The organism is Bacteroides faecalis, assembly GCF_003865075.1.
Classification (GTDB): domain Bacteria; phylum Bacteroidota; class Bacteroidia; order Bacteroidales; family Bacteroidaceae; genus Bacteroides; species Bacteroides faecalis.
In genome coordinates, this window is record NZ_BHWB01000012.1 from 1 (window position 1) to 115,343 (window position 115,343).

The 115,343-nt window shown below is 38.0% G+C and carries 66 protein-coding genes and 8 pseudogenes (1 of these 74 running past the window's edge); 59 read left to right on the forward strand and 15 right to left on the reverse strand.

Annotation, left to right across the window (positions count from 1 at the left end; translation table 11 throughout):
* Positions 1-77: 77 nt before the first annotated feature.
* A pseudogene (locus EJF25_RS17450) lies at positions 78-680 on the reverse strand (DUF1793 domain-containing protein); the annotation flags it as partial.
* A gap of 733 nt (positions 681-1,413) precedes the next feature.
* Positions 1,414-2,004: pseudogene (locus EJF25_RS17455) on the reverse strand (site-specific integrase); the annotation flags it as partial.
* A gap of 30 nt (positions 2,005-2,034) precedes the next feature.
* Between EJF25_RS17455 and EJF25_RS17460 the strand changes: the two are divergent.
* Positions 2,035-3,009 (forward strand): IS982 family transposase, encoded by a 975-nt coding sequence (locus tag EJF25_RS17460; RefSeq protein WP_004310694.1) that lies wholly within the window; start codon positions 2,035-2,037, stop codon positions 3,007-3,009.
* Positions 3,010-3,153: 144 nt separating this feature from the next.
* Here the strand turns inward: EJF25_RS17460 and EJF25_RS17465 are convergent.
* Positions 3,154-3,726: pseudogene (locus EJF25_RS17465) on the reverse strand (Arm DNA-binding domain-containing protein); the annotation flags it as partial.
* Between the two features lie 689 nt (positions 3,727-4,415).
* Positions 4,416-5,702, reverse strand: coding sequence for an IS1380-like element ISBf12 family transposase (locus EJF25_RS17470; protein ID WP_009040242.1), 1,287 nt, complete (start codon positions 5,700-5,702; stop codon positions 4,416-4,418).
* A 151-nt stretch (positions 5,703-5,853) separates the two neighbouring features.
* On the opposite strand from EJF25_RS17470, the pseudogene EJF25_RS17480 reads away from it, so the two are divergent.
* The 19 genes and pseudogenes from EJF25_RS17480 (at position 5,854) to EJF25_RS17570 (ending at position 40,085) form a co-directional block, all read left to right on the forward strand.
* Positions 5,854-8,366: pseudogene (locus EJF25_RS17480) on the forward strand (glutaminase family protein).
* Between the two features lie 57 nt (positions 8,367-8,423).
* A complete protein-coding gene (locus EJF25_RS17485; protein ID WP_125042135.1) occupies positions 8,424-9,959 on the forward strand; it encodes an IPT/TIG domain-containing protein in 1,536 nt (511 codons plus the stop codon).
* 15 nt (positions 9,960-9,974) lie between these two features.
* The gene (locus EJF25_RS17490; RefSeq protein WP_125042136.1) at positions 9,975-13,070 is read left to right on the forward strand and encodes a SusC/RagA family TonB-linked outer membrane protein; all 3,096 of its coding nucleotides are present in this window, start codon (positions 9,975-9,977) and stop codon (positions 13,068-13,070) included.
* Positions 13,071-13,086: 16 nt separating this feature from the next.
* Positions 13,087-15,204: a RagB/SusD family nutrient uptake outer membrane protein gene (locus EJF25_RS17495; protein WP_125042137.1), complete on the forward strand. Its 2,118-nt coding sequence runs from the start codon at positions 13,087-13,089 to the stop codon at positions 15,202-15,204.
* 22 nt (positions 15,205-15,226) lie between these two features.
* Positions 15,227-16,297, forward strand: coding sequence for a DUF4973 domain-containing protein (locus EJF25_RS17500; RefSeq protein ID WP_125042138.1), 1,071 nt, complete (start codon positions 15,227-15,229; stop codon positions 16,295-16,297).
* Positions 16,298-16,946: 649 nt separating this feature from the next.
* Positions 16,947-17,978: pseudogene (locus tag EJF25_RS17505) on the forward strand (SusC/RagA family TonB-linked outer membrane protein); the annotation flags it as partial.
* A gap of 14 nt (positions 17,979-17,992) precedes the next feature.
* Positions 17,993-20,092 carry a RagB/SusD family nutrient uptake outer membrane protein gene (locus EJF25_RS17510; protein WP_125042140.1) on the forward strand — a complete coding sequence of 700 codons (2,100 nt, stop codon included), beginning with the start codon at positions 17,993-17,995 and terminating at the stop codon, positions 20,090-20,092.
* Positions 20,093-20,113: 21 nt separating this feature from the next.
* Positions 20,114-21,139, forward strand: a complete 1,026-nt coding sequence (locus tag EJF25_RS17515; protein WP_235016852.1) for a DUF4973 domain-containing protein — start codon at positions 20,114-20,116, stop codon at positions 21,137-21,139.
* Positions 21,140-21,442: 303 nt separating this feature from the next.
* The gene (locus EJF25_RS17520) at positions 21,443-22,861 is read left to right on the forward strand and encodes a Gfo/Idh/MocA family oxidoreductase (RefSeq protein WP_125042141.1); all 1,419 of its coding nucleotides are present in this window, start codon (positions 21,443-21,445) and stop codon (positions 22,859-22,861) included.
* A 496-nt stretch (positions 22,862-23,357) separates the two neighbouring features.
* Positions 23,358-24,461 (forward strand): glycoside hydrolase family 88/105 protein, encoded by a 1,104-nt coding sequence (locus tag EJF25_RS17525; RefSeq protein WP_125042142.1) that lies wholly within the window; start codon positions 23,358-23,360, stop codon positions 24,459-24,461.
* A 41-nt stretch (positions 24,462-24,502) separates the two neighbouring features.
* Complete coding sequence (locus tag EJF25_RS17530) at positions 24,503-27,217, forward strand: glycoside hydrolase family 2 protein (protein WP_125042143.1); 2,715 nt, start codon at positions 24,503-24,505, stop codon at positions 27,215-27,217.
* A gap of 49 nt (positions 27,218-27,266) precedes the next feature.
* Entirely contained in the window at positions 27,267-29,126 is a 1,860-nt protein-coding gene (locus tag EJF25_RS17535; protein ID WP_125042144.1) for an FAD-dependent oxidoreductase, read from the forward strand.
* Positions 29,127-29,375: 249 nt separating this feature from the next.
* Positions 29,376-30,525: pseudogene (locus EJF25_RS17540) on the forward strand (beta-1,2-mannosidase).
* Between the two features lie 47 nt (positions 30,526-30,572).
* Positions 30,573-30,905, forward strand: a pseudogene (locus EJF25_RS17545) (glycoside hydrolase family 2 protein); the annotation flags it as partial.
* A 290-nt stretch (positions 30,906-31,195) separates the two neighbouring features.
* Positions 31,196-32,545, forward strand: a complete 1,350-nt coding sequence (locus EJF25_RS17550; RefSeq protein ID WP_125042146.1) for a 3-keto-disaccharide hydrolase — start codon at positions 31,196-31,198, stop codon at positions 32,543-32,545.
* A gap of 128 nt (positions 32,546-32,673) precedes the next feature.
* Entirely contained in the window at positions 32,674-33,522 is an 849-nt protein-coding gene (locus tag EJF25_RS17555; RefSeq protein WP_125042147.1) for an FAD:protein FMN transferase, read from the forward strand.
* Positions 33,523-33,672: 150 nt separating this feature from the next.
* Positions 33,673-36,624 (forward strand): glycosyl hydrolase 115 family protein, encoded by a 2,952-nt coding sequence (locus EJF25_RS17560; protein WP_125042148.1) that lies wholly within the window; start codon positions 33,673-33,675, stop codon positions 36,622-36,624.
* Positions 36,625-36,825: 201 nt separating this feature from the next.
* Entirely contained in the window at positions 36,826-38,508 is a 1,683-nt protein-coding gene (locus EJF25_RS17565) for an arylsulfatase (RefSeq protein WP_125042149.1), read from the forward strand.
* Between the two features lie 56 nt (positions 38,509-38,564).
* Positions 38,565-40,085: a sulfatase family protein gene (locus tag EJF25_RS17570; protein WP_235016857.1), complete on the forward strand. Its 1,521-nt coding sequence runs from the start codon at positions 38,565-38,567 to the stop codon at positions 40,083-40,085.
* A gap of 943 nt (positions 40,086-41,028) precedes the next feature.
* Here EJF25_RS17570 and EJF25_RS17580 read toward each other — a convergent pair.
* On the reverse strand, positions 41,029-43,092 hold the full coding sequence (locus tag EJF25_RS17580; RefSeq protein WP_125042151.1) for an alpha-glucuronidase family glycosyl hydrolase: 2,064 nt from the start codon (positions 43,090-43,092) through the stop codon (positions 41,029-41,031).
* A 329-nt stretch (positions 43,093-43,421) separates the two neighbouring features.
* Here EJF25_RS17580 and EJF25_RS17585 point away from each other — a divergent pair, with 329 nt between their 5' ends.
* The 14 genes from EJF25_RS17585 to EJF25_RS17650 all read left to right on the forward strand — a co-directional run bounded on the left by EJF25_RS17585 (position 43,422) and on the right by EJF25_RS17650 (position 64,583).
* A complete protein-coding gene (locus EJF25_RS17585) occupies positions 43,422-44,522 on the forward strand; it encodes a glycoside hydrolase family 43 protein (protein WP_125042206.1) in 1,101 nt (366 codons plus the stop codon).
* Positions 44,523-44,622: 100 nt separating this feature from the next.
* Positions 44,623-46,440 (forward strand): glycoside hydrolase family 2 protein, encoded by a 1,818-nt coding sequence (locus EJF25_RS17590; RefSeq protein WP_125042152.1) that lies wholly within the window; start codon positions 44,623-44,625, stop codon positions 46,438-46,440.
* Positions 46,441-46,556: 116 nt separating this feature from the next.
* Positions 46,557-47,561 carry a family 43 glycosylhydrolase gene (locus tag EJF25_RS17595; protein ID WP_370685727.1) on the forward strand — a complete coding sequence of 335 codons (1,005 nt, stop codon included), beginning with the start codon at positions 46,557-46,559 and terminating at the stop codon, positions 47,559-47,561.
* 202 nt (positions 47,562-47,763) lie between these two features.
* Positions 47,764-49,023: a glycoside hydrolase family 76 protein gene (locus tag EJF25_RS17600; RefSeq protein ID WP_125042153.1), complete on the forward strand. Its 1,260-nt coding sequence runs from the start codon at positions 47,764-47,766 to the stop codon at positions 49,021-49,023.
* Between the two features lie 35 nt (positions 49,024-49,058).
* Positions 49,059-51,224 (forward strand): hypothetical protein, encoded by a 2,166-nt coding sequence (locus EJF25_RS17605; protein WP_125042154.1) that lies wholly within the window; start codon positions 49,059-49,061, stop codon positions 51,222-51,224.
* 28 nt (positions 51,225-51,252) lie between these two features.
* The gene (locus tag EJF25_RS17610; RefSeq protein WP_125042155.1) at positions 51,253-53,739 is read left to right on the forward strand and encodes a glutaminase domain-containing protein; all 2,487 of its coding nucleotides are present in this window, start codon (positions 51,253-51,255) and stop codon (positions 53,737-53,739) included.
* A 6-nt stretch (positions 53,740-53,745) separates the two neighbouring features.
* Complete coding sequence (locus tag EJF25_RS17615; protein ID WP_125042156.1) at positions 53,746-55,209, forward strand: glycoside hydrolase family 125 protein; 1,464 nt, start codon at positions 53,746-53,748, stop codon at positions 55,207-55,209.
* A gap of 9 nt (positions 55,210-55,218) precedes the next feature.
* Entirely contained in the window at positions 55,219-56,352 is a 1,134-nt protein-coding gene (locus tag EJF25_RS17620; protein WP_125042157.1) for an aldose epimerase family protein, read from the forward strand.
* An 8-nt stretch (positions 56,353-56,360) separates the two neighbouring features.
* A complete protein-coding gene (locus tag EJF25_RS17625; RefSeq protein WP_235016854.1) occupies positions 56,361-58,364 on the forward strand; it encodes a glycoside hydrolase domain-containing protein in 2,004 nt (667 codons plus the stop codon).
* Between the two features lie 41 nt (positions 58,365-58,405).
* Complete coding sequence (locus EJF25_RS17630; protein WP_125042209.1) at positions 58,406-60,469, forward strand: beta-L-arabinofuranosidase domain-containing protein; 2,064 nt, start codon at positions 58,406-58,408, stop codon at positions 60,467-60,469.
* Between the two features lie 429 nt (positions 60,470-60,898).
* Entirely contained in the window at positions 60,899-62,014 is a 1,116-nt protein-coding gene (locus EJF25_RS17635) for a glycoside hydrolase family 88/105 protein (protein WP_125042158.1), read from the forward strand.
* Between the two features lie 323 nt (positions 62,015-62,337).
* A complete protein-coding gene (locus EJF25_RS17640) occupies positions 62,338-62,643 on the forward strand; it encodes a hypothetical protein (RefSeq protein WP_125042159.1) in 306 nt (101 codons plus the stop codon).
* Positions 62,644-62,646: 3 nt separating this feature from the next.
* Positions 62,647-63,006, forward strand: a complete 360-nt coding sequence (locus tag EJF25_RS17645; RefSeq protein WP_125042160.1) for a hypothetical protein — start codon at positions 62,647-62,649, stop codon at positions 63,004-63,006.
* 773 nt (positions 63,007-63,779) lie between these two features.
* Positions 63,780-64,583 (forward strand): hypothetical protein, encoded by an 804-nt coding sequence (locus EJF25_RS17650; protein WP_125042161.1) that lies wholly within the window; start codon positions 63,780-63,782, stop codon positions 64,581-64,583.
* Between the two features lie 294 nt (positions 64,584-64,877).
* Here the strand turns inward: EJF25_RS17650 and EJF25_RS17660 are convergent, their stop codons facing one another.
* The 3 genes from EJF25_RS17660 to EJF25_RS17670 form a co-directional block, all read right to left on the reverse strand.
* Positions 64,878-65,588, reverse strand: a complete 711-nt coding sequence (locus tag EJF25_RS17660; protein ID WP_200832935.1) for a hypothetical protein — start codon at positions 65,586-65,588, stop codon at positions 64,878-64,880.
* A 665-nt stretch (positions 65,589-66,253) separates the two neighbouring features.
* Complete coding sequence (locus tag EJF25_RS17665) at positions 66,254-66,454, reverse strand: Txe/YoeB family addiction module toxin (protein WP_125042164.1); 201 nt, start codon at positions 66,452-66,454, stop codon at positions 66,254-66,256.
* An 83-nt stretch (positions 66,455-66,537) separates the two neighbouring features.
* Entirely contained in the window at positions 66,538-66,774 is a 237-nt protein-coding gene (locus EJF25_RS17670) for a type II toxin-antitoxin system Phd/YefM family antitoxin (RefSeq protein ID WP_125042165.1), read from the reverse strand.
* A 437-nt stretch (positions 66,775-67,211) separates the two neighbouring features.
* Between EJF25_RS17670 and EJF25_RS17675 the strand changes: the two genes are divergently transcribed.
* Entirely contained in the window at positions 67,212-68,015 is an 804-nt protein-coding gene (locus EJF25_RS17675; protein ID WP_125042166.1) for a hypothetical protein, read from the forward strand.
* A 481-nt stretch (positions 68,016-68,496) separates the two neighbouring features.
* On the forward strand, positions 68,497-70,158 hold the full coding sequence (locus tag EJF25_RS17685) for an IS1182 family transposase (protein ID WP_125040504.1): 1,662 nt from the start codon (positions 68,497-68,499) through the stop codon (positions 70,156-70,158).
* Here the strand turns inward: EJF25_RS17685 and EJF25_RS17690 are convergent.
* The gene (locus EJF25_RS17690) at positions 70,094-70,816 is read right to left on the reverse strand and encodes a hypothetical protein (RefSeq protein WP_125042167.1); all 723 of its coding nucleotides are present in this window, start codon (positions 70,814-70,816) and stop codon (positions 70,094-70,096) included. The genes EJF25_RS17685 and EJF25_RS17690 overlap by 65 nt on opposite strands.
* An 879-nt stretch (positions 70,817-71,695) precedes the next feature.
* Between EJF25_RS17690 and EJF25_RS17695 the strand changes: the two genes are divergently transcribed.
* From EJF25_RS17695 to EJF25_RS17715, 5 genes are all read left to right on the forward strand, one after another.
* Positions 71,696-73,717 carry a transglutaminase domain-containing protein gene (locus tag EJF25_RS17695; RefSeq protein WP_125042168.1) on the forward strand — a complete coding sequence of 674 codons (2,022 nt, stop codon included), beginning with the start codon at positions 71,696-71,698 and terminating at the stop codon, positions 73,715-73,717.
* 42 nt (positions 73,718-73,759) lie between these two features.
* On the forward strand, positions 73,760-75,346 hold the full coding sequence (locus tag EJF25_RS17700; protein ID WP_125042169.1) for an O-antigen ligase family protein: 1,587 nt from the start codon (positions 73,760-73,762) through the stop codon (positions 75,344-75,346).
* Between the two features lie 989 nt (positions 75,347-76,335).
* On the forward strand, positions 76,336-76,944 hold the full coding sequence (locus EJF25_RS17705) for a hypothetical protein (RefSeq protein ID WP_125042170.1): 609 nt from the start codon (positions 76,336-76,338) through the stop codon (positions 76,942-76,944).
* Between the two features lie 106 nt (positions 76,945-77,050).
* Positions 77,051-77,929 carry a hypothetical protein gene (locus EJF25_RS17710; protein WP_125042171.1) on the forward strand — a complete coding sequence of 293 codons (879 nt, stop codon included), beginning with the start codon at positions 77,051-77,053 and terminating at the stop codon, positions 77,927-77,929.
* A gap of 391 nt (positions 77,930-78,320) precedes the next feature.
* Positions 78,321-81,200: a glutaminase family protein gene (locus EJF25_RS17715; protein ID WP_125042172.1), complete on the forward strand. Its 2,880-nt coding sequence runs from the start codon at positions 78,321-78,323 to the stop codon at positions 81,198-81,200.
* A 1,624-nt stretch (positions 81,201-82,824) separates the two neighbouring features.
* On the opposite strand, the gene EJF25_RS17720 is transcribed toward EJF25_RS17715, so the two are convergent.
* A complete protein-coding gene (locus EJF25_RS17720; protein ID WP_235016855.1) occupies positions 82,825-83,307 on the reverse strand; it encodes a helix-turn-helix transcriptional regulator in 483 nt (160 codons plus the stop codon).
* Positions 83,308-83,369: 62 nt separating this feature from the next.
* Complete coding sequence (locus tag EJF25_RS17725; protein WP_125042173.1) at positions 83,370-84,437, reverse strand: M20 family metallo-hydrolase; 1,068 nt, start codon at positions 84,435-84,437, stop codon at positions 83,370-83,372.
* A gap of 110 nt (positions 84,438-84,547) precedes the next feature.
* Between EJF25_RS17725 and EJF25_RS17730 the strand changes: the two genes are divergently transcribed.
* From EJF25_RS17730 to EJF25_RS17755, 6 genes are all read left to right on the forward strand, one after another.
* On the forward strand, positions 84,548-86,353 hold the full coding sequence (locus tag EJF25_RS17730) for an AMP-dependent synthetase/ligase (RefSeq protein WP_125042174.1): 1,806 nt from the start codon (positions 84,548-84,550) through the stop codon (positions 86,351-86,353).
* 398 nt (positions 86,354-86,751) lie between these two features.
* Positions 86,752-88,767, forward strand: a complete 2,016-nt coding sequence (locus tag EJF25_RS17735) for a transglutaminase domain-containing protein (RefSeq protein ID WP_125042175.1) — start codon at positions 86,752-86,754, stop codon at positions 88,765-88,767.
* A gap of 43 nt (positions 88,768-88,810) precedes the next feature.
* Complete coding sequence (locus EJF25_RS17740) at positions 88,811-89,563, forward strand: hypothetical protein (RefSeq protein ID WP_125042176.1); 753 nt, start codon at positions 88,811-88,813, stop codon at positions 89,561-89,563.
* Positions 89,564-89,576: 13 nt separating this feature from the next.
* A complete protein-coding gene (locus EJF25_RS17745) occupies positions 89,577-90,245 on the forward strand; it encodes a hypothetical protein (protein ID WP_125042177.1) in 669 nt (222 codons plus the stop codon).
* A gap of 12 nt (positions 90,246-90,257) precedes the next feature.
* The gene (locus EJF25_RS17750; RefSeq protein ID WP_125042178.1) at positions 90,258-91,709 is read left to right on the forward strand and encodes an O-antigen ligase family protein; all 1,452 of its coding nucleotides are present in this window, start codon (positions 90,258-90,260) and stop codon (positions 91,707-91,709) included.
* A 117-nt stretch (positions 91,710-91,826) separates the two neighbouring features.
* Complete coding sequence (locus EJF25_RS17755) at positions 91,827-94,709, forward strand: glutaminase family protein (RefSeq protein ID WP_125042179.1); 2,883 nt, start codon at positions 91,827-91,829, stop codon at positions 94,707-94,709.
* A 107-nt stretch (positions 94,710-94,816) separates the two neighbouring features.
* Here EJF25_RS17755 and EJF25_RS17760 read toward each other — a convergent pair whose 3' ends face one another.
* Positions 94,817-97,735, reverse strand: a complete 2,919-nt coding sequence (locus tag EJF25_RS17760; RefSeq protein WP_125042180.1) for a M16 family metallopeptidase — start codon at positions 97,733-97,735, stop codon at positions 94,817-94,819.
* 98 nt (positions 97,736-97,833) lie between these two features.
* On the opposite strand from EJF25_RS17760, the gene prfB reads away from it, so the two are divergent.
* The 5 genes from prfB to EJF25_RS17780 all read left to right on the forward strand — a co-directional run bounded on the left by prfB (position 97,834) and on the right by EJF25_RS17780 (position 102,254).
* Positions 97,834-98,950, forward strand: a protein-coding gene (prfB, locus tag EJF25_RS17765; RefSeq protein WP_125042181.1) for a peptide chain release factor 2 whose coding sequence is annotated in 2 segments (ribosomal slippage) — positions 97,834-97,896 and positions 97,898-98,950 — 1,116 coding nt in all. Because the reading frame shifts where the segments join, the coding sequence is not laid out codon by codon here.
* Between the two features lie 85 nt (positions 98,951-99,035).
* Positions 99,036-99,170, forward strand: coding sequence for a hypothetical protein (locus EJF25_RS26215; RefSeq protein WP_262707218.1), 135 nt, complete (start codon positions 99,036-99,038; stop codon positions 99,168-99,170).
* Between the two features lie 202 nt (positions 99,171-99,372).
* The gene (locus tag EJF25_RS17770) at positions 99,373-100,425 is read left to right on the forward strand and encodes a porin (protein WP_125042182.1); all 1,053 of its coding nucleotides are present in this window, start codon (positions 99,373-99,375) and stop codon (positions 100,423-100,425) included.
* 19 nt (positions 100,426-100,444) lie between these two features.
* Positions 100,445-100,912: a CYTH domain-containing protein gene (locus EJF25_RS17775; protein WP_125042183.1), complete on the forward strand. Its 468-nt coding sequence runs from the start codon at positions 100,445-100,447 to the stop codon at positions 100,910-100,912.
* Between the two features lie 49 nt (positions 100,913-100,961).
* On the forward strand, positions 100,962-102,254 hold the full coding sequence (locus tag EJF25_RS17780) for an MgtC/SapB family protein (protein WP_125042184.1): 1,293 nt from the start codon (positions 100,962-100,964) through the stop codon (positions 102,252-102,254).
* Between the two features lie 78 nt (positions 102,255-102,332).
* On the opposite strand, the pseudogene EJF25_RS17785 reads toward EJF25_RS17780, so the two are convergent.
* Positions 102,333-102,551, reverse strand: a pseudogene (locus EJF25_RS17785) (DNA/RNA non-specific endonuclease); the annotation flags it as partial.
* Between the two features lie 506 nt (positions 102,552-103,057).
* On the opposite strand from EJF25_RS17785, the gene EJF25_RS17790 reads away from it, so the two are divergent.
* Together EJF25_RS17790 and EJF25_RS17795 are read left to right on the forward strand one after the other, a co-directional pair.
* Complete coding sequence (locus tag EJF25_RS17790; protein ID WP_160119427.1) at positions 103,058-103,345, forward strand: NVEALA domain-containing protein; 288 nt, start codon at positions 103,058-103,060, stop codon at positions 103,343-103,345.
* Between the two features lie 12 nt (positions 103,346-103,357).
* The gene (locus tag EJF25_RS17795) at positions 103,358-104,452 is read left to right on the forward strand and encodes a BF3164 family lipoprotein (protein WP_125042187.1); all 1,095 of its coding nucleotides are present in this window, start codon (positions 103,358-103,360) and stop codon (positions 104,450-104,452) included.
* 264 nt (positions 104,453-104,716) lie between these two features.
* Here EJF25_RS17795 and EJF25_RS17800 read toward each other — a convergent pair whose 3' ends face one another.
* Positions 104,717-105,853: a DNA/RNA non-specific endonuclease gene (locus tag EJF25_RS17800; protein ID WP_125042188.1), complete on the reverse strand. Its 1,137-nt coding sequence runs from the start codon at positions 105,851-105,853 to the stop codon at positions 104,717-104,719.
* Between the two features lie 60 nt (positions 105,854-105,913).
* Positions 105,914-106,939 (reverse strand): endonuclease/exonuclease/phosphatase family protein, encoded by a 1,026-nt coding sequence (locus EJF25_RS17805; RefSeq protein WP_125042189.1) that lies wholly within the window; start codon positions 106,937-106,939, stop codon positions 105,914-105,916.
* A 200-nt stretch (positions 106,940-107,139) separates the two neighbouring features.
* Here EJF25_RS17805 and EJF25_RS17810 point away from each other — a divergent pair, with 200 nt between their 5' ends.
* From EJF25_RS17810 to EJF25_RS17830, 5 genes are all read left to right on the forward strand, one after another.
* On the forward strand, positions 107,140-109,671 hold the full coding sequence (locus EJF25_RS17810) for a porin family protein (RefSeq protein WP_125042190.1): 2,532 nt from the start codon (positions 107,140-107,142) through the stop codon (positions 109,669-109,671).
* Positions 109,672-109,711: 40 nt separating this feature from the next.
* Positions 109,712-110,569 carry a DUF5689 domain-containing protein gene (locus tag EJF25_RS17815; RefSeq protein WP_125042191.1) on the forward strand — a complete coding sequence of 286 codons (858 nt, stop codon included), beginning with the start codon at positions 109,712-109,714 and terminating at the stop codon, positions 110,567-110,569.
* A 20-nt stretch (positions 110,570-110,589) separates the two neighbouring features.
* A complete protein-coding gene (locus EJF25_RS17820) occupies positions 110,590-112,536 on the forward strand; it encodes a DUF6359 domain-containing protein (protein ID WP_125042192.1) in 1,947 nt (648 codons plus the stop codon).
* A gap of 309 nt (positions 112,537-112,845) precedes the next feature.
* Complete coding sequence (locus tag EJF25_RS17825) at positions 112,846-113,703, forward strand: DNA/RNA non-specific endonuclease (RefSeq protein WP_125042211.1); 858 nt, start codon at positions 112,846-112,848, stop codon at positions 113,701-113,703.
* 1,246 nt (positions 113,704-114,949) lie between these two features.
* Positions 114,950-115,343: the start of an outer membrane beta-barrel family protein gene (locus EJF25_RS17830; protein ID WP_125042193.1), read on the forward strand. It continues 2,162 nt past the right edge of the window; 394 of the gene's 2,556 nt are visible here — the first part of the coding sequence; its start codon is at positions 114,950-114,952; its stop codon lies off the right edge, out of view.

Sequence of the window (115,343 nt, forward strand, 5' to 3'; positions counted from 1 at the left end):
ACAACGGATACTTTTTTCATTTTACATTTCATGTTTTTCATTTTAGTTAATAATAAGTGTATTGTAAATTAAACATCTCATCGAACTTTGTTCATTAGTACCTGCATCCAGTATCCACCGATAACCGAACGGGCCTTGAAACCTACCCATTTACCACTGTCCGTATGATGCCAGTCACTGATAGGCACACGAGATTCTGTCTCATTGATGTATTTATAAAGAGGATCTATAAACTTCTCGAATGTATTCTGGTCAGGCGCCATTGCCGCTGTCCACATAATCCAGTCCGATTTAGTATACTCTTTACGCGAATCCAGAGGTAAACCATAAAGATTCTGCTTGGTCTGATAATACTTGATTTCTTTTTCGATCACATTATTGGGAAAGAGATTCAGGTTCCACATCTTATCCCAAACCATATTATATTTTTGACTCCAAGTATTTTTACGGTCAAAAGCCAGGCGATAATGATCACCTTCATTCGCCATTTCTTCCCATTTCACAGCCATATTCTTGGCAATGGCAGCATATTTATTTGCAACATCATCCAGACCCAGTAGACGTGCCATCTCACTATATCCGGCAACACCCATGATAGCTTTTATTGACAAATTCGCATTATGCGCCCAATGACCTGCAAAGTCATCTGTGCAAAGTTGATTCTCAGGGTCCTGTCCATACCGCAGTCTCTCAGATAATATGCTGTATATTAACTAATTACATAAGAATGTATTGTCTTTGTGTTGTGTTTTTAATACTATATCTATGTACTAAAGAAGTTAATTATAAATATGAAAGTATAATAGTAATATGTGACATGTTTATAATTAAAATATATACTGCTCATCCCTTAAGTTGGCGAATAAACATCTTGTAAGTAACTGCTCACAATTAGTTAATGCTATCCGTCGTTCTTCACTTCGCTCCTTTAGATAGATACTCATGATACGAATTAATCAGGAATGCTTACTTATTTGATCAATTCATTACGCTGTAGAGAAGGTTCTGTATAATCTATTAAAAAAATAAGAATATTATTTTAGTTTTTCCTTTCAGATATAAAAGATTGGTCTTGGCCTTAAGATCAAAACACAGAATTTGTAACATGTTAATTGTTATACTTTTATAAAACAGAGGCGTTACCTTTGATAATTATCAACAAATAAGCTGGGATTTGTAACCAGTAATGAATAGTGAAATATTTTTATTGCATAAGTAACTGCTCACAATTCGTTAATGCTATCTATTATTCCTAGATTTGTTCCCTTATACAACAATACTCATGATAAAATTAATTATGAACACTTACCTATATCATTAGGTACTCATCCAGTTTATTACAGTATGAATATGTAGAATAAAAATAGTATATGAATAATTTGAATCGTAATATAAAAACAAATCTGTTTAATTTTATTTGGCAAGTCTAGCCCTCAGTTCCTTCAATCTATTAGCGGCTTGCAGATTATCAACTTTGATATATCGCATAAAAGCAGATGGACTTTTATGACCAGATATTCGCATCAATTCTTCTGCAGGAAAACCTGATAAATACATATTCGTGCAAAAAGAACGTCTACAAGTATGGGAGTATATTAATTCCCATTTTTCGTATATTCGTTTTTCTCGTTCTTTACCTTTTTTACGGACTATTTCAACTTTCTGTCTTAACTTCGCTTTTAGTCCTAACTCTTTTACTCTATCATTAAATAAATATCTTGGTATTTTGGGTAATTCATAATTGTATTTTCTAAGAATCTCTGGAACATAATCAATCATGGGAATAACAACTGCCTTATGTACCTTTCTTTGTTTAAGGTTTATATTTCCATTATCTAAATCAATGTGTTCCGGCCCTAAAGTTGAAAGATCACTATATCGTAAACCGGTAAAACATCCGGTGATAAATATATCGCGTATTTTCTCCAATTGCTTATCATTCGATAGATCGAGCTCATATATCGCTGCTAATTCTTTTTCACTTAAATAAATAGCATCTGTACCCGTTGGCGGAATTAAAAAGATAATATATTGATGTTTAAAAAGTTGTGCATATTATTGATTTATAGCATATTAGAGATGGTCAAACCTTTAATATATCATCAATATATGCACAACTTATATACAATATTCAGTAAAATTCTTAAGATTTGCAAGCAATTTGGCGATAACCTCATAAATGAGAAGGGAAATATTCCTCGTCCAGGTGTTGTTCCCAAGTTTTCAGATATAGAAGTTATAGCTTTGAACCTTACATCCGAAGCCATGGGTATAGATAGTGAAAGTAATCTTTTCATTAGACTTTCTGAGTATAAGGATAAAATGCCCAATCTGATTTCAAGACGCCAGTATAATGACAGGCGTAAAACTACATCAACCTTATGCGACACTATCCGTAAAAGAATAGCTGAGAAGATAGATGGTGGTGAAGAATATTTCTGTATTGATTCAAAACCTATAGAGGTATGCCGGGTAGCTAGAGGGAAACGTTGTAAAATGGGCAGAAACGATTATAGTAAAGCTCCATCATTCGGATATTGTGCCTCTCAGAAGAATTATTACTATGGATATAAATTACACGCTATTTGCGGTTTAAGTGGAGTTATCCATTCCTTTGACCTGACAAAAGCAAGTGTTCACGATATCAATTATCTTAAAAATATCAGATATGAATATCATGACTGCAGCATTTTCGGAGATAGAGGATATATTAGTAAGAATGTGCAACTGGATTTGTTTGAGACTGCAAATATAAGACTTGAAGTTCCATATAGACTGAACCAAAAGGACTGGAGTCCTACATTCATCCCATTTGCTAAAGCCAGGAAAAGAATCGAAACGGATTTCTCACAACTATGCGATCAGTTCATGATAGTGAGAAATTATGCTAAAGATACAGTAGGATTGTTTACCAGAATACTCGGGAAAATAAGTGCATTTACAATCCTTCAATATATAAACCACATTAACAACAAACCTATTGGCAGACTTAAATATGCGCTTATTTAATTCCGCCAACGGGTCATCTGTTTCCTCCTCTACCACTTTGAAACATCTTAGATCAATTGGCGGAATAGATCCTTTTACAATCTGAAAATTAACAAATCCTTTCAATAAACGTATGATTTTTCCTGCAGAGTTAGTAAGTAATCCTTTTGTTCCATTTGGTTTTTCAGCTTTATAGAATAAATAATCCATAAATTCATTGTAAAATGTCAAATTCAGATTATGAAATGACAAAGGTTGAGATGAATATTCCTTAAAAGCAATTAGATGTTTACGAAGTGTTCTATAATCTTTGATCTGATCTTTAGAGACAGATGGAGCCTTTTCTATAATATATCGTTCTAATGCATCAAATATATCTATCCGATGGGAACGTAAATCATATTCCCTATCTTTCTCCAATTCGAGCAAAACAAAATCAACAGTCGGATCTAGATTATTATCTTTAGCATAAGTAAGAATTTTGCCAAGTTTCGACGTGATTCTAATTAAACAAGAATCAATTTCTTCGTACTGTGGACAAGCACGTTTGATCCACCTCTTCTTGGCATCCCAATATTCAGGTTTAATATTGTATCCAGTAGAGATGAGTGTACGTTTAAACCGATCATAATTATATCGGATATAAAGAACTGTAGTGCCCTCTTGAGTAACGTACTTTGGTTTAATATATGGAAAATATTTTGCTATAGTGATATCTGTATTGCATTCGTGTTGCAAATTTAAGAAAGCTATCTAAAACAGCAAATATCTCTTTAGTTAAAGTTGGTAGTTGCTCATGCTTTAATAATTTTCTTTAAGCTAAGGAAAATATCTGTTCATAAAAGGATAAATATTGCTCAAAGGGCATAGAAACCTCTATTTGTTGAGTCTAAAAAAGGAGAAAAACATAAAAAAGAGCAGATTTTATCCTTTCTTGACCATAGATTTTCCTTATTTTTTATATTAATTGTCTTATTTTGTATCGATTGAAATAAAATGCTATGGAAAATAACTAGCCTTTACAGGTTTTATGTCTACTTAAGACACACAAAACAGTAGTATTTTTCCCCATAACATTCTATTCAAGATTTGACAGTACTGGTATTTATTAAAAGGTAAGAAGAAAAAATAAAAGTATTAAGGATTAAAGTTTTCATAAGGTATTATTAAGGTAAGAAGTAATTTAGCTAACATGGGTTTGTTTTGTTATTAAGGTAAGAAGATTGTAGGATGGATAACCTTAAATTTTAGATTAACCTCAAATCCGCAACTAAGCCCTTGAACGTCCTTATTGCGTTTACACGTCCTCTCATTACTGAATTTGCAGATAATTTGAACTTGAAGCACCCACTTCTGCCTACAATATCCCCTTACCCCACAATGTGACTTGAGGCAATACACAATATCATTCCCATAAGTTGTAGGCATTATCCAAAATCAGTCTGGAAAACATCTGCGTAAGCATTATTACAGGTATAGATGTTCAGCACATACCGCCTTGATGTCCTGATCCACTTGGCTGGTACAGAGATAAACCTGAAGACAAACGCTTTTATGCGACTTGTTGCATTGAGCCCGAACTTCTTTACGTCAAGTCTTTGAATAATGGCCTTGTAAAAGTTACGGATAAGTGCTGTAAGAAGAAGGAACACTGTGTTCTCTGCCATGAAGGATTTGGGCAATCTGTCCCACCCGAAACCATTGTTCATATCATCGAAGATACGTTCCTTTCCTCCACGAAGGTTATAGAACTCGACAATTTCTCTTACGGAAGAATCATAGTCGTTAGTCAGGATACAACGGTATGTGTATTCTCCTTCCCAAAAATCCTGCACACCATCCATCCGTTTCTGTCTTTGAATCACAAGTCGATATGCCTTACCTTTCCACTTCTCAACAAGGATAGAGTTCAATTCAAACTCAATGCCATTGATTTCCTCAGTTTTCCAGCCTTTGAGAGCAAAGGTGTCATTGTAGATCGAACTGCAGCGGTTAGCACGGATATAGAAGGACTTGCAGTGTTTTTCTATTTCCTCCACGATTTCCTCGGAACATGATCCACAATCAGCTCTGAAGCGATTGATAGTGAGCCCATTCTGTTCAAATCTCGCAAAGAACCTCTTCAGCGTGTCCTTCTGATGGAAACGAACATTTGTGTTACCATCGCTATTCTCTATACCGACTATCAAATCGCCAATAACCGCCACGCCAGGGCGATAACCAAGGAACTTCTTGTATGTAGGCTTTGCATCATACTTCTCTGTCTCTATGAACTGATGGTCGAAATCAACATCATACATCTCACCCTCTTTCAGTTGGCCAGATGCAAATATACAATTGAGCAATAAAGTATTGAGAGTGTCAGCCGTATTGAAATCGTAGGTCTTGCCCATATCTGATGTGTATGAAATGTTTTCTTGCGTCAACTCCTTTATCGCCCTGAGGATAGTATCAGAGCTACAAGTGCGAAGTGTCGGATGAAGCGAGAGGTGGTTCATCAAATGAGTAGTGACATCCTCAATACATGAACCGCTACAGAAGTAGATACTCATGAGAGAACGGATGATTTCGCTGTACTGATAACCGAACGATCTACACCTTAGACCGAGGGTTGAGTCGATTACAGATGATAATGTGGAGTCAAATTGCTCCATGATTGAAAATAATCCCCCAAAAGGAGTGAGTCTCTCAGATTTAATTTGTATCTTCGCCATGTCTATCGTCGGATTCTCTTGTTTTTTTTGCAACACTAAGATAAGTGAAAATTCTGACATGGCAAAATCCTGAGCAACTTTTTGTTGCTCAGGTACTTAAAAAGTTTAATTTATAATAGTGTTGCGGAATTAAGGATTAATTAAAAGAATTATGAAGAAACTACTAATTATGATGGCTCTTTCTGTTAGTATGCTGATTAATGCTCAGACAACTAACTTCTTTGAACCTGTTAAAGAAATAGCGCTACGTGTCCCGTCAGTGCCAATTGTTGTTACAGACCCATATTTTCAATTTGGTCTCCTTATGACAAACTGATGGAAGGGAGTACAGAACATTGGACAAGTGCAAAGAAGCCTTTATTGGGCGCCCTACGTGTAGATGGTAAAGTATATCGTTTTCTGGGTAAAGATAAAATAAATTTAGTCCCGATTGCCCCTATGACTAATGTAGAACATTGGGAGGCAGCTTATACGAATAGCACACCATCTAATGGATGGCAAAAATTTCAATTTGATGATAGCAGTTGGAAAAAAGGAAAAGCCGCTTTTGGTAGCCATGATATGCAACGGGTTCACACAGAGTGGAAAGGGAATGATACTGATATTTATATTCGTCGTGAGTTCGATATTAATAATTTAGATTTAGCAGAAGAATTTTATTTAATTTATTCTCATGATGATGTATTTGAGTTATATCTCAATGGAGAACAATTAGTTTCTACAGATCTTGTCTGGAGAGACAATGTGTATCTCAAACTGACTGATGCAGCAAAGAAAAAATTGCGTAATGGTAAGAATGTGATTGCTGCTCATTGCCACAATACTACGGGAGGTTCCTATGTGGATTTTGGTTTATTTCGTGAGAAGAAAGATGCCGTAAAGTTCTCTGATGAGGCTATTCAAAAATCTGTAGATGTACTAGCAACCTCTAGTTACTATACTTTTACCTGTGGTCCTGTAGAACTCGATCTCGTATTTACAGCTCCTCAATTGATTGATGATCTGGATCTATTATCTACACCTATTAATTATATATCCTATCGCGTACGAGCACTTGATCAAAAAGGCCATGACGTACAACTCTATATGGAAACTACTCCAGAATTGAGTATTAATGAGAATAATCAACCTACTATTGCACGTACATTATCTAAAAATGGTATTAGCTATGTTGAGGCAGGAACAATTGATCAGCCAATATGTGATCGTAAAGGTGACTTAATTTGTGCAGATTGGGGTTACGCATACCTTGCTAGTATAAATGGAGTAGGAAAATCTATCGGTTTAGGCGATTATTATAAAATGAAAGAGTCATTTGTAAAAAACGGAAGTTTAAATTCCACTATTACAAAATGGACTACTCGCAAAGAAGAGGATAATCCTGCTATGGCTTATGTACATAACTTAGGTACAGTTTCTAAGGATAGCAAAGAGGGATTCATGATGATTGGTTATGATGATATCTATTCTATCGAATATATGTATGAAAAGCGTATGGGATACTGGAAGCATGACGGTAAAGTAACCATATTCGATGCTTTCGAGAATCTGAGAGATAATTATCAATCAGTTATGGAGCGTTGTCGTGCTTTGGATACGATGATTTACGATGATGCAGAGAGAGCAGGTGGCAAAAAATATGCTGAAATCTGTTCGGCTGCTTATCGTCAGGTAATGTCAGCCCACAAACTCTTCACAGATAAAGAAGGTAACTTGATGTGGTTCTCAAAAGAGAACAACAGTAATGGTTGTGTTAATACAGTGGACTTAACTTATCCGTCTGCCCCATTATTCTTGATTTATAATCCTGATTTACAGAAAGCAATGATGACTAGTATTTTTGAATACAGTGCTAGTGGTCGTTGGAATAAACCTTTTCCAGCTCATGACTTAGGAACATATCCTATAGCTAACGGACAAGTTTACGGAGGCGATATGCCAATTGAAGAAGGTGGTAACATGGTTATTCTAGCTGCAGCTATCTCAAAAATTGAAAGAAATGTTGATTATGTAAAAAAATATTGGGATATTTTGACCACATGGACTAATTATTTAGTAGAGTATGGACAGGACCCTGAGAATCAACTTTGCACAGATGACTTTGCAGGTCATTGGGCGCATAATGCGAATTTGTCAATAAAAGCTATCATGGGTGTTGCCGGATATAGTGAGATGGCACGTCTACTGGGTCTGGATGATGTTGCAAATAAATATGCTGCCATTGCCAAGAATATGGCTGTGAAATGGGAAGAAATGGCGAATGAAGGTGATCATTATCGCCTGGCTTTTGACCGTAAAAATACTTGGAGTCAAAAATATAATATGGTTTGGGATAAGATGTGGAACCTGAATCTCTTTCCCAATAATGTGATCGAAAAAGAAATCAAGTATTATCAGACCAAGCAGAATCTTTATGGTTTACCTCTGGATTCGCGTAAAGAGTATACTAAATCGGACTGGATTATGTGGACAGCGGCAATGGCGCCTGACCAGAATACATTCGAGAAGTTTATAGATCCTCTTTATAAATACATCAATGAGACAGAATCTCGTGTGCCTATCAGTGACTGGCATCATACGGACAGTGGTAAATGGGTAGGTTTCAAGGCCCGTTCGGTTATCGGTGGATACTGGATGCAGGTACTAATGAACAAAGTTCGATGAGATGTTTAATTTACAATACACTTATTATTAACTAAAATGAAAAACATGAAATGTAAAATGAAAAAAGTATTGAAGGAGTGGCAGTGGGTACTACTGGCATTATTCACGATTTGCATTTGCAGTTGCAAAGACGATGACAATACGGAAGCAGGCGGCTTTGATCCATCAAAGCCTGTAGCAATTTCAGATTTCACTCCAAAAGAAGGAGGAGCTTATCAAAAGCTTTTGATCTATGGAGAGAATTTCGGTACAGATGCTTCAAATGTAAAAGTAAAAATCGGTGGCAAAGAAGCTGTTGTCATTAATGTAAAAAGTACTTATGTCTACTGTTTTGTTCCTTCGGGAGCTTTCAGTGGTGAAATCGAAGTCACTGTAGGTGAAGGAGAAAATGCAATAACAACTACTGCAGATGCTGCATTTGATTATCAAAAAAAGATGGTAGTCGGAACTCTTTGTGGTTATCGTAATAATCGCGATGATCAAGGCTGGAGAGATGGTCCGTTTGATGGTCCAGAAGGTGTAAAATGCTGTGGCTTTGGTAATGCTGGTCGTTTGGCAATCGATCCGAGAAACAAGAATCATGTTTATATTTGTTATGACGGTCACAAGAGTATACAACTGATTGATTTAGAGAAACGTTGGCTTTCATCACCATTAAGTCTCAACACTGTACCGACTGATCGTATACGAAGCATTACTTTCAATAAAAAAATAGAGGGATATGCTGAAGAGGCAGAATACATGATCATATCGATTGACTATGATACCGGAAATGAAAGTCCCAGTGTGTACATTATTAAACGCAATGCAGACGGAACATTTAATGATAACTCTGACGTCCAATTATTGGCATCCTATAAACAATGTAATGGTGCCACTATACATCCGATTAATGGCGAATTGTATTTCAATAGTTATGAAAGAGGTCAAGTGTTCCGTTTGGATTTAGTTGATTATTTTAAGGCCATCAAAAATCACGAAGAGTGGGATCCGAAAGTAAAGAATCATCCGGATATTTTCAAACAGTTATTTACCATTGCCGATCCAAATTGGGAATTCCAGATTTTCATTCATCCGACTGGTAAATATGCTTATTATGGGGTGATAAACAATCACTACTTCATGCGCTCTGACTATGACGAGGTAAAAAAAGAATTTATTACTCCATACAATTTTGTAGGACGTTATAAAGAACCGGGTTACAGAGATGATGTAGGAACCGAAGCCTTTATGAACCATCCTTGCCAAGGCGTATTTGTAAAAAATCCAGACTATGAGGGCCAAGATGATGAATATGATTTTTATTTTGTAGATTATAGTAACTTCTGTGTTCGTAAAGTAACTCCAGAAGGTATTGTCTCGACTTATGCAGGAAGAGGAACTTCAACAGCCTTAGCTGACGGAAACCAATGGGGAACTGATGACGGTGACTTGCGAGAAGTAGCCCGTTTCCGCGATGTGGCGGGATTAGCTTACGATGATGAAAATGAGATATTCTATATCCACGATCAAGTAGGACATACTATCCGAACTATTTCGATGGAGAAAGAAGTAACGACAGAGGATGAATCAACAGAAGAATCTAACGAATAAACATATTATCAGATTATGAAAAAATATTTAGCTGTCTTTTTGTTGCTGCTAATTGTTCCATTGACGATACTGGCACAACAAACAATCACCGTAAGTGGTACGGTCATAGACACACAAGGGGAGCCGATGATCGGTGTTAACATTACTGTTAGAGACGTAGCAGGTTTGGGGACCATTACGGATATCAATGGTAAATTTACCATCAAGATGGAACCTTACCATCGACTCCTGTTCACATACATCGGATACGAAGATGTGGATATACTTGTGAAAGAACAACATGTGGTTAATGTAACGATGAAGGAAGCAGCAGCAAGTGAGCTGGATGAAGTTGTTGTTACTGGTATGGGTACGCAAAAGAAACTAACCGTAACAGGAGCTGTAACGAATGTGGATGTACAGGAACTGAAACGTTTCCCCTCTTCCAATCTTTCAAATGCATTGGCCGGTAATGTTCCGGGTATTATGACCCAACAGACTTCTGGACAACCGGGAAAAAGTACTTCAGAATTCTGGATTCGTGGTATTTCTACATTCGGTGCTAGCTCAAGTGCTTATATATTGGTGGACGGATTCGAACGTGCCAGCTTGGATGAACTCAATATCGAAGACATCGAGTCATTTACTGTATTGAAAGATGCATCAGCTACTGCTATCTACGGTTCAAAAGGTGCAAACGGTGTAGTATTGATTACGACCAAACGCGGTAAAGCTGGAAAAATCAATATTGATGCTAAGGTGGAAACTTCTTATAATACACGTACCATCACTCCAGAGTTTGTAGATGGCTTTTCATACGCCAACTTAATGAATGAAGCATTGGTGACTCGTAATAAAGGAATAGCTTATCAACCGGAAGAGCTAGAACTATTCCGTACCCAAATAGACCCAGATTTTTACCCTATTGTAGATTGGAAAGATCTAATCCTGAAAGACGGTGCATGGAGTTATCGTGCTAATTTGAACATGAGTGGTGGTGGTAATACAGCACGTTACTATGTTTCTGCAAGTTATACTGAGGACCAAGGTATGTATAAGACCGACGAAACTTTGCGGAAAGACTATGATACCAATGCTAATTACAAACGTTGGAATTATAGAATGAACATCGATATTGACATTACTAAAAGTACCGTACTAAAATTAGGGGTAGCCGGTTCGCTAGCCACACGTAATAGCCCAGCATTGGGAGACGATAATTTATGGGGAATGCTTTTCGGATACAATTCTATTGCTTCACCAGTGTATTATTCCAATGGCTATACTCCTATTTCTCATCGTGACAATGTGAATAAACTTAATCCTTGGGTAGCATCAACACAAAGTGGATATAAAGAAAACTGGGATAACAATGTGCAGACTAACATTACATTGGAACAGAATTTCGATTTTATCACTAAGGGATTGAAATTTGTCGGTCGCTTTGGATTTGATACAGATAACAGTAACTGGATAACTCGCCAACGTCTACCGGATTTGTACAAAGCAAATGGACGTGATCAAGCAACGGGAGAGATTATCTTTGATAAGATGTTTTCTGCATACGATATGCAACAATATAGTGGAAGTTCTGGTAAACGTCGAGAATTTGTTGATCTTCTATTAAGTTGGGAACGTGGTTTCAAAGAGCATCATACCGGAGTTACTTTACGCTATACACAGGATGCTGAAAAGAAAACTGTAGACATCGGAACGGACATAAAAAATGGTGTGGCAAAACGTAATCAAGGCTTAGCGGGACGAGCTACCTACAATTGGAACTACCGTTATTTTGTTGATTTTAACTTCGGTTACACTGGCTCGGAAAATTTCGCACCAGGACATCAGTTCGGCTTTTTTCCTGCTTTTTCTGTTGCTTGGAACGTTGCAGAAGAACCATTTGTCAAAAACAATCTGAAATGGATGAACATGTTTAAGATACGTTATTCACATGGTAAAGTCGGTAACGACAACCTTGGAGAAGGTAATCGCTTTCCTTATTTATACACAATAGGAACTGGTGCGTCTGAGTATAATTGGGGATTCGGTAATTATAACAATATTTTTAGTGGAACTCACTACACGCAGATGGCTTCTACAGGTATAACTTGGGAAGTCGCAACAAAGGATGACTTAGGTGTAGACCTCTCTTTATTCAATGATAAGTTTACTGCAACGGTAGACTATTTCCACGAAAAACGCACAGGTATCTTTATGTCACGTGCTTTTTTACCGGATATTACTGGTTTGGAAAGCCAGCCGAAAGCAAATGTGGGTGAGGTAAAAACTTACGGATTCGATGGTAATTTCGCTTTTAAACAGAAACTTGGTGAAGTAGATATGACACTTCGTGGTAACATTACTTACAGCAAAAATGAAGTGATAGAAAGAGATGAGGAGAATCAAGTTTATTCATATTTATACCAAAAAGGTTATCGCGTAGATCAGGTTAAAGGTTTGATAGCAGAAGGATTATTTGCTGATTATGATGACATTCGTACCAGCCCGAAACAAGCTTGGGGAACGGTGCAACCTGGTGATATCAAGTATAAAGACGTCAATGGTGACGGTATCGTAAATGATCAAGATAGGGTAGCAATTGGTGCTACAACCAGACCGAACTTAGGTTATGGTATAGGGGCTTCTTTCGCATGGAGAGGATTTGATTTTAATATTCACTTTCAAGGAGTCGGTAAATCTACTTTCCCGATCTACGGTAAGTGTGTTTATGCATTTAGCGAAAGCGATTGGGGTAATATTTTTAAAGATATGATACAAGATCGGTGGGTAGATGCAGATACTGCTGAAAAACTGGGGATTCAAGCTAATGAAAATCCAAATGCTACTTATCCTCGTTTAACTTACGGAGAGAATAGTAATAACCAGCAGACTTCCACTTACTGGATGCGTAACGGAAAATATATCCGATTAAAAAACATAGATCTTGGTTATACATTACCGAAAAGTCTGGTCAACAAGATGCACTTCAACAATATTCGTGTCTATATAGCAGGATCAAATTTAATCACTTGGTCGGATTTCAAAACATGGGATCCAGAATCTACCAATCCACGCGGTGAAGACTATCCGTTGAGCAAATCAGTCACCATGGGTATAACTGTTAACTTATAAAATACAATCTGAGATTATGATAAAGAAAATATTTATATTATTACTAACCGTATTAGGAATGGGAGCAGTTTCATCCTGCTCTGATTATCTAAATTCGGAGAAGTATTTCAAAGACCGTCTGACACTGGAAAAAGTATTTGAGAGTAAAGATCATGCAGAAGAATGGCTGGCTTACGCTTTCTCATTCGTAAATGGTGAAAATAGGGAAGTGACAACTAAGAATCCGGGCAACAATTCATTCTGTTTTGCAGACGATATGTACTATGGAGACCGAGATAAGGCGATTGATGCTACTAAGAATGAGTTGTCATACAATATGTTCAAATTAGGTGAATACGACGAGAATTCTTATAATGTCGGTGCATGGGGAGCCTGCTATAAAGGCATTTATCAGGCATCTATATTTATTCACAACATTTATCGTTGCAAGGAGATGGCTGATTGGGAAATAGAAGACTATAAAGGGCAGGCACGTTTTATACGAGCTTACTACTATTGGCTGTTATTACGTCGTTATGGTCCGGTGCCTATCATGCCGGAAGAAGGTGTAGATTACACCGAAAGTTACGAACAACTTGCCACACCACGTAGTTCATATGAAGAAGTCGCTCAATATATCAGTGACGAAATGATACAGGCTGCCAAAGAACTACAATACGACCGCCGTACCGATAACTACGCCATAACTCGCCCAACTCGAGGAGCTGCATTGGCCGCTCGTGCTTATGCATTAATCTTTGCTGCCAGCCCATTTGCCAATGGAAACAACGACGAATATGCGCAAGCTTTAGTAGATGATGAAGGTCGTCGTTTACTCTCGTCGGAATATAGTGAGGAGAAATGGGCAAAAGCAGCTGCTGCTTGTCGAGACGTCATTGAATTAGGAACTTATGATTTAATTCATGTAAACAACTCTACATCAAATAACGGTCCTTCTGAACGTCCTACCATCACTCCACCTGCTGATGGTGAATTTTCTACCAAATCTTGGCCATACGGTTGGATAAATATAGATCCACTCAGATCATACCGTTCTATATTTGATGGAACACTTCTACCTGCTAACAATCAAGAGTTAATTTTTACACGTGGTAGCACTGAGATTGATATGATGGTACTTCACCAAATGCCCAAAGACGACGGAGGTTGGAATTGCCATGGCATGACACAGAAAATGCTAGATGCTTATTATATGAACGACGGAAGCGATGCTCAAGGAATGAACTCCATGTATAAAGGTGTTGCTGGTTATGAAGATCGTGTAGATATGCGTGCGCGTAGAACAGGATTTACTGAATTGAAAGATCTCAAAGACGGTAAATATCCTGAATTAGGTTGGAGTTATGATACGAGTAAGCCTGATGATAAGCAATCACAAGTCGGTATGAATGTTTCTTTGCAATACGTAGAGCGCGAACCACGATTCTACGCTTCTGTAGCTTACAACGGTAGCACATGGTATTATCTGAGCCAAACAGAAAGTAGACCTAATGATATAAACCAACAGGTATGGTACTATTTTGGAAGTTCTGACGGTTATCGTAACGATGGTTTTTACTTGCGCACAGGTATAGGAATCAAGAAGTTTGTCCATCCGAACGATTATCCGGGTAATTACGTAGCAAAAGCAGAAACAGCTATTCGCTATGCCGACATCCTTTTACTTTATGCTGAAGCGTTGAATGAATTGACTCAGACTTACAATATTGCTTCATGGAATGATGCTACGACTTATAGCGTTAGCCGCGAGAAGTCAGAGATGGAAAGAGGAATCCATCCTGTACGTATTCGCGCGGGATTACCTGACTATCCGGACGAATTCTATAGCGCTGGTGGCGTAGCAGAAATGCGTAAAGCCTTGAAACGTGAACGTATGATCGAATTGATGGGAGAAGGAAAACGCTATTTTGACCTTCGCCGTTGGAAAGACGCACCGTTGGAAGAATCCGTACAAATCTATGGTTGCAACGTTTTTGTAAATGTCGATAAGAGGGAAGATTTCCATTCTACAATTCCTATTTACAACCTTCCGTCCACGTTCTCAGAAAAACTATGGCTTTGGCCAATCAGACATAGTGAATTGAAACGTAATTCTCGATTAACACAAAATCCAGGATGGACGATGTATGATTAATTCTAAATGTAAAGACAGATATATGAAAAAGATATATACCTTAGCAGCTCTAGCTGCAATGACTATGTTGGGTGCTTCCTGCAATTCTGAATGGAATGAAGAACAATATGAGCACTACATTTCTTTTAGTTCACAACTAGACAGTAAAGGAGTGACAAATATCTATGTACCTTATAGTCGTCATGATAAAGATGGTAGCTATGCAGAAGGTGGAGAAGGAAGGTCTAATTATCAGTTGCCAGTACTTGTCAGTGGATCTACTGATAATACTCAGAATATTACGGTACATATTGCACACGATCCTGACACCTTAGGTATCCTGAATTATGCTCGCTATGCTACACGTAAAGAACTATATTATAAAGATATGGGTATCGAAGGAATGACATACGCTTCTTATCCGGAAACTATGTCGATAGTAGCAGGACAGAACAAAGGTTTGCTAGATCTCAAATTCGATTTTCGAAATATTGATATGTCAGAGAAATGGGTACTCCCATTACAAATCGCAGATGATCCGTCTTACGGCTATCAATCACATCCGCGTAAAAATTATGCGAAGGCGATATTGAGAATCTTTCCGTTTAATGATTATTCTGGTGATTATTCTGGAACAGGATTGACCAATAAGGTGGTTACGGGATATGAGGTAAAGGAAGGAGTAACCGTACCTATAGAGACAGCAGAGTCCATCACAAAAGCCTCGGTAAGAGGTTATGTAGTAGATGAGAAAAACATCTTTACTTATGCAGGAATTGTGGATGAAGATTATACTGACCGTAAGAAGTATAAGATTAAATTCACATTCAATGGTGAGACAAACGGATCGGTCACTCTCTCTTGTGACAATGCTGAGGAAATCGAATTTAAGGTGAACGAAGCAGTTATTCCTTCTTTCCGTATTTCTTCATCAATGGACGAAGCCAAACCTTATTTGGAACACCGCTATGTGATCATCAATAATATTGATTATTATTTCAATTACATGCCGGTAGAAGGCACTTCAATTCGTTACCATGTGAAAGGTACATTGACTCTGTCACGTGATATCAATACTCAGATTCCTGATGAGGATCAAGCTATTGAGTGGTAATAATATCAACTGAGTAGATAAAAAAGGGAAGGATAACTTTACATTTATAAGTTTTCCTTCCCTTTCTTGTTATAATAATTATTATAATAAAGAAAGTTCTAGCCGATCACATCCTTAATGATCAGTTGGAACTTTATAAATTATTCATCACCTGTACTTCATTAAAGTTATAAAACCTCTCTTATTGTTTGATTCTCTGTTCAAACGATATCTTAATCTTAACAGTATAATAAAAACGAAAACTCGCTTGACTCACTCATACAAATATCACCCGTTAATCTTACCAGTTGATCATGTTTGGAAATGCCAACATATCACTTTATTTCTGTCTATTATTTTTTCCACCTATGTATAAATTCCATATTTCCTGTTTATTGGTTTATATAAAATAAACTCTAGCCTAGTTGTTCTCATAATTGCATTTAGGTTGTAATGAACCAACCAACCTCCTTATATAATTTTAGTGCATACTCTCACACCTGATAAACAGTTGAGTTGAATAGTAAAAGTTAGTTTCTTTTATTCAATAAAATATCTCCTTGATTTATCAAGATAATCCCTTTATTAGAATACGGGAATAATACGGTTGTAAATTAATTAATTGATATACAATTGATTAAAATAAATATCTGCGGTATGGACAGATCGTTATGCAACGGTTTCTTCTGCAGACGTTTCATGGGAAATTGCTACAAAAAAAGACTTAGGTATTGATTTCAGCATGTTTGATGATAAGTTCTCAGGTACCATAGACTATTTCTATGAGCATCGTGATGACATTTATATGGAACGCAAATATCTTCCATGGATGGCTGGTGTGGAAAGTAACCCGAAAGCTAATGTGGGTTCTGTAAAAGTGGAAGGTTTTGACGGGAATTTTAAATATCACCAAAAAATAGGAAAGGTAGACTTGACTATACGCGGTAACATGACTTACAGCAAGAATAAGATTCTTGAAAAAGATGAGGAAAATACGGTCTATTTTTACAAACAAGAACAAGGTTACCGCATTAACCAGGCTAAAGGATTAGTTGCTTTGGGATTGTTTAAAGATTATGATGATATTCGTAATAGTCCACGCCAGACATGGGGAGAAGTGATGCCAGGTGACATCAAATACAAAGACATTAATGGGGACGGTATCATCAACAGTGATGATCGTGTAGCTATTGGTGCGACTACCAAACCGAACCTTACTTACGGATTTGGTATTGCTGCTAAATGGAAAGGATTGGATGTAAATGTGCATTTTCAGGGAGTGGGTAAATCAACTTATCAGATTAAAGGTACTACTGTCTTCATGTTCAGTTCCGGTGATGGATGGGGTAATATATTGACTGAAATGGCTAATAGTAACCGCTGGATATTAGGCGAAAATGAAGACCCAAATGCTGAATATCCGCGTCTGACTTACGGTGCTAACAGCAATAATCAGCAAGAATCCACTTACTGGCTAAGAAATGGCTCTTATATGCGTTTGAAAACATTGGATATTGGTTATTCGCTTCCTAAGACTTGGGTAAATAAGGCTCATATGAATACGGTACGTTTCTTTTTTGTGGGAACCAATTTGCTTACTTTCTCTAAGTTCAAACTTTGGGATCCGGAAATGGGTAGTTCGGATGGAAAGAAATATCCTCTTAGTAAAACTTTCGCTTTAGGTGTATCAGTTAATTTATAAAACGACAAAAGTATATGAAGAAAAGAATATTAATTTTATCTCTTGTAGTTGCTAGTCTGAGTATTTTATTTACTGGATGTAAAGACTATTTGGACTCAGACTACTTGTTTGATGAACGTATGACCGTGGAAGATATCTTTAGTAATAAAGACTATACGAATAGATGGTTGGCAGAGTGTTATGCCTATCTTGGCAATAACCACATGCAGGATATATGTAGTAAAAATAATGTGCCTTTCAATTTCGCTGATGATATGTACTATGGTGATGGCGGTTATGAAAACTGGAAATATGGAAGGTACGATGAAACTGGTTTAAAAAACAATAGTGATTTGATTTGGCACATGGCTTATAAGTCAATTCGTCAAGCTGCTGTGTTCCTTAATTATATCGATATGAATACGGAATTTACAGACGAAGAGCGTGCTGACTTAAAAGCACAGGCTCGTTTTTTGAGAGCATATTATTACTGGATTCTGTTTCGTACGTTTGGTCCGGTTCCCATTGTACCGGATGAAGGTGTGGATTACACTGTGGACTACGATCAAATGGCTTATTCGAGAAAGACGTACGAAGAGTGCGCTACTTACATTGCCAATGAACTGAAGAGTGCGGCTGCGTCATTACCGATGACTCGCGGTATACAAGATTTTGCTCGTCCTACTCGTGGAGCCGCATTGGCACTTCGTGCGCGTGCATTACTTTATGCAGCTAGCCCATTGGCAAATGGAGGTGCTCCCGCAGAAGTACAAACGGCTATGGTGGACAGACAGGGTAATCCGTTGCTTTCGGACACCAAAGATGAAAGTAAATGGGCGAGAGCTGCTGCAGCAGCGAAAGACGTCATGGATTTGAACCAATACAAATTGTATGTGGCTTATAAAAAGGCGGCTGGTAATGATCCTATCGCTTATCCGGCGACGTTGGAATCACAATCTGATCCGGACAATCATTTTGATGAAAAAAAATGGCCGGAAGGATATATGGATATAGATCCATTTGAGTCATATCGTTCTGTATTCAATGGTGCAATTCTTGCCAGTCAGAATCCGGAACTAATCTTTACGCGTGGACAAAATCAAGGCGGAGAGGGTATAAATATTATGGTAATTCATCAGATGCCTCGTTATGATGGTGGTGGATATAATACGCATGGAATGACCCAGAAACAATGTGATGCTTACTACATGAAAGATGGGGAAGACTGTGATGGCATGAATAGCATGTATGCTGGAAGAGAGGGGTATATTGATCCTATGAGGTATAATATGAGAGGACGTAATACTGATCTTGTAGAAAAAGGAGAACTTACTGATTATCCTGAACTGGGACCATTGGGAGTAGGAGTTTGTAAGCAGTATGTAGGTCGTGAACCACGTTTCTATGCTTCTGTAGCTTATAATGGCGCAACATGGAATCTATTGAAAGCTAACTCAGACGATAATAAAGGAGAAAGAACGAATGTACAGTTTTTTTATTACCGAGACAGTCCTGACGGTTACAAACAAACCACTTATTGGTTACGCAGTGGAATTGGTATTAAAAAATATGTGCATCCTGATGACATCTCCCATACGGAAGAAAATGCTTATGAAACCAAATATCTGAGATCTAAGGTTACTCCGGATATCCGTTATGCGGAAATCTTGTTAATTTATGCAGAAGCAATAAATGAACTGACCGGATCTCATGAAGTGACTTCATGGGATGGTCATACTTATACCATCAAACGTGACATCGAAGAGTTGAAGAAAGGCATCCAGCCGATTCGTATTCGTGCTGGTATTCCTGATTACAAAACTGATATTTATGAAGATCAGGTGAAATTTCGTATCAAGCTGAAACGTGAACGCCAGATTGAGTTGTTTGCTGAAGGGCAACGTTATTTTGATTTACGTCGTTGGTGTGATGCTCCGGCTGAGGAATCTACTCCAATTTATGGTTGCAATGTATACTGTACCAAAGCAGCGGCTACAAGTTTCCATACTCCGGTAGAAGTACCTTCTTTGAGAAATATCTTTTCTCTTAAGATGTGGTTCTGGCCAATTAACCCTACTGAACTGAGACGTAACAAGAATTTGAGTCAAAATCCGGGATGGAGAGATCCGGAATAATCTTATAAATTAAGTATGAATATGAAAAAAATATATTATCTTTTTCTAGTAATGATGGCAGGAGTATGCTGCACATCGTGTACCAACGAATGGAAGGATGAACAATTCCAGCAATTGGTGTCATTGAAAGCGGAGCCAAATAGTGATGGTGTGACTCCGGTTTATGTTCGTTATAAGCCGGGTGGAGTGGTGTCGTATAATCTTCCTTTGATCCTCAGTGGATCGACTATGAACACTCATAACTGTGTTGTACACATTGCTGTAGATCAGGATACATTGAAAACTCTGAATAAGGAACGTTATGGTGAGATGGATAAGATCTATTATGAAATGTTGACGCCTGAATATCGTAGCTTTCCTGAAACAGTGGAAATTCCTGCCGGAGAGTGTAGTGCTTTATTGCCTATCAGTTTTACATTGGGAGGACAAAATGGAGAGAATCCACTTGATTTATCGGACAAATACATATTGCCTTTGACGATTGTGGACGATTTGTCATACAACTATCAGGCCAATCCGCGTAAACACTATCGGAAAGCATTATTGAACGTGATTCCATTTAATGATTATTCTGGTACTTATGCTAGTACACAATGTAAAATTACAGATCAGGATAAAGGTACATTTACAGTGACTGAACGTAAAAGTTATGTATATGATGATAATACTATCTTTATATATGCAGGAATGAGGGATGTAGATTATTTGGACCGTAAGTTTTATAAAGTGTTTATTGAATTTACTGATGAGAAAATTGATCTTCAGAAAAAGAAACTGAGACTTTGGAGTGATAATGATGATAAAATTTTGGGCAATGCTTTTGAACTGGGATCTAACCAATCTTATTATACGATAGAAGAACAGTATGATGTGACTAAACCGTATCTGAAGCACATCTACTATACACTTTATATTGATTATAAGTTCGTGGATTATCATACTAGCCCTGGACAACGTTTGCCGTATACAGTGCAGGGTACTTTATCTATGCAGCGTGACCTCAATACATTGATTCCTGATGAAGATCAGCAGATTGAATGGGATTAATAGTGGTTTAATTTAAATCAGTAAGAGGTTGTATCAAGACTCTTTTTTGATGCAACCTCTTCTATGTCCAATTATACTGATTGATATACAATAACTATATCATATTCATTTTTTTTTTGAGATGATAACTGGTATATTCATTATTATATTTACTTTTGTAAGCTATGAATTTTTGGATGGTTTTGCAGAGTATTCTTTATTTGTGGAATAAAGATAATATTTATAAAAATAGAATGCGGCAGTAAACCTTCATACATATAGTTAATCAAAAAGAAATACTTAATCAATATCAATGAACAAATTATGGTAACACGAAGAGACTTTCTCAAGACAATGACAATGGCTTCTGCCGGCCTGGCGCTTGGAAGCGGTGAAGTATTGAACGCCCAGAATCTAGCGTCCAAGAGAGGTAAAAATGGCAAAGTAAAGATCGCCTATATCGGTATCGGAAACCGCGGTGAACAAATCATTGGAGATTTTGCACGTACCGGTATGGTGGAAGTAGTAGCATTGTGTGATGTGGACATGGGAGCCAAACATACTCAAAAGGTAATTGGCATGTACCCTAAAGCCAAACAGTTCAGAGACTTCCGTCAGATGTTTGACAAGGCAGGAAATGAATTCGACGCTGTAGCAATCGCTGTTCCCGACCACTCGCACTTCCCCATCAGTATGCTGGCTCTGGCCTCAGGCAAACATGTATATGTGGAGAAACCACTAGCACGTACATTTTATGAAGCCGAACTGTTGATGCAGGCTGCATTGAAACGTCCTAACTTGGCAACTCAAGTCGGTAATCAGGGGCATTCGGAAGCGAATTACTTCCAATTTAAAGCGTGGATGGACGCAGGAATTATTAAAGACGTTACTGCCGTGTCCGCACACATGAATAATGTTCGCCGTTGGCACAAGTGGGATACTAACATTTATAAGCTCCCTTCCGGACAACAATTGCCCAAAGATATGGACTGGGATACCTGGCTGGGAGCAGTTCCTTATCATGAATATAATGAAAAGTATCATCAAGGTGAATGGCGTTGCTGGTATGACTTCGGTATGGGTGCCTTAGGTGACTGGGGAGCACATATTCTGGATACGGTTCATGAGTTCCTGGAACTGGGATTGCCTTATGAAATTAGCCTGACTCACCAGGAAGGTCATAATGATTACTTCTTCCCTTATTCTTCCACCATCCTTTTCCGTTTCCCTGCCCGTAAGGGAATGCCACCGGTCGATATCACTTGGTATGACGGTTTGGATAACCTTCCTCCTATTCCGGCAGGTTATGGTGTTTCCGGTCTGGATCCGAATATCCCTACAACGAATCAGGGAACTGCTCCGGCTGCTAAACTGAATCCCGGAAAGATTATCTATACGAAGGATTTAATCTTTAAGGGTGGTAGTCATGGCAGTACATTGTCGATCATTCCCGAGGAAAAGGCAAAGGAAATGGCTGATAAATTACCGGAAGTACCGAAAAGTCCTTCAAACCACTTTGAGAACTTCTTACTTGCCTGTCAAGGTGTTGAAAAGACGCGTTCACCGTTTGAAATTAACGGTGTGCTGAGCCAGGTATTCTCATTGGGAGTAATGGCACAACGTTTGAATACACAGTTGTTCTTTGACCCTCGTACAAAACAAATTACCAACAATGAATTTGCCAATTCGATGCTGGCCGGATTGCCTCCACGCAAAGGATGGGATGAATTTTATAAGTTGTAAATGTTGAATTGAAAGGCTTAATAATAACTATTCTAAATCTTTTTTCAATACCATACCGAGGTGTTTTAAAAAGATTTAGAATAGTAGAATTGGTATAATATGTGTTATAAAAGACAGAACATCGTTTTTGGAAGAAATACACTGTGAGTAAATTTAATATAGGGATATTAAGATTACCAACAGATTGGTCGGAATTGATTCGAAGTGTCGTTTATTTATCCAGATAAAAGTAAAAATCACTAGCCATGTTTATATCTGTGAGAGAGTAATTATAGATAGTTCATAAATTGCCGTTATTTCATGAATAATGGAATAAAATATCAATGGTATTTTAAATCAGGCAATCATGAATTCCGTGATTATTGAGTAACGAGATCATAATATAATATTGGGAGAAAAATGAATAAATTTCAATTTATTTTTCTTTCAATGCTAAGCTTATATTCTTTCTGATAATGTTTATATTCCTATTGATTAATAAATAAAATCTATCATTATGCTAAAGACAATATTTATACTATTATCTATTTTCCCTTTTCAATTGCTGTTGGCCCAATCCAGTCAATTAAGCGACTTTCCGAAAGGTTACACTCCTGAAGAAGTGGGCAAACGTTTGGCCTACCGTTTTGTAGATGGTAAACATGCGCTGCATGCCGGTAAATGGATTAGCTATCCGGAAACCTTTAATTGGAACGGAGCTCTTCAATTGGCTAAAATAACCAAGGATAAAAAACTCTTCAAACTCCTGGAGAACAAATTCGAGCCTTTGTTTACCACAGAAAAAGAGTTGTTACCGATCATGAATCATGTAGATTTGAACATGTTCGGAAGCTTACCTCTGAACCTGTATCAGATGACAAAGAAAAAGAAGTACCTGGAACTTGGTCTGCCTTATGCTGACACTCAATGGGAAGTTCCTGAGAATGGGAAGCCGGCAGAAAAGGAATGGGCCGACAAAGGCTACTCCTGGCAGACCCGTCTTTGGATTGATGATATGTATATGATTACCATCGTACAGACCCAAGCCTATAAAGTAACCAAAGATCGCAAGTACATTGATCGTGCAGCCAAAGAAATGGTACTTTATCTGGATGAACTGCAACGTCCCAACGGCCTGTTTTATCACGCTCCGGATGTACCATTCTACTGGGGACGCGGTAACGGCTGGATGGCTGCCGGTATGACTGAGTTACTACGTAACCTGCCTGAAAATCATCCGGATCGCCAACGTATCATGCAGGGATATCACACCATGATGAAAAGTCTGTTGGATTATCAGACCTCAAGCGGTATGTGGAACCAATTGATTGACCAGCCTGACTGCTGGGCGGAGACTTCCGGATCCGCCATGTTTACTTTCGCTTTCATCGTAGGTGTGAAGAACGGTTGGCTGGATGCAGAGGTATACGGTCCAGCTGCCCGTAAGGCATGGATGGCTCTGGTATCCTATATTAATGATAAGGGGGCTGTGAGAGAAGTGTGTGTCGGAACAAACAAAAAGAATAGTAAACAATATTACTATGACCGTCCGCGCAATACGGGTGATTATCATGGACAGGCGCCTTACCTGTGGTGTACGGTTGCACTACTGGAAAAGTAAGTCGAATAACTTAATTAATTATTAAAAACAAGAAATTAAACATGTACAAGAAATTAAAACATCTCTTTCTCCTATTTCTAATTTTCTTATGTTCCCCATTCGCTTCAGGTCAGAGCCATACCAATGACTCCCATTCTCCTGAACGTATCCTGCTTGATTCAGAGATCACTCATGGAGGAAACTACCAATGGAAAATGATCAAAGCAGGCGACGTGAACGCACTTGGCGAGACAATCTCTCAACCGGGCCTCCAGACCTCGGAATGGATGCCGGCCATCGTTCCGGGAACCGTCCTGAACTCCCTGGTATACAATAAGAAATACCCTGAACCCTATTATGGAATCAACAACAAGTTGGAATCCAAGCTGATTCCTGACATATCGGAAACAGGACGTGATTTCTACACCTACTGGTTCCGCACAGAATTCACCGTCCCTGAATCCTTCAAGGGAAAAAACATTTGGCTCCAACTCGACGGAATCAACTATCGGGCGGAAGTATGGGTGAATGGAAACCTGCTCAGCACCATTCACGGCATGTTCATGCAGGATTACATCAACGTGTCGGAATTCGTTAAGATAGGTAAGAAAAACGCGCTTGCCATTAAAGTATATCCCGTCGATGTTCCCGGTAGTGCCAGGCCCAAAACATGGGGAGCTGTAGGTGAATTCCATAACGGTGGAAACGGCAATATCGGTCTGAACACCACCATGCTGATGACAGTGGGATGGGATTTCACCTTCATGGATGGTATTCGTGACCGTAACACCGGTATCTGGAAAAACATATCCCTTTATACAACAGGCAAAGTAGCTCTTCGTCACCCCTTCGTTAAATCCGAACTGCGGAAACCCGGCTATGACCAGGCCCGCGAGTCAGTGTCGGTGGAAGTAGTTAATCCCTCGAACAGCTACAGCGGAATTAACTGCACAGTAAAAGGCGAAATCCCCGGTGAAAACATTACTTTTGAGAAATCACTTCGAATTCTGCGTGGAGAGGAAAAGGTACTGACCTTCACTCCCGAAGAATTTCCCCAACTGGTGATCAACTCACCCCGTTTGTGGTGGCCTGTTAATAAAGGACCCCAGAACCTGTATAACTTAAAACTGACCGTGTCCGTTGACGGAGTAGTCTGTGACTCTGTAAAAACAAGATTTGGCATACGTGAAATCACTTCCGACACAAACACTCCTGATAAATCCCGCGTATTTTATGTCAATGGCAAACGCCTGTTTATCCGTGGAACTAACTGGATTCCGGAAGCCATGCTGCGAATTTCCGATGAACGTACCTATGCCGAACTGCGGTATACCCGTCAGTCCGGTGTGAATCTGGTGAGAATGTGGGGAGGCGGCATTGCCGAATCCGATTATTTCTTCCAGTTGTGTGACGAACTAGGTTTGTTAGTATGGCAGGAATTCTGGATGACAGGCGATACGAAACATCCCCAGGATAAAGGTTCGTATCTGGCCAATGTCACTTCGACGGTAAAACGTATCCGTAACCATCCTTCACTGGCCTATTACGTGGCTTCCAATGAAAGCTCCGAGGTGACGGGCACCCCTGAACTGTTGATGAAGCTGGATGGTACCAGAGGTTACCAGATGCAATCCGAGTGTGCTGGTGTACACGACGGAAGCCCTTATAAACAAGTGAACCCGATGCAACATTATGAGAATACGGCTTCTCCCCGTGGTAGTCGTGTAGATGGCTTTAATCCCGAGTATGGAGCTCCGACGCTTCCTACGGTGGAAATCCTTCGCGAGATGATGGATGAGAAAGACCTTTGGCCTATTAACAAGAAGGTATGGGATTATTTGGACGGAAACGGTTTTCATTTGATGACTACCCTTTATACAGACTTGGTGAATCAATATGGTGAATCTTCATCCATTGATGAGTTTGCCCGCAAGGGACAATTGCTGGGTGCCATAAATTCAAAGAGTATCTGGGAGGTATGGAACTACAACAAGCTGGATTATGGTGACCGTTTTTGTTCGGGGCTGCTGTTCTGGTATCACAACTGCTCGATGCGTCAGGTGGCTTCCCGTATGTGGGATTGGTCTTTGGAGCCGACAGCGTCGCTTTATCATACAGCCAACTCGCTGGAGCCGTTGCACGCACAGTTTGATTATCTGAAAAATACCGTATCGGTAGTGAACGACTTTTATCGGGCTTTCAATAACTATAAGGTAGTGGCACAGGTCTATGATATCGACAGCCGGAAAGTATTGGAAGAATCTGCTATAGTGAATCTTCTTGAGGACGGAGTCGCGAATGATGTGCTGACGATTCGTTTTCCTGAGAATATATCTCAGGTTCATTTTATCAAGCTGATTCTGAAGGATGAAAAGGGGAAAGAAGTTTCTTCGAACTTCTACTGGCGTTCTAAGGATAAATATGAGGGAAAGACCACGCTGACGGGTCCTGCCACTTCAGGTTTCAAGCAATTGGGTGATCTCAAGCCTGCCAGAGTGAAGTTGTCATATAAGGTTAGGGAAGAGGGAAACCGTTACTTTGTGGATGTGACTCTGAAGAACAGCTCCAATCGCATTGCTTTCTTCAATCAGCTGCAGTTCTTGAATTTGAAGATGAGTCCGATCCGCCCATCATTCTATACGGATAACTTCTTTACGTTGATGCCTGGAGAGAATAAGGTGGTAACCATTGAGACGGGTAAGGAGAAATTGGGAGAAGGTGCTATGTTGGTTCTGAAGGGATGGAATACAGAGAGTCAGAAGTATAAACTGAAATAACAGGGACAAGAATAGTAATTTAGAATAAAAACTAAAACAAGCGTATAAAGTGAGACGACTCTACACACTTAGTATCTTATTACTACTTAGCTGGGGAATATTTGCGCAGAATAGCTATGACCTGGTAATTGTCGGTGGAAATCCCGGGGGCATAATGGCGGCAATTGCCGCCGCCCGCGAGGGTAAAACTTCGGTAATTCTGGAACGTACCAGCCATGTGGGTGGACTTCCGGTCAATGGACTGGGGGCGACGGATATTGCTACTCGTCAAGCAACTACAGGGTTATTTTCTGAGTTTACATCGAGAGTAAAACAATACTATATCGACCGATATGGAGATAAGTCACAACAGGTGAAAGACTGTAGTGATGGCTTTCATTTTGAGCCTTTAGTTGCAGCCTATGTTTACAAACAGATGTTGGAAGAACACAAAGACAGGATCAATGTGCTTTTGATGCGGCAGTTTGATGCGGAAGACAAAAATATCTCACTTAGAGACGGACATATCGAAAGTATCCGCATATTGAACCGGGAAACGGGACGGCACGAAACCTATTTCGGTAAGATCTTTATAGACGCTACCTATGAAGGAGATTTAGGTGCTGCCGCCGGTGTTCCATTCCGTGTAGGTAGGGAGAGCCGTGAGGAATTTGGAGAACCGGGAGCTGGACGTACTTATGAATACTGGAAAAGTTTACCCGCAGAAGGTAGTACGGGACAGGCGGATAACGCAGTACAGGCATATAATTATCGACTTTGCCTGACTGATGATCCTGCGAGACGTATTGCTTTCCCAAAACCGAAATCTTATAATCGGAAAGAGTACGTGTCCCTCATAGAAGATGTATGGACTGGGCGAAATACTCAGCGTGTGATGGCAGAAGTGACAGACGAAATGATGGAAGAAAACCGCCGTCACATAGCCGGAGGAAACCATAGTAAATTACCCGGAGACAGTTGGGGAATCCGGAAATTGAGTAGCTTAGTTAAACTCCCCAACCGAAAGGTAGACGGGAATAACCAACATGCCGCATTCCTTTCTACCGATCTTCCCGAAGAAAATTGGCCTTGGCCTACTTCCTCCTGGGAATGGAGAGATAAATTTGCTGAACGTCTAAAGGATTATACATTAGGGTTGTTCTGGTTTGCCCAGAATGACAGCGAACTTCCCGAACATTTTCGCAAAGAGATATCACAGTGGGGACTTGCGAAAGATGAGTATGAGGATAACGGATATTTTCCTCGTCAAGTATATGTTCGTGAAGGGCGCCGATTTGAAGGAGTGTATTTTTTTACGGCCAAAGATGCGTTACCTGTGTCACCGGGTAAACGTCCGCCCCTGCACTCAGGCAGTGTGACCGCCAGTCATTATGCACTTGATTCACATGCTGCCCGTAAGCGGGAAACTGGACGAGTCCACTTGGATGGATTTATCAGCTATCCTACTGCTGTATATACAGTTCCTTTAGGTGTAATTCTTCCCCGTAAGGTGGATAACCTGTTATTGCCAGTACCTGTATCCGGTTCACACATCGGCTTTTCTACATTACGTATGGAACCTTGCTGGATGGCATTAGGACAGGCAGCAGGAATTACAGCTTCTCTTGCTATAGACCGGAAGACCTCAGTGCGTGCGGTTGATATAGCCATCCTGCAAGACATCCTTATCAGAGAAAAGGCTACATTGATTTATTATCGTGATGTACGTCCGGAAGATAAAGATTTTCCTATGGTGCAATATCTGGGATTGAGGGGGTATTTGACCGAATGGGATGCCGACTTACAGAAGGCGGTCGATGAGGCTACACTAAGAAATTGGGAGAAACTTTGTGGCTTTAAACTGAAAGCAACTTCAGGAAAGACTTTAAGAGGAGAAGTGTTGAAAGAAATATTCAACGTTCGCAAGTGATCCTCTGAAATCTTGGCGGGGTATTATTAAACTGTTTGTAGGGTATTAATGGTCTATATCTTAACTATTAATAATCTACATCTGCAGTTATTAATACTCTATAATCCAACTATTAATAGCCAATAATAGACTATTAGTGTGCTGAAAATAAACTATTTATAATAAAACAATTGGATGCACTTACGAAAGTTTAATTAGATATATAAGCGAACTCAAAAGTGTAACTTTATTGATAAAATAAAAGACAAAATGAAATTAAGACTTTTAATTTATTTGGCAACAGGGCTATTCTTATGTGGATTTTCCACGTTGCCTTCTTTAGATGTTTCATGTGAAAAACAATTTGAAAAGTGGGTGATAGGCCCATTTGTGCGCCCTGAAAAAGGTAATCCGGTCATTTCCCCACAACCGACAGCTTTTGACTGTCCAATGCAAAAGCAGGAAATCAAATGGGAAGAAAGTGATACTTTTAATCCGGCAGCTACTGTAAAAGATGAAAGATCGTTGTACTCTATCGGGCAGAAGACAACTCCGCACAGGGGATAGGAAAAAGAACCTCCCGTATTGGATATGCCGAAAGTACAGACGGAATAACAATGTCAAGGTTGAAAGCACCGGTACTCTTTCCTGCTGAAGATGAATTTAAAAGCATTGAGTGCCCGGGTGGTTGTGAAGACCCTCGTGTAGCGATGACCAAAGATGGATTATATGTAATGCTTTATACAGCATGGAACCGTCAAACTCCCCGCCTTGCCGTCGCTACTTCTAAAGATTTTTGAAGAACTGGACCAAACATGGACTTGCTTTTGAAAAGGCTTATGATGGTCGGTTTGCTAAGATTGCAAGTAAATCGGCTTCTATTCTTACAAAAGTGAATGATGGAAAACTAGTCATTGATAAAGTAGATGGTAAATACTTTATGTATTGGGGCGAATATGCTGTCTATGCTGCCACGTCTGAAAATCTGGTAGATTGGTATCCGGTATTGGATGAAAATAATCAATTAAAGAAACTGGCTAGACCACGTAAAGGATACTTTGACAGTCAGATGACAGAATGTGGTCCTCCGGCTATTCGGACAAAGTATGGTATTGTTTTAATGTATAATGGTAAAAATGATAAAAAAAGCGGAGATCCGACCTATCCGGGAGGTGCTTATTGTGCCGGGCAAATGCTATTTGACAACAAAGATCCTTATAAACTTTTAAATCGTTTGGATAAACCTTTCTTTGTTCCCGAAGCTTCTTTTGAGAAAAGCGGTCAATACAAGGATGGAACGGTCTTTATTGAAGGATTGGCTTATTTTAAAAAGAAATTATATCTTTATTATGGATGTGCCGATTCAAAAGTAGCAGTGTCTGTGTGCGATAACGTAAAGAACTTATTGAAAATAGACTGATATAATTTACTAGAGATAATAAGTTTGCACAGTTTGTCAAAGAACATCCGGATAGTATCTCATTAAGTTCCCTTTCGGAAGTTTTTCTGCGTACTTCTGTGAAACGTTTTATCAAAAAGGACAAATACTGGGAAGGTACAGTTGTCGTAAAGAATCCTCAAGAATGCTTGGCTGCTGCCATCACCTTGGATTTAAGAGATGCTGCGACTAAATCAGCTATTCGTCCGGCTTATTTTGATGACGGATATTTCTTTTTGATGCCGGGTGAATCTAAAGAAATCCATTTCCAAGTCGATATAGATAAAATAGTTGATGCACCCATTTTACAAATAGGAGGATATAATGTAAAACTGCAGAACATCTTACTAAAAGGAAAATAAGTATAGAAACGTAAATCACTACTTTTTTGTAGAACAACAGGGGGGATATTAGGTTATGGATATTTTCTCCCTGTTTTTAGCTAGTTTGAATAGATTTTTTCCTTTGTTGGTCAGAATATTGCGTTTTAAATGAATTTTCTTTCTTAACTTTGACGCCACAAATAAGGATATTAATTTCTTTAATATCGTTTGCGTACACGAAAATACAAATAATAGATAGTAACAACCAAATTTAGTACCAACAGGATTAGTGATTACTGCTAATTCATACAAATTAGAAAAGATTGTATATGAAAAAGAATTTTTTATTGACTTTACTTTTGTTCTGCGCCGCTTCTCTGGCAGCACAGAATTGGGAGCCTCTTTTTAATGGTAAGAACCTGAAAGGATGGAAGAAGCTGAATGGCACAGCTGAGTATAAAGTTGTAGATGGTGCCATTGTAGGTATTTCTAAAATGGGTACCAATAACACATTCCTTACTACGACTAAAAATTACGGAGACTTTATTCTTGAATTTGATTTCAAAGTAGATGATGGTCTGAACTCTGGTGTACAATTTCGTAGTGAAAGTACAAAAGACTACCAGAAAGGACGCGTACATGGTTATCAATTCGAAATCGATCCATCTAAACGTGCATGGTCAGGTGGTATTTATGATGAAGCACGTCGTGGTTGGCTGTATCCTTTAACAAAGAATCCGTGCGCGCAAACAGCTTTTAAGAACAATGCTTGGAACAAAGCTCGTATTGAAGCGGTTGGAAATTCAATCCGTACTTGGATCAATGGGGTACCTTGTGCTAATCTCTGGGATGATATGACTCCTGAAGGATTCATTGCTTTGCAAGTACATGCTATCGGCAATGCTGCTGATGAAGGAAAGACTGTCAGCTGGAAAGACATTCGTATCTGTACTACAGATGTTGAACGTTACCAGACACCGGAATCTAAGGTTGCACCGGAAGTAAATGCGATAGCTAATACTATTTCTCCGAGTGAAGCTAAAGACGGCTGGGTATTGCTGTGGGATGGTAAGACTACCAACGGATGGAGAGGAGCAAAACTTTCTACTTTCCCGGAAAAAGGTTGGAAAATTGATAATGGTATCCTGAAAGTGATGAAGAGCGGTGGAGCTGAATCTGCTAATGGTGGTGATATTGTAACTACACGTAAATATAAAAACTTTATCTTAACTGTAGACTTCAAGATTACTGAAGGTGCTAATAGTGGAGTTAAATACTTCGTTAATCCGGATATGAATAAAGGAGAAGGTTCTGCTATCGGTTGCGAATTTCAGATTCTTGATGACGACAAACATCCTGATGCTAAACTAGGTGTAAAGGGTAACAGAAAACTTGGTTCATTGTATGATCTGATACCGGCTCCGGTTGAAAAACCTTTCAAAAAGAAAGAGTTTAATACGGCTACTATTATTGTAAAAGGTAACCATGTTGAGCATTGGTTGAATGGTGTTAAGCTTATCGAATACGATCGTAACAATGATATGTGGAATGCATTGGTGGCTTACAGTAAATACAAAAACTGGCCGAATTTTGGAAATTTTGAAGAAGGGAATATTCTTCTGCAAGATCATGGAGATGAAGTATGGTTCAAGAATGTGAAGATTAAAGAACTGAAATAAGAAATAAAATGGAGATGTGTCAAATTCTCCTTTTAACGAAATCACCCTCACTCCAACAATCTGTGGTGAGGGTGATTTTTAGTTTATGAAAGCTCTGACACATCGTCATTTTTTACAAAATCCTTGTCATGTGCCGTTCTTTTCAACATTTGTATAGACAATCTTCTGATGGTGACAGTTTGCTCTATGCTTGGTTTCCGTCTATGCATACTCGGGTAGATATTATTTTATCCAGTCAGTACTCAGAAGATAAATTATTGTTAGTCATTGCAACTATACAGGATATATTGCGACAATTAGAAAAGACTGCCAATTATTATGATGCGGATAGCGAACTTGCACAAATCAACCAAACAGCCTCTTTAGATCCTGTGAAACTCAGTTCATCTCTTTACGAAATGATTTCTTTATGTCTGGAATATCACAGGAAAACTTTGGGTTGTTTTGATGTTACTGTCCATTCTGAACATTATACCCGAAATACGATACAATCGGTACAATTGTCTGCCGAAGATCAAACTGTTTTCTTTCAGAAAAAGGGAACAACCATTAATTTATCTGGTTTCTTGAAAGGATATGCTTTGGAACGGATTAGAGAGATATTGGAAAGTTATGCAATAAAAAATGCATTAATAAATATGGGAAATAGTTCGGTATTGGCAATAGGAAACCATCCTAACGGCAAAGGGTGGAAAGTCGATTTTGGCAAGCGGATTCATACAGGAAAAGATGGTGAAGATAATGCTTTGATCTTGTTTGATGAATGTCTCACAACTTCAGGAAATAATTCTGCCGAGCACAAACATTTAATTTCTCCTCACAGTGCTAAATTGGTAGAAGGTTGCAAGCAATTAGCGGTAGTGACAACTAATGGGGCTATTGGAGAAATATTTTCTACCAGTCTATTTGTTGCTGATGAAGAACAGCGTGCATTATTAATTGATCGGTTTCATTTGAAGACAGTCATTGAGTTATAGACGATATTGTTGTATTTGGGGCACATTTTGTTACATAGTAGAATGGGATTGAGCATTTGATCCTAATTTATTAATTATCGGTTTATACTTTATCCTGTTTCTATTTATTTTTATTTTCATTTGTATCATTGATACATAAACTAATTTTTTATGAAAATCAAATCTTTGTTGTTAGGGCTCTTTTGTTGTTGCATTTCAGCAGAAGCGCAAGTGTTATTGAATAAAGAGGCAGGGAAAAATAGTTTTCCTATTGTTTCGCCGTCCTCAAAGGCTGTTGTTTGTTTTGATGGAAACGATGAAATTGTGGTACGTAAGAGTGTTTCTTTATTTGTAGAAGATGTTAATCGTGTAACGGGTCAGACATTGGAGATCGTAGAAAAGGAACCGGGTGATGTATCAGCACGTTACGCTATTATTGTAGGTACTATTGGTGAAAGTGAATGGATCAACAAATTGGCTACTCGAAATAAGATTGACACTACATCTATAGCAGGGGGGTGGGAAAGATATTTGATAGAGAAGGTTAGTAATCCTGTACCGGGTATCAAGAATGCAATTGTAATTGCCGGTAGTGACAGACGTGGTACAGCTTATGGACTTCTTTCTATATCCAGAGCAATAGGAGTCTCTCCTTGGTATTGGTGGGCCGATGCTCCGGTAAAACACCTTAAACAGCTGAATGTAAACGTCAATAAGTATATTTCGAACGAACCGACAGTAAAGTTCAGAGGCATCTTTATCAATGACGAAGATTGGGGACTTTATAAATGGTCAAAAGAGAATTTTGAAAAAGAACGTGGAAACTTCGGGCCAAGAACGTATGCGAAGGTTTGTGAGTTGTTACTACGTCTTCAGGCCAATTACTTATGTCCTGCTATGCACGATGCGTCGATGGCATTCCATCGGATTCCGGAAAACAGATTAGTGGCAGATAGTTTTGCCATTGTCATGGGATCGTCACATTGCGAACCATTGCTGTTTAATACAGCTAGTGAATGGAAACGTGACAAAATGGGTGAATGGGACTATATCAATAACAAAACAGGTGTAGATAAAGTTTTGAAATCACGTGTTGAAGAATGTGCTCCTTTTGAAAATGTATATACATTGGCTTTACGTGGATTGCATGATAAAGCAATGAATGCCAGCAATGATATGGCCGATAGAAAGAAGATGCTTCAGGAAGCCCTCATGGCGCAGAGACAAATGCTGGTCGATGTCATTGGCAAACGTGCAGAAGATATTCCTCAAGCTTTTACCCCTTACAAGGAAGTATTGGATGTATATGATGAGGGGTTGGATCTTCCCGATGATGTGACTATTATCTGGCCGGATGACAATTACGGCTATATGAAACGTTTGAGTAGTCCGAAAGAGCAGAAGCGTTCCGGACGTTCTGGTGTATATTATCATTCTTCTTATTTGGGCAAACCTCACGATCACCTTTGGATGAATACGGTTTCGCCTACTTTGATGTATGAAGAGTTGCGTAAAGCTTATGATACGACAGCCGACCGTATCTGGCTACTGAATGCCGGTGATATTAAATCCTGTGAATTTGCAGTAGACTATTTTCTGACAATGGCTTTTGATATCAACGCCTTCAATTTTGAAAGAGCAGCCAATTACCGTACTGAATGGATGTGTGGCATGTTAGGAGATGAATATCGGGAAGAATATCAAGATGTGATTAACTCTTTCTACAAGTTAGCCTTTGAGCGTAAACCGGAGTTTATGGGTTGGGGCTATCAATGGGCAACAGACAAACATGGGAATGAACGGAATACAGATACCGACTTCTCATTTACAAATTACCGGGAAGCAGATACTCGCTTGGCCGAATATACCCGCATTGGAGCTATTGTTGAGAAGATACTGAATCAACTGCCGGATGAAAATCAAAAAGCCTGTTTTTATCAGTTGTTATATTATCCGGTAAAAGGCTGTGAGTTACTTAATCAGATGGTCTTGAATGGCCAGAGAAATCGTTGGTATTCCATTCAGCAGAGAGCAGCTACCAAACCTTTGGCAAATAAGACAAAGGTTTGTTATGATAGTCTGCAAATAATCACGGACGGATATAACTCTTTGTTAGGTGGAAAATGGGATCATATAATGACCATGAAACAAGGTTTTGCCTCCTCTTATTTCAAACTTCCGGAATTGCGCACAGTTTCATTGGAAAATGATGCCTCTTTGGGAGTGATGGCGGAAGAGGAAGACGTATTAAAAGGATTGAAAAGTTTCCACTCATTACCAGCTTTTAATACCTACTTACGTCGGTCATATTATGTAGACGTTTTCAATAAAGGTACTGCACCGTTAAAATGGCAGGCAAATGTTTCAAACGATTGGATTGTATTAAGTAAGAAAGCTGGTGAAACAGCTACTGAAGAACGTATTGATGTATCAATCGATTGGACAAAAGTTCCTGTAGGCGAAAGAGTGTTGGGAACATTGGAAATCTTGTCTGCCAGCGGTGAAAAAGAAAATGTTTACGTTTCAGTATTCAATCCTTCCTCTCCTTCGTTGGCGGAGATGGATACCTTGTTCGTTGAACATAACGGCTATGTCTCAATAGATGCAGCAAGTTTTCATCGCAAAGTGGAGAATAAAGATATCAAGATGATAACAATTCCTAATCTGGGTGTTGAAAATACAGCTATCCAATTGGGTAACCCAGTGGCTCCACCACAGCGTACGGCAGGACGTAGTACTCCACGATTAGAATATGATTTCTACACTTTCGAACAAGGTTCTGTAGATGTTTATACGTATGTCCTGCCAACATTTGTCCTATGTAAAGACAGAGGATATGCCGGACATGAAGCAACGAATGTCGAAACAAAATATGGTGTATGTATCGACGAAGGTCCTGTGATGAATCCATCTACTTCTTCTTTTGAGTATGCACAACTTTGGTATGAAAGTGTATTGAAGAATTGTAGAATCAATAAGACGACTTTGCATATAGACAAACCGGGTAAACATACGGTAAAGATTATTTGTGGAGATGCAGGAACAGTTATCCAAAAGATTGTTTTGGACTTTGGTGGAATGAAACGTTCTTATATGGGACCACAACCGACAAAGAATAAATAAGTATCTTAAAATAGAAGCTATAATTAAAAAGAATATTTTGCATTGTACTGGATAAATTCAAGAGTGGACTTATCTGGTACAGTACATTTGGAGTATATATAATGGTCTGTATTTTTCCTTTATTGAATAGTAATTTTTGTATTTTGTAAAGTACAATGCCTATATTTGTGCTATTGATAATAAATTAAATATCTAATATTAATGAATTCTAAATTATTACTTCTACCGGCAGCACTGACAATAGCCGGAAATTCTGTTGCAAAAGACAAAAATAAAAAGACTGACAAGCGTCCGAATATTTTAGTGATTCTTGCGGATGATTTAGGTTATTCAGACTTAGGATGTTATGGTAGTGAGATTCATACTCCCAATTTGGATAGGCTGGCACAACAAGGTGTTCGTTTCAATCATTTCTATAACACCAGTCGTAGTTGCCCGACTCGTGCTTCTTTATTAACGGGACTCTACCAACATCAGGCGGGTATCGGTCGTATGACGTTTGATGACAATTTACCGGGTTATCGGGGTACTCTTTCGCGTAATGCTGTCACCATTGCGGAAGTTTTGAAAGGAGTAGGGTATACCACCAGTATGGTGGGTAAATGGCATATTGCCGAAACTCCCTTGCGTAAAGACCAACGGGAATGGCTGGCACATCATGTATTTCATGATACTTTCTCTGACTTATGCCACTATCCGGTGAATCGAGGTTTTGACACCCATTACGGAACCATTTATGGAGTTGTGGATTACTTTGATCCGTTTAGCTTGGTAGAAGGTGAAGAACCTATAAAAGAAGTGCCGGATGGATATTATATTACTCAGGCTCTTTCGGATCGTGCTGTGAAAGAAGTGAATGAATATGCAAAAGAAAACAAACCATTCTTTATGTATTTGGCTTATACGGCACCTCACTGGCCACTTCATGCTTTGCCCGAAGATATTGAGAAGTATAAAGATACCTATAAAGTAGGTTGGGAAGCCATTCGTAATGCTCGTTACGAACGGCAAAAACAATTAGGAATATTCCCGGGGATGGATAACTTCTTATCTGACCGTCAATTTCAGGATAAGTGGGAAAATAATCCGACTGCAGAGTGGGATGCCCGTGCCATGGCGGTCCATGCAGCGATGATTGACCGCATGGATCAAGGAATTGGTCAAGTGATTGACGCGTTAGAACGTACCGGACAGTTGGATAACACATTGATTCTATTTCTTTCCGATAACGGATGTAGTAATGAACTCTGCCAGAATTATTCCCCGGGTGAAAATGACCGTCCTGATATGACTCGCAAAGGAGAGGTGATGGTATATCCACATAACAAAGAAGTACTGCCTGGTCCGGAAACTACCTATGCATCGTTAGGAGCTCGTTGGGCAAATGTAGCCAATACTCCTTTCCGTTTCTGGAAAGCTAAATCTTATGAAGGTGGCATCTGTACTCCTATGATTGCACATTGGCCAAAAGGAATCAAAAAGAATGTGGGAGGAATGACATCTGAAATCGGTCATGTAATGGATATTATGGCAACTTGTATTGATCTGGCAGATGCAAGCTATCCGGAAAAGTATAAAGGTCATGATATCATACCGATGGAAGGTAAGAGTCTTCTGCCTATCTTTAAGAGCGGTCATCGTGAAGGACATGATTACCTTGGTTTTGAACATTTCAATGAACGTGCTTTCCTTTCCAATGATGGCTGGAAGATTGTCCGTCCGGGAGAAAAAGCGAAATGGGAATTGTATAACCTGAATGAGGATCGTAGTGAGCAACACAATCTTGCTAACAAATACCCTGAGAAGGTAACAGAAATGGTAAAAGCTTATGAAGCATGGGCGAAACGTTGTATGGTAGAACCTTATCCGGGACAGAATAAATAATCACTAAGTTATTGGCAAATTATATGAACAATATATCTCTGTCTCTGGCAGCAGTGATGACTACTGTTAATATTTCTGCTATCGCGCAGCAAACGAAAACTCCGAATGTCGTATTAATTATGACTGACCAGCAACGTGCTGATCTTTGTGGAAGAGAGGGATTCCCAATGGACATAACACCTTATGCTGATTCGTTAGCCCATCAAAACAGCTGGTTTGATAAAGCTTATACCGTGGCACCTGCGAGTTCTCCTGCCCGCTGTTCTATGTTTACGGGACGTTTTCCGTCAGCTACCCACGTACGTACCAATCATAATGTATTGGATATATATTATCAGAAGGATATGGTTCATGTGTTTAAAGAAAAAGGATATAAAACAGCACTTGTCGGCAAGAATCATTCCTACCTGAAACCATCTGACATGGATCATTGGATTGAATACGGACATTGGGGAAAGTCTGTGAAGAATAAGACGGAAGGCGAAAAGAAATTGGCAAACTTCCTCGACAAGGATGCACGTGGACAATGGTTGGAACCTTCTCCGATTCCTTTGGAACAACAACAACCCGTTGCCATTGTAAATGAAGCATTGGATTGGATCAAGACACAAGAAAATCCTTTTTTCATTTGGGTATCTTTCCCCGAACCTCATAATCCTTATCAAGTGTGTGAACCCTATTATTCAATGTTTGCACCGGAGAAATTACCTCAACCCCGTACTACTCGTAAGGATTTGGCGCGTAAAAGTGAAAAATATCAGATATTAGCGGAATTGGAAGACAGCTCTTGTCCTGACTTACAAAAAGATCTTCCCAGACTAAGAGGTAATTATATGGGAATGATACGATTGATAGATGATCAGGTGAAGCGATTAATTGAAACTTTGAAAGCAGAGGGGAAATATGAAAACACGATTTTCATTATTCTTTCTGACCATGGTGATTATTGTGGTGAATATGGCTTGATCCGTAAAGGAGCCGGAACTCCTGAGTCTTTGACGCGTATTCCGATGGTGTGGGCAGGTGCAGGTATTTCTAAACAGGAAAAGGCAATGGAAGCTCATGTTTCTATTGCTGATATTTTCCCGACTCTTTGTACGGCTATTGGGGCGGATATTCCGGTAGGAGTGCAGGGACGCAGTTTGTGGCCTATGCTTACAGGAAAAAGCTATCCGAAAAGAGAGTTTTCAAGTATAATAGTAGAACAAGGATTCGGAGGAGAAGACTTCACTCGAGAAGAGCCTTTGACATTCCAAAAAGAAGGTGCCTTTACGCCGAATAAGATAGCCCACTTTGATGAACTGAATACTTGGACACAAAGTGGAACACAACGCATGGTACGCAAAGGAGACTGGAAGCTAATTTTGGATAATTATGGAAGAGGTGAATTGTATAATCTGAAAAAAGATCCATCCGAAATAAATAATCTGTTTGATAACAAAAAATATGCAGCTAAACAATCAGAATTACTTCAGGAGGCTTTGACATGGAATCTGAGATTACAAGATCCGTTACCAGTTCCCAGACATCGGTATTCTTTTAAACAGAATCCATACAATTATCATTTCAAAGATTGATGTTGTAATGTGAGATCTTGAATTACTAGGAGTCTGTTTAAATTTTATTTAATAACATCCTAATGGATGCTGTTTTTACCATTTCCTCTGCCGAATCGGATGTTGATCCATTCTTGAGGAAAAGTTGGGGTTAGCTCCTCCTCCTAACAAAAAACATCATTTTCTCTATCAACCTATCACCAATCTTTTGTATCCCCTTATTCATCGTACTTTCAAGAGGTGATAGGTTGTTATTTCATCTATCACCTCATCTATCACCTATCACCATTGCCGGCTTCTACACGATCCTCTTCGTTTCATGGATGAGAGATAACTTTTGAATTCTTTGACAGTAAACATCCATTTCATTAATAACAAACTTGCGTTTCTTTAATACCTAACTTCTTTCCCTCTGATAGAGAAGTTATTATTTATTAGGAATAATCTATAAATGCAACTTGCGTTTTCATAAACGGAACTTGCAATTATATAAACGAAAGCTCCGTTTATAGATTATAGTTAATAAACAACCATTTTACTATTAAAGGAAACAAAGTTTGTTCTAAGAGAAGAAGAACTAACCTATTAATACTTCTGTTCATAACTTACGTTATTTTTCCTTTTAGGATTTACAAATGCTTCTTAAGACCGTTTTCGGATATGGGTAAGGTATAATGTCTGAGAGTCTGTTTGAATTTTCTTCAATCAATCCTATCGCAGCAATTTTGCCCGTTTCCTCTGCCGAATCGAATGTTGATTTGCAGTTCTTACAGAGTCTTCTGCTATTGTCCGGCTAGGAGATACGGAGATCATTACCGCTATTATGAATTCTACGTTCGACTCTTCGAAAACTATCCTCGAAATCTCTCTGGGTTAACCGGAGTATTGGCCCTTTGGCTGGGAATTATGAAGATCGGAGAGAATAGCGGATTAATAACTTCATTGGCTCAAATGACAGATATACTTATTTATGAGGCAAATAAGCAGAGAAAAATCCGACAGCCGATTCATAAAATGTTTTTGCATCTTGCTGCTCCTTTAAAAGGCAATTCATTACCTCTTCAAATCGTCTGGAATCAATTTTTTCGCGGATCGATCTCCAAAGCTGTATGTTCTCTTCGACCTGCTTTACTCCTTGCTTAAGACTTTCGACGAATTCTTTTTCAAATGTATCACCCGATTTCATGAGATGATTCCATGGAACATAGTGAAAGCAAAGCAAATATAATTCGGGACATTGCTTTATGTCGTTAAAGTGAGTACAGTTAGTAGGGAAATACTGTGAAACATAATCCGTACCATTGATTGTTCGATTCGTTCCAATTCCTTTATTGTCTATTTTCCATTCTTTGTTAGCTCGGATGTCAAATCCGGCACGATAGTGACAAGCTACCTGAGTCGTCAGTCCGAGACTATAGGGTGAATGGCTGCGGACATAGCTATTCCATGTTGGCATCATCATTTGTGTTATCACTTTTTCCGAGGATTTATCACAATTCCATGTTGATTTAATCCATTCAGATGTGATTTTCTCAATCGTCTCTTTGGGATTCCACGCTAATCGTCCGAATGCAAACCAGTTTGCCTGTGCAAAATGATGACCGGTCCAGTTGTTGGAATCACCCGTATTGGCTACACCTGCCATTGCCCGGTATTTAGTAGGATAAACCTTACCTGTAATTATCTTAGTTATGCTACTGCCCGCACCTTTACAATATGTGTCAAAGTTGAGAAACTCTTTCCACATGGGAGCTAAATATACCAAATAGGTAGATTGCCCGATATATTCCTGAGTAATTTGCAATTCAGGCATTAATGAAGTCTGTTTCATTGCCCCGAACAGAGGTTGGGCAGGCTCAATCGGCTGGAAATCCAATGCTCCATTTTTGGCTTGCAATATCACATTATCATCAAACTTTCCGTCAAGTGGAAGAAATTCCTTATAAGAACGTTTAATACGATCCTTATCTATTTGAGGATTATATACAAAAGTTCTCCATATCACAATACCTCCATGAGGTTTTAGTGCCCGTGCCAGTACATTAGCACCTTCTGCATGACTACAGTGATAATCTTGCGGGCCGGGCATACCTTCAGAGTTTGCTTTAACGAGAAATCCTCCGAAGTCAGGAATCAGTGAATAAATCTCATCCACTTTTGTGTTCCACCATTCTTGAACATTCGGCTCGAGCGGATTGGCAGTGTCGAGTTCTCCTACACCTCCCCATCTTTTCATAACATCAGGTGTTGATGACGGTTTCATGGGAGCCGCAAAATTGGCAGAGAGATAAATTCGTATATTATACTTGCGTAGGATATGTGCCAACGCTGATATTTTTTTCAGATAATCTCTTCGTAAAATACGTGGATCGGCATTCACATTATTCAATACTACTCCATTGATACCTATAGAGGCATTGGCACGTGCATAATCCGTATATCTTTCATCAAGTCTTTCCGGTAATTCGTCCCATTTCCATAACGTTTTTCCGGCGTATCCCCGCTCTATATTTCCGTTGAGGTCATCCCAATGATTTAGTTGCCGATAATCTAAAGCCGGTACTTCCCTTATATTCAACCGATCCAGAGGATATTCACATTGAATCAGCCGGATCAAATGGAACGTTCCATAAAGAAAACCTGCATCCGAATATGCCTGCAATATAATCTTGTTATTGTTATTACGGATAAGATATCCTTCCATACCCAGACTTTTGTCTTTACAGTAACTCATTTGAATACCGGCTGTTGTGTTACTGATGAATTGAGGAGTTATTCCCAGTGTAGCTTTTAAACTACGTTTTAATTCTTCTGCAATCACTTCATCGTATTTGCATTGAGGTAGATTCACCTGACTGTATAATTGGATATAAGACTCCTTCAGTGGAAGGTCTTGAACAGGTTTGTAGTTTAACCAAAGTTCATATCCTGTATCTGTGTTTCGTACTATTTGTGCTTGTCCGCGAGAATGCCCGATAGTGCACAAACAAAGTAGAATAATACTGAGATGAAAATAATAATTATTCATAATGAGTATTTTTAAGGAATAATACAAAGAAAATAAAATAGAAGAAAAATATAGGCTATTTTCTGTTCAATAAAGGACAAATCCTCTTCGTAATCTCAGATTCTTTTAAAAGAGAAGGTGCAATTCTATATTTATGGTCAGTTTTTGTCCTTAATTGAATAGTTTTTTTTGTATGTTTTCTAATGTTATTCCGATTTTTGCGATATGAATTAGTCGGAATTCGTATTATAATATCCATGAATTCAAAACTATTTAAGAAAAATATAAGGACTATGATCTGAAAATTGTTTTCTTTGTATTGTCTTAAAATGAATGAAGTTATGAAAACTATGAAAACGAAGTTGAGCTTTTTGTTGTCTCTGGTCCTGTTAGTGTCATGTAATCCTAAAAACACAGGGAGACAAAATGATGCTACAGGGGATACTACTTATACGAATCCGCTATTGGTTGAAGGAGGGTCTGACGCTAGTGCTATTTATCACAATGGAAAGTATTATTATACACATGAAACAGAATCATATATCATGCTGTGGGAAACAACAGATATTACCGATCTGGTTCATGCTAAATCCAAAAAGGTATGGATTCCAAAGGATCCTATGAATAGCCGGCATCTTTGGGATCCGGAAATACGGTTGATAAATGGTAAGTGGTATATTTATTTTGCTGCTGACGATGGAAATACGGATAACCATCAGCTATATGTGATTGAGAATGATTCTCCTGATCCTATGGAAGGGGAGTTTCAGTTGAAAGGACCTATAGTAACTAATTCCGGATGGAATTGGGGAATTCATCCTGCTACTTTCGAGCATAAAGGAAATCTTTATTTATTGTGGTCGGGTTGGCCCAGCCGAAGAATTAATACGGAGACTCAATGTATCTACATCGCTCGGATGAAAGATCCATGGACACTCGATTCGGAAAGAGTACTGATTTCACGACCGGAATATGAATGGGAACGACAATGGGTAAATCCTGATGGAAGTAGGACGGCCTATCCTATTTATGTCAATGAGGCACCACAGTTCTTTCATTCGAAAGATAATAAGACGCTGATTGTATATTATGCAGCTAGTGGTTGTTGGTCACCTTTTTATTGTACGGGTATGCTTACTGCTGATGCAGATAGTGATTTGTTAAATCCAGCTTCTTGGAAGAAATCAGAGGTGCCGGTATTCCAACAAGAGCCGAAAGAGCGCGTTTACGGACCGGGTAGCTTTTCATTTGTTCCTTCACCGGATAGTACCGAAGTGTATTTATTATATCATGCACGAAGTCTGCCGAATTCTGTTACAGGTGAGCCTGAAAGCCGCAATACGAGGTTACAAAAGATAGGATGGGATGCGAATGGTATGCCGGATTTGGGCAAACCGGTTCCTGTTGGGGTTCCATTGACAAAGCCGTCAGGTACTCCTATCAAGAAATAGGTAATATTTGTAGATGTTTCTATAATGTTTGATGAGTGATACTCACTTGTCAAGGGGAGATTATTATATCATATTACTAACATAATATTAAATTAAAACAGTGAAAAAGAGTATTTTAACAGTTTGTGTTGTCGCTTTGCTTTCTAGTGCTGCATCTGCGCAATGGAAACCGGCAGGTGATAAAATTAAAACAAAATGGGCGGAAGAAATCAATCCGGAAAACGTTTTGCCAGAGTATCCCCGTCCTATCATGGAACGTAGTGATTGGAAAAACCTGAACGGTTTATGGGAATATGCAATTATAGAGAAAGGTAAAACGCCGACTTCCTATGAAGGCAAAATTCTGGTACCATTTGCAGTAGAATCAAGCTTGTCGGGAGTTGCAAAGACGGTAGGAAAGAATAATGAGCTTTGGTATCAGCGGACATTTGATGTTCCGAGTGCATGGAAAGGTAAAAAAGTAATGCTGAACTTTGGAGCTGTTGATTGGAAGGCTGATATTTGGGTGAATGATATAAAAGTAGGCCAACATACAGGTGGTTTTACTCCATTCTCTTTAGATATAACTCCAGCATTAAATTCAAAAGGGGATAACAAACTTGTAGTGAAAGTTTGGGACCCGACAAGCGACGGACCTCAACCACGCGGTAAACAAGTTACTAAACCCGAAGGTATTTGGTATACCTCTGTAACAGGTATCTGGCAAACTGTATGGATGGAGCCTGTAGACGAATGTCACATCACCGATATTCGTACAGCTTCGGATATTGATCGTAAGAAACTGACTGTAGACGTAGCTACTACCGGTGCAAATTTATCTTCTCAATTGGTTGAAGTAAAGGTGTTTGACGGCAAGCAATTGGTGGCTGTAGGCAAAGGCCTGAGCGGTCAGACGATTGATATACAAATGCCTGAAGATGCAAAATTGTGGAGTCCTGAATCTCCTTTCCTTTACTCAATGGAAGTTGCTTTGAATTGTGGAGGTAAAGTAACAGACAAAGTAGATAGTTACACTGCTATGCGTAAATACTCTACCCGTCAGGATGAGAATGGAATTGTACGTTTGCAGTTAAATAATAAGGATGTATTCCAGTTTGGTCCGTTGGATCAAGGTTGGTGGCCTGATGGACTGTATACAGCGCCTACCGATGAGGCTTTGGTTTACGACATTCAGAAAACAAAGGATTTCGGTTATAATATGATTCGTAAGCACGTGAAAGTAGAACCGGCACGTTGGTATACTCATTGCGATAAACTGGGTGTAATTGTATGGCAGGATATGCCTAGCGGCGATAAGGAACCTGAATGGCAGATGTATAACTTCTTCACAGGCAATGAGTTGAAACGTACGGAAGAGTCAGAAGCATGCTATCGCAAAGAATGGAAAGAAATAATGGATTACCTTTACAATTATCCTTGTATTGGTGTTTGGGTTCCGTTTAATGAACGTTGGGGACAGTTTAAAACAGAGGAAATCTCTGAATGGACAAAGAAACATGACCCTTCGCGTTTGGTGAATCCGGCAAGTGGTGGTAATCACTTCCAATGTGGAGATATTCTTGACTTGCACCATTATCCGAATCCGGTTCTTAAGTTCTATGATGCAGGTCGTGCTACAGTATTGGGAGAATATGGCGGTATCGGTATGGCTATGCCGGAACACTTATGGGTACCCGATCACAACTGGGGATATGTGAAGTTCAACTCTTCTAAAGAAGTGACAGATGAGTATGTGAAATATGCGAATCAATTATATAAACTGATTCCACGTGGTTATTCGGCTGCAGTATATACACAGACAACAGATGTTGAAATGGAAGTAAACGGATTAATGACTTATGACCGTAAGGAAATTAAGATTGATGAACCTAGAGTTAAGGAAATTAATACCAAAATCTGTAATTCGTTGAATAAGTAAGACAAAAGTTTGTAATTGAATACTGATCTCATGGTGAAATTGAACTGTGCGGAGATTTCCGCCGGTTCAATTTCTATTTTTTTCTTATCTTTGCCAAACTTTTAAATTAATCTTATATGATGCTTAGATCACTTTTTCTTTTAATGGCTGTAGGTTGTTCGGCAGCTTTATTTTCTCAGTCTGCACCAGACGGAGGATCGGATAATGATGAGAAACAGTACTGTAATCCTGTAATCAATTATAGTTTACCGGATCCGACGGTTATTAAAGGTGAAGACGGTTATTTCTATCTGTATGCTACGGAAGATATCAAAAATGTCCCAATTCATCGATCAAAAGACCTTGTAAATTGGGATTTTGTAGGGACGGCTTTTTCCAAAACAACTCGTCCTACATTTGAACCCAAAGGTGGAATTTGGGCTCCTGATATTAATAAAATAGGTAACCGCTATGTGCTATATTATTCCATGTCAGTTTGGGGGGGAGAATGGACATGCGGTGTTGGTGTCGCTGTTGCCAATCAACCGGAAGGACCCTTTATTGATCATGGCAAAATGTTTCGAAGCAATGAGATCAAAATACAAAATTGTATTGACCCCTTTTATATAGAAGATAATGGCAAGAAGTATCTTTTCTGGGGTAGTTTTCATGGAATATATGGTACGGAATTGACAGAAGACGGGCTTGCTTTGAAAAAAGACGCTCCGATTTTGCAAATTGCCGGTAATGCCTACGAAGGCACTTATATTCACAAACGGGATGGATATTATTATTTGTTTGCTTCTATCGGTAGCTGTTGCGAGGGATTGAAGAGTACTTATACAACGGTTGTTGGACGTTCCGAAAACTTGTTTGGACCTTATGTGGATAAGAGCGGCCGTCCGATGCTGGAGAACAATCATGAAATCCTGATTGGGAAGAATGATGCGTTTGTAGGAAACGGCCATAACTCGGAGATCGTTTCAGATAAGAATGGTGCAGACTGGGTGTTTTATCATGCAGTCAGTACGGCCAATCCGTCAGGACGTGTTTTGATGTTAGATCGTGTTTATTGGCAGGATGGCTGGCCATATGTACAAGGATCCACGCCATCATTGAAGGCTGATAAACCGGAGTTTTAAATGACACATTTAAATGTTTTATAGTAGATTTCCCCTTGTTTGCAATTGCAGATAAGGGGATTTTTGTGTCATATACTTGTCATAATGCAATATAAAAGGCGTTTTGACTAGTTTTTATCCTTTATTGAATAGAGATTTGTATTAACTTTCCTTATTTTCTGCAATCTTTGTAACTGGAAAAATGTTCTAATATTCAATTATCATGAAAAACAAGACTCTCTTGGCCATAATTTTACTGTTGGCAGTATCTACGACAATGACGGGAATGGATATTCCCGGAAAAACACAGCAAAAGCCATCTACATATACAAATGATGATGTATGGGCTGCATACGAAGGATTCAACCAGACATTGCTTGACCCTGTTAAATATATCTATAAGACCAATTCTTCTGATAAAAGTGCAAAAGATCGTTTCAATGGTGCGGCAGCTATCTGGTGCCAACCTACTTATTGGGATATGGCAATGAATGCCTATAAATTAGCCAAAGCTCAAAAAGATAAGCAAAAGACTGCTTACTACAAAGAGCTCTGTGATAAGATATATGCAGGAAATAAAGCTCAGTACACTCATTTCGATTTTGATGATAATAATGAAAATACCGGATGGTTTATTTATGATGACATCATGTGGTGGACCATTACTTTGGCACGTGCTTACGAATTGTTTGGAGTAGAGGATTACCTCCGATTCTCGGAAGAGAGTTTTAGTCGTGTATGGTACGGATCGAAGAAAGTAGGAGATACCGGTTCATATGACAAAGTAAATGGCGGAATGTTCTGGCAATGGCAACCGATACGAAATCCGAAACCCAATCAACCGAATGATGGTAAAATGGCTTGTATCAATTTTCCGGTAGTGGTAGCTGCACTTACTCTTTACAATAATGTGCCGAAACGGAGAAAGGAATCCGCTGAAGAAGCACCCAAGTATCAGACTAAAGCACAATATCTGGCTAAAGGAAAAGAAATTTATGAATGGGGTGTAGAGAACCTGTTGGATAAGAAAACCGGAAAGGTGGCCGATAGCCGTCATGGTAAAGGCACTCCGGCATGGAAAGCACATATTTATAATCAGGCTACTTTCATTGGAGCATCAGTTTTGCTCTATAAGGCTACCGGGAAAAAAAGTTATTTGAATAATGCTATACTTGCTGCCGACTATTCTGTTAAGGAAATGTCTGCCGAACATAACCTACTGCCTTTCGAGAAGGGAATTGAGCAAGGCATTTACACTGCTATTTTCGCTCAATATATGGCAATGCTGGTATACGATTGCGGACAAACCCAATATCTTCCATTCTTGAAACACAATATTGAAACAGGTTGGGCAAACAGAGATAAGACACGTGATGTTTGCGGCGGTGAGTATTGGAAAGTTTTGCCGGATGGAGCTGATATCGATAGTTATTCTGCTTCCGGAATACCGGCATTAATGCTTTTATTTCCGGCAGATAAATAACCAGATAATTTTCGACGCTAATACCATTAAATATCATGAATAATATACGACTACTGCTGGTCTCTTGTGTTTTATTAATCTGTTGTCATTCGGTCGATGCGCAAAAAGTGAAAGAAAGAGAAACTAAAACTGTCTTCCAAACAGCTGATCCTTGGAAACCGGAAACAGATGTGCGTGCTGACGCAGCAATCGTATATGGTACATCGGACAGACCGGGCGTTACCTTCGAACAGCGGGTACAATCGTGGAAAAATAAAGGTTACCAAACGCAGTTTATGACTGGCGTAGCGTGGGGAAATTACCAGGACTATTTTCTCGGAAAATGGGACGGGATTAATGACCATCTGAAAGAAGGACAAAGAGATCGTAACGGAAATGAAATTGCACATGGACATCTGGTGCCCTACATTGTTCCTACCGAAAGTTTTATCCGTTACATGCAAGAAATGCAGATAAAACGTGTGATTGATGCAGGAATCACTTCTATTTTTCTGGAAGAACCCGAATTCTGGATGCGTGGCGGATATAGCGAAGCTTTCAAGTCGGAGTGGCAGAAATATTATGATTTTCCATGGAGGGACCAGCAAGAATCTCCTGAAAATACATATCTCTCAAATAAACTGAAATACCACCTGTATTACAATGCACTGGATAAAATATTCTCCTATGCCAAAGAATACGGAAAATCGAAAGGGTTGGATATCAAATGTTATGTGCCTACTCATTCATTAATTAATTATACTTCCTGGCAGATTGTAAGTCCTGAAGCCAGCTTGGCTTCATTGGACTGTGTTGATGGTTATATCGCACAAGTCTGGACGGGTACTGCACGTGAATCCAATTTCTATGATGGCGTAAGAAAAGAAAGGGTATTTGAAAATGCCTTTCTGGAATATGGCTGCATGAAGTCTATGACTGCTCCTTTAAATCGGAAAATGTATTTTCTGACAGACCCGATAGAAGACTTCCCAAGAGACTGGCAAGATTTCAAGCGAAATTATCAGGCTACTTTCTCAGCACAACTCATGTATCCGATGGTTGATACATATGAAGTAATGCCTTGGCCCGACCGTATTTACCTGGGATTGTATCAGGTAGCCGGAACAGACCGGAAAGAACGTATTCCGCGTTCATATTCCACTCAGATGCAAATCATGATTAATACATTGAATGATATCCGTACTTCTGAAAAAAAAATTAGCGGAACACATGGTATTGGTGTATTGATGGCTAACTCATTGATGTTTCAGCGTTTCCCTACTCACGACGGATACGATGATCCTCAGTTCTCCAGTTTCTACGGACAAACATTTCCCTTGTTGAAAAGAGGCGTTCCGGTAGAGCTGGTACATATCGAAAATACTCCGTTTAAAGAGACATTCAAAGGACTTGAAGTATTGGTGATGTCCTATTCGAATATGAAGCCGATGAACCCCGAATACCATACTTATCTGGCAGATTGGGTAAAGAAAGGTGGAGTCTTAGTTTATTGTGGAGAAGATATCGATCCTTATCAATCCGTACTGGAATGGTGGAATACAGAAGGCAATCATTATAAATCCCCTTCAGAACATCTGTTCGAGGAGATGAATTTATCCCAAAATCCCACTGACGGGACCTATCGCTATGGCAAAGGAACAGTTATTGTCATGCGTGAAGATCCTAAACATTTTGTGTTGAAAGCCGGAAATGACCGGAAATATTTTGAGACCATTTCATCTGCTTATCAGAAAAAGACCGGCAAGGCTATCGAGACAAAAAACAGTTTCTTGGTAGAAAGAGGTGTCTATACTATTGCAGCCGTTATGGATGAAAGCGTTTCAAACGAGCCTTTGACATTGTCCGGATTATATATCGATCTGTTTGACAAAGATTTGCCGGTACTGACAAAGAAACAAATCCAACCTGGAGAGCAAGGATACCTGTATGATTTAAATAAAGTATCCGGTAAAGTCAAAGCAAAAGTTCTTTGCGGTGCTTCCCGTATTTATGACGAGAAAGTAGGAAAGCAGAACTATTCATTTGTAGCGAAAAGTCCGTTGGAAACAACCAATGTATCGAGAGTTCTTCTGCCAAGTCAACCCAAAAACGTAAAGGTGAACGGGAAGTCGGAGCAAGGCGAATGGGATGAAGCTTCAAAAACACTGCTACTAAGCTTTGAAAATGATCCGAATGGGGTAAATGTATCAATTGATTGGTAAATAGAATTTATAAATAGGAATGAATATTATGAGACAAAAACTAACGATGCTGTTGCTGGGAGCAGCTTCTGTACTTTCTAGCTGTAGCACCCAGATTGAACGGCATGAAAAAAATGAGTTGCGTGCTCCGGCTTATCCGCTGGTAACGATAGATCCTTATACCAGTGCTTGGTCTTTTACAGACAATTTGTATGACGGCTCTGTAAAACACTGGACAGGAAAAGACTTTCCTTTGATAGGTGTAGCCAAAGTAGACGGGCAATTCTACCGCTTCCTGGGAATGGAAGAACTGGAATTGAGACCTTTGGTGAAAACATCTGAACAGGGTACTTGGACAGGAAAATATACCATTGAAAAACCGGCTGACGGATGGCAGAATGCTGATTTCGATGACAGCAAATGGAAAGAAGGCGAAGGCGCATTCGGAACAAAAGAGAATGAAACCGCAGCAAAGACACAATGGGGAGAAGAATTTATCTGGGTACGTCGTGTAGCCGATATTCAGGAAGACTTGACAGGTAAAAATGTATACCTGGAATATTCTCATGACGACGATGTGATCATTTATATTAATGGAATCAAGGTAGTAGATACAGGAAATGCTTGTAAGAAGCATGTACAAGTAAAATTGTCGGATGAAGTAATTGCTTCTTTGAAGAAAGGTGATAATCTGATTGCCGCCTATTGCAACAACCGCGGAGCAAATGGATTATTGGACTTCGGATTGTTGGTAGAGTTGGATGATAGCCGTTATTTTGGTCAGACAGCTACACAGAAATCTGTCGATGTGCAACCTATGCAGACTTATTACACCTTTACTTGTGGTCCGGTGGATTTGAACCTGACATTTACTGCTCCTATGTTTATGGATAATCTGGACCTGATGACACGTCCGGTTAATTATATCTCTTACGAAGTAGCTTCTAACGACGGAAAGAAGCATGAAGTAGAAATCTATTTTGAAGTTTCTCCTCAATGGGCACTTGATCTGCCTCACCAGGAATCTGTAGCCGACAGTTTTACAGAAGGTGATTTGTTATTCTTGCGTACAGGAAGCCGTAATCAGGAAATCCTGAAAAAGAAGGGTGATGATGTACGTATAGACTGGGGACATTTCTATCTGGCTGCTGAAAAAGAGAATAGTACTTATGCTATCGGAGACGGTAAAAAACTGCGTAAGAGCTTTACGGAAAATAAGTTGGAAGCACCTTCATCAGAAGGTTATGATAAACTGGCTTTGGTACGTTCATTGGGTGAAACCAATAAAGCTAACGGTCACCTGTTGATTGGATATGACGATATTTATTCAATCCAATATTTCGGAGAGAACTTGCGTCCATATTGGAATCGCACTGGTAATGAAACAATTGTTTCTCAATTCCAGAAAGCTGAAAAAGAATATAGCACACAGATGAAGAACTGTGCGGCATTCGATAAGAAACTAATGCAGGAAGCAACTGAAGCCGGTGGACGTAAATATGCTGAACTTTGTGCTTTGGCTTATCGCCAGGCTCTTGCTGCTCATAAATTAGTAGAAGCTCCGAATGGTGACTTGGTATTTCTTTCTAAAGAAAATTTCAGTAACGGTTCTATTGGAACAGTCGATTTGACTTATCCTGGAGCTCCGTTGCTTTTGCTCTACAATCCGGAGTTGGTGAAGGCTACCATGAATCATATTTTCTATTATAGTGAAAGTGGTAAATGGACAAAACCCTTTGCTGCTCATGATGTAGGTACTTATCCGATGGCTAACGGTCAGACTTATGGCGGAGATATGCCGATAGAAGAATCTGGCAATATGGTAGTTTTGGCTGCTGCTATTGCTGCTATGGAAGGAAATGCCGAGTATGCAAAGAAACATTGGGAAACTTTGACAACATGGACAGACTATCTGGTTGAATATGGTTTGGATCCTGAAAACCAACTTTGTACAGACGACTTCGCCGGACACTTTGCACACAATGCCAACCTTTCTATTAAAGCAATTATGGGTGTTGCTTCATATGGTTATCTGGCAGATATGTTAGGTAAAAAAGACGTTGCAGAGAAATATACACAGAAAGCAAAAGATATGGCTGTTGAATGGGAGAAAATGGCAAATGACGGTGACCACTATCGTCTGACCTTTGACAAACCGGGAACATGGAGCCAGAAATATAACCTTGTTTGGGATAAATTGCTGAATTTGCAGATCTTCCCGGCACAGATTGCTGAAACAGAAATCCCTTACTATCTGACAAAACAGAATAAATACGGTCTTCCGTTGGATAATCGTGAAACATATACTAAGACAGACTGGATTATGTGGACAGCTACTTTGGCTAACGATAAGGCAACTTTCGAAAAGTTCATTGATCCTGTATACTTGTTTATGAACGAAACACCGAATCGTGTTCCGATGTCTGACTGGGTATTTACAGATGCTCCTAACCAAAGAGGTTTCCAGGCTCGCTCTGTAGTCGGTGGATATTTCATTAAGATGCTTGAAGGTAAACTGAATAACTCAAACAAATAATAAATCATGAAGAAACAAGTAAAATATATTAGTACAGGTATGCTGGCGGCTATGCTGCTTTGTGGAGGACAAGTACAGGCTGCTGAGCGTATGTCGGAGATGTATGTTTGCGCTGCAGATGCCATTCAGAAAGATAACCGTCCGGTAGTCTCTGAACGTTTATTCCATTCGGATGCAGTGGAAAAAGAAATTCTCCGTATACAGAAGTTGCTGAAGAATGAAAAATTAGCCTGGATGTTTACGAACTGTTTCCCAAATACATTGGATACTACTGTGCATTTCCGTATTGGAAAAGATGGTAAACCGGATACCTTTGTTTATACGGGAGATATACATGCTATGTGGCTCCGCGACTCAGGTGCACAGGTTTGGCCCTACGTACAGTTGGCTAATTCTGATCCTAAATTGAAACAAATGCTGGCTGGAGTTATCCTCCGCCAGTTCAAATGTATTAATATCGATCCGTATGCAAATGCATTTAATGATGGTCCGGTAGAAGATAATGAATGGATGACTGACTTAACAGACATGAAAGCGGAATTGCATGAACGCAAATGGGAAATCGATTCATTGTGTTATCCGTTACGTTTGGCTTACCATTATTGGAAAACAACCGGTGATGCAAGTATATTTACTGAAGAGTGGATTCAGGCAATAACTCAGATTCTGAAGACTTTCAAAGAACAACAACGGAAAGAGGGAGTTGGACCTTATAAATTCCAACGTAAGACAGAACGTGCTTTGGATACATTGAATAATGATGGACTGGGAGCTCCGGTAAATCCTGTAGGATTGATCGTATCTTGTTTCCGTCCTTCGGATGATGCTACTACATTGCAATACTTAGTTCCTTCTAATTTCTTTGCTGTATCTTCATTGCGTAAAGCTGCCGAAATTCTGGAAGCAGTCAATCAGAAAGAGGATCTGGCAAAAGAATGCAAATCATTGGCAAAAGAAGTAGAGACTGCTTTAAAGAAATATGCAGTATACAAACATCCTAAATATGGTAAGATTTATGCTTTCGAAGTAGATGGTTTCGGTAATCACCTGTTGATGGACGACGCTAATGTACCGAGTCTGCTTGCAATGCCTTATCTGGGTGATGTAGATGTAAACGACAAGATTTACCAGAATACCCGTAAGTTTGTTTGGAGCGAAGATAATCCTTACTTCTTCAAAGGAACAGCCGGTGAAGGTATTGGCGGACCGCATATCGGATATGATATGATTTGGCCGATGAGCATTATGATGAAGGCTTTTACCAGTAAAGACGATGCGGAAATCAAAGCATGTATCAAGATGTTGATGGACACTGATGCAGGAAAAGGATTTATGCATGAATCATTCCATAAGGATAATCCGGAGAAATTTACCCGTGCTTGGTTTGCATGGCAAAACACACTCTTTGGAGAGCTGATTCTTAAATTGGTAAATGAAGGAAAAGTGGATTTGTTGAACAGTATTAATTAATAAAGTATCATGAAAAAGTTATGTGTATGGGCAGTTGCCGCCCTTTTAATGGCAGCTTGTACACCGAAAGCCGAGAAAAAAACAACGGATTCCGGTTTATTGCAAAGTAACTTCCAGACGGAAGTAGACGGAAAGAAAACTGATCTGTATGTGTTGCGTAACAAGAACAACATGGAAGTTTGTATTACAAACTTCGGTGGTCGTATTGTTTCTGTAATGGTTCCCGACAAAGATGGAAAAATGCAGGATGTGGTATTGGGATTTGATTCTATCCAGGACTATATCTCCAAACCTTCTGATTTTGGTGCAACGATTGGTCGTTATGCCAACCGTATCGGTCAGGGTAAGTTTACGCTGGATAGTGTAGAATATCAGTTGCCTAAAAATAACTACGGACACTGTCTGCATGGTGGACCGAAAGGATTCCAATACAAGATATTTGATGCAAATCTGCTGACTCCGCAGAAACTTGAACTGACTTGCAAAGCTGACGACGGTGAAGAAGGATTCCCGGGTAATCTTACTTGCAAAGTTGTGATGGAACTAACTGACGACAACGCAATTGATATTAAATATGAAGCTGAAACAGACAAACCGACTGTTATCAATCTGACTAATCACTCTTATTTCAATCTGGATGGTGATGCCGGTAGCAATAGCGATCATATTTTGACGGTAGATGCTGATTACTACACTCCGGTAGATAGCACATTTATGACTACAGGTGAGATTGTTACAGTAGAAGGTACTCCGATGGACTTCCGTGTGGCTACTCCGGTGGGTTTGCGTATTGACGACTATGACTTCGAGCAATTGAAGAATGGGCATGGTTACGATCATAACTGGGTATTGAATGCCAAAGGTGATGTTACTCGCAAAGCTGCTACATTGCAATCACCGAAAACCGGTATTGTAATGGAGCTGTATACAAGCGAACCGGGTGTTCAGGTATATGCAGGAAACTTCCTTGACGGATCTGTAACAGGAAAGAAAGGTATTACTTATAACAAGCGTGCTTCTGTATGTCTTGAAACACAGAAATATCCTGATACTCCTAACAAACCTGAATGGCCGTCAGCTGTATTACGTCCAGGAGAGAAGTATACAAGCGAATGTATCTATAAATTCTCTGTAGCTAATTAATAAGAACTATGAGAAGGTACAGTGGTCTTTTGCTCTTTCTGTTGTTATGCATGACAATGGCCGTTGCACAGAACACAAAATATGTGAATCTGTTTATCGGAACATCCGGCGATAACGGACAAGTAGCTCCCGGGGCCACTGTCCCTTTCGGAATGGTTTGTGTCTGTCCTGACAGTGACCCGCGTACTCATGCGGGTTATGATTATGCAGTGACAAAAGTATCCGGCATTTCTGTCAATCGTCTCTCCGGAGTAGGTTGTAGCGGAGGTGGGGGAAACTTACGTATCCGTCCTGTAGCACCTGCACAGGAGTTGCATATTGATAAATCTACTGAACAGGCAGTCCCAGGCTATTATACAACCGCTTTCACCAATGGTATTGTAACCGAATTGACGGCTACCAATGCTATGGCAGCAGAAATCTTCCAGTATAACCGGAATACTCCCGCTACATTATGGGTGGACTTTGCTTCCACTTTCGAAGGTGTGGCTACTTGTCAATATGAACGTGTGTCCGATACCTGCATAGAGGGATATGTACAAGCGAGAAACGTTTGCGGACGTGGTCAATATAAACTCTACTTCTCTCTAAACACTGACCATCCCTTCCAGTTGCAGGAACAACAGCCAACTACAGCTGCTTTGAAATTTGATGAGGAGATACGTACAGTGGAAGTCCGCATCGGACTGTCTCCATTAAGTACAGAACTTGCCTCAAAGGAATGTTCACGTTGGAAAGAGATGAGTTTTTCCAATCTGAAACTTCAGGCTTTCGCTCAATGGGAAAAACAACTGCAAAACATTAATGTGAAAGGTGGAGAGCAAGATGATAAGATAATTTTCTATACATCGCTTTACCGAACCTTCTTGAGTCCGGTCGATGTCACTTCTCCCGATGGCGAATATTTGGGCACAGACGGAAAGAAGTATGTTTCAAAAGATTTTCGTTATTACAGCAATTGGTCATTATGGGATACCTTCCGTACTAAATTTCCTTTATTGGTATTGACCGAACCGGTGAAGATGCGCGATATGGCTACTTCTCTGATTCATCTCTATGCTACAGGAAAGAAAGACTGGTCTACGGGATTCGAATCGACTCCGACCGTTCGTACCGAACATGCTGTTGTTTTATTGCTGGATGCATACCGGAAAGGAATAACGAACCTTGATTTCCGTAAAGGATATGCCGGTATGAAAGAGGAAATGGAACGCTTGCCGATGCGTTCGCCCGACCAGAAAATGGAATCGGCTTATGATCTTTGGGCAATGGCTCAGATCGCAGATATTATCGATGAAAAAGAGGATGCGGAACTGTATAGGCAACGCTCTGCCACTCTTTTCGAAGAAACTTGGAAAAAAGAATTTATGACTGTCACTCCGGCTTTCGAAGTGATGAAGAACAACGGACTTTATCAGGGAACCCGCTGGCAATACAGATGGGCAGCCCCACAATATATCGACAAGATGATAGAATGGGTAGGGCAGGACTCACTTCGCTCGCAACTCAGCTACTTCTTCGATCATCATTTGTACAATCAGGGTAATGAACCGGACATTCATGTTCCTTACTTGTTCAACCGTCTCGGAGCGCCGGGAGAAACCCAACAGATTGTACGCAACCTGATGACTCAACCCATGATTCACAAATACGGAGGGAATTCGGAATTTCCTACTCCTTACTTTGGAAAAGCATTTAAGAATGATCCCGTAGGGTATAGTCCAGAGATGGACGAAGATGATGGTACGATGAGTGCCTGGTATGTATTTGGTGCTATGGGCTTTTACCCTCTTTTGGTGGGGGATGAATATTATGAACTGACTTTGCCTCTTTTTGATAAGATTCAGCTTCGTTTGTCGAACGGAAAGAAACTGACTGTCGAGGTGAAAGGACGGAAAAAGAAAGATGATTTGATTCAAAACATTCGTTTCAATGGAAAGGTCATTGACGATTATCGTATTTCTCATCTGGAACTTTTGAAGGGAGGACATTTAGTATTTAATTGTAAGTAGTTATTTAATGAATCAGGTGTGTAGCCTGTCTAATAGTTATGATGAAAAAGAATAGACGTTTAAAAGTGAATTTTGCAGGTGTCTTGTTGACAGCAAGTCTGTTGACTACCGCTTGTGCTACTTCTTCATCCGGTGATGTGGTGAAGGTGGTGGAACGTCCCGATACACAATCGGCGAACGTAAATTATGTGAGTTATCGCGCTCCGCTTCAACCGTTGAATTTTATCAAACTGCCTGTTGGTAGTGTTCAGCCGGAAGGATGGGTGAAAAAGTATCTTGAATTGCAGCGTGAAGGCTTGACCGGACATCTGGGAGAAATCAGTGCCTGGTTGGAAAAAGAAAATAATGCTTGGCTGACTACAGGTGGAGATCATGGTTGGGAAGAAGTACCTTATTGGCTCAAGGGATATGGTAATTTGGCTTATATCCTGAATGATCCGAAAATGATAGCGGAGACAAAGGTTTGGCTGGAAGGAGTGTTTGCAAGCCAACAGCCGGATGGTTATTTCGGTCCTGTGAACGAGCGTAACGGCAGACGTGAGCTGTGGGCACAGATGATTATGCTCTGGTGTTTGCAGTCGTATTATGAATATTCAAACGATCAGCGGGTAATTGACTTGATGACTAATTATTTCAAGTGGCAGATGACCGTACCTGATGATATGCTGTTGAAAGATTATTGGGAAAATAGCCGTGGTGGTGATAATATTATCAGTATTTATTGGCTTTACAACCGTACAGGAGATAAGTTCTTGCTTGATCTGGCAGAAAAGATTCACCGGAATACTGCTGACTGGACAAAATCTACTTCATTGCCCAACTGGCATAATGTGAATATCGCTCAGTGCTTCCGCGAACCGGCTACATACTATATGCAGACGGGAGATTCGGCAATGCTAAAAGCTTCTTATAATGTACATAATCTGATTCGTCGTACTTTTGGTCAAGTGCCGGGCGGTATGTTTGGTGCTGACGAGAATGCCCGTATGGGATATATCGATCCTCGTCAGGGTGTGGAGACTTGCGGATTGGTTGAGCAAATGGCGTCAGATGAAATTATGCTTTGCTTGACCGGTGATCCTATGTGGGCAGAACATTGTGAAGAAGTAGCTTTCAATTCCTATCCTGCTGCTGTGATGCCCGATTTCAAAGCATTGCGTTATATCACTTGTCCGAACCATACAATTAGTGATTCCAAGAATCATCATCCGGGTATCGACAATAGTGGTCCGTTCCTTTCTATGAATCCGTTTAGTAGCCGTTGCTGTCAGCATAATCATGCTCAAGGCTGGCCTTACTTCTCAGAACACCTCGTGTTGGCAACTCCTGATAATGGAGTGGCAACTGCTATCTATGGAGCTTGCAAGGCAACAGTGAAAGTAGGTCAGGGAAAAGAAATCGTTCTTCACGAACAGACTAATTATCCTTTCGAAGAAGGTATTACTTTTACGGTTTCTACCGGTGAAGAGGTTGCTTTCCCGTTCTATCTACGTATTCCTAGTTGGACTTCGGATGCTGAAGTACGTGTTAATGGTAAGAAAGTGAGTACTAAGCCTGTAGCAGGAAAATATCTATGCATCGAACGCGAATGGGCTGACGGTGATAAAGTGGAACTGACTTTACCGATGTCTCTTTCCATGCGCACTTGGCAGGTAAATAAGAATAGCGTAAGTGTGGATTACGGACCATTAACAATGTCTCTTAAGATAGACGAGAACTATGTAGAGAAAGATAGTCGCGAAACTGCTATCGGTGATTCTAAATGGCAGAAAGGCGCTGATTCTAAGAAATGGCCTACTACCGAGATTTATGCAAATAGTCCTTGGAACTATTCATTGGTATTAGATCAAAAAGATCCATTGAAGAATTTCAAAGTAGTGCGTAAAGACTGGCCGGCAGATAATTTTCCATTCACTGTAAGCAGTGTACCTTTGGAAGTGAAAACATTTGGTCGCCAGATTCCTAGTTGGAAAATAGACGAAACCGGAATCTGTGGGGTATTGCCTGAAGAAGATGCTGCGAAAGGCGCAAAAGAAGAGATTACTTTGATCCCGATGGGAGCAGCAAGATTGAGAATTTCTGCTTTCCCCAATACAAGGGAATAAGTATATAGAATTAACAACATGGACACTGTTATATATTAGAATCATCCTGCTGAAGAATTTAGATAAAAAACAAGACGTGTATTATTATGGCTGTGAGCTCATAATAATACGCGTCTTGAGCAGGTTGATATTTTTTTGATTAGATTATCAGGAGTTTTTAGTTAGAGTTTTTAGAGTATTGGGTAATTGAATTAAGTAATTACTTATTTGCTTGGAGCAATACCTTACTACTTTTAACGGAAATGCATAATTAATGCTGGTTACAATTTATTTAGATTATTACGTTGATGTTACATTAAATCTCGTGTGCGCAAACGGAGGCGTTCTTATGGCATATATAGTCTGCTTTTGAGTCATATTCTTATTCATTTTTTATTAGTTACTTTATTTAGTGAAATAATATTTGTTTAATTTGAAATATATAGAAACATGAGAAAAAACTTTTATTTTATTTATGTGCTATTTGCGATTGCATTTTTAGTGACAGGTTCTGCCACAGCTCAAAATTATTTTGATAATTTTCCTGTAAAGGCTGATCCGAAGATTGTGGGAGAGAAGCTAAGTAAGCATTTCCTGGATAGCAAACACCAGTTATATTTCGATAGAGGAATACATTATGCCGAAGTATGTACATGGTATGGGGCACTTCGGTTTGCTGAATTGACCCAAAATAAGGAATTGATAAAGAATTTGAGGAATCGTTTCGAATTGCTGTTTCATATAGAGAAGAATCTCCTTCCTCCTCCGATCCATGTAGACCAGAATATGTTTGGATGTCTGCCTCTAAGATTGTATAGTATCACAAAGGACGAGCGTTATCGGGAGCTCGGACTTCCGTATGCCGATACTCAATGGACCCTTCCTGCAAATGCGAACGAAGAAGAACGCAGTTGGGACAAGAAAGGGCATTCATGGCAAACCCGTCTTTGGATTGATGATATGTATATGATTACTATTGTGCAATCCGAGGCTTATAAAGTTACGGGTGATACTAAATATATGAATAGAGCTGCTGCAGAGATGGTTCTGTATCTGGATGAATTACAACATCCTAATGGCTTATTCTATCATGCGCCGGACGTTCCTTATTATTGGGGACGTGGAGACGGATGGATGGCTGTAGGTATGACAGAGCTACTGTTTAATCTACCGCAGAATGATCCTAACAGAGAGAGAATAATGAAAGGATATGTTCTGATGATGAATAATCTGAAAAAATACGTAAATAGAGATGGTCTTTGGAATCAGTTGATAGATACTCCTGAATCTTGGACGGAAACATCGGGATCGGCTATGTTTGCTTATGCTATGATTGTGGGTGTTAAAAACGGATGGTTGAATGCAGAAGAATTTGGTCCTGTTGCGCGTAGAGCCTGGCTTTCATTGTGTAACTATATAGACGATAACAATGACCTTACCGAAGTTTGTATCGGAACAGGTAAGAAAAACAGTAAGCAGTATTATCTTGACCGTCCTCGTATTGCCGGAGATTATCATGGACAGGCTCCTATCTTGTGGTGTGCTTATGCTTTGCTGAATAAGTAAGATTATTTATTGAAAAAGTAATTTTGCAGAAATGATACTAATGGGACAGAAAAAGCTGTTCTAAGTTTATGTCCGATTTAACTGCAAGATTAAGAAGTGGCTATATAGATTCCTTCAAATCTCTGTATATTTAAAAGTGAGTAAGTTATAGAGGTTTGGGGGAATCTTTTTTCTTTCTAATTAGAAAAAGAGGGAACTGGACTTCAATAAAGTAAATTTTCCATACTCAAAAAATGAATCATTGGCAAAATGCTTGTTAATGTCTTGGATTATAGCTAATATTATAAACAGGAATAATAGTTGGACTAAAGATAGAGAATACTATGATTGCATTTGAAGTAACTATAAATGATGATAAACCAATAGTTATGGGTTCTAGTAATGTGACAACTGTCATTTTATCCTATGGATATTCTGGAGCAGATAAGGTTTATTTGGGTGGATTAGATCGTTACCGTTATATTTCTTGGTTTAAAGGAAAACCGGAAAAAGGTGATAAGGTTGTGATCAAAGTTATCGAAACAGATCAAATATCGCCTATATTAGAGGCTAAAAACTGTGATCGTAGTGAGATGAAAGCAAGGTTTGAACAACTTAAAACAGAACTTCTTGAAAAGGGGCTTATATAGAATATGAAAGGACTTATTGTAAAATTCGAAGATAAGGTTTGCAAAGCTGGTATTCCCGATGGTGGTGTAAGTCTTCTTGCAACTATAGCCCGCTATAATGATCCTTTTTGGAGCATTGGTGGTTTAAAAAAGCCGAATGAAATTCATCAAATATGGAATGGTGGTATGCTTAAAGTCGGAGATCGGATAGAAATCGAATTTGCAGAGTTCGATGAGGCTTCTGAGCCTGTTGCAGAAAATACACACTCTTGTTGTAAATTGGATAATTCTGCGGATGATGATCCGGAAATGTGGAAGCATAAGCTCGATTCTTATTATGAGTTGAAGAAAGTGCTAGAAGAGCGTATTATAGAGAAGGAATAAGAATTTTGAATAATTAAAAGTTTGATATAATGTCAGGTTCAGGTTTGATGCTATTGTTTTGTACTGTGATATCAGTTGTGTTGAATATATATTATATAAAACCTGTTTGGGAGAAACCCAAAACAAAACGGGCGGCGCATTTTCGTTTTGCATTCTGGCTAATAGGTAGTACAGGACTTGTTGTTTATTTAATGATAGAGACTTGGAAATTTGTATTGAAAGATCTATTTGTATAAATGTCTTTATATAGAAAGGAGATGTTATCTATAAATTAAGTTTTCTTTTATTAGTATCTGTATTAGTGCCACCATATTGGCACAGTTGTGTCAGCACTGTGGCACAATCGTGCCAATATGGTGGCATTCTTGTGCCAATACGGTGGCACAATTGGATTGTATATGACTTCTATGATAAGTTATATAGTATTGAATAAGAGTATCATAATATTAGATAGTACAAATTATTATGTATTGCTTTTTATGAGTTTAATTGTTGGAATTATAATAGTATGAAATACTATTTAGTTTTTCAATTCCGATTTATTTTATTATTCGTACATGGACTAGATACAAAGAGTAACGTAAGCTCAATGGAATCAGAAATGATAAGTTGATTTCTGGAGATAACATGAATGATTTGGTGAGACAAGATACGGTGAATTAATGGGCCGAAATATAAATGATAGGTATTGAATCCCGTAATTACTTATTTTATACCTTTGCAGTGGCGAAATTACTAGACGAGATTATTAATGAGATAGAAATAGTAGAGATATGAAGCAGACAATTTATCCTTTCAAACAATTATTATCGGGCGGCCTGTTATGTATTGCCGTCGTGGTAGCCGCATATCTATTCGAGGTCTTTTTTCCAGGAATGTATATGAATGCTTTCTCATATTCTATATATCTTTCATTCTGGATGGTTCTTTTAGTAGGAGCATTACTTTGGACATTACGGAAACCGGGAATACAAGGATTAGGAGCAGAAATAACAGATTGGCAAATCATTGCAGCTTTTCTTTTATTTGTAGCAGATCGAATTTATAATATGATGCCGAAGGAAGTTCATCAAGTTGTCGATCCGGTATTATCAACTTATACATTACCTGCATTAGTTATTGGGAGTATAATAGTAACAACATTAATAAAGTTTTCTATTTCATTATATCGAAGGTTAGAGGATGTTCGGAAGCAAAATATCCTTCAAACACAAAGAATTCAGCAATTACTTGATGCTCCTCCAGCGCAACATAAAAATTGTAAATTGATTCGTAAACTTATTATAAATGAATCTATTGCTCAGCTTTCTGCTAGTGAGAATTTGCAATTGGTAGAGGAATGTCAGATTATTGATTTGGAATTCTTTAATTGGCTCAGAAAACAACATCTTCAGCAAGCTCCACCACCACGTGATATAATCTTATGTGTTCTTATTCGGATGCTGAAAACAAAAGAAGAAATATTGGCTATTTTCTGTATTACTAACGAAAATTATCGTGTTATGAAATCTCGTGCGCGGAAGCGTTTGGGTATTGAAGATGATGATTGGGAAACTTTTTTGAGGAAACTCAAGTAAATTATTCCTAATACATTAATGAGTTTATCAATTTTACTAAAGAATTAATGGCAGCAATAAGTCCAGTCATTACACCAAAGTAAAACCATACTCTTTTATTGGAGTATGGATCTTTAGGGAATGTATCAATAGCACCGATTATTATTACTATCCACGAAAGGAAAGTAAAAAAGTTAATCAATAAAATTTGAGCAACTCGATTTATATCATTTAAAAATAAGTCTAAATAGCATAACATGAAGATAATGCTGCAAACTATACAATATATAATGATATATTGTATAGCTTTAACTTTTAATTTCCTATGCATTTTTGGTAATTTTCTTCTGCTATTCTTGCTTCTAAATTATATCGTGCTGCAGCATCTATATAGCAAATTTGTGCAACAATTGGTACACCACCGCAATATACAATATCATTATCAAATGTTGCTTTGGCTCTATAAAGATGTTCATCTTTCAGTTTTTGGCATTCAGAAATGTCTCCACCTTCCTTACGTGTTTTTAAAGGATTTATTTTAGTTTGTAAACGACTCTCTGCAAATTGAGTAAATAATAGAGCTTTTTCTTCTTCACTTAATCTCAAAAAACCTGTTTGTTTGAATAAATCGTCTTTAGCCTTTTCTACTTGTTGTAATACATCATTCAAATCAGCCTTTTTAATGATTTCGACCGTATAATCATCATTATTTATATTTTCCATTAAGTAATCATATTCTTCTTCACTTAACGTAGAAGTATAAGCTTTAAATTTTTCGGCGAGAAGTTCGTTGCTCATTTCAAATTCCCAAAATTCGTCTGAAGTAGCGATAGAATCAATAAGTGTATATTCCCCATTCATCATTCTCGATGAAAATGCGCGTGTTTTAGCTATCCCATTTGTCCCCGCTTCTGTTTCGTCAGCGTAGTAGTCATCGTTACTACAGCTATAAATAAAGAATGTGGCTAATATTCCACAAGCAAATACTATTACATACGATAGATTTCTCATTCTTTTTCCAGTCATGATTGTTTTGATTTTAGATTTGCTGCAAAGTAAGCGAAAAAATACAAATTTGAAGGAAAATATTTGCCCTAAAAATAAAAATATCGGTTCTGATTAATAAAAGTCTGTCTATGAATGTTACAATATAAGTATAAAATGCCTTTTCGCTATGTGGATAAATTGCTTATAATTAGGATAATAGAACTTTTTGTGCTGTAACGCCCTATTGGATTCTAATAAAAAGACGCCTATCTTTGCAAAAGTAAAAAGCAAAAGAATAACATAAAAATATCGGTAATGTTTATTCGTGTTGTTTTGTTCTTCAAATAGAAGATATATTTATTATACTAGCGTGTATAAATAATAATATTGATTGAAAAATTAAAGGTTTGGCGGGAGCACTCTCGGGGGAGAGTATGTTTCATTAGTAACATTGTATGAAAGACTTCTTCTTTGTTGTTTCAGAGGTTAAACTCTGATAGAAAGGGGAAAACGTTTTTTTATAGAAGAGCATCCCGCCAACCTTTATTTTTTATATAGTATTGAAATACCAACCTTTTTATAACAATATTTGATATTTTGATTAAAGGAGTACTCACCAAAGTATTCCGGAATAAATTAAAATGATCCCTCTTCTTTGTTACCATTATTTTCGTCGGTTGCTATAGTAGTAAGTTATTCCATCTTTATTTTCTTGAATAATAGTATCTCATTGAAAGTATATCAATTTCTGTTGTATCATCATGGACTAAATTCATCATCTTATGCTCCGATTTGATACATCTTGACCATTTTCCAGCTAGTTCGTATTTTAGAGCTTCCGACTTACCTATTTCTGTATATGGGTGTCTGGCAATATCTCTGAGTAAGGCTATTATTTTTTTCATTATAGCTTTGTCTCCGGTTTTCTCCAGTAATCAAGACCTATTTTAGCTTGTTCGAGAAGCTTTATTTTCATAAGTTTTCAATATCAATGGATGCTATCACCACTTTTTATTTCTTCATCGCCTTTGCGGATAATGTCCATCATAGCGGAAAATTTCATTATGTATTCGGTTTCTTTAATTGAATTGTATTCTTCCAATGAAATAATAACTACACTTTCGTTTCCTGAGCGATGAACAATTAACGGTTTACTGTCATTTATAACCCCGTCAAGATAACTTTTTAGGTTGTTTCTTAGTTCTGAATAATTGGTTGTTTTCATAACTTTCTTAATTAATAATATAAGTGCATGATATTGTACTTGCAAGTACTATAAGGGCATTAACCACCTTATCGTAAACATTGAATCATTTTATCGGGAACATAATTGTCACGAATGAGCTGCTTCTTGATGAGAAACCAACAAATCATGTAATTGATTCAACTGGGGGCAATACACCAAAAATGGATTCTATTTTGAACTGTTTTCATACAAGATACACATATAAATGCTACCTTTGTGAACATCAAAACACAGACTCGTCTCATATTAAGCCAATTTATAGGTTAATAAGTCGAGACCTAAAGATAATAATAAAATGTGTACCAAGAGTAATGAAAAGGCGAAAGAGAAGGTAGTCTTGTTTTTATTAATCAGGTATAAAACTACAAGAATTTTGTAAGTTTGTATGAAATAAAACACTTGATAAACAGTGATATATGAAGCAAATAGCTTATTCTTTTAAACAATTACTTTCGGGTGGCTTGTTATGCTGTGGTGTCATACTTATAGCATATCTGTCCGAAATGATTTTTCCAGAATTGTATGTTGATGCATTTTCATCTTCTATTTATCTCACATTGTGGATAGTATTATTTGTGGGTGCGTTACTTTGGACCATTCGCGAACCGGGTGCCCAAGGATTGGGCGCCGAAATAACCGATTGGCAATTTATTGCAGCTTTTCTTTTGTTTGCGGCTAATAGAGCTTTTGAGTTGATGCCAAAAGAAATTCATCGGGTTATGGACCCGGTGTTGTCTACCTATACATTACCAGCGTTGATTATTGGTGGAATTGTAGTAGCAGGCATAATCAAGTTTACATCTACTTTGTATAAGAGGCTAGAGGAAGAGCGACGACAGGCAGTTCTCCAAACACAAAGAATTAGAGAGCTGGTAGATTCTCCACCACCTCCACAGAAAGGACTATTGTTATTTCGTAAACTCATTGAAAATAAGTCTATTGCTCAATTTACTCCAAGTGAGATTTCGCTATTGGTGGAAGGATGTCATGCAATTGATCCAGTCTTTTTCAGTTGGCTAAAAAAGCAGAACATTCAACCTTTACCTCCAGCACGTGATATTATATTATGTATTCTCATTCGAATGAGAAAAAGCAAAGAAGAGATATTGTCTATCTTGTGTATTACTGATGGGTCTTATCGTGTGATGAAATCTCGTGCGCGAAAAAGATTTAATATTGAAGATGATGACTGGGAGGTATTCTTACAGAAATTGAAGTAAAGTTTATATTAATGTTTTTATTAGTTCTACAAATGAGTTGATGACACCTACGCTACTCATCATTATTGTATAATAGAACCATACTCTTTTATTAGATAACTTATATTTTGGAAGTGTTTTCACTACACCTATTATAAGGATTATCCACGATACGAATTGAAAAAAATTCATAAGAAAAAATTGGAGGACGTAATTAATGTCCTCTATTATATAATTTAGATAGCAAATGCCAATGCTAATGCCACAAATTATACAGTATAAAATGATGTATTTAGTTAGTTGCCTATACATTCTTGGTAATGTTTTTTTGCCCATTCTAGTTCGCAGTTACGCCTAGCTGCCGCTTGTATATAGCAGGGATAAGGAGGTTGTGTCAAAATGCTGGCACAACCTTTTTTTATGCGCAAAGCCCAGACTTTCGCAAGCCCGGGCTTTGTTATTACCCAAAATTTTTGTAACTTTAGGCATAAAGTTTTTCGTTATGGCAAAGTTACATTTTCGTCCTTACATTCCCAACCAAACAGTTCTTTTTCCCGGAAGAATTGATGAGAACATAGCATCGAACGATCCGGTTCGCATCGTTAATACAGTTGTTGATAATCTCAATCTTGACAATTTCAAGAAGCTTTATAAAGCAACCGGTCGTTGTCCTTATCATCCTAAAATGATGCTCAAGGTAATTATCTACGCCTACATGAACAATATCTATTCGTGCCGCAAGATAGAGAAGCTTCTCCTACGTGACATCCATTATATCTGGCTTTCCGGTAATGAACATCCGGATTTTATTACCATCAACCGTTTTCGAAACCGTGTAAAAGAAGAAATAAATACCGTATTTACGCAGTTGGTTCTTGTCCTTGCCGACAAAGGTTTTATCAGCCTTGACGTAGAGTATATCGACGGTACCAAGATTGAGTCCATGGCCAACAAATATACTTTTGTCTGGCGCAAGACAGTCGAAAAGAACCGTACAAAGCTGATGGATAAGATCCGCATTCTCCTGGAGCAGGTAGATGAAGCCATAGCCCAAGAGAACTCCTCCAAAGACACATCCGTAGAGTTCACTCCTGCCATGCTCTCAGATATAGTGAATGAACTTAAAGAGGTGCTGGAACACCAGCCTGTAACAAAGGACAAGGAACAAAAGAAAGTCATCCGGGAAAAGAAGAAACAGGTCCGGGAACTTGAGGAGTACCGTGACAAGCTGATGGAATACGACAATCACCTTGAAGTCCTTGGAGAACGTAATTCCTATTCTAAGACCGATCCTGATGCTACATTCATGCGTATGAAAGAAGACGCCATGAAGAACGGGCAGACCAAGCCCGGGTATAATTTACAAACAGGTACTGAAAACCAGTTCATCATAGACTTCCGGCTGTTTCCCAACCCCACCGATACGCTGACCCTGATCCCTTTCTTCCACTCCTTCCAGCACCGCTATAACCGCTTACCGGGTATCGGTGTGGCAGACTCCGGTTACGGCTCGGAAGAAAATTACCGGTTCATGCAAGATAATGGGATAGAAGCCTTTGTCAAGTACAACTACTTCCATAAAGAACAGCGTCCCCGTTATACCCCCAACCCATTCCATGCGGAGAGTCTCCATTACAATGCGGGGGAGGATTACTACGTTTGTCCTATGGGGCAGCACATGAACCGTATAGGAACCAGACGTGACAAAACAGCGAGCGGATACATCTCCGAAAGTGCCCGGTATAAAGCACAAAGATGCGAAGGCTGTCCTTTGCGTGGCAGTTGCTTTAAAGCCCGGGGGAACCGTATTATAGAAGTCAACCACCGGTTAAACCAATACAAAAGGCAGGCACGGGAAAGGTTGCTCTCAGAAGAAGGAATCAGGCATAGGGGCAGGCGGTGTATAGAACCGGAAGCCGTTTTTGGACAAATGAAATACAACATGGCATACAGAAGGTTCCGGCATATGGGAGAAGACAAGGTGACAATGGACTTTGCCTTCTTTGCCATAGCTTTTAATATCAAAAAGATGTGTGCAAAACTGAGAAAGGCAGGAAAGGAGTTCATTACACTTGCTAAATCTATATTTATTGGGCTATTTATAACTCGATACAACGGGAATATAGTAACTTGTTACCAAATGAATGAGAAAAAAGCGGCATAGCCAAAAGAAAAGATAACAGGACTATAAATTTTAGAAAAAGGTTGTGCCAACGTTTTGACACAACCTCATTAGAGTTATAATTCTTTTCAGCTTGCTGAATTTCAGCTTCCCGTTTCTTTTCACATTCAGATATGTTTCCTCCTTCTTGTCTTGTTTTCAATAAATTTGCCTTAGTTTTTGAACGGCTTTCGGCAAACTGCATAATTAATTGTGCTTTTTCATCTTCACTTAATCTTAAAAATCCAGTGTTTTTCATCAAGTTTTCTTTTGCTTTATTCATTTGTTGTAGTACTTCTTCCATATTAGCCACTTGAATGAATTCATCCATATAATCATCATTATTCAGATTTTCCATAAGCTTATCATAATCTTCTTCTCCTAATGATGAAGCATAAGCATCAAATTTTTGTGCAAGAAGTTCACTACTCAGTTGAAATTCCCAGAACTCATCAGAAGCAGCAATAGAATCAATAAGTGTATCACCTATTCCCATTGTTCTAGATGAGAGAGCACGAGTTGAAATTATACCGTTCTCTTCTCTTTGTGCTTCGTCAGCATAATATTCATCATTACTACAACTATAGATAAAGAAGGTGGTCAATATTCCACAAACAAATACTATTACATACGAGATACTTTTCATATTATTACCAGTCATGATTTTTCTAAGTTTTAAATTTGCTGCAAAATAAGTGGAAAAAAGTAAATTAGAGGGAAAATATCTGTTCTAAAAATAGAAAAATCAGTTCTTATGTATGATTAGCGTATTTTGCGAATGTTACAATATTAGGTGTAAAATGCTTATTTTATTTAGCTAATTACTTAATAATGAAGTTATAATATTCCCTTATAGTGTAACAAGCGGTTGCGTATTATTGAAAAGTGTAATATTTTAGCAAAGAAATAAAAATCTTAATAAGGGCAAAGATAACTGATAATGTTAGTATGAGTTGTCTTACTTTCTAGAAAAAGAGTTTTATTATATTTATTGTATGTATTGAACGAAAATTTAAGGTTTGGCGGGAACGTACATGGGGGAATGTTCAAGAAGCATTTAGTGAATTACTTTTTCTCTCTTGTATTAGATACAAAACATAGAGTAACAAATGTATGCTTATTGTTTACCAGACTCTAGTTGAAAAGAAATGTTTTTCACTATTGCTGTTTCCGCCAATCTTTTATTTTAATGTTGCATAAGAAGATGTGTATGGAATATTTCAGTTTATAACTACCTTTCTTTTTATTTTAATGATTCCACCTTTGCAAACATCATTCTGTTTAATCGATCTTATTTTCTTCGAATGCAGAATTATATTTAGTCGATGATGAATTGATAATTGATGTTTGATGTTACAATATATAATAAAGAATATATTTTATGGTGCTTTAATCTGTTAATATACAATAGGTATGAATCGAAGGAAATGTAACAGTCTTTTGTGTGGCGATTAGATTGTCTGTATCTTTGCCGATGTTATACAGTTATTGGTGAACTTAATAGTTACAACTATAAATACAAAATAGGGTTTCAGGTACGATGAAAGTATTGATAAAATTATTTTTTGTTTGTTCGTTTGCTGTTATTGGAAATTTTCTTTTTTTCTCTTGTACAGGGACAAAAAAGAATGTTCCGGCAGTTGCTTTATTAGAGAGTGCCCTACAGCAAGCCGGTGAGAATCGTGCCGAACTGGAAAAAGTATTGTCTCGTTATCAAACAGATCCGGCAGATAGTTTAAAATATAAAGCTGCATGTTTCTTGATAGAAAATATGCCTTATTATACCTATTATAAAGGAAAACGGTTGGAACAGTATCTTACTTATTATACTTTATTACAAGAGACACGTGGAATGGGAATCTCTCCTAATTTGTTAGTTGATTCTATCCACTATATGTATGGAGCGTTTCAATTGGATTCTTTGCAATCTTGCAAGGATATCGAAACGGTAGATTCTGCATATCTTTGTAATAACATTGAATGGGCATTTAAGGTTTGGCAGGAGCAACCATGGGGGAAACATGTTTCATTTGCAGTTTTTTGTGAATACCTTCTCCCTTATCGTATTGGCGACGAGACTTTGAGTAGCTGGCGGGAAAACATTTATCGGAAGTATAATCCTTTGCTTGATTCTTTGCGGGCATCCGGTGTACTTGATAAAGCAGATCCGATTGTAGCAGCTCGTTGTTTGCTTGACTCTATTCGTAAAGAGGGAACAGTTTTCACAACTGTAGCCCCTGCAAATCTTCCCCATGTGGGACCCGAAGTTGCCCAACAGAAAACCGGCAGTTGTCGTGAAACAACAGATTTTGTAGTTTACGTTTGTCGCGCATTGGGAATTCCTTGTGCAATCGATTTTATGCCGATACGTGGCGATGAGAATGATAGTCATCAATGGATTTCGTTTACCGATAAATATGGTACGCTCTATTATCATGAATTTCCTAATGGCGTGAGTGAGGTTAGGAAAGATGGAGTGTGCGCAATTCCTAAAATCAAGGTTTATCGTAATACATTTAGTCTGAATCGTTCCATGCAGGAAGATATGCAGGCGTTGGATACGGTTATCGTTCCTCTTTTTGAGGACCCTCATTTAGTGGATGTTACTTTTTCATATACAAAAGACTTTAAGAAAGAACTGAAAATTCCCGGATCGGCTATTTATAGGGGTAGACCTCGTTCCCGGATTGCTTATCTCTGTGCAAGTAGATTGATGGAGTGGGAACCTGTTGCGTGGACTGAGTTCGATGGTAGAAAACTTGTCTTTAAGGATATACAGAAAGGTTCTGTAATGCGCGTAGCTACTTATGAGCAGGGACATCTTCGCTTCTGGACAGATCCTTTTGAGGTTGATATTTCCAATGAGTTTCATTTTTATACTCCCTCGGATAGTGTGCAGGATGTTACTTTATTCGCTAAATATACTTTACGGGGAGAAGACTTTTTTCGCAACCGTATGATCGGCGGGACCTTTGAAGGAAGCAATGACCCTGCTTTTCGCGAGAAAGATATTTTGTATAGGATAGACAGAAAGCCGGAACGTTTGCAGACGGTGGTTCAGTCTTATTCTTCGAAAGCCTATCGTTATGTTAGATATATTGGTCCGAGGGATGCACATTGCAACATTGCAGAAGTGGCATTTTATGGGTCGGGGGATACTGTTCCTTTAAAAGGGAAAGTGATTGGAACTCCCGGATGTTTTCAGAAAGACGGTTCGCATGAATATACGAACACTTTTGATGGAGACGTTACGACTTCCTATGATTATATTGAACCTTCCGGAGGTTGGGCAGGTCTTGATCTGGGGACTCCGAAGCAGATCGGAAAGATTGTTTATACTCCCCGCAGCTATGATAATTATATTCGTCCGGGCGATGAATATGAATTATTCTATTGTGCAAAGCGGGATAAATGGGAATCTCTTGGAAGGCAAGTTTCCGGAGCAGATTCATTGTCATATAAAAATGTTCCTGCTCATACGTTATTACTGTTGAAAAACTATTCGCGTGGCGTTCAGGAACGGATTTTTAAATATGAAGATGGAAGACAAGTCTGGAGATAAGAGCTGTCTAGCGTTTTTTATAATTAATATAGTGCGCATATAATGATAACATTTAAACCAACAGTCATTCAAGGTAGTTTGATAGTCTTATGTTTAACTGCCGTATTTGTGTATTCTCTATCGTTTACAGATCCATATATCGTTCCTAAATGGTTATTTGTAATATTAATCACTTTAGGAATGGGCTTGTATGTCTCTTTCAGAATATTACTGCGAAAACCTGTGGTAATGGATTTGTCTTTGGTAGGGATAAGTATTGTTGGCATCTGTTGTTTGCAAGCGTTATATGGTTTATTGCAATATTTTAATGTGTTTTCTTCAGACTCCGTTTATCTGATCACAGGTAGCTTTGATAACCCTGCGGGATTTGCAATTACTCTTTCTGCCGGCTTTCCTTTTATTGGATTTTTAATTCAGAAAGGTAATCATAAGTATATTCAATATCTGGGGTGGATAATTGGAATTATCCTTCTGGTAGCAGTATTCTTGTCAGGTTCGAGGGCAGGTATTGTTAGTATTGTGGCAATTTGTACCATATTCTTTTATAGTCGGTTTATTTGTAAAGGGATATGGAACTATTTATTATCCGGTGGGCTGATTCTGCTTTTAGTATGTTCCTATTGGATGAAAAAGGACTCCGCCGACGGCAGGATGCTTATTTGGCAATGTGGTATAAATATGGTAAAGGAATCGCCTTGGATTGGACATGGGATAGGCAGCTTCGAAGCCCATTATATGGACTATCAGGCTGAATATTTTAAGGTACATGGGCAACAGAGTCGCTTTGCCATGTTAGCCGATAATGTAAAGCAGCCCTTTAATGAATATCTGGGAGTTCTTTTGAATTTTGGGATTATTGGTTTGCTGGTTTTGGCTGCAATCATATTCTTACTGTTTTATTGCTATAAACAGAATGTTACTAATGAAAAGAGAATAGCTCTGTATGTGCTAATCTCGATAGGTATATTTTCATTATTCTCTTATCCGTTTACTTATCCTTTTACGTGGATTATTACTTTCTTGTCTGTCTTTGTTATTGCAAAAGAATATATTAAGGATTTTCTTGCTGTGGAATGGAGACGAAATGTGATAGGGGTGTTGGTCTTAGGATGCTCAATAATAGGTGTTTATAAGTTAGTGGAACGTATACAGGCAGAATTAGAGTGGGGTAAGATCTCCAAACTAGCTCTTTGCGGATCATATAATAAGGCTCTTCCTTCGTATGAAAAACTAAAAACATCTTTTGTGGATAATCCTTATTTCCTTTATAACTATGCTGCTGTTTTATCGGAAAATAAGCAATATGAAGAAAGTTTGGAGGTGGCTCTACAATGCCGTCAATATTGGGCTGATTATGATTTGGAGTTGTTAATAGGGGAGATTTATCAGTCGTTAAAAAAGAAAGAACAAGCAGAAATGTATTATAACAAGGCTGCTTTGATGTGTCCGTCCCGTTTTTTACCTTTTTATAAACTGTTCTATTTATATAAAGAAAATGAAGATGAAGAGGGAATGATAGAAATGGCAAAGTTGATTATTGATAAACATGTAAAGATTGAAACTTCCTCTATTTTGATGATGAAAAGAGAGATGAAAAGAGAATTAATACGTATAGAGCGAGGAAAATAGGAATAGTGTGTAATTTATCGCATAGACATAATATATTGACTTATTAAATCTAAAGGTAATGTTTTTTGATCTGGCATATTTCGTTGCAATAATCTTGTTAAACGTGTATATACCCATTGGCAGAATTGAAAAATAAAAGATTAATATCTAAAAAGTTACGCATGATGGTGATATTTTATATGCTAGGAGTACCCAATCTTTTAATAATTAGTCGACGTATGCTAGACTTATATGTATTATTCGCAAATTTTCTTGATATATGAAAGTATTTTTCCGATAATATAGTCATAGGAGTCTATTGATGGTAGTGAAGCATTTTTCTGCATCTGTTCAAAGTCAATAGAAATAAAATAGTAGAAGGTAATTATTGGATAGTCCAAAAGTGTGAGATAATTGTTTGTTAGGAGAATATTGTCTCAAAATGAACAATAATATTTGTTCAAATATGAATTGGGGGCTATGTTTTTTGTTACAATGTATATATGGATAATATTATTCCATTGTTTAAAGTGTTGATAATCAGTAAGTACTTGGGGAAAATGTGTAACAGGCTCTTGTGTGATGCTTAAAATGACTGTATTTTTGCAAATGTTATACAATAGTTTAGAGGACTGAATAGTTGTAATTTAGAAACAATGGGAACGGTTCTCACGACTGTCTTTCTTGCCCACTTTCCACACGTGGAACCTGAAGTTGCTCAACAGAAAACCGGTAGTTGCCGTGAAACTACAGATTTTGTGGTTTATGTTTATCGCACATTGGGAATTTCTGTGCTATTCAATAAAAAAGAAATGGATACTCTCTTTTGTTGATTAATTTAAGGTAGTAAATAAATGGAATTAGGGTCTATGTAACTTTATTAGTTTAATGAGTACTTTAGTAGAAATGTAGATACTAAAGTAAGATATAAGGAAGTTATATCACCCGTGTGTAAATATACATAATTTAATAAAATAATTAGTGTGAAAAATAAAAAATACTGTTTTACTATGAATAAGAAAAATTGGATGCGAAATGCATTCTTTGTATTTTTTTTGGCGAGTGTTTTCTTGTTTATGCCCGTAAGTCGTGCACAAGATTCACAGCCTACTTGGCAGAAATATCTGGAGCATCTAAAAAATGATGCATTCAAAGACTACATGGGCGATTTAAATCAATTAAAACTGTTGAAGTATACCTATAAAGGGAAAATAAGGTCTGAAAAGCATAAGTCACGACTGATAGAGACTATTTGTTCTGACAAAGCAGCTACCGTTTCGTTGTTGTCAAACTTGGTTATAAGCGACACCACCTTTACGAATAACGACGTTATAATTCAACAGAAGATATACCCTAATTTTGAGATAGTTACAGTTCGTCAAATGGTAAATTCCGGAAAATTGACCGAAGACTCTATTGCGATGATCAAACAACAGCTCTATGAAAATGTCAGAATTGGCTTTGATTATTTGGAATTGGATTGGAGCTATAAGGGGAAGAGATTCCGTTCTCTAAGCATTGTACCGAGTGATGGTATTCCCACTGATTTCATAACTTCACGGTTGTACACGCGCGATAAAAAGATCATAAATAGTCGGAATTCTACCAATAAGGAATAATAATATGTTTTTAATATAAATTAAATTTGTTCATTATGAAAAAGTGGAATTACTTCTTTTATTTATTGTAAATTTATTTTTAGTTTCTTGTAATGCGGATGTTTTCTTGGACTCAGAATCTTTACATTCTAATGAGAATGCATCATTTCCGACTACTTGGCAGGAACAGTTGAGATGTGCTAAAAATTATAATAGTTCGACCGCAAGATCAGCTATTAATGGACTTGCTCTTGTCAGACATTCCTACAACGGAAAGATCAATACAGAGAATCAGAGATCTGAACTACTAGAACAGTTGTTCGTTGATAATGCCGACATCGTTATGTATTCGGATAGTTTGAACTTTGAGATTGTTTCCCTGAAGATTATCAGGCAAAAAGCACAATCAATGGGCGTTGATGATCCAAGTAAAACTCTTAAGCTTCAGCTTGATTCTATAATAAAAGTGGGTATGGATATACTCGAGTTAGAGTGGTGTTATAAAGGGAAAACGTATTATTCCACAGCTATTGCTTCCAATGAGCAGGGCGGTATTCTTTATGACCATATAGGACATATGATAATAATGTCAGGTAACCATGAATCACGAGCTAGGGAGATAAAGTCGGATGTGAAAGCAATCAAAACAAGGAGTGAAGGAGGCGGTGTTACAGAACGGAGTTTTGTTTTACAGAATGATGGTGGTTATAACATCTGGGGCAATCTTGTTTGGGAATATACTATTAGTTGCAGTTCGTTTTTTGATGGTAATGGAATATTGTGTAATCGTAGTATGTTGGCACTTCATGACTCGGCTGTTGGTTGGTCTTGCGATGCAAAAATACAAACGATTAACGGAGAACTTGGATCATCTAAGTTCCATGAATTCGCATGGGGACATGCACATGCATATGTTCTTTCTGTATCAGTAGAATGGAATGGGGTTGGATTTACAATTTCTGGAGGAGCTACTGGAGCTTCTGGAAGTATAGTACATAGCCGATAAAATAAAAACGAACTAATCGGCAGAGATGTCATTTATTTTATTAGTTTTATCATTTACTCTGCCGAAATAAATGTTAATTCATTATTTCGGTAGAGCTTTCTATAATTTTCAAATGATGAAGAACTATTGTTATTAAGTATGTATATATATATTGGTGAGAATATTGTGACTCATCTTTATGGATAAGGTTGGGGATTTTAGCACTCATAGAGGTGTGCGGTTCTTAAGTGTCGGAACTTTTATAAGTGGGATATTGATAAAAAATATGAAGACTGGTTTTGTTTCATATATGTGGGGATGAAAATTGTCTATTGTGTTACTGATTATTTGTGTAATACTTTGATTAATCGAAGGTTTTATTTCGATTAAATTTCTATAACTAATTGTTAGTATGAAAAAATATTTTATTATTTGCTTTTTCTCTATTTTTTTAGGAGCTTGTAAAAGTACACCGTATTCTGATGAAACGACTAAAAATAATCTTCGTGTACCTGCTTATCCGTTATTGACACTGCATCCACATATGAAAGTGTGGTCTATGACAGATGAATTGAATAACCAGAATGTAACTTTTGGTGGTAGTAAACAACTGCCTTTTATCGGATTCTTACGAGTAGATGGTGTCATGTACCGTTTCATGGGAAGTAAGGAACTGCCTATGCAAACTATTGCACCGATGGCGTTGGACCATGAAAAGTGGAAAGGTAAGTTTACATGTTTAATCCCCGACGAAGGTTGGGAACAGCCCGGATTTGATGACAAACGTTGGCAGATATCTGAAGGTGCATTTGGTACTCCCGGAATGTGGGAAGCAAAAACGCAATGGGTATCATCTGATATTTGGGTACGTAGGGAAGTGGATGTAGATCCGTATTTGTTGGAACATAAGAAGATTTATCTACGTTATTCCCACGATGATGTATTTCAATTATACATCAATGGAAAACAATTGGTGAGTACCGGCTATGATTGGGGAGCAAACTTTAAAGTGGAAGTTCCCGACTCTATTTTACAAACCATGAAAGGGGGAAAAGCTATAATTGCTGCCCATTGTGAAAATCGTGAAGGAGGAGGCTTGGTAGACTTTGGACTTTTTGCAGAAGAACCGACTATTCCTGTTGAAACGTTAGCTCCTATTTCTTATGAAAAAGAATGGACTGGAAAATATACGATGGAACAACCTAAAGAAAATTGGGAAACAGCTGGATTTGATGATACTGCATGGACTGAGGGGCAGGCTGCTTTTGGTACCAATGACCAGCGAAATGTCCGTACACCGTGGTTTTCACCCAACATTTGGGTGAGGCGGAAGTTAACGTTCGATCCGTCATTGGTAAAGAATAAGCAGATCTATTTATGTTATTCTCATGATGATGTATTCCAATTGTATGTGAATGGAATGCAGTTGGTTAGTACCGGATATGAATGGAAGAGTGATTTGAGAGTGAATATTCCGGATTCGATTGCAGATACCATGAAAGACGGGCAGGCAGTGATCGCTGCCCATTGCGAGAACCGGATGGGAGGTGCATTGGTAGATTTCGGTTTATATGCCGAATCGAAGGAAGCCAGGCAAAAATCGGTAGATGTACAGGCTACGCAGACACACTATACATTTGAATGTGGAGACGTGGAACTGAAACTTAGTTTTACTGCTCCTTATTTACTCGATGATTTAGAAACTCTTGCCCGTCCCGTTAATTACATCTCTTATCAGGCTAAGGCATTGGACGATAACGAACACGATGTTGCTATCTATTTTGAAATAGACCCACACAAAGCATTTGACGCCGGACAATCTACGCAGATGTATGAGAAAGATGGATTAGCATTGATGAAAACCGGAAAAGAGAATCAGAAACTATGGGTAAATAAAGAAAGGGAAGATCGTGCATGGGGATATTTCTATTTGGGAACGAAGGATGATGTCACTTGTGCGCAGGGAGACGCTGCTGAAATGCGTGCCTACTTTATGAAAGAAGGTGATCTGAAACAGATGAGAAAGTCGAATGAAAAGCGTTATGCCGCATTTGCGCAGAAGTTGGATGTGGATAGCGATTTTCCTCAACACCTGACTGCTGCATTTGATGGTTTGTATACGATGGCTTATTTTGGTGAAGATTTGCGTCCTTATTGGAATAAGAATGGAGAAAAGACTATAGAGGATTTATATGTGGAAGCAGAAGAGGAATATAAAGAGGTGATGGCTAAATGTTATGAATTTGATCGCCAATTAATGGCAGATGCTTATCTTGTCGGAGGAAAAGAATATGCTGAGCTTTGTGCTTTGGCTTATCGACAATCGGTCTCTGCTTTTCAAATGTCCGAATCACCAGAAGGTGATTTGCTTTATTTTACTCCGCAGGTGGGACCGGTTGATGAATATTATCCGGCTTCTCCGCTTTATCTTCGTTATAATCCAAAGTTGGTGGAAGCGATGTTGAATCCTTTCTTTTATTATAGTGAAAGTGGGAAATGGGGAAAACCTTATCCAGTGCACGATCTCGGTGGTTATCCGATTGTGAACGGACAAACAGTAGGCGGTGATATGCCTGTGGAAGAGGCAGGAAATGCTTTGATAATGACTGCTGCCATTGCCAAAATGGAGAAGAATGCTTCGTATGCGGAAAAGCATTGGGAGACGCTAACGCATTGGGCAGAGTATTTATTGGAAATTGGTACGGATACTGGGGATCAATTGACAACGGATAATTTTGCAGGGGGATGTCATCACCATGCTAATTTATCTGCTAAAAGTATTTTAGGTATTGCTTCGTATGCAAAGTTAGCGGAAATGCTAAATAAGAAAGAAGAGGCGAAGAAATATATGGATGCTGCCCGTGAGATGGTTAAAGAATGGGAGGAATCTGCTTATGACGGAGATCATTATCGGTTGGCTTTCGACCAACCGGATAGTTGGGGAATGAAATATAATTTGGTATGGGATAGATTGCTTGACTTGAATCTTTTCCCGGAGAGGGTTATCCAGAAGGAAATGGATTTCTACCTGACTAAGATGAATGAGTTTGGTTGTCCGTTGGATAGCAGACATAGTTATACGAAAACTGATTGGACGGTATGGACGGCTTCGTTGAGTACAGATAGTACGACGTTCCGCAAGTTTATTTTACCACTTCATAAGTTTATGAATGAGACTAAAGATCGTGTACCAATGGCAGATTTTATAAATACGGATCGTACAACTATTGTAGACTTTCGCGGGCGTTCAGTGGTGGGAGGGTACTTCATTAGGTTATTAGAACAGAAATAAACAAATATCTAATGGAAATATTTGCTCAAAAATAGAAATATTAGTTCAAGTGTATGTCAAGAATTGGTTTGGAATGTTACAATAGGGTTCTAATAATAAATTATTGATTTGGTAATTTGTTTATAATCAGAGATATATTGGGATTTATTCTGTAACACCCCCTTGTCTGGCTATTAAAATTGCCCTATCTTTGCAACAACAAAATAACAAGATGAGATCATTAATGGTGTTAGTTTATTGAGTTATCTTGTTATTTCCAGATCAAGCAGGTTCAGTGAATAGCTTGAAATAAAAAGAAGCTTGTTTTCTTAATAGAAAATAATTGTTTTAATATGTAGATATTAGGTTTGGTAGGAACAACATGGGGGAAACATGTTTATGTTGTGAAGATCATCTTCCATATCGGACCGGAGTTGTAACTTGTTTATTAGACTCTATTCGGAGGAAGAAGTTATTCATGGTTGTAGTTCCTGCCAGCCTTTTTTCTTTTGTACTTTTCTTATCGAACTGATCGTTGTTCCATTCTGTTTTATGTGTACTTTTTCAGATTACTAATTTCTATTAGATTTCGTCTATAAGAGTTACTTGAGAGATGTATAAGAGTTACACCAATGATGTACAAGAGTTGTGTGAATGATATAGGAGAGTCAAGGGAAAGATATAGGTGTTTGGGTTGAATGATATACTAGAATTCGATTGCATAAATCATAGAATTGTGACGGCCATTTACAGCATAAATAATTGGTCAATGATAATTGAAGCAGGGGGCGATTTATCCCTATTCAATCTATGGGAAGTTTGTTTTCATTCACTTTGATGTTTTTTTCAAACTATGGGATGTTTGAATATAGGCTTCTCAATCTTTTTCTTGGAAATATGATTAGTTTGATGATATAAAAACAGATTTTCCTTCATCATTCATATTTTAGATATTGTGCTGCTGATCAGTGAAATAAAATGAATCTTCTTTCTCTCCCTTATAAAGACCTGTAAGCGTCTATTAGTTTTGCCTCGTGATAAGTAAAGAGTCAAAATCAAAAGAGCTTATAAATCTCCAATAAATAGGTTCGAAAATAATAGAAAAAGATGGCGCAATGCAAGTGCTTGTATGATAGGAGAATATGCAAAAATATGACTGAAGGAAAAACCATTTTACTTTATGATTATAGCCCTTTAATACTGATTATTCTTCGATAAGTGATGTGAAGATATTGCTGTCTTGTTATCTTTATGATTTTGTCTTTTTAGGCGCATAAATGTATTTTAGATAAAAATTGCCTATCATGGAAGTTGTAGTGAAATATAATGCTGCAAACGTATTCAGTTCTCTTTTTACTAAATATTTATATACTAAAAAGATAAATGCAGTACAAAGGATTGTCGTCAAAGTAATTATTAGTATTCTCTTTATCTTCGGTAGTAATGTTTTGTCCAAAATGTATGTATAGAGTACAAAGATGGCAATTGATAAGATTCCCGTTATAGCAAAAATCATAATGTCTATATTGATGGGACAGAAAAACTGAATGAGTACCATGCCGCTAACTGTTATAGTAAGCTCAGATAGAAATAGAAGGAAACTTTTCATATTTGTTTTTTTATAGTGTTCTGAAATTGTATTTTGCTAGTCTTTATAAAGCTCTCTAATGAAATCTGATATGGAATCGCAATCTGCTTTCATTTTCTTCTTTAGGCGACTGCGTCTTGTTCGTAGTGAACTCATCAATATATTACAGAATATTGCAATCTCTTTATGATCCAATCCCATTCGCATTAATAAGATGATATGAATATCGTCTTCGGTAAGCGAAGGGTAGTTTTGACGTAATTTTGCGGCAAAATAATCCTGTGATTGGTTTATGTATATTTCCAGGCGGTTCCAGTTCTCTTTAGTCAATCTGGATGGGGAATGTAGTAACTGATTTATTTCGTTCTCGTCTACAGTACTATTGTTCTTCCCTTGGAGAGAATTCATATAAACATCCAATGCAGCAGCTTGGGCTGCATGTTCTGATTTTGCCAAAGCACGTCGGACGACTTTTCTACTGATGAAGAATGCAAATAATGTGATAAAAGTACAATAGATAATTCTCAAAATAATTCCCATAATTGATCTTATTTTTTTGGCAAATATAGAGTGTGAATCTGTGAAAGATTTGACCGGTCAATTTATAATTTTAGTCCGTCGAGTAATTCCAGATAGATTCCGATAGCTTCTTCTATCTCTTTCAACATAATATATTCCTCAGCAGTATGTGAACGTGAAGAGCGTCCCGGACCGATTTTCACCGATGAAAAGGGCATTAATGCTTGATCCGATAAGGTGGGAGAACCAAACGGTGCACGTCCCAGCTTCACTGCCTTTTGCACAAACGGATGTTTTTCATCAATCCGCGATGAGTTGAGGCGGAAAGAACGCGCCTGAGCAGCACAGGAAATATGTTTCTTGATTACTGCAAACAATTCTTCATTAGAATAAAGCTCATTGCTACGAATATCAACAACAAATGTACATTTATCAGGAACTACATTATGTTGTGTGCCGGCATTAATGACTGTAACACTCATTTTCACAGGTCCCAGCAAAGGAGATTCTTTCTCAAATTGATAATCGCGAAACCATTTGATATCGTCCAATACTTTATATATTGCATTATCGCCTTCATTGCGTGCGGCATGACCAGCCTTTCCTGTGGCTGTGACATCCAGTACCATTAATCCTTTTTCGGCAATAGCAGGTTGCATCTCTGTGGGTTCACCTACAATTGCAAAGTTTATCGGAGGAAGTCCTGGCAATACACTTTCGATTCCATTTTTACCGGATACTTCTTCTTCGCAGGAAGCCAAATATATCAGATTATAGCTTTGTGAAGTTCGACATAGTTGCAGGAACACCTGTAAGAGAGAGACTACACTTGCTCCGGCATCGTTACTTCCCAATCCATATAGTTTCCCATTTTCTTCGCGTGGGGTAAACGGATCTTTGCGCCAGCCATTTACAGGTTTTACGGTGTCGATATGAGAATTGAGCAGGATAGTTGGCTTTTTCAGGTCGAACATTGGGCTGAGACACCAGACATTGTTTCCTTTACGCCCTGCCTGCATCCCTTCGGCTTCGATATAATTTTGTAAAAAATCAGCGGCTTGGGTTTCTTCGCGGCTGAGCGAAGGAATACTGATTAGTGATTTGAGCAGACTTACAGCCTCTGCCGCCATGGACGAAATATCATAGTTCATTGTGTAGATTGATTTTAGATAGTATTTTAAATTGCACAAAGATAGTCGTTTTGCGCAATTGTTTCAAATAAAACTAATACCTTTGTAGCATATTTACTAATACAAAGCGTATGACTTATCATCATTTATCTGTCTTGGTTCATCGTCAGGCTGAAAAGTATGGCGACAAGGTAGCACTGAAATACCGGGACTACGAGACAGCACAATGGCTTCCAATCACTTGGAACCAGTTTTCGCAAACTGTAAGACAAGCGGCAAATGCGTTTGTTGCATTGGAAATCGAAGACCAAGAGAATATAGGTATTTTCTCACAGAATATGCCCGAATGGTTTTATGTAGACTTCGGAGCTTTTGCAAATCGGGCAGTGACTATCCCTTTTTATGCAACGAGTTCGCCTGCACAAGCACAATATATTATTAATGATGCCCAAATCCGCTATCTTTTTGTCGGGGAGCAGTATCAGTATGATTCAGCTTTCAGTATTTTCGGCTTTTGCTCATCTCTGAAACAATTGATAATTTTCGATCGTTCTGTGGTAAAAGATCCGCGCGATGTATCTTCTATCTATTTTGATGAGTTTATGGCGATGGGAGAAGGACTTCCTCATAACCAAATTGTAGAAGAGCGTACAGCACGTGCTTCTTATGACGATCTGGCAAATATTCTTTATACTTCCGGTACTACCGGAGAACCTAAAGGGGTGATGTTGCATCATTCTTGCTATCTGGAACAGTTTCATACGCATGACGAACGTTTGACTACGATGTCGGATAAAGATGTTTCCATGAATTTCCTTCCACTGACACATGTCTTTGAGAAAGCATGGTGTTATTTCTGTATTCATAAAGGGGTACAAATTTGTATCAATCTCCGTCCTGCTGATATTCAGACTACGATTAAAGAAATTCGTCCGACATTGATGTGCAGTGTTCCCCGTTTTTGGGAGAAAGTGTATGCCGGTGTGCAAGAGAAAATTAATGAGACTACCGGTGTGAAGAAAGCATTAATGTTGGATGCTATCAGGGTTGGTAAAGTTCATAACCTGGATTATCTACGTCTGGGAAAGACTCCTCCAGTGATGAACCAGCTTAAATATAAGTTTTACGAGAAGACTATTTATTCATTGCTGAAGAAAACAATCGGTATTGAGAATGGTAACTTCTTTCCGACTGCCGGAGCGGCTGTTCCCGATGAAATCAATGAATTTGTACACTCTGTAGGGATTAACATGGTAGTGGGATACGGATTGACTGAATCTACAGCTACTGTTTCGTGCACATTGCCAATTGGCTACGATATCGGTTCGGTGGGTGTAGTATTGCCGGGATTGGAAGTGAAGATCGGAGATAATGACGAGATTCTGCTTCGTGGTAAAAGTATTACCAAAGGATACTACAGGAAAGCTGAAGCAACCGCTGCTGCCATTGATTCTGGAGGTTGGTTCCATACGGGAGATGCCGGTTATTTTAAGAACGGACAACTTTATCTGACAGAACGTATCAAAGATTTGTTTAAAACATCGAATGGTAAATACGTTGCTCCGCAAGCTTTGGAAACAAAACTGGTTATCGACCGTTATATTGATCAGATTGCGATTATTGCCGACCAACGTAAGTTTGTTTCTGCGTTGATCGTGCCGGTATATGGATTGGTAAAGGAGTATGCAAAAGAAAAGGGAATTGAATATAAGAATATGAATGAACTTTTATTGCATCCTAAAATTCAAGGTCTATTCCGTGCTCGCATTGAGACGTTGCAACAACAATTTGCTCGTTACGAACAAATTAAACGATTTACTTTACTCGCTGAACCGTTTAGTATGGAACGTGGAGAATTGACTAATACTTTAAAGTTAAAGCGTTCTGTTGTGGCTGTTAATTATAAAGATGTGATTGAGAAAATGTATGATGAGTAATTGATAACATAATTTCGGTTAAAGAATTATGGATAAGGCTGTCTTAAAAAATAAGGCAGCTTTATTTATAATTTGTAAGTTAGGAATATTGTCCCTCTTATTTCGCTCTATTTTCTCATCGAGAGTTGGAATATAACTATTGATTTGTAGTCCTTTTTATGTTTTTATTTTTATTGGAAAAACCTTACTTATATGTAGTATTCAGAGGGAAATGATTCAGATTGATATACCCGACATGTTACAATATCTCTTCTAAAGTAAATAGCTGTAGGTTTTATTTAATTTATAATCAGTTGATTATAAAAATGTGAATGTAACAATATCTTGCTTATCAGCAATATGTTGCGTATATTTGAGAAACAATTGTATATGTTTGTGTTGACTAAATCAGATATAAAATGAAAACACCAATAAAATTGATTTTTATTTCTTTGCTTACAATAATAGTTAGTTTCTATTCTTGTTCAGAGATAAGAAAGGAGTCACATATACCTTCTTTATTAGATATAGCTCTTCAACAAGCTAAAAATAATCGGCCTGAGCTTGAAAAAGTTTTGTCTTATTATCGGTTACATCCGGCAGATAGTCTTAAATATCGTGCCGCTTGTTTCCTGATAGAAAATATGCCATATTATACATATTATAAAGGTGAACGCTTGGAGCAGTATCTTACTTTCTATTCGTTGTTGCGTGAAACTCGCGGTACCAATATTACTCCTCGAGCGGTGGTTGATTCAGTCTATTATATGTATGGACCTTTTCATTTGGACTCTTTGCAATCCTATAAGGATATTGAAACAGTCGATTCTGCTTATTTATGTAATAATATTGAATGGGCATTTAAGGTTTGGCATGAACAACCTTGGGGAAAAAATGTATCATTTACAGATTTTTGTGAGTATATTCTTCCGTATCGTATTGCGGATGAGACACTGAGTGATTGGCGTGAAAATATATATCATAAATATAATCATTTGCTTGATTCTTTCCGTATTTCAGATATAGTTGATAAAGATGATCCGGCTGTTGCAGCACGTTGTCTGCTGGATTCTTTGCGTAAAAGGAGTAAGTTTTTCACTACAACTGTTCCTCCTGAACTTCCTCATGTAGGACCGGAGGTCGCTCAGAACAGAACAGGAAGCTGTCGGGAACTTTCCGATTATGTTGTATATGTATGTCGTGCCTTGGGAATTCCCTGTGCTATCGATTTCATGCCAATTCATGGTGATGGAAATGACGGTCACCAATGGGTATCATTTTCCGGTAGGTATGGTGACTTGTATTATCAGGAATTTCTAGACGCTTTGAAAGAAGTACGAAATAGCAAGATATATGGTTCCTCTAAGATAAAAGTCTATCGTAATACTTTTAGTCTTAATTGTGATATGAAAGAGGAAATGCAAAAACTAGATTCTGTTGTTGTTCCTTTTTTTAAAAGTCCTCATGTCATTGATGTTACAGATTTATATGCAAAAAGTTATAAGAAAGAGTTGAAGATTCCGTCGAAATCAATTTATAAAGGTAAACCACATTCGCGTATTGCTTATCTTTGTGCTAGTAGCCGGATGAGTTGGGAGCCTGTAGCATGGACCGAATTTGACGGGCAAAATTTAGTTTTTTCAAATATACAAAGAGGACCTGTAATGCGTGTAGCTACTTATGAGCAAGGACATCTCCGTTTTTGGACTGATCCGTTTGAAGTGACAATTTCTAATGAATTTCATTTCTTCACTCCATTAGATAGTGTGCAAGATGTTACTTTGTTTTCCAAATACTCTTTGCAGTCGGAAGAAAAGTTTCAGAATCGTATGCTTGGAGGAACTTTTGAAGTGAGTAATGATCCGGCTTTTCAGCAGAAGGAGATCATACATATGATAGGGCGTAAACCGGAACGGTTACAAACAGTTGTTTATCTTAATTCTGTGAAACCTTATCGCTATATTCGTTATGTTGGCCCTGAGGAGGCACATTGTAATGTGGCTGAAATTACTTTTTATGCAGTTAATGATACTATTCCATTGAAAGGGAGAGCGATGGGGACTCCCGGTTGTTATCAAAAAGATGGTTCACATGAATATCCGAATGTGTTCGATGGTAATACGGAGACATCTTTCGATTGTTTGGCGGTTTCCGGTGGCTGGGCTGGTTTAGATTTAGGCAGTCCTAAGCGGATAGGGAGGATTGTTTATACGCCTCGTAACTATGATAATTATATACGTCCGGGTGATGAATACGAATTATTTTGCTGTATTGGAAGGGATAAATGGGATTCTTTTGGTGTACAGATTTCCAAGGCAGATACTTTGGTCTATAAAGATGTTCCTGTTAATGCTTTATTACTATTGAAAAATTATTCTCGTGGTACGCAGGAAAGGATTTTTGCCTATGAAGATGGAAAGCAGGTTTGGAAATAATGAAGTTTATAATAAAATATTGTTTAACTAAATAAAAGTAGAAATGAAGAAAATAAAATTTCCTTTATTCCTTGTAGGAATGTTGGTTGCTCTTGTTGCTTGCGAACAAGACTATGATTTTGTCTCTGATTCAGATGTATTGGAAGCTAATGAAAAGAGTATTTCAGCATTGAAAATGAGAAGTGCTTCGGCAGAAATTGTACCATTGTATATGGCATTGGACTCAGTACCTGAGTGGGTAAAAAGAGAAGTGACGTCAGAACAATATGAATTATGGAAGATTTTGAGTTCTAAATATGAAATTGACTATTCTTTTATGAAAGGTCAATTAACAGAGAAAAGAAAGGCTCATATTTATAGTGGAATAAGCAGGATATGTACGGATATTTCGAATGGGAAAATTGATAAACCTATGGGGAGGCTTAGATTTCTGCGCGATGAGGATATTATGAAAATATCTAAACTGGAGAGGCTGTCAAAAGAGGAATCAGGAAATTTTGATTCTTATTCAACAGTATTGCAAGTGTTTAGCCATCCTAGGTTGGATATAAGAGTGAAAACTGTATTATCTTATTCATATAATAAAGAATCAAAAGAAGCACGAAATATAAATATGGGTAGCCCATATGTAGACACTGATGATTTAAAAATGGGAGCATCTGTAAATGGACAGTCGCAAGCAAACTATAATGATTATGGTTATATTTCTGTATCATGTGCAGGTACATTAAGTTATTATGATAATGGAGTATACGGCTCTAATGATTTTTCATTCAATGATAGTGTGTATCTTTAATTAATTATGAGATATGAAAATTAAAAATATAATAATTGTATTTACTCTGTTATTATCATTAGCAGGTAATGCTCAAACCTCTTTTAGTGATAGAGCTCCATTAGACTCAGTACCTGAATGGGTAAAAGAAAAAGTTACACCAAAAGAATATGAAATATGGAAAACAATGAGTAGTGTGTTTTACATAGATTATTCTATTCTGAAAACAGAGCTTTCTCCTGAACGGAAACAAGAAATCTATGATGGACTTAAAAAAATATGTGAAGGAATTGAAAAAGGGGAATTTTCACATCGAGTTGGTACAGGATTTACTTTTGCAAAAGAAAATCCTATTGATACGACTTTTCAGTGGAAATTATGTGAACTGACTCAGATAGACGAAAATATTCAATTGTGTAAACGGGAAGCTAGTGTTTATCAAAGTGTACACTCAAACAGTGTAGAACTAGTTTGCACAGTTTGGTATATTTATAATTCTCAAAAGAAAGAGGTTCATATTGTGAAATATGAAATTTCACCTAATGGGTCACATTGTAAATTTCAAGGAGGAATGGGAATGGTTTATCAAAAGAATTTGAATCGTTTGCAGGGATCTTATGCGGGTACTTTTCGATATGAAATAGGTGGAAGAAAGTATTGTGATCAGTTGGAGAAGTCATTTGCCTTTTCTATTGATAAGTAATAGAAATATACTATGCAATTTGTTTTTCTATTATTTCTATTACTAGGTATTTGGGAACTTGGAATAGGGTCTTGGCAATGTGTAAATGCTTTCTTTAATGACTGGTCTTATCAAACCATTTGTGGAACATTTAATAATCCGGGACCTTATTCTATGTTTATTGTTATGATTCTTCCTATTGCATGGTTTTATATTTTACGGATAAAGTTTTTTCTTGTTGAGAATTATCAATATAAGTTGATCACTATATTGTCTATTGTTTATATTTTATTGTCTTTTCTTGTACTTCCATTTAGTATGAGTAGGACTGCATGGATAGCAGCATTAGTTAGTTGTGGAATAATGACGTGCTTATATATTTCAGAGCATAAGCGCTTTGTAGTAGGCAGAGGGTCTATGACTGTACTTATTTGTTCGTTAGTCCTATCTATGTTTCTTCTATACGGTCTTAAGAAAAACTCAGCAGATGGTAGACTTCTGATTTGGAAAGTCTCATATTCTATTATAAAAGAGAATTTTGCAAGTGGAGTGGGGAGTGGATATTTTTCCAGTGCATATGGAGATGCGCAAGAAAAATATTTTCGTGATAATAAAGGCACAGAACATGAAAAATATATTGCGGGAGCACCAGATTTTGCATATAATGAATATCTACAGATAATAGTAGAATATGGCATAAAAGGACTATTGATACTTGTTTTTGTAATTAGTTATTCGTTTTATAATTTATCACGTATGAATTTCCAATACCGAATGCCACTTATAGGAATGTTTGTCAGTTTATTAACGGTCGCATTTTTTTCTTATCCTTTTCGGAATATGTATACGTGCTTATTATCTTCATGTATTATAATTATAGTTATGTTATTTTCGACTGAGAAAGCCTGTTTGAGAAATATGATTCCAAGATATGGATTCATATTGTTTTCTTTATTGGTGGTTTCTTGGAAAATATGTTCTTCATTCGGGCATTCAGGAAATGTTAAAACTGCATATGAGCAATGGGCTTTGTTAAAACCGCATTTTGATGCCGAGCAATATAGTGAGATAACTTCCAATTATACTGTATTATATCCATATTTAAAATCTGATGCAGAATTTTTATTTGAATATGGACAATGTTTATCAAATATAAAACGGTATACAGAAAGTAATCTAATATTACAAGAAGGACTTAAGCATAGTGGGGATCCTATGTTTTTAAATATATTAGGAAAAAATTATCAGCAATTAGGGGAGTATCAATTGGCCGAACAGGTGTTTTATAAGGCTTATTATCGAATTCCTCATAAGATATATCCTTTATATTTATTGATGAATCTGTATAAAGAACTTCATCAGGAAAAAGATATGCTTTCTATTGCGTATCGTATTGTGAATCATAAAAGTAAGGTTAATTCATTAGAAACTGAATATATTAAAAATATGGTTAGAGAAGAATTAGGAAAAAGTTTCTTACCTTAATTTTTTATGTTTGGTAAATATATAAGTAGGGAGCATTGATAGATAACTATGAGATGATAAATTGGTGCTTTCTCAATAATGAAATAAAAAGAAGTTGAATTAATTAACAACATAATCATGGCAAAACATCTTATTTATCTGCTATTCATCTTTTTGATGATGGCATGTACAAGGGGGACAAAGTATTCTGACGAAACTATAAAAAATGAACTACGTGCCCCGTCTTATCCACTGTTCTCACTTCATCCACAGGTACGTTTGTGGTCTTCTGCGGATAAATTAACCGATAGAAATATCACTTTTACAAATGGGAAAACTTTTCCTTTTGTGGGATTTCTACGAGTAGATGGTGTGATATACCGTTTTATGGGAAGTGAAGAATTACCTATGCAGGCGATTGCACCGATGGGCTTCGATTCTGAAAAATGGGAAGGGAGATTCACTAGTCTTATGCCTGAGGTCGGTTGGGAACAACCGGGATTTGATGATAAATACTGGCAAGTGGGAGAAGGTGCGTTTGGAACGAAGGATAGACGAGAGGTGAAGACTCAGTGGCTTTCATCGGATATATGGGTACGAAGAGAGGTCGTTGTTGATCCGTATCTGCTTGAACATAGGAAAATTTACCTACGTTATTCTCATGATGATGGCCTCCAATTGTATATTAATGGAAAACAATTGGTCAGTAAAGTAGATGGCACAGCGTCGAACGTAAAAGTGGAAATTCCGGATTCTATTCTGGATACGATGAGAGAAGGGAAAGCATTGATTGCTGCTCATTGTGAGAATAAGGGAAAAAGTGCGTTACTGGATTTCGGATTGTTTGCGGATGAACCGGAAACCCTTATAGAGAAGGTTGCACCAATGGGAAAATGGCTGGGGAGATATACCACAGAGGAACCAGATGAAGCTTGGACGACGGCAACATTTAACGATGGTACTTGGGCAGAGGGAGAGGCAATGTTTGGTACAGAAGGTGAACAAGATGTACATACTCCTTGGAATACCTCAAGACTCTGGGTAAGGAGGAAAGTTGTTTTCGATTCTTTATTGGTGAAAAACAAACAGCTTTGTATGCGTTATTCACATAATGATGCGATTCGGTTGTTTATTAATGGAAAGCAATTGGTAAGCTCCGGATTTAAGGCGAAAAATGATGTTCGAACAGAAATCCCGGATTCAATTGTTGAAACAATGAAGAATGGAGAAGCATTGATAGCTGCCCGTTGTGAAAATTGGGGTGGAAAGGCTTGGGCTGACTTTGGCTTGTATGCTGAACCTAAAGAAGCTGTGCAGAAATCTGTTGATGTGCAAGCTACTCAGACCCATTATATGTTTGAGTGTGGAGATGTGGAATTGAAGCTTACTTTCACAACTCCTTATTTATTGAATGATTTGAAAGTTCTTAGCCAACCGGTGAATTACATTTCTTATCAGGCCAAAGCTTTAGATGGTAAAGAACATGATGTGGCAATTTATTTTGAAGTTGATCCACATAAAACTTTTCGTGCAGGACAGACTACACAAATATATGAAAAAGATGGATTAGTGTTAATGAAAACCGGTCGCGAAAACCAAAAGTTATGGGTCGATAAAGAGAAAGATGCTCCCGGTTGGGGATATTTATATTTAGGTACAAAGGGTGATGTTACATATGCTCAAGGAGATGCTGCAGAAATGCGTACGCACTTTATGAAAGAAGGAGATTTAAAGGAAATGCGTAAGTCTGATGAAAAACGCTATACGGCGTTTGCACAGGAGTTGGAATTGGATAGTGCATTTCCACAACATCTGACAATCTCTTTTGATGGACTCTGTACGATGTCTTATTTTGGGGAGGACTTGTTCCCCTATTGGAATAAAGAGGGTACAAAGAAGATAGAAGAACTGTATGAAAATGCAGAAAAGGATTATAAGGAAGTGATGGCTAAATGTTATGCTTTCGATCGTCAACTGATGGAGGAGGCATATCTTGCCGGAGGAAAAGAATATGCAGAACTTTGTGCATTGGCTTACCACCAGACTGTAGCATCTTTTCAAATGTCTGAGACATCGGACAATGAAATGCTTTATTTTACTCCACTGGTTGGTACTGTAGATACTTATTATGCAGCTTCACCGCTATTCCTTTATTATAATCCGGAGATATTGAAAGCAATGCTTGCTCCTTTCTTTTATTATAGTGAAAGTGGAAAATGGAATAAACCATATCCGGCTCATGATCTGGGAGGATATCCGTTTGTTAATGGACCGGGAAAAGGAGCAGACCTTCCTATTGAAGAAGCAGGAAACATGCTGATCATGGTAGCTGCTATGGCTAAAGTGGAACAGGACGTGAGCTATGCAGAAAAGCACTGGGAGACTTTGTCGAAATGGGCTAATTATCTTTTAGAGAATGGAACGGATACGAAAGAACAGATTAATGCAGGTAGCTTTGTGAGTCGTTGTCCACATCATGCCAACTTATCTGTAAAAGGTGTTTTAGGAATTGCTTCGTATGGTTTACTGGCAAGAATGTTGAAAAAGCAGGAAGAGGCGGATAAATATTTATCGGCAGCTAAAGAGATGTCTAAAGAATGGGAAATGCTGGCTAATGATGGAGATCATTACCGATTGGCTTTTGACCGACTGGATAGTTGGGGGCAGAAGTATAATCTAGTTTGGGATAGATTACTTGGATTGAATATTTTTCCTGAAAGAGTTATAGAACAGGAAACTGCTTTTTATGCTACGAAGTTTGGCACTTATGGTTGCCCGCTAGACAGCGAAACAAATAATGTAAAAGCAGAGTGGAGCGTATGGACTGCTTCTTTGAATAAGGATAGTGTGCAGTTCCGTAAGTTTCTTCTCCCGCTTTATCAGTTTATGAATGAAACTAAAACTCGTGTACCAATGCCGGATGCTTATAATGTGTCTGACAAAGGGACTTTAACAAGATATTGGGGAAGACCGGTGGTAGGGGGTTATTTTATCCGGTTATTAGAAAAAGAGATGGAATGAGAGAGTATCAGATTTATTTTAGTGCATAAAAAATAAACGATGAACGGATTTTGCATGTGATAATGCAACTCGTTCATCGTTTTTCTTATTATAGGATTTTATAAATCTTAATATCCAAAGATTTGCTCCTGAGTAAGTTCTTCAATTGGTCCGACTGTTTTCAGTTTATCCATATCAAGATCTTTTTTATCTCCTAGGATACAGTAAACATACGTACGATCTTTCATCCATTCTTTTTGGAAATTGATGATATCTTTCAGTGTCATGTTTTGTATGTCATTGTAAAGCTTGATACGTGAATCTACATTCTCTCCCAAGTCTTGGGCATTGATATAACTCCAGATAATATCACTTTTGATAATACGTTCAGTACGTAAACGGTTGATTAATCCTTCTTTTGCCAGTTGGAAAGCTTTTTCCGATTCGGGCATGTTGTTGATGATTTCGTTAAACGTATTGATGGCATCGATCATTTTATCATTTTGGGTGGCAATTTGGGTAAACACCATATAAGGGTATTTCAAATACCTTGGTTCATTTAAAGCAGCCCAAGCCGAATAAGCTAATCCACGAGTTTCGCGCATTTCCTGGAAAACAATAGAGTTCATACTACCACCAAAGTATTCATTGTATAGTGTGCGGGTCGGTTCGATAGTCGGATCGAATTTCTTATCTGTGTTAGAAATCTGCGACATATAGATCTGTTTAGCTTCGTAAGGAGCTATTAATACTTTAGTTGCTGGAGTTTCGAGATAAGGGAATTCGTCACCTACAGGAATCTCTTTTAGGGTAGCCGGCACTTTATGATTCTGATCGATAATTTCTAAAATCTCTTTGCTACTACTTGGCCCATAGTATAAAATACGATGTTTAAAGCTGTTCTGATTATGGATACGGTCTACCAATACTTGTGGATCCATTTCAGTAAGTTCTGTTTTTGTCAGTATATTGGTAGCAGGAGACTTGGGACCATACATCGCAAAGTTCATCAGGCGTGAGAAATTCTGTCCCTGATTCAATTTTGCATCCGAACGGGCTTTCAGGATATCTTCCGCCATGTTGCTGTAGGCTTCTTTATTGACTTGTGCATCAGCTAAAAGCTTCTCGAACAGTTGCATAGCTGCCGGCATATTTTCGTTCAGCCCTGAAAGAACGACATAAGTGCGTTCATTACCCGGAGAAACGTAGAAAGTACAGGCCAGACGATAGAATTCGCTTTTTAATTGCTCCGGTGTCATATCAGAAGTACCTAAGTATTCGAGATAATTAAAAGCTGTACCCAGTGCCTTATCTTGGTTATTACCCATGTCGAATACATAAATCAATTGGAAGAGATCATTGGTAACATTTTGTTTGTAAAGAACCGGTATGTCTGATTTAGCTTTTAGTAGAGTCAGATCTTTTTGGAAGTCGAGAAATACAGGCTCTATTGGTTGAACGGTGCTATTCTGTATTTCGGTAAGGAAGGCGCTTGCTGTATCACGGTTGGATATAATCGGAGTTATTTCCGGCTTCGTCATTTTCTTTTCATTAGGATCTTTACCTTGCTTTTTATAGATGGCTGCATAATTATCATTTTTCAGATATTTATTGGCAAAATCCACGATTTCGGCCTTAGTAAGTTTGGCTATACGATCAATGGAAGTGACTTCATCTTCCCAGGAGGTTCCATTAATAAATGAATTGACGAACATATCTGCGCGACCTTCATTGCTTTCCATATTCTGTATTTGATAAAGCTTGAAGTTGTTGATATTGGCTTGCAGCATTTTTTCGTCAAAATCTCCGGCACGGAGTTTATGAAGCTCGCCTAACAAGAGATTTTGTACTTCTTCTAATGTTTGTCCTTGTTTGGGAACTCCTCCTAATATAAACATAGAGTAATCTGCTAATCCCATAGGGTAACCGTACCCATTCAAAACCTTCTGCTGTTGGTTCAAGTCGAGGTCGATAAGTCCAGCCTTACCATTATATAATAATTGAGAGATTACTTGAAGCGTCTCAAAGTCTTTGCTTGAAGCACCGGGGAATCTCCATGCCAATGCAACGCTTTCCGCATCCGGTCCCAAAACTTCTCGTATAATAGGTTCAGTGATTGGTTCTTCTTTGGGTAAATTAAGTTTGGGTAGTTCCGGATTTGGCTTCATTTGCCCAAAATATTCATCTATGATAGCAATTGTTTTATCCGGATCCAGATCACCTGACATACAGATAGCCATGTTGTTGGGAACATACCATTGTTTATAGTAGTTTTTAATATTGGTAATCGAAGGATTCTTCAAATCTTCTTGTGTTCCCAGAACAGTCTGTGTTCCGTAAGGGTGGTGAGGGAAAAGAGAAGAGAAGATAGCTTCTTGCACTTTCCTGTTATCACGAGTCAGTGACATGTTCTTTTCCTCATATACAGCTTCCAGCTCTGTATGGAAACCACGTATGACATTGTTTTCAAAACGATCAGCCTGTATTTTAGCCCAGTTTTCTATTTGATTGGAAGGAATATCTTCCACGTAAACAGTTTGGTCGTAGGCAGTATAAGCATTAGTACCGTTTGCTCCGATAGCAGCCATTAACTTATCGTATTCATTGGGGATAGCATATTTGGATGCTTCGTAAGAAAGACTGTCGATTGTATGATAAATAGCTTTACGCTGAACTTCATCCGTCGTTTTACGATAAATTTCAAACTGCTGTTCTATTTGATCCAGCAATGGCTTTTCGGCTTCAAAATTCTGTGTGCCATAATTATTGGTTCCTTTGAACATCAGATGCTCAAAGTAGTGTGCAAGTCCGGTAGTTTCTGCCGGATCGTTCTTTCCACCTACCCGTACTGCAATAAAAGTCTGGATGCGCGGAGTTTCCTTATTTACAGTAAGATAAACCTTCAATCCGTTGTCCAATGTATAAATACGCGCTTTTAACGGATCGTTGGGAACTGTTTCATAGCTATACTTCTTTTGTGAGCTACAACTGCTGAACACTAATACCAGGAAGAGTGATAAGCATGAAAATTTGAGTAGTTTGTTCATATAACGACAACATTTTAATGACAAAAACAAAGGTAGCAGATTTTTGCTTATCTTTGCACTGAAAATTGTAAATTATAAAAGGTAAAATTGAAAATCAGATGATTACTATCGAACAACTTAAAGACGTGAAAGAGCGCACAGATGCGCTGAGGAGGTATCTTTGACGTCGATGCGAAGAAAATTCAAGTCGAAGAAGAACAATTAAGAACTCAGGCTCCGGGATTTTGGGATGACCAAAAGAAGGCAGAAGCTCAGATGAAGCTGGTGAAAGATCTGCAAAAATGGATTGAAGGCTATAACGAGGTTAGGACATTGACCGATGAACTGGCATTAGCTTTTGATTTTTATAAAGAAGAGTTGGTTACAGAGGAAGATGTGGATACCGCTTATGCAAAAGCAATTGAAGCAGTAGAAACTTTGGAACTCAAGAATATGTTGCGCGAGGAAGCCGATCAGATGGACTGTGTGTTGAAAATTAATTCAGGTGCCGGTGGTACGGAAAGTCAGGATTGGGCTTCAATGCTGATGCGTATGTATCTTCGATATGCAGAGACGAACGGTTATAAAGCTACGATTGCCAATCTTCAGGAAGGTGATGAGGCGGGAATCAAAACCTGTACCATTAATATAGAAGGAGATTTTGCGTATGGATATCTGAAGGGAGAGAATGGAGTACATCGTTTGGTACGTGTTTCTCCGTACAATGCCCAGGGTAAGCGTATGACTTCTTTTGCTTCTGTATTTGTTACTCCGTTAGTAGATGATAGCATCGAAGTGAATATCGAACCTGCCCGTATTTCATGGGATACATTCCGAAGTGGCGGCGCTGGTGGACAGAACGTAAACAAGGTAGAGTCCGGAGTTCGTCTGCGTTACCAATACAAGGATCCTTATAACGGTGAAGAAGAGGAAATCCTGATTGAAAATACAGAGACTCGTGACCAGCCGAAGAATCGCGAAAATGCAATGCGTCAGTTGCGTTCTATTTTATATGATAAGGAGTTGCAACATCGAATGGCTGAACAAGCAAAAGTGGAAGCCGGAAAGATGAAAATTGAATGGGGATCTCAGATACGAAGTTATGTGTTTGATGACCGTCGTGTGAAGGATCATCGTACCAATTATCAGACTTCTGATGTGAACGGGGTAATGGATGGAAAGATTGATGGTTTTATCAAAGCCTATCTGATGGAATTCTCATCGCAGGAATCATAAAAACCGAAAAATAGCGAGTATTATTTTTGGAAAGTTAAAAGATTTGTTCTTACTTTGTTAGCGTTGAACTTTAAAGCTAACTATTATGGGTAAGAGTAAAAGAAAAGTAGTACATAGCAAGAAAGAAGAACAACAGGCACAAAAGGTAGTCAAAATAGTGTTTGTTTCACTTGTTATTTTGGCACTGGTTATGCTTATTGGATTTTCTTTCTTAGGTTAATTCATCACGGATTACATAGATTTCACAGATTATATATCGTAACCTATGGGTTATAATTGATCTGTATGTGATCATGTAATCCATGATGATTTTTTTGTAATAGGATTGTCATTTATTTGTTATTACTCCGTAGTCTCCTTGTAATCTCCTTGTATCCTTACAGTTGTACTTTTGCAGCGAATTAGTAAAGCGAACAACTGGAATGAGTAGAATTACAATTACTGTCTTTATGTTATTGATGACAGTTATGGCTTTCGGACAAGCCAAAGAAGATGCCGGGGATGGCAAAATGCTGAATAAACAATCGATGGAACTCAAAGATTATTTGCCGGAGATTCATGGAACTATCCGGGGAAAGTATGAGTTTCAGACAGAAATAAAAGAAAGCCGTTTCGAAGTACGTAACGCGCGTTTTAGTGTTTCGGGAAATGTCCATCCTATGGTGGCTTACAAAGCTGAGATTGATCTTTCTGACGAGGGTTCTATTAGAACATTAGACGCTTATGCGCGTGTATTCCCTGTGAAAAATCTGGATTTTACCCTTGGTCAGATGCGTGTACCTTTTACTATTGATGCGCATCGTTCTCCTCATCAACAATATTTTGCGAACCGTTCTTTTATTGCCAAACAGGTAGGCGATGTACGTGATGTCGGTTTTGTGACAAAATATAGTCATGAAGATGCTTTTCCTCTTATTCTTGAAGGAGGGTTGTTCAATGGTTCGGGATTGACTAATCAAAAGGTGTGGCACAAGACATTGAACTATTCGGTAAAAGCCCAACTTTTGCTAAACAAAAACTGGAACATGACTTTGAGCACTCAAATGATAAAACCAGAGAATGTGCGTATTAATATGTATGATATTGGTGTTTATTATCAGAATGATCGTTTTCATATTGAAGCGGAATACCTTTATAAAATGTACGGGCATAATGCTTTTGATGATGTACATTCTGTAAACAGCTTTGTCAATTATGATCTGCCACTGAAAAAAGTATTCAATAAGATATCTTTTCTGGCACGCTATGATATGATGACCGATCATAGTAACGGTAAGACGGATATTGAAACGGGAGTATTAAAAATAAATGATTATGCTCGTCATCGTGTAACAAGTGGAGTCACATTGAGTCTATCAAAAGCATTTATTGCTGATCTCCGTTTGAACTTCGAAAAGTACTTTTATAAAAAATCAGGTATTCCTAAAGAATCGGAGTGTGATAAAATAGTGATTGAATTTATGACCCGATTCTAAAGATTTGTATCTTTGTGCCATGGCACAAGAGATTGAACGTAAGTTTTTAGTTACCGGTGAGTTCAAGTCACAGGCTTTTGCTCAGGACCGGATTATTCAGGGATATATTTGTAGCGCCCAGGGACGAACGGTACGGGTACGTATTCGTGATAATAGAGGTTATCTGACTATAAAGGGAGCTTCTAATGTATCTGGTACCAGTCGGTATGAGTGGGAACATGAATTATCCTTGGCGGAGGCTGAGGAACTAATGAAACTTTGTGAACCGGGTGTCATTGATAAAACTCGATATCTGGTACGTTGCGGTAAGCATGTGTTCGAAGTTGATGAGTTTTATGGGGATAATGACGGACTGATTGTGGCTGAAGTAGAATTGGCCTCAGAGGATGAGACTTTTGATAAGCCGTCTTTTATTGCTGAAGAAGTAACGGGAGACAGGCGTTACTACAATTCTCAATTAATGAAAAAACCGTATAAAACTTGGTGAATATTAACAAATAAACAGTATATTTGTTCTAATAGTAAAAGAACTGTGTATGGAACAATTGTATAATTACTTGCCGAGGGAATTGGTGACTTTTGTGTTGGTTACTTTGTTTTCTTTGCTTATAGGACTTTCTCAACGTCGAATCAGTTTGAAGCGTGAGGGGGAAACGACACTTTTCGGTACGGACCGTACATTTACCTTTATTGGTATTCTGGGATATCTTCTTTATATACTCGATCCTACGGATATGCGCTTATTTATGGGTGGCGGTGCTATACTTGGGCTTCTGCTAGGGTTAAATTATTACGTAAAACAATCGCAGTTCCACGTGTTTGGCGTTACTACTATCATTATTGCCCTTATTACTTATTGTATAGCTCCAATTGTAGTTACCCAACCTTCTTGGTTTTATGTAATGGTGATCGTTACAGTTCTGCTGTTAACAGAGTTGAAACATACGTTTACGGAGTTTGCCCAAAAGATGAAGAATGATGAAATGATCACGTTAGCAAAGTTTTTGGCTATCAGTGGTATCATATTGCCGATGCTTCCAAATAAGAATTTAATTCCGGATATAAACTTAACTCCTTATTCCATTTGGCTGGCAACGGTTGTTGTATCCGGCATTTCTTACCTCTCTTATCTTTTAAAGCGGTATGTTTTTCATGAATCCGGTATATTGGTTTCGGGTATTGTCGGAGGGCTTTACAGTAGCACTGCAACGATTTCAGTGTTGGCTCGTAAGAGTCGTAAGGCATCGGAACAAGAAACAAATGACTATGTAGCTGCTATGTTGTTGGCAATAAGTATGATGTTCTTACGTTTTATGATTCTAATCTTGATCTTTAGCAAGGAAATCTTTCTATCTATTTATCCATACTTGCTGATTATGGCAATTGTTGCTGCTTTGGTGGCATGGTTCATCCATTCCAAGCAACGTCGTTCGAGTGATATGACGACAGATGTGGAGGAAGATGATAGCAGTAACCCCTTGGAATTTAAGGTAGCCTTGATTTTTGCAGTTCTATTTGTTATTTTCACTGTATTGACTCACTATACTTTGATTTATGCGGGAACCGAAGGATTGAACCTGCTTTCATTTGTTTCGGGGTTTAGTGATATCACTCCTTTTATATTGAACTTATTGCAGAATACTGAAAGTGTAGCAGCTGTGGTTATTACGGCTTGTAGTATGCAGGCTATTATCAGTAATATATTGGTGAATATGTGTTATGCTCTATTTTTTGCCGGCAAAGGTAGTAAGTTGCGTCCCTGGATTTTAGGAGGATTCGGAACAGTGGTAGCTATTAATTTAGTTCTGTTGCTATTCTTTTATTTTTGAAGTCGTTGCATGTAAAGGAACTTATAGAAAATCCCTGTGTAATAATTGAAGTAAGGTCATACAGGGATTTTTACTTGATTAATTCCAGCTCCAGTCGCTTTCCTTATAATTGGCTTCCACTGTATTTTCTATATTATCTGGAAGATTGTGGAAGAAATCGATACCTGTGTATTCTTCCAATTTATCAATCGATATTGCATAGCTTTTATAACTTTTGCCTTTCGCATAAGATTTATGTTCAAACCAGAAATCTAGTGATAGTATTGCCATGTAGAAATATTTAGGTACAGGAATGGATTACTCTTTTACAAACAATCAGCAATTATTATATGCGCAATCTCAAAATCTATTCTATGAAAAAGTACTTCATTTCCTGAAAACTAATCATAAGTAGTTTTACAACTACGCTGTAAAGTATACAACTGACTTAGGAAAATGCAAGAGTTTATATACAAAAGAGCTCATTTATACTTTTTTTGATATATCAAGCGAAGGAGAGAGACCTTATTACCATCCTTGGATTTCAGTGTTTTACATAATAATCTTAACTATCCACTTGTATAAACAAAAAATAAAGACAGATGCTTTTTATAAGTTAATGCATTTTGTTTGTATATTTAAAAATATTTAATATATTTGCATAATTATTAAAATCTACATGGATTGATTTTTGTATGTGAAACGTGTACAAACGCGCTTATGCAAAATTAATTTGGAGTGGATCCTAATAAATTAAATATATCCTTTAAATTTAACAATTATGAAAAAAAAAGAATTTTATTATTTGTATTGTTTTAACTGTTGTGATAATATCAGTCACTTATCAAAAGCAGAAATCAAAGACAATTTTAGGAGATATTGCTCTTCTAAATATTGAAGCGTTAGCCCAAGACGAAGGGAGTGGTAACTGTGCGGAATGGATAACAAAGAATTGTTATGAAGTATTCACTTCTGAATATGGATCTGATTATTACGCTTCATGTGCGCCCACAACAATGGGAGGTATGGCAGAATGTGGAGCTATTGAATCTCATAAACCTGCTGGAATGTCTCAAATTAAGACTTGTCTTGAATGTATTAGACAGTACTAATATTTATATAACATGAATAAGAAGATTTTTATCCTGATTTTCGTCATTGTCGCCTTGTCTTCTTGCCGCAACGGTACTAAAAATTCTGCTTTTCAGAAATCTTCTCGTTTTGAAACTGTATTGATTACCGATACTCTGCCTATTATTAATTTATCTCGGGAAGTCCTTCCCATTAACTTAATATACCCAACGGACATGGTGGCAATTGATACCTTTTTAGTTGTTTTGCAACATCATGAAGAGAAGATTATCAAAGTATTCAGTATGAACTCGTATAAGTTCTTAGGAGAATTTCTCAGAAAAGGAGGGGGCCCGAATGAAGTGATTGTTTTCGGACGGGTAAGTCAGTGGTTTATAGAAGAAGGCGAGCCTAAGATTATGATTCAATCTTACCCTAATTATTTAGCTGTACTGAACATTCGGAAATCTATTGAAGCCGGAGAAACGGTTTATGATCGGAAGTATACTTTTGAGAAAGGCCAAAAAAAGAATTTGTTCTTGGCTTCCAACAGTGTCTATGAAATAAATCAATCGGAGTTGATGATGACCAAGGATCCTCTGAGGTCAGGAATAACAGATAACTGCAACTTCTTTTGGGAGTTTTACGATTGTAAAACGGACGATGTAAAACGTAATATTGTTTACGAAAACTTTACTGGAATGATAGATCCTTTTTTGAAAGAATCGAATAGACTCTTGAAGCCCGACCGCAAAAAAGCAGCGTTACTGTATAGCAAGATTAACTTGATTGGTATAGTAGACCTTGAACAAGCCTCGATAAAGCAAATTTATCCCGGTGGAAAAATATTTAATGTACAAACTGAATTAGAAATAGATAACCGCAAGTCTTATTTTGACGAAGGAGAATGTACGGACCAATATATATTCGCGCTATCCTCCAAGGGGGTAAAAGTCAGTGAAAAGGTGAACATAGAGGCAGCCCCTATCTCTCAACTGGATGTATTTGACTGGAACGGCAATTACATTTATAAGGTCGATCTTGGTGAACGAATTAGGATAATCTCAGTTGATAACAACCAAAGATACCTTTATGCTGTAAATACGGATGATGCTATTATCAGATATGACCTGTCGGCACTGAAGTAAATAACGTTCAATGAAATTCTAGAATAGAGTAAGCTGACTATCATACGGAATTGCGGCTTACTGCTTTTTCCCAAAGAAGCCGACTATCAATGTTGAAAGAACCTATCAGAAGAACTTGTCAGGCTTCTTTGGGAACACCATGCCCAAACAGATAAGATTTTAGGTAGGAGAGAGATAGAAAAAATTACAATAAAAATGGCATATGAGCTGAGATTAGGCGGTCATCTGCATATGCCATCTTACTTTTTAAATGAATATACTTGATTAATTCCAGCTCCAGTCGCTTTCCTTATAATTGGCTTCCACCGTATTCTCTATATTATCTGGAAGATTGTGGAAGAAATCGATACCTGTGTATTCTTCCAATTTATCAATCGATATTGCATAGCTTTTATAACTTTCGCCTTTCGCATAAGATTTATGTTCAAACCAAAAACCTATTGCATGATATTGACCATTCTTTAGTGATAGTATTGCCATGTAGAAATATTTAGGTACAGGAATAGTATTGTTTTCTTTCAAATACCTGATAATATTATCTTGTTGGTCAATGGTTCCCCCCTTAACAGCATAAAGGGTATCCTGATCGTTCGTAATCGTTCCCCATTTCTGAACGCATTTTTCCAGATTAGCCCATATGCTACCATTAAATCCGTTTTGAATCTGAGGATTGATATTTGACATATAGAATGTTTGCAGATTGGCTTCTTCGGAATATTGTCTGTCACTTGAAGCTACCAAGTGACCTCTGCTATATCCGGAGTTGGTATAATCCGAGTAGGATGTTTGGTATTGGACAGGAATTTTCGGATCTTCCGTAAATCTGTCTCCACGACCTGCATCATTATCCGGTGTTGCTGTACTAAAGGTACAAGCTGACCATCGTGCACTTTTCTGTGTACAATCGTATTCTATACTGAACGTCGGTAATTCTTTTCCATTCACAGTAGTTGTATGAGTAATGAATAAATTCATGTTTCCTCCTTTTAACTTAGGAATTTCAATTCTTCCTGAATAGTTGGAAGATGTTCCTCCGTTACCACCCGTTTGCTTCAATGTAAGCGTAGCACTTTCTTTTCCAGCTTCAATGGTAATTGTAACGTTACGTTCTGCTCCAGTATTTGCCTGTAGGTATCCTGTGATAGAGCTATTGCCATTTCCGGATGTTTTGTTTAATGTACACCATGCTGCACTGCTTTTGGCTTGCCATGCACCATCTGTTTTGATGCGGATAATAAATCCACCTCCTTCTGCTTTTATTTCATTTTGATCAATGGCGGCAATCCCTTGCTCGGTGTTATTCGGATTTCCGGGAATGTCGGGTAGATCCTGTTCGCTACATGATACGACAATGTAACTGATAAAAAAGAATGTGAATAGCTTGAATAATTGCTTCGTCATCTTGGATAGTATTTTATAAGTTTAGGAATAAACAGAAGGAAGTTATATATCTAAAGAGGCTTATTTGACCTCTTTTATTAGATAGATAATAGTCGGTAAGTGGTCACTGTATCCATTGAGCCATACTCCTCCGGCTTGTGTACGTTTGGGATATCCTTTGTATTTACCGTCTTTTTGAAACATAAAATCTTTGTTGAAGATTTCATGTTTATAGTATTTTAATGTACTGCGGTCGGTGCCCAGTAGATTTCCGGTGAAGACGATTTGGTCAAATAGGTTCCATTTTCCTCTATACATCAGGGTACCATATCCTTTTCTCAGCGTGTCCCACCATGGATTATACAAATCTGTGGGACCGACCTCGTTCGGTTTACGTTTGGCTCCGAGTGAAACAGCCATGCTCTTGTCCATCGGATCATCGTTCATATCTCCCATGATAACGATTTTAGCTTCCGGATCTTCCCTTAGCAAAGAGTCTTTTATTGCTCTGACTTGTTCTCCGGCACGTTCGCGAGCAGGAGAAGCCGCTCCACGTGAAGGCCAGTGGTTTACGATAAAGTGCATCTTCTCACCTGCTATTTTTCCACTAGCGATCAGGAAGCCGCGGGTTTTGTGAACGGTATCATTTATATATATATAAGGTAAGAGTTTACTATGGTCAAGCTCAAACAATTCCGGATTATAGAAAAAAGCACAGTCTACTCCACGTTGGTCTTCTCCCTCATAATGGATATATTTATATCCTCTGTCCGCTAATGCCGGTTGTTTCAAGAGATCTTCCAGCACTCTGTAATTCTCAATTTCGGATACACCGATAATAGCGGGACCCATCGGAAGTTTGTCAGTTGCAAGTTTGCTTAATACTTCTGACATATTCTTCAGTTTAGCCTTGTACTTCATCGTATTCCACTGATTGGTACCATTAGGCAAATACTCGTAGTCATTTTTTCCCTCATCATGGATGGTGTCAAAAAGATTCTCCATATTATAAAATGCAACACTGTATAACGCATATTTCTTTTCTTGTCCATAGGCCATGAGGACAAAAAGAGCGAGTATACCTAAAGTTATTAAACTTTTTTTCATCTTTAAAATTGATTTTAAAAGTGAGCTATGTATCATATCTGTGACAAATATCTAAAAAGAAAACGGAAAAACCTTCAGATCTATGTATTTTTTTTATAAATTTCATTGCTATTTATGAAATTCTTTGTTATTTTGTACGACCTATTATTTTAACAACAATTTAATGGTAGAGACCAATTAACATTAATATAAATTAAATTATGAAACAACGATTAGGGTTAGCGATCGTATTATTTTGTTTGGCGCCGACTATATTTGCGCAGCAAAAGGCAAAACAAAACGCTCGTGAAGACAATGCTTCTTTCATGTTCACAGAATCACAGTTGAACGATGATGATGATGCCGCTCAAAGTGTGCAGGCACTAGTCTCTTCAAACAATGATGTCTATCTGTCTAATGTTGGTTATTTGTTTAGTCCGATGAGATTTCGTGTGAGAGGATACGATTCTCAGTACAATGACATGTACATTAACGGTGTACAGTTTAACGATGTAGAAACAGGACGTTTCAGCTACGGATTGATCGGAGGATTAAATGATGCTACCCGAAACAAGGAGGGAATTAGTCCTTTTGAAACCAATAACTTTACTTTTGGGGCGATTGGAGGGGCGACGAATATCGATCTTCGTGCCAGCCAATATTCAGCAGGATCAAAGTTGTCATTGTCAGGATGTAATCGTAGTTACATTTTGCGTGGAATGTACACTTATTCCACAGGTCTGATGAAGAATGGTTGGGCATTCACCGGATCAGCAGGCTATCGTTGGGCAAATGAAGGAAATATCGAAGGTACCTTTTACAATGCTTTTTCTTATTTTTTGGCAGCAGAGAAAGTCTTTAATGACAAACATAGTTTATCAATTGCTACTTGGGGAGCTCCTACAGAACGTGGACAACAAGGGGCATCTACAGAAGAAGCTTATTATTTAGCTAATAGTCACTATTATAATCCTAACTGGGGATATCAGAACGGAAAGAAACGTAATGCGCGTGTGGTAAATTCTTTCGAGCCTTCTGCTGTTGCAACATGGGATTTCAAAATTAAAGAAGACATGAAATTAGTGACGAGCGCAGGATTTAAATATAGTAGTTATGGAACCAGTGCATTGGGATGGAATGGAAATGCTTCTGACCCGCGTCCTGATTATTATAAGAAATTGCCTAGCTCAATATTCAATGTTTATAATGATGTTCCTACACCCGAACAGTTAGAGCAATTTAACGAAGTAACTGATTTATGGAAGCATAACAAAGCTTATCGTCAGCTTGACTGGGATTTGATGTATTTCTCTAATCAACAAGCAAATGCATTGGATAAGGAAACGTTGTATTATGTAGAAGAACGTCATAATGACCAATTAGCATTTAATTTCAATTCCGTATTTAATCATACCATCAATGACCATAGCAGTTATACAGCCGGTATTGCTGTTAATACGACAAAAGGTATGCATTTCAAGAAAATGAAAGATTTGCTGGGTGGTGTATTGTATACTGATATCGATAAGTTCTCAGTGCGCGACTATGGTGAAAACTCTTATATCATTCAGAATGATTTGGATCATCCGAATCGTCGTATTGGAGAAGGTGATAAGTTCGGTTATAACTACAATATATTTGTGAACAAACAAAGTGCTTGGTTACGCTATCAGGGTAAAAGCGGTTCATTCAGCTACTTCGCTTCCGGTAAGATCGGTTCTACACAAATGTTTCGTGAAGGTTTGATGCGTAACGGTCGTGCTCCGTTGAAATCTTTGGGTAGCAGTGGTACTGCTAAATTCCTGGAAGGTGGTGTAAAAGCTGGTTTGACTTACTTCCTTAATGGTAACCATTCATTTACATTGAATGCCGGATATGAAGATCGTGCTCCGTTGGCATATAACTCATTTGTTGCTCCACGTATCAAGAACGATTTTGTTAGTGACTTGAAGACTGAACAAGTTTATGGTGGTGATTTGACTTATAATTTTAATACTCCTGTTGTGATGGGACGTATTACAGGATATTATACCCGTTTCCAGAATCAGGTAGAATTGGAAGCTTTTTATAATGACAATGAATCTCGCTTTACTTACTTGTCAATGAACGGTATAAAGAAAGAACATTGGGGTGTGGAAGCTGCAGCTACTTTCCGTTTGACTAGCAATCTGTCTTTGACGGCTATCGGCACATGGTCGGAAGCTGAATATATGAACAATCCGGTTGCTACACGTACTTATGAAAGTGAGAGTGAATCTAATCCTGACCGGGTATATGCAAAAGGTATGCGTGCTAACGGTACTCCACTTTCAGCTTATAGCTTGAGTCTGGATTATAATATCAAAGGTTGGTTCTTTAACCTGTCTGGTAATTATTATGACCGTATCTATCTGGACTTCTCTGCTTATCGTCGTTTGGAGAGTGTATTGACTCGTGATAACGATGGCTCAGTAGACGCTAACGGTAATCTGGTAGGTGTAACAGTTCCTTCACAAGAAAAACTAAAAGGTGGTTTCATGCTTGATGCTTCTATTGGTAAGTACATTCGTTTGAGAAATGGTAAGAGCATCAGTCTTAATCTTAGCGTGAATAATGTTCTGAATAATACTAATATGCGTACAGGTGGTTATGAACAAAATCGTGACGACACTTATGATGATGGTTCTATGCGTACTTATATGTTCTCTAAGAACTCTAAGTATTATTATGCGCCGGCCATCAATGCATTCATGAATATCGGTTACAGATTCTAAATGTGTTATCAGCCCAATTAATAAATAAAGAAAAATGAATATGAAGAAAATATTATCTATAGGATGTGTCGGAATGTTGATATGCGCTTCAAGTTTCACTTCGTGCATGAATGACTTTGACACTCCGGTTACAGGCAATGCGTTTGGTAATAACTCGATCGAACCTGAACGTACTATTTCGATAGCCAACTTGAAAGAAAAGTATGATGGATTTATAGATACTAGTGCGGATACTTATACCACCATGGAAGGCAAAACACGTATTGAAGGCGTGATTGTAGGAGATGATGAAAGTGGCAATATCTACAAACAATTGGTTGTAGCTGACGAAACGGGAGCTATTATTGTGGGTGTTAATAACACAGGACTTTATGCAGCTTGTCCGGTAGGCCAGAAAGTAGTTATCAATTGTGAAGGCTTGCAGATTGGTAGTTATCGTAAATTGGCTCAGATTGGTACTACTTATGAAGGTAAGGTAGGCCGTATGCCGGAATATGAGTGGAAGCAAAGAGTGCGTATCATTAATAAGCCGCAAATGTTTTATGAAGAGTTGAAACCGCTTGAGATTTCTAATGCAACGGAATTGGCGGCTATAGATATGAAGCGTGCTCCGTTATTGGTAACACTGAAAAACGTGAAGTTCCCTGAAGCAAATGGTAAGGTGGCTTTTGCACCGGAATCGGATATTGCAAGTCCTACATTGAGTTTTGTTGAGCGTAATATCAATTTTGCGGATGGTACGGCATGTAAGGCAGTAGCTCATACTAGTATTTATGCAAACTTCTCAAAAGATGTGCTTCCGGAAGGAAATACTAATGTAACTGGTATATTGACTCGTTATAACAATAATTGGCAGTTGCTTATTCGTACCAGTGCTGATATCAAACAAAATAATTAATAAACTAACAATAGATAATTATGAAAAAGATTCTAAATGCTTTATTCTTGACGCTGCTTACAGTGATCACATTTAGTGGATGTAGTGATGTCCCTGCACCTTATGATATAAAAGAAGGAGGTGATGACTCTGAATTGGTGGGTGATGGTTCTAAAAATAATCCTTATGACGTAACTAGTTATCTTATCAAGAAAAGTGGTACGGAAATTTGGGTAGAAGGATATATTGTTGGTTGTATGAACAATAAATATGATGGAGTAGATGCAAATGGAGATCCTGTTTTTGCAGGTAATGAATTTGTAACTTCTAACTTTAATGTGAATACTAATATTGTTATTGCGGCAACTACCAGTGAAACAAGTACAGCTAAGATTATTGCAGTGAAGCTACCGGCAGGGGATTTGCGTGATAAATTGAATGTCAAAGATAATAATGGTAATTTAGGCATGTCTGTTAAGATTAAAGGTAACTACGCTAGTAAGTATTGTGGAGTTACAGGTTTAATTGATATAACAGCTGCTGTTTTACATACTTCAACAGGTGATGTAGAAATTGGTGATGGTGGTAGTGAAGGACCGACTGATGCGTATATTAACGAATCTTTCAAATCGTCTTTAGGTGGATTTACAAGTGCTTCAGTATCAGGTACTCTGAGCTGGATTAATGATTATAGCTCTGCAATGATTAAAGGTGGGTCAACTGAAGGTAAATTCCCGTCTGAGACTTGGCTGGTGGCTCCTACTATTAATTTGTCAAAGGAAACAGAAGCTTATATAACATTCAAGCATGCAATCAACTATGCAGATGCTGCTACGATTAAAGATTATCATCAGTTGATGATTAGTAAAGATTATACAGGAAACGTATCACAGGCTACATGGACTAATCTTCCAATTGTAATGGCATCAGGTAACAGCTTTACTTTTGTAAGCTCAGGTAATGTGGGTATTCCTGCTGAGTTTATAGGACAAAGTAGTGTAACAATTGCATTGAAGTATACTAGTACAGAAGTAACAGGTAGTACATGGGAAGTACAGAATTTTGTTGTAGCACATGGTAAAGGTGAGGTAGATCCAGAGCCTCCTGTTACGGATAATTCTAAAGATAATCCGTATGATGTAACAAAAGCATTGACATTGACTTCTGCAAGTGGTACTGCTACTGCATGGGTTAAAGGCTATATTGTTGGCGGAGTAAAGAATGGTAATGATGCAAATACTGTAGATGCTCCTGAAGATGTTGTTTTTGGATTGGATGATATTCGTAATTCTGCTATTCTCATAGCGGCTTCTAAAGAAGAAACTGATTATACAAAATGTATGGTGATTGGTTTTGGTAAAGATAGCCCGACTGCTCAACCTGCTTTGAACTTAGTGAATAATCCTGATAATCTTGGAAAGGAGGTTGTTATTTTGGGAACTCTTAAATATGCATTTAATGCTCCAGGTATGAAGACTATTACAGATTTTGAATTTTTAGGAGGTGGCAGTGATCCTGAACCGACAGGTCCTGTCTATACAAGTAATATCACATTGCCTGCAAAGGATTGGATCAATTCATCTGATGCAGCTTACGGAGGTATTGTTAAGATTGGAACTGAAGAGACGGAATACCCTGTTGTGAAACTTGGAACAACGAAGTTGGCAGGCGTTTGGAGTTCACCTGCGTTAGGAGCTACCAAAACTAAGTTGGCTTTTTATGCTGTCGGCTGGAAGGGAAAGTCTGGGATTCTGAAGGTTACCATTGAAAATGGTGGAACTTTTGAAGGAGGAGAAGCTACCAAACAAATCGATTTAGCAGGAAATATTGGAGCTACAGGTAATTCTCCATTTACGATTACCCCTGCTGATTCTGATTATTATGAATTCACATTAACGGGAATAACCGCTACTTCTACCGTCAAACTTAATACTGCTGATGAGTCAGCTGATAAGCGTGCAATTATTTTTGGTATTAATGTCAATTAATGCTACGGTTGATAATTAATAAGAAGGAGGGGGCAGTTTGCTGTCCCCTTTCTTTTTTGCGAAAGTATAGTAACTGTTCTAAAAGACATTTATAAATATCTATATATTTATAGGAAGAAAAAAGATATCTTCATAGCAAATTGATATAGCGTGAGTAGATAAGAGAAAACGTGAAGATGACTGAAAATAAAATAAAAGCTTGAACTCTAAGACAGATTATCCTTATCTTTGCATGCCTTGCAGGTTAAACAACTGCTGCTTATTTAAAATTATATACTCAAACAAGATTAATATATTATGAATATTAGAATGAAGTGTAACTTCTATATTTGGTTAAGTTTCTTATGTTTAAGTTTTATATCCTGTAGTAAAGATGATGATGATAACGCTAATGGCTCAGATAATTTTGCAATTGGTATTGTCGAACTCCCAGCATTGCGTAATGGAGTAAATGATATGTTTGTTACTCATTCTAATACTTTTAATGGTAAGAAAGTAACAACTTTCAGTATGGAGTATGACAAAAGTAAGAAGCATGCCCGTTGGGTAGCATTCCGATTTGACAATCAGACAATGCAACAGAATGTGAATCGTAAAACAGGAGATGATCCATTTGAATCGGACCCATTAGTTGCACAGGAATATCAACGTACACGTTCGGATTTTGGAGCGAAAGGATATGATCGTGGTCACATTTGTGCTTCTGCTGACCGTTTATTCTCACGTGACGCAAATGACGATACATTCTATTACACTAATATGACTCCTCAACGTAATGGTTTTAATTCGGGTTTATGGTTGAAACTGGAAGCCAAGGTACAGACATGGGGAAGAAGTTGTACGGCACAAGATACTTTGTATGTTGTGAAAGGAGGAACTATAGATAAAGAAGAACAAGTATTAAGCTATATAGATAATAATCGCAGTAAACCTGTTCCTAAATATTATTTTGTAGCATTGTTGTTTAAAAAAAGTAGTTCTTTCAAAGCGATTGCATTTTGGTTGGAACATACTACTACGCCTAAATCACAAGAACTTGCAGACTATGCAATTTCAATAGATGAGTTGGAAGAAAAAACAGGAATTGACTTCTTCCCGAATTTAAATGATAAGTTGGAGAACGTCGTAGAGGCTACTTATTCTGTTAAGGCTTGGAATGGTTTGTAAACGTCGTATAGTAAAAGATCGTTTAGTGTTTTTGAAAAAATCTTCTCAATGTTTGCATAAAAACATTGAGAAGATTTTTTTCTATTAGCTACAATTCAATTTGTGCTATATTATATTTTTCAGCTCATCATTAGCCATTTCAATCAAGTTTAACCAGAGTCCAAGTTGTAACTGCGACTGTTAGGTTGTATCCTAGGCTAAAAAATACTCGTTTTTATTGTCATTTGTCACTTTTCTAAGTTAAATGCTTAATTATCAATGCTGAAATGGTGATAATAGTCGGTGACAATAGAGTGATAATAGAAAATTATCCGGGTTTTATTGTCACTTTTTTATTTTACTATTCGCTGCCCTTTTGTGTTTTTCTTTCCCCTGGTTTGTGTTATTTTTCTTTCAATTGAATAGATTTAGCATGTAAAATTGTGCAATCACCTTTATATAAAAGTAAATAAAGCGTTTGTTTAGTTGTTTTAAACCTTTACTTAATGACTTTTAGAGGTGATAAAGTGTTGTTTTACGTACATGGTCCTATGGCTCCACGTACGTGATCTTTTGGGTTCACGTACATCATCCGAATGGTTCACGTACGTGAAACGAGGATACATACCTTGCAAAAAACACTAATTGAGCCTTGTCCGTATGTTAAGGTTAGTAGTATTTCTTCTATTACCCATAGTATCAGTTGAACAACAACTCCATTTATTAATAAAAAACAGGTAATGTAATGACCATATATTATGATTTTATGAGGAAATTCGATGAGAATGGAGTGAAAAAAACTAAACTTGATATCTCTAGATTGCATCTTACTATTCGGAAAATTATTATTGAAATATGTGTTTAGCCATTGATTATTAAATAATTAAAACAGCTAAGCAGGAAACAAAAAGTGATAATAGAAATATCCTGAAGTTTTATTGTCACCTTATTGTCACCTGTCTATTGTCACCATTTCAGTATTGATAATTAGGTCTTTAACTTAAAAAAGTGACAAGTGACAATAAATAATCGTTTTATTTTTTTCAAGAAGATCTAAACTAAACTCATATCGCTATGTTCTTATTATTCAAAGGAATTATTCTTTTATATCGAATTCCGTTAAGTAATAATATTTTTTATCTCTTCTTTTAATATTCTTAACTCCGATGGTTTCGTAATAGCAAAGAAACCACCTACTTTTATCGCGTCTTTATGTTAGCCCTCAATATAATAAAGACTAATAAACTAAAAGACAATTATTCTAGACATGAAGCACAAACTATTTCTGTTATTACTGTTCGTGTGCACCTTATCAATCACTGGTTGGGCGCAAAATTCTGCATCATTTTATACCATTAAGGGAGTACTTCTGGATTCATTGACCCAAGAAGGAGAACCGTATGCAACAATCAAAATAGCGAAGAAAAGTACCCCGGATAAAGCGGTGAAGATGACCGTAACCGATACAAATGGAAAATTCCAGGAGAAACTGAATGTTGCTGCCGGAGATTATGTATTAACGATTTCTTCCATTGGTAAAATTCTTGTTGTCAGAGAGTTCAGTTTGAAACCGTCGGTTCAGATGGTTGATCTGGGGACAATACTTTCAGTTGAAGCTACCAATGAACTGGAAGGAGTGGAGATTGTAGCGCAAAAGCCCT

Excerpts from the sequence above, each read along its gene's own strand:
- EJF25_RS17460 (WP_004310694.1), top strand. The coding sequence starts at position 2,035 with ATGTTTAAAAAGTTGTGCATATTATTGATTTATAGCATATTAGAGATG.
- EJF25_RS17470 (WP_009040242.1), bottom strand. The coding sequence starts at position 5,702 with ATGGCGAAGATACAAATTAAATCTGAGAGACTCACTCCTTTTGGGGGA.
- EJF25_RS17485 (WP_125042135.1), top strand. The coding sequence starts at position 8,424 with ATGAAAAAAGTATTGAAGGAGTGGCAGTGGGTACTACTGGCATTATTC.
- EJF25_RS17490 (WP_125042136.1), top strand. The coding sequence starts at position 9,975 with ATGAAAAAATATTTAGCTGTCTTTTTGTTGCTGCTAATTGTTCCATTG.
- EJF25_RS17495 (WP_125042137.1), top strand. The coding sequence starts at position 13,087 with ATGATAAAGAAAATATTTATATTATTACTAACCGTATTAGGAATGGGA.
- EJF25_RS17500 (WP_125042138.1), top strand. The coding sequence starts at position 15,227 with ATGAAAAAGATATATACCTTAGCAGCTCTAGCTGCAATGACTATGTTG.
- EJF25_RS17510 (WP_125042140.1), top strand. The coding sequence starts at position 17,993 with ATGAAGAAAAGAATATTAATTTTATCTCTTGTAGTTGCTAGTCTGAGT.
- EJF25_RS17515 (WP_235016852.1), top strand. The coding sequence starts at position 20,114 with ATGAAAAAAATATATTATCTTTTTCTAGTAATGATGGCAGGAGTATGC.
- EJF25_RS17520 (WP_125042141.1), top strand. The coding sequence starts at position 21,443 with ATGGTAACACGAAGAGACTTTCTCAAGACAATGACAATGGCTTCTGCC.
- EJF25_RS17525 (WP_125042142.1), top strand. The coding sequence starts at position 23,358 with ATGCTAAAGACAATATTTATACTATTATCTATTTTCCCTTTTCAATTG.
- EJF25_RS17530 (WP_125042143.1), top strand. The coding sequence starts at position 24,503 with ATGTACAAGAAATTAAAACATCTCTTTCTCCTATTTCTAATTTTCTTA.
- EJF25_RS17550 (WP_125042146.1), top strand. The coding sequence starts at position 31,196 with ATGAAAAAGAATTTTTTATTGACTTTACTTTTGTTCTGCGCCGCTTCT.
- EJF25_RS17555 (WP_125042147.1), top strand. The coding sequence starts at position 32,674 with ATGTGCCGTTCTTTTCAACATTTGTATAGACAATCTTCTGATGGTGAC.
- EJF25_RS17560 (WP_125042148.1), top strand. The coding sequence starts at position 33,673 with ATGAAAATCAAATCTTTGTTGTTAGGGCTCTTTTGTTGTTGCATTTCA.
- EJF25_RS17565 (WP_125042149.1), top strand. The coding sequence starts at position 36,826 with ATGAATTCTAAATTATTACTTCTACCGGCAGCACTGACAATAGCCGGA.
- EJF25_RS17570 (WP_235016857.1), top strand. The coding sequence starts at position 38,565 with ATGACTACTGTTAATATTTCTGCTATCGCGCAGCAAACGAAAACTCCG.
- EJF25_RS17580 (WP_125042151.1), bottom strand. The coding sequence starts at position 43,092 with ATGAATAATTATTATTTTCATCTCAGTATTATTCTACTTTGTTTGTGC.
- EJF25_RS17585 (WP_125042206.1), top strand. The coding sequence starts at position 43,422 with ATGAAAACGAAGTTGAGCTTTTTGTTGTCTCTGGTCCTGTTAGTGTCA.
- EJF25_RS17595 (WP_370685727.1), top strand. The coding sequence starts at position 46,557 with ATGATGCTTAGATCACTTTTTCTTTTAATGGCTGTAGGTTGTTCGGCA.
- EJF25_RS17600 (WP_125042153.1), top strand. The coding sequence starts at position 47,764 with ATGAAAAACAAGACTCTCTTGGCCATAATTTTACTGTTGGCAGTATCT.
- EJF25_RS17605 (WP_125042154.1), top strand. The coding sequence starts at position 49,059 with ATGAATAATATACGACTACTGCTGGTCTCTTGTGTTTTATTAATCTGT.
- EJF25_RS17610 (WP_125042155.1), top strand. The coding sequence starts at position 51,253 with ATGAGACAAAAACTAACGATGCTGTTGCTGGGAGCAGCTTCTGTACTT.
- EJF25_RS17615 (WP_125042156.1), top strand. The coding sequence starts at position 53,746 with ATGAAGAAACAAGTAAAATATATTAGTACAGGTATGCTGGCGGCTATG.
- EJF25_RS17620 (WP_125042157.1), top strand. The coding sequence starts at position 55,219 with ATGAAAAAGTTATGTGTATGGGCAGTTGCCGCCCTTTTAATGGCAGCT.
- EJF25_RS17625 (WP_235016854.1), top strand. The coding sequence starts at position 56,361 with ATGAGAAGGTACAGTGGTCTTTTGCTCTTTCTGTTGTTATGCATGACA.
- EJF25_RS17630 (WP_125042209.1), top strand. The coding sequence starts at position 58,406 with ATGAAAAAGAATAGACGTTTAAAAGTGAATTTTGCAGGTGTCTTGTTG.
- EJF25_RS17635 (WP_125042158.1), top strand. The coding sequence starts at position 60,899 with ATGAGAAAAAACTTTTATTTTATTTATGTGCTATTTGCGATTGCATTT.
- EJF25_RS17640 (WP_125042159.1), top strand. The coding sequence starts at position 62,338 with ATGATTGCATTTGAAGTAACTATAAATGATGATAAACCAATAGTTATG.
- EJF25_RS17645 (WP_125042160.1), top strand. The coding sequence starts at position 62,647 with ATGAAAGGACTTATTGTAAAATTCGAAGATAAGGTTTGCAAAGCTGGT.
- EJF25_RS17650 (WP_125042161.1), top strand. The coding sequence starts at position 63,780 with ATGAAGCAGACAATTTATCCTTTCAAACAATTATTATCGGGCGGCCTG.
- EJF25_RS17660 (WP_200832935.1), bottom strand. The coding sequence starts at position 65,588 with ATGACTGGAAAAAGAATGAGAAATCTATCGTATGTAATAGTATTTGCT.
- EJF25_RS17665 (WP_125042164.1), bottom strand. The coding sequence starts at position 66,454 with ATGAAAAAAATAATAGCCTTACTCAGAGATATTGCCAGACACCCATAT.
- EJF25_RS17670 (WP_125042165.1), bottom strand. The coding sequence starts at position 66,774 with ATGAAAACAACCAATTATTCAGAACTAAGAAACAACCTAAAAAGTTAT.
- EJF25_RS17675 (WP_125042166.1), top strand. The coding sequence starts at position 67,212 with ATGAAGCAAATAGCTTATTCTTTTAAACAATTACTTTCGGGTGGCTTG.
- EJF25_RS17685 (WP_125040504.1), top strand. The coding sequence starts at position 68,497 with ATGGCAAAGTTACATTTTCGTCCTTACATTCCCAACCAAACAGTTCTT.
- EJF25_RS17690 (WP_125042167.1), bottom strand. The coding sequence starts at position 70,816 with ATGACTGGTAATAATATGAAAAGTATCTCGTATGTAATAGTATTTGTT.
- EJF25_RS17695 (WP_125042168.1), top strand. The coding sequence starts at position 71,696 with ATGAAAGTATTGATAAAATTATTTTTTGTTTGTTCGTTTGCTGTTATT.
- EJF25_RS17700 (WP_125042169.1), top strand. The coding sequence starts at position 73,760 with ATGATAACATTTAAACCAACAGTCATTCAAGGTAGTTTGATAGTCTTA.
- EJF25_RS17705 (WP_125042170.1), top strand. The coding sequence starts at position 76,336 with ATGAATAAGAAAAATTGGATGCGAAATGCATTCTTTGTATTTTTTTTG.
- EJF25_RS17715 (WP_125042172.1), top strand. The coding sequence starts at position 78,321 with ATGAAAAAATATTTTATTATTTGCTTTTTCTCTATTTTTTTAGGAGCT.
- EJF25_RS17720 (WP_235016855.1), bottom strand. The coding sequence starts at position 83,307 with ATGGGAATTATTTTGAGAATTATCTATTGTACTTTTATCACATTATTT.
- EJF25_RS17725 (WP_125042173.1), bottom strand. The coding sequence starts at position 84,437 with ATGAACTATGATATTTCGTCCATGGCGGCAGAGGCTGTAAGTCTGCTC.
- EJF25_RS17730 (WP_125042174.1), top strand. The coding sequence starts at position 84,548 with ATGACTTATCATCATTTATCTGTCTTGGTTCATCGTCAGGCTGAAAAG.
- EJF25_RS17735 (WP_125042175.1), top strand. The coding sequence starts at position 86,752 with ATGAAAACACCAATAAAATTGATTTTTATTTCTTTGCTTACAATAATA.
- EJF25_RS17740 (WP_125042176.1), top strand. The coding sequence starts at position 88,811 with ATGAAGAAAATAAAATTTCCTTTATTCCTTGTAGGAATGTTGGTTGCT.
- EJF25_RS17745 (WP_125042177.1), top strand. The coding sequence starts at position 89,577 with ATGAAAATTAAAAATATAATAATTGTATTTACTCTGTTATTATCATTA.
- EJF25_RS17750 (WP_125042178.1), top strand. The coding sequence starts at position 90,258 with ATGCAATTTGTTTTTCTATTATTTCTATTACTAGGTATTTGGGAACTT.
- EJF25_RS17755 (WP_125042179.1), top strand. The coding sequence starts at position 91,827 with ATGGCAAAACATCTTATTTATCTGCTATTCATCTTTTTGATGATGGCA.
- EJF25_RS17760 (WP_125042180.1), bottom strand. The coding sequence starts at position 97,735 with ATGAACAAACTACTCAAATTTTCATGCTTATCACTCTTCCTGGTATTA.
- EJF25_RS26215 (WP_262707218.1), top strand. The coding sequence starts at position 99,036 with ATGGGTAAGAGTAAAAGAAAAGTAGTACATAGCAAGAAAGAAGAACAA.
- EJF25_RS17770 (WP_125042182.1), top strand. The coding sequence starts at position 99,373 with ATGAGTAGAATTACAATTACTGTCTTTATGTTATTGATGACAGTTATG.
- EJF25_RS17775 (WP_125042183.1), top strand. The coding sequence starts at position 100,445 with ATGGCACAAGAGATTGAACGTAAGTTTTTAGTTACCGGTGAGTTCAAG.
- EJF25_RS17780 (WP_125042184.1), top strand. The coding sequence starts at position 100,962 with ATGGAACAATTGTATAATTACTTGCCGAGGGAATTGGTGACTTTTGTG.
- EJF25_RS17795 (WP_125042187.1), top strand. The coding sequence starts at position 103,358 with ATGAATAAGAAGATTTTTATCCTGATTTTCGTCATTGTCGCCTTGTCT.
- EJF25_RS17800 (WP_125042188.1), bottom strand. The coding sequence starts at position 105,853 with ATGACGAAGCAATTATTCAAGCTATTCACATTCTTTTTTATCAGTTAC.
- EJF25_RS17805 (WP_125042189.1), bottom strand. The coding sequence starts at position 106,939 with ATGAAAAAAAGTTTAATAACTTTAGGTATACTCGCTCTTTTTGTCCTC.
- EJF25_RS17810 (WP_125042190.1), top strand. The coding sequence starts at position 107,140 with ATGAAACAACGATTAGGGTTAGCGATCGTATTATTTTGTTTGGCGCCG.
- EJF25_RS17815 (WP_125042191.1), top strand. The coding sequence starts at position 109,712 with ATGAAGAAAATATTATCTATAGGATGTGTCGGAATGTTGATATGCGCT.
- EJF25_RS17820 (WP_125042192.1), top strand. The coding sequence starts at position 110,590 with ATGAAAAAGATTCTAAATGCTTTATTCTTGACGCTGCTTACAGTGATC.
- EJF25_RS17825 (WP_125042211.1), top strand. The coding sequence starts at position 112,846 with ATGAAGTGTAACTTCTATATTTGGTTAAGTTTCTTATGTTTAAGTTTT.